This is a genomic window from Chryseobacterium metallicongregator, from assembly GCF_031324065.1.
GTDB lineage: Bacteria > Bacteroidota > Bacteroidia > Flavobacteriales > Weeksellaceae > Chryseobacterium > Chryseobacterium metallicongregator.
Genome location: NZ_JAVIXS010000001.1, coordinates 807,266 through 901,992 on the forward strand (window position 1 = coordinate 807,266; position 94,727 = coordinate 901,992).

Genomic DNA, 94,727 nt, shown 5'->3' on the forward strand with positions numbered 1-94,727 from the left:
AATGAGGAAATGGCAATGGTGCTTTTATCTTTTTCACTTAAATGATTGTTCTGTTTTGTCAATTGTTGTGCTTTCATATCGGTTGTAAAAAGTGAAACACTTATTATTTGGATGATTAGAATGAAATACTTCAATTGTTTCATTATTTTACTTTTAAAAATTAATTCAACTGCTTTATTTAGACATTCCGATTCTGCTAAGCCATTCTTTCACTTTCTTTTCTGCTTCAATTTTCTTCTTTCCTTCCATTACGAACAGAATACCATCCCGTTCAACCCCTCCTTTTATGGTAAAGCCTTCTAATATTTTGCTGCCAGGACTTAGCTTTTTCACGGTTTCAAAACTGTTTCCAATACCGTAGCCAGCATTGGAATTAAAAGGGACAATTGTTTTTCCTTTAAAATTATTCTGGCTTAAAAAACTTCTCATGGGGGGAGGCAACTGCATTCCCCAGGTTGGAAATCCCAAGAAAATCACATCATATTTGTCAATATTGTCAATATTTGTTTTAAGTAGGGGTAAAAAATTAGTGTCATTTTCTTTCGCCACCTGATCTACAATTGCTTTGTAATCTTCGGGATAAGGATTCTGTAATTCCAACTCAATTAAGGTTCCACCGGTATTTTGATGAATGATGTCGGCAATTGTTTTTGTATTTTTTGTTCGTGATACATAGACAATCAATATATTTTTGTCTTTAGGCATCTCCTTTTTTTCAGACATTGATATCTGAGCTTTTGAGCAAGATGATAATAGTAGAAGTACCGCATAAAACCATACACTATAATTTTTCAACTTTTCCATATATCAATTATTATTTAACAAAGTTCAGAAAATAGCAGCTTAAAATCGGTAGACAGATTACGGATAATGCAACCAATATTACTTATCCAACCCTTTCTCTTTCAACCATTTTGATAATAATCCTGCAACTTCTACATTATTCAGATCAGACATTAGAAAATGGGTATTTCCTTTGATACCCAATTCCGGAAGATGAACAATAGTAACGTCACCACCGTGACTATTGACAACTTTCGCCCATTGCCTTGCCGTTTTCAGAACGGTTCTCCAAAAATTTAGTGATGCTGCAGTAGTTTCTTCAGTTGGAATATAATCTCCATAGTAAACTATAATTGGGATTTTGGTTAGCTTCATAAAATCTTGTATGGGAACACCTTTTCCTCCTCGGTTTCCTTCAGGTTCTTCTCCTTCCGGAAAGGTGAATCCTCCGGGTTCATAGGCAACGACAGCTTTAATTTTTTCATTTTTAATGGCTGTTTTCCATCCGGGTGAGCCTCCTGCCGAATGTGTGAAAAGAATCCCGTTTCCGGATTTATCCATAACCGAAGACATTGCATTAACAATTATTGTTTCATCTACATTTCCCGTATTAGGTGTCATCATACGGAAAAATTGATCCATAGAAACGCTGTCTTTTGGAAACTGAACTCCTTCATTGAATTTGGGGTACAGACCCATTCGAAATTGGGTAAACCAAGTCTGGTCATCTGGCGTACCGCTAATTTGTCCGGGTTTTGTAGTCTGCCCGGCCTCTCCACGACCTGGTTGATCGACAAGATAAACACTATAACCGTTTCTTAAAAATAGATTGGCAAATCCTTCTCTTCCATCCGCTGTGGTCTGCCAGCTTCGTCTGGACTGCCCGTAACCGTGCAGGAAAATCATCGAAAGTTTTTTAGGTTTTACAGGAATTTGGTAAAAAACATCCGCGTGGTCTCCGTGTCTTGTTTGTCCACCTTGGGGAACATTCCACGGTTTTAAAGGATCGAAAACACCATCGCTTTTGATAACCGAACCTCCGGCTGAGAAATTGCCTTGTGATGCAATAGTAATTGGTTTTTGTGTCACCTTATTTTGCGCCTTAACAAAAAAATTGGAGACTAAAATTAAGATGATTAAGCTTAAATATTTCATTGTTTTATTTGTCATTGCTCATTCTTTTAAATTTAATTATCAATAATTTAGAAAAGAAAATGAATACACTTTTCTTTTGGTAAGAATAAAATATTACACTTGATTGATTTTAGTATATTCTTATTTTCCGACCCTTTCTTTTAAGTGCTGCGGATATCTTTCTCCAACAACTTTAATTACAGAAAGAGCATCTTCGATTTCAGATAAATCCTGAGAACTCAGTTTTAAATCAACTCCGCCAATATTTTCTTTTAACCGATGTAATTTGGTAGTGCCCGGAATTGGAGCAATAAAGCTCTTTTGAGCCAGCAACCAAGCTAAAGCAACCTGAGCAGGAGTAGCATTTTTTTCTGTTGCAATTGATTTTACCAAATCTACTAAAGCCTGGTTTGCCTTTCTATTTTCTTCAGAGAATCTAGGCACAATATTTCTAAAATCTGAGTCTTCAAATTTTGTTTTTTCATTAATTGCTCCCGTTAAAAAACCTTTACCTAATGGGCTGAATGGAACAAATCCAATTCCTAATTCTTCCAATATAGGAATGATTTCTTTTTCAGGTTCACGGTAAAACAAAGAATATTCACTTTGTAAAGCGGTTACCGGTTGTACTGTGTGTGCTCTGCGAATCGTTTCCACACCTGCTTCCGAAAGACCAAAATGCTTGACCTTACCTTCCGTAATTAAATCTTTTACCATTCCGGCAACATCTTCAATCGGAATATTTGGGTCAACTCTATGCTGATAAAATAAATCAATATAATCCGTCTGTAGTCTTTTCAAAGAATCCTCTACCACTTTTCTGATTCTTGCAGGGCTACTGTCTAAGCCCTTTGTAGAATCTCCATCTTCAAATCCGAATTTGGTGGCAATTACAACATCTTTTCTAAAGGGTTTCAATGCTTCTCCTACCAATGTTTCGTTAGTGAATGGACCATAACATTCGGCTGTATCAAAAAAAGTTACTCCATTTTCAAAAGCGGTTCTTATTAACTTAATCGCTTCCTGTTTTTCGGTTACTTTTCCATAACCAAAACTTAATCCCATACATCCTAATCCTAATGCGGAAATCTCTAATTTGTTATTTCCTAATAATCTTTTTTCCATTTTTACTAAATTTTATTTTGTTTTTAAAGGCGCTTCCACATCGGAAAATTGCTGTACAAAAGGTGATATTCCTTCTGACAATTTATGATCAATTGTATTTGCTTTAAGTATGGAATTGAAAGTTTGCAATGTACTTCCAACGGCTGCTAAACCAGCTGTCTTTATTATATCTCTTCTATTCATTTGATCATATTTTTACTGATGAAATTTGATTAAAAGTCCAATTTTCTTTCACTAAGCCATTTAACCATATTAGGATCTCTATGGTCAAAGAAAAGACTGGAAGTAGTATCTAAAGTGGCGATAGCATTCATATCTTCAGAAGAAAGTTCAAAATCGAAAATGTTGAAATTTTCAGCCATCCTTTCTTTTCTTACCGATTTTGGAATAACGATAACATTTCTGCTTGTTAACCAGTTCAAAATCACCTGAGCTACAGATTTGTTATATTTTTCTGCGATTGTTTTTAAAACTTCATTATTAAAAATATCATTCTTTCCTTCTGCAAAAGGTCCCCAGGATTCTATCTGTACATTATTTTCAATTAAGAATTTTTGTGTTTCAGCCTGTTGATGGAAAGGATGAGTCTCGATTTGATTGATCACCGGTGTAAATCCACTGTTGGCAATTAAATCGGCGATCCTGTCCGGATGAAAATTGGAAACACCTATAGCCCTTACTTTTCCTTGTTTATACAATTCCTGCATTGCTCTCCAAGAACCAAATACATCTCCATAAGGTTGATGAATAAGGTATAAATCCAGATAATTCAACTGAAGTTTTTTCAATGATGTTTCAAAAGCTTTTAATGTATTTTCATATCCAGCATCCTGCACCCAAAGCTTTGTTGTTATAAATAAATCTTCTCTTGCAACTTGGCTGGCTTTGATCGCATTACCAACAGCTTGCTCGTTTCCATAAGATGCAGCAGTATCTATTAATCTATATCCAGTGTCGATAGCATCAATAACAGCTTTTTCACATTCCGAAGGATCCGGTACCTGAAATACTCCAAATCCTAAAATTGGCATTTCTAATCCGTTGTTTAATATTACTTTTTTCATTTTTGATTTAATTTAAATTATTGCTTCATAAAGAAGTTAATATTCTTTATTAACTTGTTATTGCAAATTTCCAACCTATTGACAAGCATATTGGTAGACAGATTACGGAATTGATAACCAATATTACTGTTCTGACTCTGATTGTAAAAAAGAGGTTATTTTTATCTTTAGATTTGCATTAGAAAATGATACAGCAATGAGCAATTCCATCAATTTTGAGACAGTGGATGATTATAATCAATTTAATAATCACGAAACTTTACATCCTTTGGTAAGTGTGATAGATTTTTCAAAAGCGCATAAAAGGACCGGGTCTAAAATGTACTTTAATCTGTACTGTATTTTTTTAAAAGATGTGAAATGTGGTGACCTCAAGTACGGTCGGGCAACTTATGATTACCAGGAAGGAACGTTGGTTTTTGTTTCTCCGGGACAAATTGTTGATGTAGAAAATAAAATTGACATCTATCAGCCTTTGGGACACGGATTAGTTTTTCATCCGGATTTAATCAAGGGAACTTCTTTAGCTAAAAGTATTTCTGAATACGGTTTCTTCGGATATCAAACCAATGAAGCATTGCACCTCTCTAAAAAAGAGCAGCAAATGGTTTTGGAAATGTTCGCTGATATTCAATTTGAATTGAGCAGGCCAGTGGATAAACACAGTAAAAAAGTTATCACATCAAATATTGAGCTTTTTCTTAATCATTGTGACCGCTTTTATGACCGTCAGTTTATTACGCGGGAAAATGTCAATAAAGGTATTTTAGAAAAATTTGAAGAATTATTAAACAACTACTTTTCATCTGAGAAACCTAATACCGTAGGGCTTCCATCTGTAGCTTACTGTGCAGATGAATTACATTTTTCACCCAACTATTTTGGAGATCTGATTAAGAAAGAAACAGGAAAAACTGCACAGGAATATATTCAGAATAAAATTATTGATGTTGCCAAGGTAAGAGTTTTCAACATTGATCAATCTATTGCTCAGATTGCTTACGAATTAGGATTTAAATATCCACAGCATTTTATCAGACTTTTCAAGCAGAGAACGGGTGTCACTCCTAATGAATATAGAAGTTTGAATTAAATCTGTTATCAGAATAACTATTTACTTTTTATTTGGAAGTTAAAAATTTTCTAACTTTCATACCAAATACCTCTATTTTATTTTCAATTAATATAGAGAAAAGCACAGCCAAATAAAGACTTACTATTGCAATATAATTCTTGTTTAATTTGCCTCAAACGTAGCAAATCATTGATAAAAGTGTTTGAAGATACGCTAGCCTTGGTCACATTAAAGGATTATTTAATTCTACGATTCTTTCCAAATCTTCCACTAAATGTTTCGATATCTCTTCGTTTATGGGTACAAAAAACCTCTGAAATCAAAAGATTTCAGAGGTTTTTATTTAAGCATTATAATTATTGGAATTTCCCCACTCAATGCATTAAGTACCATAATACACAAAACCTATTGACCCGCCGGATATTTTAAAAGGTTTTGAATAGGATGTTTGCACTTTAACAACATCCCCTACGTTAAGGTGTACAAAGCCAGATGCTGTATGTCCAAAAGCTGCCAATCCGTCAGGCTCAGTTGTATAATTATAAGCAAGAGTTGATCCTCCTGATGTTCCTGCATTCAGAACAACTTGAGTATATCCGATCCCTCCACTTGGTGTGTTCATAGATATATCAAACATAGTAAATGCTGTAAACTGATAAAAACCAGCATTATTAACTGTAAACAGACCATTATTATAGGTTATATCAGGTGTACTTTTTTGTGAACCAAACAATACAATATACTTTGAACTTGCCGTATTAGTAGCAGAAGCGAACCCACTTCCAAGATAGCTCAGTGATGCGATATTCAAATTAGAACTATCTAACAGAAAACCGTTAGCATCCGTACCTAATACCCCGAAATTTTTGTATTTTGCTAAACGAACTGCCCCGTTATCTAGTACACTCACCAATTCGTTATTATTACTGTCATTAATCCCCAGGGCTTTGGTTGCATTGGTAGTCCCTTTACTTCGAACATCAAGCGTCGCATTTGGTGTTGAAGTATTAATCCCTGTTTGTGAATAGGCTTTAAAAAAAGCGAGCACAATTAAAAATAAAATTTTTTTTTTTCATAAGATTGGTTTTAAATAATTTCCGCTTAAAATTAAGCATAAACCAATCTTCAGATTAAAAATACAGATACATCACTGACATATCACACATACAGCATAAAAACAAACAACTGAAAGCCAATAACATATAATAAATCAAAAAAAAGAAAGAGATTCTGAATGTTTCAATCTCGTAATTATATTAAAATGATATCATATTTATCGTAACTATTCTTCTTATAGCAAAAATTACGCTACACTCACTCCAAAAAGCCTTCCCACTAATGCTGTAATCCCCATTGCAATTGTTCCCCAAAAACAAATCCTTAGTACAGCTATTTTAATGCTGGAACCTCCGGCTTTGGCAGAAACCGCCCCTAAAAGCATTAAAAAGATAATTGAAAACCCATATTGGAAATACACCATTTCTTTAAGAGGAGCCAAAAGTGATACAGTAAATGGCAATAAGGCACCCACCGCAAATGAACCAAATGAAGCCACCGCTGCCTGTAAAGGTTTAGCCTGTGTTATTTCATTAATTCCAAGTTCATCACGGGCATGTGCTCCCAGTGCATCGTGTTCTGTCAATTCAATGGCTACCTGCATCGCTGTTTCTTTGGTACAGCCTCTTTTTTCGTACACTTTGGCCAATTCTCTAAGTTCTACCTCCGGCATTTGTTCAAGTTCACGCTTTTCGCGGATCAAATCTGCTTTCTCTGTATCTTCCTGTGAACTTACGGAAACATATTCACCGGCTGCCATAGACATTGCCCCGGCAATCATACCCGCCAGTGCTGCAAGAATAATAATATGCCGATCCGGTTCCGCAGCTGCAACTCCTATAACAATACTTGTGGTGGATAATAATCCGTCATTAGCTCCTAACACAGCTGCACGAAGCCAGCCTACTCTGTTTACATAATGTTTCTCCAGCTGATGATGCATAACTTTTGTTTTGGTGGTTGGCTAAAGTTACCCAATATTTCATCAAGAATCAATTTAAATTAACATGAGATTCTACCATCTTAGCTTACAACTGATACTGGATGTTCGTTCTTAAATCTGATAAAATCTTCTAATGAATATTCCGGGCATGCTCCTTCCTGTGAGGTGATGAATGCTCCGAGAGAGACAGCCTGAGTCATAATTTCAGGGATGGTACTTCCTTTTTCCAATCTTTTGGAAAGAAATCCTGCCAGGAATGAATCTCCGCTCCCTACAGTATCTTTTACAGTAACCGGTATGGTAGGATACAGATAAAAATGGTCTTCTGAGGCATACAGAGCGCCTTTGCTTCCTTTGGAGATTATAATTTCTTTAAGATCAAACTGATCCTGAAAATATTTCATTCCGTCTTCTTCTGTAGTGTATGCTTTTCCTAAAAAATCAAGCATCATTCGCATTTCTGCTTTATTAAATTTAGCGAGATGGGTTTTGTGAAGCAAATCTTTTATCATTCCAACCTCATAATAAGGTTCTCTGAGATTGATATCAAAGACATTATAATCGCTGAGTTCAAGCAGCTGAAACAGGGTATTTCTGGATTTCTCATTTCGGGCTGCCAGCGTTCCAAATACCAACGCATCTGTTGTATTAAAGATTTCCATATTTTCCGGGGTTGTTTCAATATAATCCCATGCTACTCCTTCCACAATATCATAATGAGCATCGTTATTTTCATCTACTGTAGCAATGACTGTACTTGTTGGATACTCTGTATTGATCTGAACATGATCTGCGGGAATATTCCAGTTTTTCATTTTATCCAAAAGATCACGCCCAAGCTGATCATCTCCCACACTGCTTATCATATTGACTTCTACGCCCATTTTGAAAAGATGGTAGGCTACATTAAAAGGAGCACCTCCTACTCTCTTCTGCTCTCCAGGAAAAATATCCCAGAGCACTTCGCCAAAACATACTGCTTTATTTTTTTTGTATTCCATTATATAAAAGTAATTAAATGTATTGAGTTTATAAAAAATTTACTCTTTGAATCTCCTTGCTTCAGAATGAATAAACCTGCACAGAAAACTGAAGAAATGCATTATTGTTAACCGGATTCCACATTCCCCATATTCCCATAGGAATTTTATAGCCTTCAATGGTAAAACTTTTCGAAACGATAAGACTTATCTCATTGAAACCAGAATCTTTAGCAAAGAAATTATTCTTTTCTCCATGACTGTCCAAAGCAAAAGCATAACCTACTCTTCCTCTTATTTCAAGGTTATCCTTCTTGTATACAGGATATTCTCCCGAAACAAATGAAGAATACTTGCTCCCTGTATTTTCACTGTTTCGGTCTCTTCCGAAAATAACTGTATTCCAGCTGAGTACTAAAGGAAATTGCTCACTTATGGTGTAATAAGACCTGAAATCCCAAAAACGTCCGGTTTCTCTCGCAGAATAATTAAAAAACTCCTTATTGTTATAGGCCGCTCCCGGTGAAAAATTATAGATATCCCATACCTCCAGTGTAAGATGCTTATTCTTATATCCTATATAGTTGTTGAATTCTTTATAAGAACCATCAACATTTCCACCTGCCCAGAATCCTGCATAAAAATTCTTATAGTCAAGATGTAGATCTCCGGTATAAATAAGCCCTGCTGAGACTTCAATTCCGCGCCATAAATGGCTGTTGCGAAGCTGCAACGCTGAATGCACTTCCTGTGCACCCAGACAATTTCCTATAATCAGGAAACAAGGTAATAAATAGTTTTTTACCATGATTCAAGTGTTTTTTTAAGGCAGTAAGTATCCTGTATCCGGTAATAGTCTACAGGATATTTACATGAATTGAAAGAAACTATATAATTAGTGAATAAGGTCTTTTTCTCTTATACGCGATCCGAACAGCGCATAGGTAAGCATAAGCAGTTCACAGATTACGGTAAGCCACCACGTCCATCTCCATGAGCCTAAAATATCTGCCAAACCTCCCTGAATAAGCGTAAATACAGCTCCACCAAATACGGCAGAAATAAAAATACCTGATGCTTTTGAGGTATATTTGTTCAAACCTTTAATAGAAAGTGTATAAATACAGCTCCACATGGATGAATGCAGAAGGCCGATTGCTACAAGAAACCAAAGGTTCTGGGTAATCATCGATATTAAAGCAAGTATTGCTGCAAGTATTGTGGTTGCCATCAATTGTGTTCTTGCAGAAATCTTACTGAAGAAGCTGGACACTGCTCTTCCTACCAGAAAACCACCCCAATATAATGTAGACAACAATGCATGAATTCCTAAATCCATCCCTCCGACAATGATATCTGTTTTGCCAAAAAATGTAATTGGATACCCTGAATCCATGCGCTCAAAAGCATACAGATTAATATTAGCACCAATGGCCACTTCGGTTCCTACATAAAAAAAGATGGCCAAAACGCCCAGCACAAAATGCCTGAATGACCAAATGCTTCTCTCCAGTTTTTCTTCTCCTACCACTCTTGTATGAGCAAGGTCAGGAAGGTGAAGTCTTTTTGTAATGATCATGACCATAAGAATGCAGACAATCAAGATAGAAAGTGGAAACAAAAGCTGCCTGATTTCTATATTTTCAATGGAAATCCCACTGAACATCACTACGGTAACAAAAAAAGGGGCGGAAGTTGTTCCGATAGAATTAATTGCGGTCAGAATATTCAGACGTTGTACAGGTTGTGTCCCTTTCAGTTCATAGGATGCTGCATAAGGATTGACAACTACCTGAATGATTGCCGCTGAGGTTCCCATTAAATAGGACCCCATAACAAAGACGATAAATCCATAAGGAATAACAGCATCTTTTATATTAAATTTCAAATCAGGATAATGGTCACCAACCCATGATGAACACAGATACATAAAAAGACCTGAAATCATAAAGAAAAGCCCTCGCAGGATTGTATTCTTATATCCAAAGGCATTCACCCATTTGCTTCCCAGAGTTCCATTCAGCAGATAGCCTAAAAAGAAGAAAAAGGAAATCAGGGTAGTGAATGTATTTTTAAGACTGCCTGCATGACTCAAAAAAGTAAATTTCAGAGGAGCCTGTAACTGTTCATTCACTGTGGTCAGAAAACCTACAATAAAATAGATAAACGTAATGATGACAAACGGCAGTATAGCATTGTTTGTTTTATGGTCTGAAGAGGTTATCCCTGGATTTATCTGCATGACTGAATTATTTTATGATGGATTGTAAAACCGAAGCGGTTCCTGAGTTTTTTATATCTTCTACAAAACGGCTGTATTGTTTGATGAACAATTCAGAAGTTTTTAGCTGAATTCCTTTAAACGCTGACAATTCCAGAAAGTCCTGTGGATTTTCACTGGTAATAAGCTTCTGATCATTTTCGGTAATCCAGGGTTCTGCTGTCTCAAAGGTGTTGCCCTGATCATCTTTTTTATATGTAAGATAATGTCTGTAGGAAGCAATAAGAAAAGCCGGTCTGGTAAGATCTTTCCCTCCTTTGATCATTTTACCAAGATTAGGAATGATATAAACGGGGAATTTTGAAATCCCATCGAAGCACAAACGGCTTACCTGATCACTTACACTGTGATTGGCAAATCTTTCGATTAATGTCTGTTTATATTTTTCCAGATCTGTATTTTCAGGAGCCGGGACGAAAGGGGTAACGTCTGTATCCATAAAATCTCTGATGAATTTCACAAGATTTTCATCTTCCATAGCCTGATCTACTTTACGGTAACCCATTAAGAAAGCCGGATAGGATAAAAGGGTGTGGGAAGCATTCAATAAGCTTAATTTCATATTTTCAAATGCAGTTACATCATTGGTAAACTGTACCCCTACTCTTTCCCATGCCGGTCTTCCTGCAATAAAGTTGTCTTCTATCACCCATTGTGTAAAGTCTTCACAGTATACAGGAGCATGATCATCCGTTCCATTCAACTTATTTAATCTTTCCACATCTTCCGGATTTGTGGCCGGAGTAATACGGTCTACCATACTGTTTGGGAAGGTTACATTTTCCTTTACCCATATTGCCAGTTCTGCATCCTGAGCTTCTATAAATGAGATGAAAGCTCTCTTTGCCGTATTTCCATTATGCTGAAGATTATCGCATGAAAGAATTGTAACTGGTCCTGCATTTTGAATCTTTCTCTGGCGCAGTCCTTCTACAACAAAGCCGAAAACAGTATTAGGAATGGAAGGATTTTTCAGGTCATGCTGTATTTTTTCATCTTCCAATATAAATTCTCCCGTTTCTTTATCAAGGTTATAACCACCTTCTGTAATGGTTAAAGTGATGATCTTAACAGTGCTGTCTGCAATTTTTTTCACCACAGCCTCAGGATCTTCTATTCCCCAGATCAACTCTCTCAAAGAGCCTATTTTATACACCTCATCATTTCCGTTTCTTCCGCAAACGGTAAGAGAATAGTGAAGATTCTGAGCTCTTAAATTCTTTACGATCTTTTCATCTGAAGGCAGCAGACATACTCCGCAGATTCCCCAATCTTTCTGATCCTTGTCATTAAGCAGCATATTGGTATAAAACTGCTGGTGCGCCCTGTGAAAGTTCCCTACTCCAATATGTAAAATTCCAGTGTGGATTTCCGATACATCATAGTTGTAATAAATCATACTTATAAACATAAAATTGTTATCATATTAACCGATTCGTTAAAACTATATTAACAAATGGTTAACCGGATATTTTTTTTACAAATTTCAAGCTGGGAACGTTCCCAAAAATCAGGGAACGTTCCCAATTATCTATTTTTTTATTATTTTTAGTCCAAAAACAAGGCTGATGAGACGTATTACGATTAAAGATCTGTCCAAATTTTTGTCATTATCTACCTCTACCATCTCCAGAGCACTGCTTCATGATAAAAATGTGAATGAAGAGACACGAAAAAGAGTGCTGGATGCTGCAGAGAAATTGGGCTATAAACCGAACCTTACCGCTTTGAATTTACAATCGGGACAATCTCGGACAATTGGCTTTGTAGTGCCAGAAATGATTACTCCTTTTTCTTCCACTGTACTGAAAGGAATTCAGAATATTCTTTACCCTCTCGGATACCGTATCATTATTACTCAGTCTGATGAAGATCCTCTTATTGAGAGAAAAAATCTTCAGCTTCTGGAAGAGTTTAATGTGGATGCTATTATTATTAACCTGTGTCATGAAACCTCTAATAATGATATTTATCAAAGTATTATGGATAGAGGAACTCCTTTAATCTTTTTCGACAGGATTCCTCACAAATCTCTGGATGTATCGAAGGTTATTATTGATGATGCTATTAAAGCTTCATTAATGGTAGAATATTTAATTAAGACAGGAAGAAAAAGAATCATTCATCTCATGGGACCTTCAACCATCCGAAATGCTGTAGAAAGGGTAAATGGTTATAAGCGCATTCTTATGAAATACAATATTTTTGATGAAAACCTGATCGTACAGACCGATGGAATGACTTTCGAGCATGGAAAAAAAGCAGTTAAGCAACTATTAAATAAGAATATAGTGTTCGACAGTATTTTTGCCTTTAGTGATACCCTCGCCATGGGAGCTATGAATTTTCTTCTTGAACAAAAAGTAAGAATCCCGGACGAAGTTTCTATTGCAAGCTTTTCCGGAACGGAATTATCAACGATGGTGTATCCTCAGCTGACCAGTGTACAGCAGCCTTTGGAAAAAATGGGTGAAACTGCCGCAGAGCTGGTATTGGAAAAGATCAAAAACAATAGTCTCCCAAGCAGAGCAGTATTGATGGATGCAGAACTCATTTACAGAGCTTCTACTTAAATGATTCTCAATTTTGATAGTATGGCATTTATAGTCTATTGTAAAATGGCAAAAAGTTCGGGTAACAGATTACAGTTCAATATATAACCTCTTCAAAGCACACCATTCTGTTCAGAAAATCCTATTTTCTTATCTTTGCAGCAATGAATTTATTATATATCAACTGGGATGTTAATCCCGAAATCGTCAATATCTTAGGACTTCCCATAAAATATTACGGATTACTATTCCTTGCGGGACTTGTTTTATCTCTCAATATTTTAAAAAGAATTTATAAAAAAGAAGGTCTTAGTTCACAGGCACACGAAGCTTTATTCTCCTATGCATTAATAGGAATTTTGGTGGGAGCCCGATTGGGTCACTGTATTTTTTATGATTTTGATTATTATTCGCAGCACCCGCTTGAGATCTTTTTACCAATTCAGAAAGGGCCGGATGGAGCCTACCATTTCACAGGATTTGCGGGTCTTGCGAGTCATGGTGGCGGTATTGGTCTGGTAATTATGCTTCTCATCTATGCAAGAAAGTATTCTATCCCGTTCATGACCGTTCTGGATGCCATAGCGATTGTACTTCCGTTAGGTGGTACTTTTATCAGGCTTGCCAATCTGATGAACTCTGAAATTATAGGAATTCCTACCGATGTTCCATGGGCTTTTATCTTCCGTCAGGTAGATGATCTTCCGAGGCATCCTGCCCAGCTTTACGAAGCTATCTCTTATTTTATTATCTTCCTTGCTGTCTATTTTATTTACAGGAAGAATATTTTTAAGATCGGAAAAGGGTTTTACTTTGGAATCAGTATTCTATTGATCTTTATTATGAGAATTCTGATTGAATTTATCAAAGTAGATCAGGTAGAATTTGAGCACGGAATGAGTATGAATATGGGACAACTTCTGAGTATTCCATTTGTTCTTCTTGGATTATTCTTTATCATCAAAAGTATCCTGGAGAAAAGAAAGATTAAAACTACTTAATTTTCTTATTTCTTTTACCATAAAAAACTCACTGAAAGTTGTTTTCAGTGAGTTTCTTTTTTGAATGGATTTTATAATATGCTATCTCGTTGTATAGCCACCGTTGGCAAAAATGGTTTGTCCGGTAATCCACCAGCCTTCTGTTACCAGAAATTCTACCAGGGGAGCAATATCTTTAATATCCGTAAGTCCTCCTAATGCAGATGCAGATTTATGATAAGCAACGGCATCGTCTGTTTCCTGCCCGTAGAAGAAAGGAGTATCCATTGGTCCGGGTGCTACAGCTGTTACGGAAATTCCTCTTGCCCCGAATTCTTTGGAAGCGGCTCTGGTAAAATGCTCTACCGGTGCTTTTGCTCCTGCATATGTGGAATATAATCCGGTGTAGGCCGCCAATAATGAAGTTACAATGGTACAGATTTTCCCATGATCGTTTAACTTCTTACCAGCTTCCTGAAGAAAGAAGTAAGCAGATTTTGAATTGACATTGAACATGGTATCATATTCAGCTTCTGTAGTTTCTGAAAATGGTTTTTTAAGTACCATTCCTACGGTATTGATTGCGATATCAATTCCTCCGAAACGGGAAATGGTCTCATCAAAAAACTTCGTGATATGATCTACTTTGGTAAGATCTCCCTGAAATAAAAATGCTTCAGCTCCTAATGCCTGTACTTCAGCCAGTGTTTTCTCACTCTCAGTTCTTGAGTTTTCGCTGTTATAATGGATGGCCAGCTTTGCCCCTTTGGATGCAAAATCTCTGCTTAATAATCCGCCTAAATTTTTACCTCCTCCGGCAATTAAAACAACTTTTCCCTGTACATTTTGTGTTGACATGTTTTTATATTTAAATGTTAATGAGACAAAGATCAATCATAAAAACCGCTTCAACATGGTGAAATTTTCGGAATTTCTTTTTATTATTTTTAAACCGAAGGAAAAATGTTTATTATTTTATATAAACAATATTTTTCAATAGAATGTTATTTACCAACCAGATACGCTTTGATACGAGCCTTTTCAGTTAAACACTTTTGGATAATTCACAAACTCGCTTCAATTTTAGGCATAACATTTGATACCTTCCTCCCGTATTATGCACCACCACTTCATTTTTAATATATTTTTTTATAATCCTCAGGCTTCTGAGGATTTTTTTATACAATTATTACAACTTTCTTTACCCCTTCCTTACGAATATAAAATATCACTTAAAACCATTTCTGATAATCAATCATTTAAAACCTGATTATTCATTTTATTGTTGTATATTTGCATATTATTAACCAAGTCATTACTTTGTTTTCTGTAACGACCCGAATATTTTTTATTCAGTCTTTGCCTCTTGAGCAGCCATATTTTTAACTTTTATTCTTCTATTAAAGAACAATACTTGTCGGAATTTTAAAGCTCTGTATGATTGGAAATATCCAAAACAGGAAACATCGGCAGGCTTTATAGGTCTGAAGCAGACCAGATTGAACCAATTTAATTTATAGAAACTAAATACTAAAAATAATTTATGGCAGATTCTTTTTCTAAAAAGGAAAATTTCAAGAAAAAAATTCAAAAGCAAAAAGAAAAGGCGCTAAGACGCGAAGAACGTAAAACGAACAACAACAAAGGAGCGGAGGATGTCTTCATGTATGTAGACGAATTCGGAAGATTAACATCTACTCCACCTGAACAAAGACAGGAAGTAAATCTTGATGATATTCAATTGGGTGCTGCACCTATTATTGAAGAAGATCCAAGAAAAACAGGAATTGTTACTTTCCTGAGCGAAAAAGGATATGGTTTCATTACGGAAGATAATTCCAAAGAAAACATCTTCTTCCACAACAACAACTGTGCAGAACCGGTGAAAAAAGGGAATAAGGTATCTTTTGAAAAAGAGAAATCTCCTAAAGGATTTTCTGCTGTTGAAATTCAGATTGTTAAATAATATGTACTTATAAAATACTTCTGTCTTAAAAGCAGATTCATTTTAAACCATATACAAAGAGACTGCCCGTTAGGACAGTCTCTTTTTTTAGGGACATATAAAAAAAGTTAACTCAACTTTTAAAAAGTTAGATTCTAATGCAAGATCCTGGAATTATTTCAATTAGCATTACGGGAATCCGTAGAATCCGGTTAAAACATAAAAGAAGCTGCCTAAAAAGACAGCTTCCCTCATCGTAAAAAAAAGTAAAAAATTAATCCAGTTTCCCTCCCAATGCTTTAAACAACAGGACGTTATTTCTGGTATTCTGGTGCTGAAACTGCAGTAAATCCAGCTCAGCAGTTAGTTTGCTTTTCTGAGAATTGATCAGTTCAAAATAGTTTGCGTAGCCTGTGAGATACAGATCGTTGGAAACCTCCACACCACGGTCAAGGAAACCTACTTCTTCTGATTTCAGTTTCAGAACACGTTCATAGATCTTCGTCTGTTTCAAAATAGACTGAAGTTCATTAAAAGCAGTGGTAATACTTTTCTGATAATTTAAAAAGGCAATTTCCTGCTCTTTGCTTGCTACTTTAAATTCATATTTCAACTGCCCTTTATTGAATACAGGAACCATTAATCCCCCCAACAATTGCCCTGCCAGTGAACTTGGCTTGAAGAACGTTTCTACGGAAAAGGAATTCAGTCCAAAACCGGCACCCAAATCAATTTTAGGATAAAAAGCGGCTCTTGCAGCTTTCGCATCAGCCTGAGAAGCTTCCAACACATAATAGTTTGCGGCTACATCCGGTCTTGAATGGATCACATTTTCTACATTAATGGTTTTATTCAAAACTTCCATATTGGTAGGCATCAGTATTTTCCCACGTTTAACATCTCCGCCATAGCTTCCTGTTAATGTTGTAATCGCCTGTTCTACTGTAACGATTTCTACCCTGATGTGTTCAATCTCTGCCAGCCAGTTGTTATTCTGAGCTTTGAATTGCTGAACTGCCAACTCCGTGGCTTTTCCCACTTCACGCTGAGCCAGAACAATTTCAAAGGCTCTTTGCTGAAGTTTATAGTTCTTCTGATAAATGGCAAGACGATTATCCAACGCTACCAACTGGTAATACAGATTGGCAATATCTGTGAAAAGCTCTACCTGTAATAATCTTAATCCTTCTGTGGAAGCCAGATATTTCTTCTGAGCCGCAATCTTCTTATTTTTCAGTTTTCCCCAGGCATCAATTTCCCAGCTGCTTCTTGCTCCCAGCCAGTAATTAGGAGTAAAATCTCTGTTGATTTTCTGATTTTCCGTGATATTAGGGGAAAGATTGGTATCATAGTTTCCAACGCCTTCCATTGTATATTTTCCGTAGCGGTCACCGGAAGCCTGTATTCCCACTTCAAGAGATGGCAATAAATCCATCTTTGATCTTTGAAGGAAGCTATTGGCAATTTCCACTCTCTGCTGGGCAATTTGAAAATCCGGATTAGCCTGAACTACTTTATCAAAAAGCTCAAGCAGCTGAGGATCTGTAAAATACGCTTTCAGATTGATCTGCTGGAATTCATCCGTCGATTTACTTTTGTCAGCTTTGATGATCTCTTCTGGTAATTCCTGGGCTTTTTTCAGGTCCGTTACTTTGGGAACAGCACAAGAAACCAAGCTCAGTGACGCTATTCCATACAATATATTTCTATGATTTAATCTTTTCATCTTTCTTCTTATTTTCAAGTTTTGCAAAGAATATATACAGTCCCGGAATGACTACTAATCCGAAAATAGTTCCTATCAACATTCCTCCTGCTGCTGCTGTACCAATGGAACGGTTACCGATTGCTCCCGCTCCTGATGCAATACATAGAGGAATAAGCCCTGCTACGAATGCAAAAGAAGTCATCAGAATCGGTCTCAGACGTTGTCTCGCCCCTTCAATAGCGGCCGGAATAATATCAAATCCCTGCTTATTTCTTGCCACTGCAAATTCTACAATAAGAATGGCATTTTTAGCTAAAAGGCCAATCAGCATGACCAATGCTACCTGTGCATAAATATTATTATCCAATCCCATCAGTACCAAAGCGATATAAGAACCGAAAATCCCTGTTGGCAGGCTTAATAATACAGGCATTGGAAGAAGGAAACTTTCGTATTGTGCCGCCAATAAAAGATACACGAATAAAAGACAGATTGCGAAGATATAAACAGTCTGGTTTCCTGATAAGATCTCTTCCCTTGTCATTCCTGACCATTCAATATCGAATCCTCTTGGCAGTGTTTCTTTGGCTACACTTTCTACAGCGGCAATGGCATCTCCGGAACTGTAACCGTCTGCAGGTTCTCCGTTAATCATGGCAGACATATACATGTTGTATCTTGTCAGTACCTCAGGGCCGTATACCTTTTCAATAGTGATGAAAGTTGAGAAAGGAACCATTTCGCCTTTATCATTTTTTAAATATAAATTCAGAATACTTTCCGGAGTGTCTCTGTGTTCCGGACTCGCCTGCACCATCACTTTATACATCTGACTGAAACGGATAAAATTCGTGGCGTAATAAGATCCCAGCATGGTCTGTAGCGTAGACATTGCGTTATCTACCGATACTCCTTTCTTCGCTGCCATATCATAATCTACATTGATCATGTATTGAGGGAAAGTAGCATCAAAGCTGGTAAAGTTGTTCTGCAATTCGGGAGCTTCGTTTAATTTCTTAACAAAGTCTTTAGTGATCTTATCTGTATTTTCGATCTTTCCTCCGGTTCTGTCCAATAAACGTAATTCAAAACCGCTGGTATTACCGAATCCCGGGACCGTTGGAGGAGCAAAAATTTCAATATGGGCATCTGCAATGCTTTTTGTTTTGTCTGAAAGTTCTGCGATCAGATCATTCACTGAAATATTTCTTTCTTTCCAGTCTTTAAGGTTAATCATCGCCATTCCGTAAGAAGAACCTGCAATTTCTGTTACGATGCTGTACCCAGCAAGAGTGGTTACGTTTTCTACGCCTTTAATTTTTTTAGCAATAACCGTCACTTCATCCAGTACTTTTTCTGTTCTTTCTACCGTTGCTCCCTGCGGAGTCGTTACACTTACATATACCATTCCCTGATCTTCCATTGGAATAAACCCTGTTGGAAGGAATTTACTGGTCACAAAAGTAAGTCCAACGAATAAAAACAGTAATCCGAAAGTTACTGTAGTTCTTGTGGCAAATTTTGATAAAATACCTACATAACCATTCGTCAGTCTTTCAAATCCTGTATTGAAACTCTGGAAAGCCCTGTCAATAATGGTTTTCTTTTTATTGTGATCGTGAGGTTTTAAAATAATCGCACAAAGTGCCGGAGTAAGCGTCAATGCATTCACCCCAGAAATTACGATACTGATGGCCAGCGTTAATGAAAACTGACGGTAAAAAACTCCTACCGGACCATCCAGGAATGCTACAGGAATAAATACAGCAGACATCACAATGGTAATCGCTACTACAGCTCCCGCAATTTCTTTGGTGGCACTGATGGTGGCATCCATCGCATTCATTCCTTCCTCCATTTTCACGTGAACGGCTTCAACGACGACAATGGCATTATCCACTACAATACCTATCGCAAGAACCAACGCAAACAATGTTAAAAGGTTAACAGAGAAATCCAGCATATTCATAAAGGCAAAAGTTCCTACCAATGCTACCGGTACAGCCAGTACAGGAATTAATGTAGAACGCCAGTCCTGAAGGAAGATAAATACTACAATTCCTACCAGAATAAAGGCTTCGATAAGGGTTGTCAGTACCGCACTGATAGAAGCATCCAGGAATCTGGAAACGTCATAAGCCATATTATATTCCATTCCGGGAGGGAAAGAAGTAACTTTTAATTCTTCCATTTTTGTCTTTACGCTTTCAATCACTTCAGAAGCATTGGAACCGGGACGTTGTTTCATCATGATGGATGCAGAAGGTCTTCCGTCTGTTTTGGAAACCATTCCGTAGTTCATCGCTCCGAATTCTACTTTCGCAATATCTTTAAGCTTTAAAATAGTCCCGTCCACATCAGATCTGATGGGAACTTCTTCATATTGTTTAGGCTCAAAAAACTTTCCTTTATATTTGATTACATACTGAAGCTGGCTTGAGGTTTTACCTGAGGTTTCACCTACTTTTCCAGGAGCAGCAGAAATATTCTGCTTTTGCAAGGAAGTAATTACTTCATCTGCTGAAATATTGTAAGCTGCCATTTTTTGAGGATCCAGCCATACTCTCATTGAATATTCTTTCTGCCCCATGATTTCAGCACGCCCTACTCCATCAATACGTTTCAGTTCCTGAAGGACGTTGATATCCGTAAAGTTATAAATGAACTGTTCATCCTGGCTCGGATCTGTACTTGTGATATTAAGGTACATCAGCATACTGTTCACCTCTTTTTCAGTAGTTACACCGGCTCTGATTACTTCTTCAGGAAGCTCATCAAGAATTGTTGTTACCCTGTTCTGAACGTTTACCGCTGCCACATCAGGGTCTGTCCCTACTTCAAAGAAAACCTGAATAAGCGTAAGACCATCATTAGAGGTTACTGTTGACATATAAGTCATCCCCGGAACTCCATTGATCGCACGTTCCAAAGGAAGGGCTACCGCATTGGCAGATACTTCGGCGTTTGCTCCTGTATATTTTGCTGTAACGGTTACTGAAGGCGGTACAATATCGGGAAACTGGGTGATGGGCATTTTTAGCAGCGCCATGATTCCCAGCAGAACAAATAATATGGAAATAACCAACGAAAGAACCTTTCGTCTTATAAACATTTCTACCATAGTTAGTTGATTTAAAGATTATGAAGGGTTAATACTTCTTTTTGATTTTGATAATATTACCATCTTTCAAAGACTGAGTCCCTTCATAAATGATTAAATCTCCTTTTTTAAGACCACTTTCTACCATATAAGAGTCTCTTAAGGTAGTTCCGATCTTAATATTGGTCATTTTCACTTTATTCTGTTTATCTACTACAAAAACATAGGTCTTATCCTGAATGGAAAAGGTAGATTTTTGTGGAATAAGGATCGCATTATTCTGTTGCTCAGAAATGATAAGTTTCCCGGAAGTACCGTGTTTGATCAAACGGTCCGGATTCGGGAAAAGCACTTTATAACGAATAGAACCTGTGGTTCTGTCGATTTCCCCTTCGGCTGTTTTCAAAGCTCCGTTGAACTGGTAATTAACTCCGTTGGGAAGTGTTAGCTCAATCTTCTGATGACTTCCGATCTTATCATTAGCTAAAAGCTCAAAATATAAGTTTTCAGGAATAGAGAAATAGGCATACACTTCATTCAATTGGGAAAGTGTGGTCAATAGGGTTCCATTTTCCACCAAACTTCCGTCTTTATGGGGAATGACATCAATTACTCCGTCAAAAGGTGCTGTAATTCTTGTAAAGCTTATTTTCTGAAGAACCGTTCTCTTTTCTGCATCGGCAAATGCATGTTTTGCTTTGGCAGAAGACAGTTTTGCCTTTACCATTTCCAACTCATTGTTAGCCACAAATTTTTTGGCATGCAGACTCTGAATCTGTTTCAATTCCACCTCTGCAATGCGAACGTCTGCCTCAGTCTGCTTTAACGCCGCATTGGCTTTCAGGAGTTCCATCTGAAGTTCGGCATCATTGATTTTGAATAAAGCCTGTCCCTGATGGACAAACTGTCCCTCATTTACATAAATATGCTGTATAATACCTCCGATTCTTGAACGCATTTCTACATTTTTTTTAGCCTGGATATCGGTCACAAACTGGTTGCTCACCAATGTATCTTTTTCTTTGATTTCCAGTACGGGAACTTCTTTATCTTTCTGATTATTTTTTTCTTTGTCTTTACTGCATGACACAGCGAATAATGTTGCCATAAGGCAAATTATTACAGTTTTAAAATACATTTTTAAATGTTTAAGTTATAAAATTTCCGTTAAAATGATTTGGTATTCAGAAACTTAAACCTAGTACAACTGGAGGAGATGGAGAAAAGATTTAACTCCACAAATAATAGAAATTGCAATCTCAGGAAGAGTAACTTTTGGAATAACTTTTAAAATTCCTGAAAAATCTGCAATGGCAGGATCATTTTTTTTAACCGAATGTTTTACAATTTTGGCAGCTGCAGGCAATGCATGCGTATTCATATCTGCTTCTTCGTAAACATCCAGAACATGAATGTTTGTTACAGGCGGAACATGAGGAATATTCTGCAACGATTTCTCTGCCCAATTCGAATTGAAAAGGGAAAAAACCAGTATGATATAGAATAAGAAAAATGACCTCAGACCTGCCATGTCAACCAGAACACATTAGTTTTTCAGTAAAAAACGATAATCTGGCAAAATTAGTGATTTTTACTGGGAAATCCAGCCATTGAACTGTTAAAAAAACTTAAACAATAGAGGAATAATTCTACTCATTCATTCGTATTGGGATTCCTACGGAATGACAAATAGAACGCGAAGTTTATTCATGCAGTCTGTCATTCCGAAGGAATCAAACTTCTAAAATTCTGAATGAAAAATGGCACTAGGTTTTGGCTAAAGCCAGATGAATTTTGGTTTATTATTAACGGGCTAAAGCTCGTTTCTATTGAATATCTAGAACAATTTGCTGAGAACTCTGAAACGATAATCAAAGATATGTTCCAGTTTCTTTCTGATGAAAAGGTGGTGAGCAATTTCACCTAAAAATCCCATAGGAAGTTCATAATCTATGGTATCTCTCATCAGAACACCTTCTTCATTGGGAATAAATTCATGATGGTGATTCCAGAGTTTGTATGGCCCTTTTCTCTGAAAATCAATGAAATTTTTCTGGAAATCAACATGGGTGATTTCGGTCTGCCACTTCATTTTAATACCGAATAATGGAGAAACATAATAATCGATGATCATTCCTTCATAAATTTCATCATCTTCCATTTCCGTTAATACAATAAAGCCCATATCCTTCGGCGTAATTTCTGAAAGATTATTGGCTGAGGAAAAGAACTTCCAGGCTGTTTCTATATCACAATTGAGCTGTTGTTCACGGAAAAGGGTATGTTTCATAAAGCAAAATCAGTTAACAGGATTGTTATGAAAACAAAGGTATAACAAAGGTTTAATTATAGATCCACATCAGTACCGGTTTTTCTGATTTTTGAATCATCGGATCAATTTCCTTCATAGCGTTGTTGGAAATAGTGGGACAACCCCAACCTTCAGGAGATCCGTTAGGGAAAGTTTCAGTATCACTCATCAGATTCCAGGAATGAAAGACAATAAATCTTTTTAAAGCATTACTGTTGGTTTCTTCAAGGCCGTGCATCAGGTATTTTATATTGATTCCCCAGTCGCTGTAGCCTCTTCCTTCCAATTTATACTTCCCTAAAGATGAAAGATGGCTTCCGTCTTCATTGCTGAAGCCCGGATTGGCTTTAGAATTATCTTTACTCCAGGAATTGGAACCGCACCCATGCCCTACCAGATATTTTTTTGAGATTTTATTATTTTTAAAATCCCAGACAAAAAAACGGTTAACGCCTGAATGAAGGCTCATATCAATGAGAATACAGAAATCTTTGCTAAGATTCTTTGAAGCACAGAATTTTAAGGCTTCTTCTGCCTTTAATTTTATTTTAGAAAAATCAGTTTCAGGTTTCTTTTCTTCGACTACTGATGTTTCTACTGTTCTTATTGTATTATTTTTCCTCTCCTGAGAACATGAGCAGATCCAAAAGATGGCGAAAAACCAAAAAATCCTTTTCATATTTTATTTATAATGCTGAAAGATTCCGAAATCAGAAGGTGTCCAAAGTGCAGCTTTCTGTCCTGCAGCTTTCAAAGCGTTATTTGACCAGGTATTGCAAGTATACATAAAGCTGTAAGTTCCTTTTGCATCATAAAAGGCATCGTTATCGCTGTAAACAGCATTGGTAGGGATCAACATGAAATTTCCGTTCTGATCTCTGTCAAATTTATCTTCCACATATTTCACCAGATTTTCGTACTGACTTCTGCTGATCATGATCATTTTACAGTCATTCCCTTCTTTCATTGTATTATAATAAGTACAGTGCATAGCAGAATCACTTAGCCAGAATGCTGCTTTTATAGCTGTTGAAAATTTCAGGTCTGCCCAGGTAGGTGTATCAAGATAGAAACCTTTATCTCCCCATCCTATTCCTATATACTGATAGTCTGTTTTTTTTGATTTTGTATTGGCAAAAGGAATTTTCTGGCTCCAGTCCTGCAAATCATTTTTCACAGGCATTACAATATCGGTATGCACCCCGTTGGTATAAATATAGATGGGAATTTCTTTCTTTTGTCCGTCATCTTTTGCAGAAACGGGAATATAGGGAATCAACAACCCAAGGATCACATAAATAATCACAATTCCTACAATAATTCCTACCACTTTCAGGAGATACATTAATATCGTTTTCACAGTCATGTTTTTTAATAAAATTTAATCTTTAATTTTTAGTAAAAGTATTTGTTTTAATCGAAAAATTAACTATATTTAGTTACGAAATATTCACAAATATGCGTAAAAATACTAAATCCCAAAAAAGGTTTAAAGTAAGAGTAAAAACTGCTCCTAAAAGAATACAAAAAAGACGTTGATTTTCGGTGAGATTTTGATCTCCTGAAAATCAATTTTTCTTTATAGGAAAAGCTTTTTAAGAAACTTATTGATGTAAACCTTCACCTCCTTAAAGCGAAAAATTTAAGGAATGGTCAACTATCAGCTCTGGTTTGGAACTTCAAAAAATTCCAAAAGAGGGATTGTCACCAAAAGTTTAAAGAAAAATCAGTCAGAAGGTTTCTGCAAAAACTCAATATTTCTTTTGAGTCCTGCAAATTTGGTTCTTTTCACAGGAGATTTTCTGAAGATTTCCGAGAAAATTTCCTGGGTAAGTTCTTTCCATTCTCCTTTTTTGAAGTTTTTCAACGCTTCATTGGGCTGGAAACGGCTCTGTTTGTTAGGAGCGGAAAAACGGTTCCATGGGCAAACATCCTGACAGATATCGCAGCCGAACATCCAGTCTTCCATTTTATCTTTAAAATAATCCGGAATTTCATTCTTGAGCTCTATGGTTGCATAAGAAATGCACCGGCTTCCATCTATAATTTTTTCAGAAACGATGGCATCTGTGGGACAGGCATCAATACATTTCCTGCAGCTTCCGCAATGATCTGTAGTGGCGTGATCAGGAATCAGCTCCAGATCACAGATAATTTCGGCCAGAAAATAAAAAGAACCGCTTTGTTTGGTAATAAGGTTGGCATTTTTTCCTACCCAGCCTATTCCCGACTTTTTAGCCCAGGCTCTTTCCAAAACCGGTGCAGAATCTACAAAAACACGAAATCCGAATCCGCCTATTTCTTCCTGCAGCTCTGCAACCATTTCACGGAGTATTTCTTTGATTACTTCATGATAGTCTTCTGCATAAGCATATTTTGAGATTTTAAAATTCTCAAGAACGGAGATTTTTTCTTCAGGAAAATAATTATATGAAAGTGAAATTACAGATTTTGAACCTTCTACCAAAAGTCTCGGATCAAGTCTTTTGTCGAAATGATTTTCCATATACTTCATTTCGCCATTATAATTATTCTTCAGCCATTTTTCAAGATGATGAGCATCTTCCTCCAGAAAATCAGCTTTGGAAATGCCACAATTCTGGAATCCAAAACTTTTTGCTTTGGACTTGATCAGTTGGGAATATTTTTCGGCATCGGCATTCATTAATTTCACCCTGCAAAATTAAGATTATTTTATCAATCTTCTGATTTTGGAATATGTTCATAGCACAACTGGTTTCTTTTCTGAAAAATTATGTTTTCATTAGGATTTTTTTCATAAAAAAATTACGTAATTTCGTTTCTAATTTAATGTTTAAACCAACAACTATGTCTTTAATAGAAGTAATACAATCCGGAAACTATGAATTAATAGACGTTCGTGAGCCAATGGAGCTTGAAATGGACGGTAATATAGATGGTGCTAAGAATATTCCTCTAGGTGAAGTAGAAGACAGACAGGATGAAATTCTATCTGTTGAAAAACCAGTAATCTTATTCTGCAGAAGTGGAAACAGAAGCGGAAAAGCATTGGATTATCTTAACGCTCAGGGATTAAAGGACGGCTATAACGGCGGAGGCTGGGCTGATCTAAAGGCTGTACTGGAAGCAAATCAGGGAACTTTTTAAAAGTTCCTTTTTTTATATCTTTATTTCTATGAATCTGAAAAATCAATTTGAACAGCTTTGCTCTTCGTTTACAGAAGATCCTCAACTCATCCGTGATCTGTGGAAGGAGATTGAAACTAAATATTCTGAAAAAGGAAGATACTATCATAATCTTCTTCATCTTGAAAACATGTTGAATGAACTTGAATATGTAAAAAGTAATATCTCAGATGTGACAGCGATTTCTTTTTCTGTATTCTACCATGACATTATCTATGATGCTTCTTCAAAATCCAATGAAGAGAAAAGTGCTGCCAAGGCAGAAAAAAGACTTACCGAACTTCATATCAATCAAGATAAAATTTCATTAATTTCTGCACAGATTCTGGCTACAAAATCTCACCAACGCTCTGATGACGAGGATACCAATTATCTTCTGGATGCTGACCTTTCTGTATTGGGCAAAGATTTTAAAACTTATTCAGAATATACTCAGAATATTAGAAAAGAGTATTCCATTTATCCTGACTTCCTTTATAAACCGGGACGAAAAAAAGTGCTTAAGCATTTTCTCGAGCTAGAGAGTATCTTTAAAACAGAGTATTTTAAGGAAAAATATGAGGTTCAGGCAAAGGAAAACATTGCAGCAGAACTTCAATTACTGTAATTTTTTAAGCTTTCACATTAGAATTTTCACATAAAAATAAGACACCCTGATTACAAGGTGTCTTATTTCTATATTTTATAGGTTCAGATTAAAAATATTTACCAATAAATTCTGCTGCTTTCTCCAATACAAGCTCTGGAGATTCTTTATGTGGTGTATGTCCTATTCCGGGAATGATGTATTTTTCCGCACTTCCACTCACCTGAGTAATCGTTTTTTCTACCTGATCCAATGTACCATATTCATCAGCTTCTCCCTGAACAAATAATAATGAAGCAGTAATATTTTTTAAGAGATATTCAATATTCCAGGTTCTGTAATCTTCACGCGTCCAGGTCTCTGTCCAGGCCTTGAAAAGCATTTCTACTTTATCGCCATGATATTTCTGTAAACGTTCAGGAAGATTGGTCGTTTTGTAAGCTTCCCAGGCATCATAAACCCCTTTTAAAGTTACCTCTTCTACAAAAATATGACCTGCTTCACAAATGACAGCTTCTACTCTTTCAGGATATTTCGCAGCGGTGATCAAAGCTATTGTTCCCCCATCACTGTGCCCGAACAGAATCACCTTATCAATATTTATTTCAGTCAATACATCATTCAAAAGATCTGCTTCCAGCTCCATATAATTTACCGGTCTTATATGAGTAGACATTGGATATGATTTCCCATAACCTAAACGGTCATAAGCCAAAGTATTACAATGTGTGGCTTCGGATAGTTTGGCTGGAAAATCTCTCCAAAGCTGTACTGAACCTAATGAATCATGCAGAAAAACAATAGTAGGTCTGTCTTGAAATTGATTATTGTGTTCAATATATAATTTTTGTCCCTTTACATCAATTATTCTTCCTTCCATCAAATAAAATTATATTAAAAAACAGGCATTTTTGTTGCTTCAAATTCTTTTAAAAGGTGACTGAAAACAGTTTCCACCGGAAGAATCTCGTCAATTAAAGCAGAAACCTGGCCTATTTCCAGCTCGCCATCTTCCATATCTCCTTCAAACATTCCACGCTTTGCTCTGGCTCTTCCTAATGAAGCAATCAATGCTTCTTTATCTCTTCCATTCACGTAGATATCTTCCAGTTCTTTGAAGAATTTATTTTTAACCATTCTCACAGGTGCCAGTTCTTTCAAAGTAAGATGCGTATCTCCTTCCTGTAATTCTGTAATTTTCTTTTTCCAGTTTTCATGGGCACTTGCTTCAGTTGTTGCAGCAAAACGGGAACCAATCTGTACACCATCTGCACCAAGAATCATAGCAGCCTTCATCTGTGAACCTAAAGCAATTCCTCCGGCAGCAATTAACGGCTTGGAAATATGTTTTTTAACATTAGGAATAAGACAGAATGTTGTTGTCTCATCTCTTCCGTTGTGGCCTCCGGCTTCAAAACCTTCTGCAACAATGGCATCTACTCCGGCATCTTCACATTTTACAGCAAATTTGGTGGATGAAACGACGTGAGCTACTTTTATTCCTTCTTTCTGAAGGGTTTCCGTATAGGTTTTCGGGTTACCGGCTGACGTAAATACAATTTTCACTCCTTCTTCAAGAATAATCTGAATAATTTCCTCAATATTAGGATATAACATCGGTACATTTACCCCGAATGGTTTATCTGTTGCCTGTTTACATTTCTGGATATTTTCTCTCAGGATATCAGGATACATACTTCCCGCTCCTATTATTCCTAATCCCCCACAGTTGGAAACTGCAGAAGCAAGTCTCCATCCCGAATGCCAGATCATCCCTGCCTGAATAATCGGGTATTTAATATTAAAAAGGTGTGAAATTCTATTTTGTGTTCCCTCCATGTCATGAAGTTTTTTTGCAGCGTTAAAATCTATAAAATTGCTCATGTGTAAAAATAATAAAAACAACGGTTTTCCGGGGAAAATATGTCAATATTTTCTATCATTGCCTTTCATTCTTTAAAACTACTAATCATAAAAAAACCTTCAGAAATTCTGAAGGTTTTGATTTTATTTTGTCATGGATTGTTTCTTCCAGTTAGACTTAAAGTTACAACTGTCGTAACGTCCGTCAATTGAAATAAAGGTTGTCGGCAACTTAGAGTTGACAAACTTTTCAACCATTTCACTTTTCTTTTTATTCAGCGCCATCTGCTTGATTCTGCTGAAGTCTGTTTCCAGGGTAATCTGGTGAGAAGGAATCACATCTTCAACTTTGATGATCTTGATTTGTTTTCTCTTGTTTTCTTCGTCTTCAAAAGCAGTAGTGATATCACCTTTGTTTAATCCTGCTAATTCATAACTGATTGTTCCAGGGATACTTTCTCTTTCAATTTTATCAGAACCGTCTGCTCCAGGAATAATTCCTGCATTGAATTTTGTTCTTTTATCGTCTGAGTATTTAAAAGCAGCATCTTTAAACGTCATTTTACCATCAACGATAAGACCTCTGATACTGTCTAATTTAGCTTTTGCAGTTTTAATTTCGTCATCAGTAGGAACAGCTTTCAACAAGATGTGTCTTGCATCATATACTTTACCTGATCTTTTCACTAACTGAATAATATGGAATCCGAATTCAGATTCAATAGGGTCTGAAATTTCATTTTCCTGAAGGTTCAATGCAGCAGCTTCGAATGGCTTCACCATCTGCCCTTTATTGATATTTTTATATAATCCTCCATTAGCAGCAGATCCTTCATCTTCAGAATAAATTCTTGCCTGGCTTTCAAAAGTCTCACCTCCGATAATATCCTGTTTGATTTTTTTCAACCTGTTGATAAGTTCTTGTTTGTGAGCTTCCGTAAGTGACGGGTAGATCATAATCTGAGCTAAAGTAACTTCATCTTTTACCTGTGGCAGCTGTGTTTTATACATATTGTAAAAATCAGTTACCTCATTAGGAGTTACGTCCGCTTTATCAGTTATTCTCTGGTACTTTGCCTGTCCGTAATATTGGTCAATATCTATTTTTTCAATAGCATTTTTCAGTTCATAAGCATTTCTGAACTTATAGGCTGCAAGCATTGTTTTTTCATCCGGAAATTGAGAAAGCATCTGACGGTATTTTGCATTTGCCTGTTCTTTTATTGCTGCAGAACGATTTTCAATTAAGGTATCTTTTTTTGCTTCGTATACAAGAAGCTTATTGCTGATAAGATTTTCCAGGAACTCACATTTGTCTGTGTTGGCAGCTCCCTGTTGTTTACCATAATTCATCTGCTCCAGGACATCAGATTCCAATACAATCTCATCCCCGATAACAGCGGCAATACCATCCACCAAATCTCCTTGTTTTAGCTGGGCATTCATCATATTTGAAGAGAATATCATGATGAAAATCCCAAGAAGAAAAGTGATTTTTAGTTTATTTGTCATTTTACTATTTTAACAAGTTGCAAATTTAGAATTCTTAACGAATTTCACTCAATTTTTTATTATAAATATTTCTTAAAAAGACTTATTTACTGCAGTTCAACATCAAATGTTGTTAATTCTTTGAATTGTCTCAATCTGCTGAACATATCCGCTTCGTTTACTTCTTCTATTCTTTCTGTTCCGAATTTCTCTACTGTGAATGAAGCCATTGCAGATCCTACGATAAGGGCAGACTTCATCGTTTCGAAATCAATTTTCCCTTTTTTAGCAAGGTATGCAGCAAATCCTCCTGCAAAAGTATCTCCAGCTCCTGTCGGATCAAAAACATCTTCTAACGGAAGTGCCGGAATAGCAAATACTTTATTGTCGTGGAATAGTAAAGCTCCGTGCTCTCCTTTTTTGATAATTACATATTCAGGACCCATTGTGTGGATCTTTTTAGCTGCTTTTACTAAAGAATATTCTCCTGAAAGCTGTCTTGCTTCTTCGTCATTGATGGTAATCACGTCTGTTTTTGCAATCATATCCATTAAGATATCCCATGCAGAATCCATCCAGAAATTCATGGTATCAAGAATAACCAGTTTAGGACGGTTGTTCATTTTTTCAAGTACAGATAACTGAACTCCAGGGTGTAGGTTTCCAAGTAACAAAATTTCGGCATCCTGCATTGAATCCGGGATTTTCGGATCAAAATTTTCCAACACATTTACTTCTGTAGCCAGAGTATCTCTTGTATTCAGATCGTTGTGGTATTTTCCAGACCAGAAGAATGTTTTTCCTTCTTTCACGATTTCAATTCCTTCGATATTTACATCTCTGTCTGTGAACATATCAAGATGTTCCTGTGGAAAGTCTCCTCCTACTACAGAAACAATTCCGGATTTAACGCCTAAAATTGATGAAGTGATTCCGATATACGTGGCTGCACCTCCTAAAATTTTGTCCGTTTTACCAAATGGTGTTTCAATTGCATCAAATGCAACACTTCCTACAACTAAAAGTTTCATATATTTTTCAATGTATATTAAAAGTAATTATTTTTTCCATTCAAAAGTGTCCAGCAGATGTTTCATATCATTTTTGATATAGTTCACTGCAGGAGCAAGAGAGTCCGGTTTCGGTCTCGTATTAAAGTATAAGTAAGCAGTCACGAAGTGTTTCGTACTGTCTGTAATGTAAAACTGAAGGTTGGAAGCACTCTGTCCTTTCAATTCATAGAAGTTCCCGTAGACTTTCTTTTCAGGGTATTCGAAGGATTTCGTATCTATGGAACTGGCTTTGATGGTATGCTCATATACCATTTTCTCGGCTTCCTTGATATGGTCAGCAAAGTCGTTCTGTATCGGATAATAGGTAACGAAAAGCTTCGCTTTCATTTTCGGATAGTTCAGATAGAACCAGCAAGGTTTTTTAGCTGGTGCAATCGAAGCAAAGTCCGAATATTCAAAGGTATACGCACAATCGTTTTCAAACTTTTGGTATTTCGGTGCCGGATATTCAAGACGCAATTCTCCATAAGGTTTTGGTGAAGGGTCTTTTCCACATGAAATTAAAAGCAGCGATACAAAAATAAAAATGACTTTTTTAATCATTTTGCAAAAGTACAAATTAGATTTTAGATTTCGGAAGACAAATTTCAGTCTTTCAGAGAGTTTTGAATGTAATTTTCCAGAGGCTTCGGAAACGATTTTTCATGAGAGCCTTCAACGTCTGTAATCAGGTATTGATTCTCAGTGATAAAATCATTCCATATCTTCTCAGAAGTAACCTCAACATTCCAGATTTCAATGCTTAAATTCTTATGGGTCAGTTTATGAGTAACCGTTTTTGATCCCGTAATATAAGTTTCCATATCAGCAGGAATCGCTGTGGGAAATTCAAATAATTTCTTCCAGATAAAGTCATCTGCTCTCTGGCGGATCAGAAATTGTCCGTTTCTGTGAACAAAATAATAAGTCAACGCAAGATCTTCTGCTTTTACTTTTTTTGTTTTAACGGGATAATATGAAATTTTCTGCATAGAAAATGCAAGACAGTCTTTATTCACAGGACATTCTTCACACAGTGGATTTTTGGGTTTACAGATTTCTGAACCAATATCCATCATGGCCTGATTAAAATCTCCGACATTTTCCGGCATTACCAAAGCAGCCAGCTCAGAAAAATACGTAAATGCTCTTGAATTTGAAATATCAAAATCATCGGCAAAAAGACGACTCAGAACACGGTAGAAATTCCCGTCAACCGCTGGCATTCTTCCACCGAAACAGATACTCGAAACAGCTGCAGCAGTATATTTTCCAACTCCTTTTAATTTTAAAATTTCTTCATACTGATCTGGAAAGACGCCCTGATAATCACTCATAATCTGCTGAGCAGCTTTATGAATATTGATGGCTCTTGAATAATAGCCTAATCCTTTCCAATATAATAAAACTTCATTTTCTTCAGCTTCTGCCAATGTTTTTACATCGGGAAATCTTTTAATAAAATTATTATAATGGTTTAATCCCTGATTGATCCTTGTCTGCTGAAATACAATTTCACAGATCCAGATTTTGTACGGATCTTTTGTCTGTCTGAAAGGCAGATCTCTTGCGTTATTTTTATACCATTCCAGGATTTTGATGCCAATATGCAAAAAATCTGAGGCTGTTTTATTTTTTCCCAAAAACCAATCTTGTTTTAAATCATTGAAAAGATAATTTTCTCTTCATCCTGAACATTGTTTCTATACTGCAAAGATAAGTTTATTTTATTTTTCCTGTTTTTGATGTTGAAGGAGTTTTTTGTGAATCCGTTATTGTATAAATTTATTTTTCTGCTCTTATCTCTTCCTACTACTTGCGTATGAAAAAAAAATAATCATGAAGGTAAAAAGGACTTAATCAGTTGCTAATCATATTTCATCTATTCTAAATTATTTTTTCTTTAGCTCCTGCTGTTCCGAAGAAATATCCCAGGTAGTATTAGAATTAAGTTTATATTTATTTATATTAATATGACAACATCCTATAATACTTTGTGTTGTAATTGTTTTGTTTGCTACATCAATATTTTCTGCTAAAATTCCATGTTGTAAAGGGAAAGTTTCTACAGCAGAAAAATTTCCATTTTTATCTTGGAGATAATATTCATATAACTTTTCCACACCGCCCTGATCCCAAACAATTGCAAAATCTTCTAAATCGTCAAAATTAAAATCTTTTACAAAAAAGTTGGTACACGGCAAATCTTGATAAGACGTCCATGAATTTGGTTCATAATGAATCTCCTGTGATTTACCATTCTTTTTATTTGTTACAATAATCCACGCTGAAGTTGGATATTTTTGTTCCTTCTCATTTTTATATTCTTCGGCTTCTAAAATAAATTTATACTTATTTGACAGGTTTTTGAACTCACATGATTTAGCTGTTGAAAGATCTGTTTTATTTGCAGGCTTTCCCTTTTGTTGTGAAACATGAATGCTTCTATTAATAATTTCCGCGGCAAACTCTCTAAAAGAATCTTGCGCATCAGGCATAAGATTGCTTAGAATGTTTTCATTCTTTCCTTCAATAGTTATTTTTTCAATTTCTTTATTTTTATCGTAAGAAAAAAGATAATTTTCATAATAGCTATCTGATAGCTTCTCGTCAGTATGCATTTCTACTTTGAATTTAACTTTTATTGAAGTATCATCATTCTGTAGAATATTTTCAGCAGTATAAGTCAATGCACAACCGGAACCACAACTAATAACAAAAGATTTATTAATTTCTACATTTGTCTTTTGAGAATTTGAAATGTTTTGTGTTTGTTTTGAGTTATCTTCTTTACAGCTGAGGGAAAATAGGGATATTAGAATTAAAAAGGGTTTCATCATGTATAGAAATGTCAATATTTTACCGTTTTTGGATCATATTTCTCAAATTTAATTATACCAAAATCTTTAGATGAATAAGTTATACTATTATCTTGGTTAGAATCAGGATATGTTGTTGAAAATCCTAATTTATGCAAATAAATAGAATTGTTTTTTTTATCAAAAATGAATGTTGTGTATTTATCCTGTATGGGTTGTGAGGAAATGTTTTCTTCAATAGTAAAAAAATTATTTTTAATTGTTAAGTTTTGAAATCCTTCTGCATAAGAACTATGATTGAATGAGTTTATAATTTTATTATTATGATATTCTTTAAATTCTCCTTTTTTGTTATAAATCAATACATAAACGCTTGAAAATCTGTTTTCTGTATTTGAATTTTTAGGTGAAATTATAAGAATCTTGTCTTTTATATTATCCATATTTAGATCACATTCTTTACTTAGGATCAGGCTGTCAGCAGTATTAAACATAATCCTCTGATCTTTGTTGGTAGTATGATTTATTTCTTTTTTAGGAAAACTGGAATTCACTTCAACAAAATCAAAATTATATTCTTTTTAGTCTATCATTTTTTCTCCTTTCTTCATTTGGATCCCAATAATTTTCTCTAAGTATGATTTTTTTGTCATTAATAATAATTTTATCCGTGAAGGACTCTTCGGTTGTTGATGTTAAACAAAATGTTTTTGGTTCTTCATCTAGTTTTGTTACATATAATGCAGGGAAAAAATCAGCAGATTCATTTTGTGTTACATTTTGATATAAAACAAATTCTTGTTTATCAAAAGAAATTTCAGTGTATATTATATTTTCTTTTTTTATACTTGTAGACGATTCCTTATTTTGAGTAGAATTTTCTTTACAACTCCAAAAGACGTGGAATGATAATATTAAAAGAATTAAAAAAGGTTTCATCATTAGTTGAAGCTTTATGGATTAATCTTAAGGCGCTCCTACTTTATCAAAATCGCTTCCATACCACACCATTTCTTCTAAATAAGGTAAATTATAATATTTGTTTTTTTTGAAATTATTAGTTAGTTTAGCCCAGATTTGATCATGATATGCAACATTACAAAAACCTAAAATATACCCCTCTTGTCCATTATTCCATTTTCCAGGATTATTTTTCCAGTATTTCTTAAACAATGGATCTGTGGTATTTGCAGCATATCCAATTATTCTAAATAAGTCTTCTTCCCTCCATTCTGTACTCTCATTATCATAAAAATTAATAATAAGTTGGGTTACATATTTCGATAATGACATGGAGTATGAATTATTACTATTAGTTGTGTTTTTTTGTATATAATCTAGAATATCAGTATTAATTATTAATTTTCCCGATTTGTCTTTTGTGAAAATTAATTCATTGGTAATCTTATCTGGAGTTGCAATATTATCATTAAGAAAATTAATATTTAAGATAGCTTTCTTACCATCATTGTTATTAAGATTAACTGCTTTTCCTATATCAAGTGAAAAGTTGCCAAGCTGAGGATTTAAGAATATATCAACTTTACGGTCTGTTTTTTTTATTTTAAAATTATATGCATTGTTCTCTTCGGTATTGTTGATTACTTCATTTTTTCCTAAGAACTTTATATTGTTATTATTAGCATAATAGACAAGAAATAGGTGTCCATTTTCTAAAAAATTATCTATTAAAATAATTTTTTCATCATTGCTGCTTCCAAATAAAAAAGTTTCATATCCAAGATCACTTGAATTATTCAGTTTATCAATGTAATTTTGATTATTATAGGTAAATAGGATCGAATTTTTATCAAAAGAAATTGATAAGTTTTTATTTTTATCAACACACTTATTTGAACTATACTTTTCACCAGTACAGTCTACTGGTTCTTGTTTAAAATCAATAGAATATAATGTTGTGAGATTATCTATCTTTTCTTGTTTAGGGTTATTTCCCTTACATGATAATAGATTAAAGAAAAATAATAGTATAAATAGATTTGTTAAATTTTTCATATTACTTACCTGCTGTTTTATCTTGTTTTTTTCTTTCTGTTTCCGAAAGCTGAGTCTCATTCTTATAATTAACATAGAAAGCTGGATTATAACGTTCGGAATATCCAGATGGATTTTGAGCACTTCTTATTTCAAAATGAAGGTGTGGCCCTTTAGTGCCGTTGCTCCAGTATCGCCAGTTTTTCCTAATCTTTTTGTTTTATAATTTTCAATTGCAATTTCTTCATTTTGTGAGACATTTAGCTCACTTAAATGTGCGTACATCAAATAAACATCTTTACTTTCTGTAATTCCTTCATATTCGTCAAAATCACCATATCCTTCTATATCATATTTGTTTTTATCATAAGTTCTTTTCGATTTTACATAGTATGGTTCGTAAGCTTGACGTTGTTTTTTAAATATTTCTAAATATTGAGAATCTACTTTTAAAACTAAACCTTTTCCGTATCCAGTTCCAGGAGACAAGCTAACTACTTTGCCAGGTAGGCATGCATATACGGGAGTTCCCTTTTCTGCAAACAAATCAATGCCATGATGAGGCCTTTTTCCATTGTCACTTCCAGGCATATCTGTTCTTACTCTTCCGAAAGCAGATCGCCATGGTCGTTTTAATCCACCGAACGTATATATAGTAATCTGGGGATTCTCTAATGGGTTGTTCCAGATAGCATTTTTATCATCATCAGTTTTATTTTGTGGCTTAACTTCCGGACATTTATCAACTTCAAAAACTACTTTAGTTATTTTATAATGATCCTTTCTTTTCTTTCTTGAATTGGTATTTCTATTTATAATATTAACAATCAAATCTACAACATCATCATCTTTTAATTTTCCTGTTTCATCTGCCTTATCAAACATATCCTCTTTATACCAATCTGCCATACCTGTTAAGGCTGCCTCTTTTGGAGTATAGTCTCTATCAATTCCATCACTTATTTTAATATTCTCAGATGAGGCAAATTTATCAATCCTTTTTTGAATTTCGCCATATGTAGTTCTACCTGTTATTTGGAGCAGTCCTCTTCCTCTATAATTCCAAGTGTCTTCAGCAGATTTGTTACCTAACTCTGGCCGATTTCCATATGCTATTTCTGCAATTTTCTTTTGGTTCGCTACATATCCATTCCTTGAGCTTCTTCCGTACTCATAGGCTAGATCATTTGGAACTGTTTTAGAATTATCATCTGTTGGATTTCCATGTTTATCAACTGCTCTTCCTTGAGCATTTCTTTTTCTAAATGCTTTAAACTGAATTGGTAATGCTTCTGCTGAGTAATTTAATCCTTCTCCATGTATTGCACCCGATAAATCTAGCCCAGATTCTTCAATCGATTGAGCAAAAAAATGAGCTTTCCGTGCACAAGTATCTAATTTATAGATCTTTTTGTATTTGTTTAAAGTTTCTGCAAGTTCAGATAATAAAGTTTTATCTTTAACCTCTGAATATATCCTTTGTAATTGTTCAACAGTTATATCTTTTTCACAATTAGGACACTTTCCATCAGTTGGCTTCTCCGGTTCTGGCTGCTTCTGCACCCCCACCGCACTCTTCACCTTCTCCACTTCCATCAGCCCTTCCGAATTTACCCCAAATTTCTGAGATTCCGCAGAAAGATCTTTGGAGATAATTTCTATAAAATAGTTTTGTGTATAGGAGTCCGGACCGCCGGTACGAGAGCCTGTTCCTTTTTGAAAAATATCTTTGGTAATGATAAATCCTGAAGTGTCACATATATCTGCGGGTATTTTAATCATTCTGCTTCGGTAGACTTCATCGTGGAATACCGAATCAGATTCCCAGATGACATATTGGATGTGTTTTCCCACCATATTTTTGGAGTGGATTCTTACCCTTACTTTATCACCTACAGCGACTTTGGAAAGCTCTTTTCCTGTATCATCTATGAAAACAGCTTCTATAATATTGCCTTTGGGATCCGGCTGTTTGAGACCACCTCCTTGTCCGGCCGGGAATTTTGGGGTGTGTTTCTCAGGTTGCGGCTTGGGTTTAGGCTGATTTTGGGGCTGTCCTTTATAATCCGGATTGGCTACCTCTACATTCACCTGGCTGGCTCCCTGAATTTTCCCGGAGTAGGTGGCTGTAATATAATATTCATGATTCGCACCTTCATTCCTGTCACCTTTCATCAGAAACTGATTGGCCATATGACGAAGGATTTTTTCATCAGACATCAGAGGTATTGACACTTCTGCAATCCCTTTTTCATTGACGCGAGCCTTATAGCTGCGGGTGTGACGGTTGTTTTTGTTAATACTGGCATCGTGGCCTTTTCCAGGAGCGTCATCTTCCCAAAGATGAAACTCAATCTCTTTATTAAACATCGCGATGCAGTGAGCCTGCGCAATAAGAGTATCATGATAACTGGCTGTATTGAAATCTTTTACTCCTCTGTTGAAGAGTACTACTTTATCGATCTTTGGAACCTTGTTGCTGACAGGAATAATTATAAGGCTGCCTGCCAATTCTCTGGTAGAAGGAAGACCGGGTAAAAGTCCTTTTTTAATCTCATAGACTTTCATTAGGAATTCTATTCCCAGCGCTATTTCTCCAAATTTGTAAGTCACTTTTTCACCGGTTTTTGGTTTTCCGGTGATATCTTTCCAGCTTCCGTTTTTCTGTTTCTTGTAAATGTACCATTCATAGTCTCCATTCAGTACAAATGAAAGTCCTGAATGCCTTATTTCGTAGGAACATGTTGTTCCAACCCGAGGATTCTGATCCCCGGCAATATTCCCTGTCATGGCTGATAGAATTTAACGAACTTCCAGTCGGAAGCTATTTAGACAGGTATTACTTTTCAGATTAAATTGTTGAAGACGATAGAGGGTGATATCCTCATACAGGGTTACATTCTTTTTCATTTTGTTTTTGTGTTTGTGTTTGTTCAAAAACAAAAATAAAAAAAATCATGATATTGTGATATAAAAAAGTTATCTGATTAAAAATCTAAAATTATTTCTTTTCTACATTATACACCGGAGCTGCTTTTAACCATTGGTACTTAAGGTTTCTGTCTTTGGCTATAAAACGATATCCTTCAAGTTTCTTCAGATACACATACATAGAATCTGTATTTTTGATCTTTAATTTATATTGGGATAAAAACATCATTGGCATTTCTACCGTAGAATCCCTTACTGTTTTCAATACTTTTCCTGATTTTACTTTATAAAGAAAGAAAGATTTTCCACGGCCTTTGGAACTGTCTGCTAATTTTACATCTGAACTTGCAAGTACGAGTTCACTGCCATCAAAACATTCATCTCTATTCATGATGTATGCTTTTCCTTCCTGACGTTCCTGTGCGAAAAGATCATTTTCGTAAGTGCCTGGACTTTGGTATTTTTTCTCACAACTTATCAAAAGGATCATCATCATAAAGGGTAATCCAATAATAAGTGTTTTATTCATATTTAATTTCATAGGTGTTGGTTGAAAAAAAACCGATGTAATATTGCATCGGTTTTTGTTATATAAAGTACGTTTATGTTACTCCTGAGTGTATTCTGCATCCCATTCGTTACCATCATCTCCTTTGTGTCCATCCAGTTTAATAACGAAACTTTTTGTAGGGAAATAAGGGGTCATACGGATATCCAGCCATACTCTGTCTTTGTTTACTCTATCCTGCTCGAAACGAACAATTTTGAATTTCTCGATCAACTTGTCCGGTCCTTTGATATTGTCAAGGAACGTTACAATCTGTCTTCTCAAATCGTCTTCGTTTTTAGCATTCCAGTTTTCGAAAGCTCTTCTGTTAAGGAAGTCAAGTAATACCTTGGTTACATAGTCGAATACACGAACTACGGAATACGTCTGAAGACCAATATTGTCTCCTGTAAATAAGGTCTTCGCCGAGAAAGCCATAATTTTTCCATATTCGTTAACCATTGGTACAAGACCCATTTTTTCCAATTGAGAAATTTCACTTTTTTTCAATTCGAATTTTACAGCGTCTACTTCGTTGATGTTACCGTGCTTTTTACCTGCTGCTACCTGAGACATCAGTGTTTTGTGGATCTTTCCTGCTAATGAAGTGGAAGGTGGAAGTTCTACGTTTTCTTCTTCCCCTACTTCTTCAGCTTTACCACGTCCTACCAGCCAGTTACACGTCATAATAACGTTACTTCTGTGAAGCTCACCTCCTGTAAGGTTTGCAGAGTGAAATAAATCTACCACATCATCCGGTTTATCAAGGTTGGCGAAGTCTGTAACCATCATTACTTTGTTTTCGTTACAGATTTTTGCCCATTTCTCAATGACCTTATTTGATCCTAAATATCCTGGTATTGCAAGGATTGAATAGTTATCTCTAAGATCAAGACGGTCGTAATAGTTTTTGAATTCTTCTGAGATCGCATCAATGAACAAAGGATTATCCAGATCAGAAACCTGATCAAGGCTTGCATTGACGATACTTACGTTGTCCACTTTATCCAATTCTGTATTTTTGTAGAATTGTGCTACTGTTCTGTAGTTGGTTTCCAACATACGAACAGCGTCCAGTGTATTTTTTAAGTTTGTTTTTAGGTTTTGGTCGGCCTGTTGTGCTTTACTCTTGCAAGTATCGGCCATTTTATCTGCAGATTCGCTACCTTCTAAAAGGTTTACCCAAAGATTGATCTTCTGAAGAAGTTCTTTTCTTTCGTCGGATTTATTGCTGTCGTTCAGGAAGATTTCTTTTCTTGCCTTTCTTGTTGGGTTCATATTGGCAATACCGTCTACAACGGATTCAACAAAGCCAAATCCTCCCATTTTATTGAGCTCTGCAAGCGGGTTACCCTTCGGCTGCCCTGCGTGTTGCTGCTGCCCCTGCTGCTGGCTTTCTTGTGCCTGTAATTTGCTATCCATGATTTAATGTAAGTCTTTAATTATTTTTCAAGTTCTTGTGCCACTTCTTTCAATACTTCTATGAACGCTGCTCTTGTCTGATCGTTCTCCAGCATATTGCGTAGAATTTTGTTTGTTTTCAGCTGACGTACGATTTTATTGTACTGCTCCTGTTCCATGCTCAATTGCTGCAGATAATCTGACTTCTGAGTAAGGCTTTTAGGGGTAAAGTCTCCAAGGTTTTGAAAACGGAATTCCTCTTCTACCATTCCACCATCTTCTGTTTCGTGTTGTACCGATACTGAAGGCTGAAAATGTTTGAAAACGTCTTCCACTGTTTTTAATCCTGTTACGATTTCAGGGGTATAAGACTCGTCTGTTGTAAGTTGGCTTACTATCAGTGATTTATTTTCCTGTATTTCCTGAATAGCTTCATTAGCGTCTACTTTTACCTCGTTTCCGCCAACACCATAATTAAACATTGCCATATTATTGTTATTTTGAGATTTACTATTTTGGTTTGGATCTGTCTTTGAATAATTTACCGATGAATCAAATAAATTACCAATCCAATGTTTAAATTTAAAAAAAAACTGTAACATACAAAATTTTACTAAGATTTTTCTTGAATCATCTAAATCTATTTACATTTATTCAACATAAAATCACCATATTACGATATCACTAAGCTATGAAAAAATAAATAAAGTCTTCCAAGAAAAATAAAATAAAATTTTTGTTCACTCTACTCTTTTATAAAGATACCTGATGAATGTTAAAATGAGAATTCCTAAAATTTCACAAAAAAATATTCTTTATATTTAAACAAAGTGAACAGTGTCATGAAAGATGTAAAAATAGCGTTCAGAAAACCGATATTTCCAGTTTCAGAAGCATTACAACAATATTTGGAAAAATATAACAGAACTACCAAGATTAAGTTTCTGTATGAAGACCTTTTAAGGTTTAGTGACAGTGTGAGAATTCTGGATAAAGATGGCAAAGACACTTTATGGCTTGGGGTGCTGTATTCTGAATATGAGTTTAAAGAAATAGAGGCCAATTTAAATAAAATTTATACCCTTCTTCATTCTGATGGAGATACCGCTACTTTACCCTACCTGAAAGTGGACACCATCGACTTTTGTACTTTCGGAAATTCTAAACCTTTCAGAATTAGGGTGAGAAATGTACTGAATGATAATTATACTTATTTTTATATTAAACAGGCCGATGCTTCCCGGATATTCGGATTGGAGCTTGAAGATCTGCTTTCTCCTAACCGGATTAATTTTCTGGTGTATAAAAATACTTTGATAGAGGAACATATTTTAGGAATTCCCGGAGATGTTTTTATTCAGAAACATTTATCCAACTGTTCAGATCTTGAAAAGGCGCAGATTTCCAAAGAATTTGTGAAATTTAATGAGCGTTGTCTCATTGGACTTCTTGGTGACATGCGTTCTTATAATTATGTGGTGATTCCCATCCATGATTTCGACCAGGTTATTTACAGAATCCGCCCTATCGATTTTGACCAGCAAACGTATGAGGGAAATCTGAAAGTTTATCTTCCACAGTATTTCAAAGAAAACAATCAAATGGTGACCATGGTATTGGAAAAACTGAAGCCAAGTTCTATAGAGCAATACCGCAAGGAGGTACGTTCACAAATTGTAAAAAGAGTAACCAGCAGTCAAAACAGATTTGATGAACTCATTTCTATTATGAAAAAAGACAATCTTGCACCAGAAGCCAATGTCATAGAACTAAGGACCGCTCTACAAAAACTTACCTACGATATCAATTTCAAGTATTGTAAAACTATGGGAGATATAATGGAAACCGGAATAAAGTTTGTTCTCCGGAATTATAAGAAAGAATATTAAAAAAGAATCCGTCTCATATTGAGGCGGATTCTTTCTTTTTCTAACAATTTCGGGTAAAATTACCAGATTTTTATTCTGTCCTGAGGAGCTTTATACAATTTGTCTCCCGGTTTGATATCAAATGCTTTGATGAATGAGTCCTGATTGACCAATGGACCAAAGGCTCTGAACATTCCAGGAGAGTGCGGGTCTGTTTTCACCTGATTAATCATATACTGATCGGTAGCTTTAGTTCTCCAGACAGTAGCCCAGCTCATGAAGAATCTCTGATCCTGAGTGAATCCGCTGATCTTTCCTGGGTTTCCTTTATCTTTTAAATACATCTGAAGGGCATCGTAAGCCACTGCTACACCACCTAAGTCTCCGATGTTTTCACCACTTGTGAATTTACCGTTTACAAAGCTTCCTTTTACAGGTTCATAAGCACTGTACTGAGCGGCTAACTGACCTACTTTTGCATCAAAGTTTTTACGGTCAGCATCTGTCCACCAGTTGTTTAGGTTACCATCTCCATCGAAACGTGAACCACTGTCATCAAATCCGTGAGAAATTTCGTGACCAATAACGGCACCAATACCTCCGAAGTTTACTGCTGCATCCGCTAAAGGATTATAGAAAGGTGGCTGAAGAATGGCTGCAGGGAATACAATTTCGTTGTTTGATCCGCTGTAATAAGCATTTACAGTTTGAGGTGACATTCCCCATTCTGTTTTGTCAACAGGTTTTCCTACTTTATCTAAACTTCTCTGATACTGCCATGCAGCAACATTCTGAAGATTAGAATATAGGGTAGCACCTTCTTTTGGTGATTCTACTTTCAACTGAGTATAATCTTTCCATTTATCCGGATAAGCAATTTTCACGGTAAACTTAGATAGCTTTTCCTGAGCTTTTACTTTGGTTTCAGGAGACATCCAGTCTATGTTTGCGATGTGTGTTTTGAATGATTTTAAAAGATAATCAATATACGTTTCCATCTGCTTCTTAGCTTCAGGAGTGAAATATTTGTCTACATACAGTTTTCCGAAAGCTTCACCAAGAACACCATTGACAAGGGTAAGCCCTCTTTTGTTCATTGGACGCTGTTCTTTCTGTCCTTGTAGATATTTAGCATAGAAATCAAATCTGATCTGCTCTAAACTGTCATCCAGATTGCTCGCATTTCCGTTGATGATATGGTATTTCAGATAATCTTTCAGTAAAGGAAGGTTTTTCTGGGTAATGAACTGATCCATATTCTGGTAGTATTTCAGTTCACCGATGATCACTCGGTCTGTATTTACGCCAGCATCTTTCAGATATTTTGCAAGATCTACATTTTTAACAAGACCGGATAATTCTGATACATTTTTAGGGTTGTATCTTAAATTAGCATCTCTGTTTTGCTCAAGAGTCAATAAATAATTGGCTAGCTGTTTTTCAAAGTCAACTACATTTTGTGCAGCCTGAGTAGTATTTTTATATCCTAAAACTCCGAATAACTTTCCAACATAGGCTTGATATTCCGCCAGTGTTTTAGTATTGGCATCGTTTACTTTCTGATAGTAATCTCTTCCCAGACCTAAATCCGGACCGCCAAGATATACCGCATTCATATTGGAATTCTTCATATCAGCACCTACTCTCCATCCGTAGAAAGAGTTATCCCCTAATCTTGTAGCTTCCAAAAGATACTTCTGAAGATCACCAAGACTTTTAATAGCATCTACTTTAGCAAGATCAGCTTTGATAGGAGCCAGACCTTCTGCATTTCTCTTATTGGTATCCATAAAAGAGGCATATAGATTCTGGATTTTCTGTCCTTCTGATCCGGCAGGATATGATTCTGTAAGAATTTTGTTTAAGATATCTAATGAAGCATCATCCACATTTTCTCTCAATGCATTGAAAGAACCCCAGTTTGCTTTATCGGAAGGAATCTGAGTAGTCTTCACCCAATTGCCGTTCACATAGCTAAAAAAGTCATCTTGTGGACGGACACTGGTATCCATATACGATAAATTAATCCCTTCTTCTTTTACCGGTTCAGCCACTTTTGCTGTAGCTTCTTTTTTATTCTCTGTCCCTGCAGTCTTAGCTGCTCCACACGAATTAAGAAACACAATTCCCGAAAGGGCAAGTATTCCAATATTTAGCTTTTTCATTAAAGATAATTTTTGATTTTACACAAACTTATCAAATATACAAACTTTAATGATATGTTATGAATGATATTTATATATGGGTGAAAAATTGAAGATTTGGGTTAAAAGTTTAAGATTTAAAGTTCATAGTTTAACGTTTGGTGCTATGGGTTAGACCACCCCGTCAAAAATTCTTTGAATTTTTGACACCCCTCCGAGGGAGGGGAATGATGGAAGCCGTTATTATAACTATTATTCCTCCGGTTCCTTATTACTTATTACCTATTTTCCCTAATCCCTAATCCCTAATCCCTAATCCCTAATCCCTAATCCCTAATCCCTAATCCCTAATCCCTATTACCTACTATCTACTACCCATCACCTGCCACCTAAAAAAACAAAACCGCCCATTGCTGAGCGGTTGTTATTTTTACCAGATTTTGATTCTGTCTTCCGGAGTCTTGTATAATTTGTCTCCTTGTTTCACATCGAATGCTTTGTAGAAAGCGTCAACGTTGATAAGCGGACCAAAACTTCTGAAATATCCTGGAGAGTGTGGGTCAGTTTTCACCTGATTCACCATATATTTCTCACTTGATAATGTTCTCCAAACGGTTGCCCAGCTTAAGAAGAATCTCTGATCCTGAGTGAATCCACTGATTTTCCCTGGGTTTCCTTTGTCTTTTAAGTACATTTGAAGAGCGTCATAAGCGATGTTTACTCCTCCTAAGTCAGCGATGTTTTCACCGTTTGTGAAAGTACCATTTACAAAAGTTCCTTTTACAGGCTCGTATTTGTCATACTGAGAAGCAAGGGCTTTTGTAGCTTTTTCGAAGTTCGCTTTATCTTCCGGAGTCCACCAGTCTACTAAGTTACCGTCTGCATCAAACTGTGCTCCTGAATCATCAAATCCGTGGCTCATTTCGTGACCGATAACTGCACCAATACCTCCGAAGTTTACAGCTGCATCAGCTTTAGGGTTGAAGAATGGCGGCTGAAGGATCGCTGCAGGGAATACAATCTCGTTGTTTACCGGGTTGTAATATGCATTTACAGTCTGTGGAGTCATCCCCCATTCTGTTTTATCTACAGGCTTACCGATTTTAGCCAAATCTTTGTTGTACTGCCATTCACCGATGTTCTGAAGATTTTGATATAGATTTCCTCCTTTAGCTTCAGAAACGATATTTAATTTTGAATAGTCTTTCCATTTGTCCGGATAAGCTACTTTTACAGTGAACTTGTTCAGCTTCTGCATTGCTTTTTCCTTCGTTGTTGAAGACATCCAAGATAAGTTGTTGATGTGAACAGCGAAACTTTTCTTTAAGTAGTCGATCAATTCCACCATCTGAGCTTTTGCTTCAGCAGGGAAATATTTCTCAACATATAATTTTCCGAAAGCCTCTCCTAAAGAACCATTAATCAACTCAAATCCTCTTTTGTTAAGAGCTCTTTGTTCCTGTTGTCCTCTCAGGTATTTACCATAGAAAGCAAACTTCATGTTTCCTAAGTTTTCACTTAAGTAAGAAGCACTTCCGTGGATCATGTGGAATTTCAGATAATCTTTGATTACAGAAAGATTCTGAGCGTTTACCAATTTATCGAAGTTCTTATAGAATCCTAATTCGCTGATAATTACTTTGTCAGAATTTACGCCTACTTTTTTAAGATAACCCCGAAGGTCAACATTTTTTACCAAAGCAGAAAGTTCAGCCATCGTCTTAGGATTGTACTGAAGCGTATTATCACGGCTCTGCTCATTGGTCAGGTAAGTTTGTGCGATGCTCTTTTCATAATTAACGATACCTTTTGCTGCTTCATCAGCATTTTTGTATCCTAATTCTTTTAGCATAGAAGCTACATATTTCTGATATTCAGCAATAGCTTCAGTATTTTTTTCATTTACCTTCTGATAGTAATCTCTTCCTAAACCTAGAGAAGCATTACCTAAGTAAACCGCATTCATTTTAGAATCTTTAAGGTCTGCATCTACTCCCCATCCGTAGAAAACGTTTTCCCCTTCTTTCGTTACAGAAGTAAGGTAGTTCTGAAGATCAGCCATATTTTTAATAGCATCAATCTTGTTCAGGTTTTCCTGGATTGGTTTAATTCCGTCAGCATTTCTTTTCTGCATGTTCATATAAGTAGCATACAGATCCTGAATTTTTTTCCCTTCACTTCCGTCAGCAAATTTATCTTTCAGAAGAGAGTTCAGGATTGTCATGGAATTGTTATCCGTATCCTCAGCCAGTTTGTTGAAGCTTCCCCAAGTTGGTTTGTCAGATGGAATTTTGGCTGTTTTCATCCAAGTTCCACTTACGTAGTTGTAAAAATCATCCTGAGGGCGCACCGAAGTGTCCATCAAGCTAAGGTCTAAACCTTTGTCTGTGTTATTCACTGCTACTTTAGCAGCTTTAGCTTGTGCACTCATCGTAGTTTGAGTGCAGATCCCTGCTATTAAAAACAAAGAAAGCGTTATTTTTTTCATTATGATAACAATTTTTAGAATATGTATGATTTATTTCGTATTTGTTACTTTAATATGAAAACAAATTTAAATAAATAACATGAAAGTATTACAAATGGGAAGGTGGGAATAGGAAGCCGGAAGTTATTAAAGTCATAAAACAGGCTCCAGCTACATGATCATATTTTTTTAGTCCAAATCTTTACTGGATAAATCGGACAATAGGAGGTAGAAGCTGGAAGTTATAAGAATCGTAAAAAAATGATAACTGAGAAAACAACCTCCAGCCTCACTCTTCCAGCCTCCAACCTCATTAAGAAGTTGCGATCTCTTTTACATTCCCGGTTCTTTTCAGGAATCCCCAGGACTGCATTTCACCTTTCAATGCTTTTCTTAAACTTTTAAACAATACTATATACATCAGCCATCTATACCCGAATCTCTGTGGAATAATATACAGGAGATTGATCAGTTTTTCCCGCTGCATGATAAATGCTACTAATGCTAATGAGGCATCCACCAAAAGAAAGATCAGATAATAGGTGAATATTTTATCTCCGTTTCCAGACAGGATTCCAAAGAACATAATCACATCTGCCAATGGTGAGAAAAATGGGATGATGTATTGGAATAATAAAATATTTGGCATTGCCCAAAGTCCCAATCCTTTATATTTGGGGTTAAGGAAGGTTTGTCTCTGCTTCCAGAACATCTGCATGATTCCATAGGTCCATCGGAAACGTTGTTTTAAAAACTGCTTCGTAGTTTCAGGAGCTTCCGTTACTGCTATTGCTCTGTTTTCGTTCGCTACGGTATAGCCGGCTTTTAATATTTTCACCGTAATATCACAATCTTCTGCCAGAGTATCGGATGAATAACCTCCAGCTTCAATAATTACAGATCTTTTAAATGCTCCGATAGCTCCCGGAATAACCGTAATAGCATTGATATGAGCATACGCCAGTCTGTCAAAATTCTGACTTGTTGTATATTCTATAGCCTGCCATCTGGTAAGCCAGTTGACTATGTTTCCTACTTTTACATTTCCTGCTACGGCTGCAATTTTTTCTTCCGCACTTGAGTTTAAAAATCTTGCAATAAGATATTTCACGGCATCCTGCTGTAATTTGGTATCGGCATCAATACATACTACATATTCCGCATCCGTCTGAGATATCCCAAAATTCAATGCAGTGGCTTTCCCACCGTTTCCTTTGGTAAAGATTTTCAGTTTCGGATGATCCGGAAATGCTTCCAATGCTTTTTCATAAGTAGAATCTTTGCTACCGTCATCTACCATAATGATATTAAAATTAGGGTAAGTCTGTTTCAATAAATTCTGCAGGGAAGAAACAATATTCACTTCTTCATTGTAAGCAGGAACTATGATGGAAATTTTCGGATAAGATTCCAACACCGGAAATCCTCCCAGTTTTTTTTCTTTTTTTCTTTCTTTAAAAGCCCAGTACGCCATCAGCAATAGTCTGATCAGTCCCAGCACAATGAAAATAGTAAACAAGGCAACCAAGAAGTGGCTTATTCCATAGATAACCGTTGCCAACACAAGGTTCAGTTGCATGATATAATACGATCTCGTTTTAGGAACCTCAGGCATCAGCTCGCTTCTGCTTTTGTGCAGAATATTCGTTAGGTTCGTAAAATGATAGCCTTGTTTCTGAAGAGTCGGGATCAGAATTTTTAAAGCTTTTACCGTTTCTTCTCTGGTATCTCCGCCTGCATCATGAAGAAGAATGATATTTCCTCTCTGCTGCTTGATTCCAGCCATTACACGTTTTACAATTTCATCTGCTTTTATTCCCGGCTGCCAGTCTTCAGGGTCTATATTTTCCCCGATATCAAGATAGTTTTGCTGTCTTGCCAAAGCTACCGGAATAATCTCTTCTGAAGTGGTAGGCTCAGAGTCTGCGTTATAGGGAGCTCTGAACAAAATTGTGCTGTGCCCTGTAATACATTCGATAAGAAGTCTTGTAAGCTTCATTTCCAACAATGCTCTTTCAGGGCTTACTTTTGCTACATTTTCGTGAGTAAAGGTGTGATTTCCTATTTCATGTCCTTCGCGATAAATTCTCTTCACAAGCGGAAGATTTTTTTCGGCATTGAGTCCTACTAAAAAGAAAGCTGCCGGAACGTGGTACTTGGACAGAATATCCAACACCTGTGGTGTATAGGTTTCATCCGGCCCATCATCAAAAGTGAGAACAAGCTCTTTCTGAGGAGCACTTCCATATTTTTTTACTTCATAAGAACTTGGGTAAGTGACATAATTTTCGTCTGTGATAATTTTCTCTTTCGGATCAATTTCCAGTGCAATTTTTCCGTCATGAGGGGTGTTCAGAACATCCAGTACTTCTCCGTCTCCGATGTAATCCACCATGGTCTGCCCTTTTACATTTTCAAGCGATTTCAAATTCACTTTGGAAAGTCCTGCAAACGTAAGGTCTTTATCATAAAAATTCCAGACTCTGCTGTCTTCACTTCCCAGTCTCCAAAGCGCTGTTCCGGCCAGAGGATATTCTGAAGAGAAACGCATTGTGTTGAAAATAGAAGCAGCGTCATTGAAAAATACAGTATGGGTTAAATTTTTAGAATCGGTATAAGAATAATTTAAATTAAAAGTATTGTCATTAAAATCAATAACTGCTTTACTGGCACTTGCTTTTGTAATCGCCTGCATGTAAGTAACGGAGGTATTATCATCCTTATTGGAACTCCAGTCGTAACCGTAAGCTCCCAACCCTAAAATAATCTTTTGAGGAGAGGTTTGTTTTACAATTTTTCCCGTCTGCTCTTCAATCCATTTTTGAGAAGAAACGGGACCTGCATCACTTCCTGCAGAATACTCATCATAAGCCATCAGCACAAAGTAGTCTACATAAGGATTCAGTCTTGGGATATTGTAATCATCGTTATCCGTCATAATATCCATGGTAACCAGCAACTGATTCTTTTTGAAGGTCTCTGAAAGTTCTTTCATAAAGGCAATCAGATTATCATCAGAATTCAGGTTCATATCCTCAAAGTCAATATTAATTCCTTTGAAATGATATTTTTTACATTGCTGGGTGATCTTTTGAATCAGATGGGTTCTTTTTTGTGGATCATTAAGAACTTTCACCAGCCCTTCGGAGCGGAATTCTCTGTCTGAGTTATTACTCAACATCGGCATTGCGGCAACCCCTGTTCTTTTGATCACTTTATATCCTTCCGGATCTACATTGGTTTTCAGGTCACCCGTTTTGGGATCAAGGAAAAACCATTCAGGGAAAACAAGATTGACGTGTCTGATATTTCTTTTCAAAGACATCAGTGACTGAGGATCCCAGGCTACATAAAATGCAGAACGGATTCCTCCCGGAAACTGAGCCCAGTTTCGATTTTGATTCTGATATCTTTCTGCTCTTGCCTTCTCAATTTTGTCGAGGCTGGTATGGATTTTTTTTTCGGAGATAAAGCTTCTGAAGCCTTTATATTCTTTGGAAATCTTATTCTCCTGAAGATAAGGTTTATTGGCTGTAATTACCGCTTTATAATCTTCTTTAAAAGGTATTTTAGGACTTCTGTCCAGAGTCATCATCAGACCTAAAGCAAGCAGAAGCAGTATTCCTATAAAAATAAAAACACGGCTTCCCCATTGTACACTTTTCCAGCGTTTTTTGCTGCTGGTCTGAAAAATCTGTTTGGAATTTTCCACGATTTTTGAAATTTATTGTAGGGCTTTCAAAAAGCGTGAAAAACTGTACAAAAATTAATTAAAAAAAAATTAAAAAAACACGCTCATATTTAACTGTTTACAAGAAGGCTTACCAAATCCTGAATCACCTTTTGGGAAACAAAATCCATAAAGTCTACTCTTTCCAGATGAGGCATATATAATTTGGAGGTTACTTCCTGATCATTGATTCTGATCGTGTAGTAAACCGTTCCTACATCTTTACCATCTTCTCCTTTTCCAGGTCCTGCAACACCGGTTGTAGAAAGGGAAATATGGGTTTCAAACAATTGCTGACAGCCTTTTGCCATTTCCTGGGCCACCTGCTCGCTCACTACTGTGAACTCATCAACGGTTTCTCTGGAAACATTTAAAATTTTAATCTTTTTATCTGTAGCATAAGCCACCATTCCGCCCAGAAAATATTTTGAGCTTCCGGAAACCGAAGTGATCATTTTGGCCAGCTCGCCTCCTGTACAACTCTCTGCTGTAGAAATTGTCAGATTCCTTTCCGTAAGCATTTCTGCCAGAATATTCTCGATTTTATCTTCAGATACTGCAATGACGTGACCTTCTACCAAAGGCAGCAATTTTTGAATTTCTTCTTCCGTTCTCTGCTTCAACTGTTCTTCATTCTCACCGGAAGCCGTCAGACGAAGCTTCACTCGTGTTCCTACCGGAAGATAAGATAATGCAATATTTTCCGGAAGTGCCAGTTCCCAGTCTTCGATCTTGTCTGCAAGAATACTCTCAGGAATTCCCACTACAGAAACAATTCTGGTATGGATATAATGAAGACTGAATCTTTTTTGTAAATAAGGAATAATCTGATCCTTAATCAGTGGTTTCACTTCATAAGGAACACCTGGAAGGCTGTAGCATAGTTTTCCATCCTGCTCCATCATCATACAGGGTGCCGTTCCGTAATGATTCTGAAAAACGATGGATTTGGTAGGTACAAAAGCCTGTTCTTTGTTTCTTTCAAGAATATCTGCCCGTCCTCTTCTTTCCATATAGCCTTTCAAATGATTGAAGGTTACCTCATCCAAGGCAATTTCATCATTGAAATATTCAGCCAGTGCCTTTTTGGTTTTATCATCTCTTGTTGGCCCGAGCCCTCCTGTTGTAATAACTAAATCGCCAGTTTCAAAGGCCGTGCTCAATGTATTTTTAATGGTTTCAATTTCGTCTGAGATCGTAAGAATCTGAGTAACTTTTATTCCTATGTTTTTAAGTTCGGTAGCAATAAAGTTAGAATTGGTATCTACCGTATTTCCGGAAAGGATTTCATCACCGATAGTAATCAGAACAGCTTTTTCCATATGTTTTTTTGTTGAAAAAAATTCTATGCAAATGACGGAAAATTCTGTGGCAGCGGCAATATAAATTGATTTTTTCTATTTTTGCCTGAATTATCAAAAACTACAATACAAATTATGTCTAAATATGATGATGCTTCATGGCATTATGGTGGTGATTTTCCGGAAGGACTTCCTCAGAAAAATGGGGCAACACATACAGGAATGTTCCTGAACTGGTGTATCCATAACGATCTGATTTCCGAAGAACTGAAAGAAGATGCTGCAGAAGAAATAGAAAAAGTAAAACGAAGAGAGATGACCGGGGCAGAGTTTGTCATGGATACCTGCGACGGAAAATTTTCTGAATATGATCTGAATGAACTGGGAAATCTTTTTGCCAAAGACTATTATGCAGATGACACAGATTTCGGTAACCGCTACAGCTCATTTGCTGATGATTATGTGAATATTTTTGATGCTAAAGCTGAAGAAAGTGACTATGAATATGAGACATTTTATCACATCGAAGATACCTACGAAAACTACGATCTGATGAAACAGGTTATTGATCACCGTTTTGAAGAATGGAAAGAATACATTAATAGCTAATAATGAAAAGATAAAATCGCAAAATGGCTGATTTACAAATTGACCCTTTTGCGATTTTGTTTTTTATTAATTATGCTTTACCCAGATCAGTTCTTCGGTGTTATAGCCGATTTTTTTTGCTTTCTGAATGAAACGCTGACGAATACTTTCAGGAATATTGGGAGTACGGGAAAGTATCCATAAATATTTTAAACTGCTTCCAGCTACCAGAGCATACTGATAGTCTTCATCAATATCTATGACGTTATAACCCGCCCATATCGGTTTAAAAAATGAAACTTTAAGACGTGCTTCTGTCGGGTCTTTTACAAATTTTGCTTCCCCGATTGATTCGTTCCATACTTTTTTAACGTAATCATACCCTTTATTTCTGACCTGAACTGTTCCATCCGGATTCTCTGTATACTCTGCAGTAACATTATCCATATTTTTCTCGAACCTGTAATCAAAACGAGCGATCTCATACCATCTGCCCAGGTATTTTTTTAGATCAAAATTCTTTACGGCAGATGCTCCTCTGGGAATCCTTACAGAATAGGAATTGAAAACGATAAGCCCCAATGCCCCTAACGAAACAGGAAGTATAATTTTATGAATAGTTTTCATGACAGAAAGATTTTGTGTGGTTGTTATAAAAACGTCAAAAATAATGCCTTAAGTCTGTTAAGGTACAATAAATTCTATAAAAATACTTTCAGGAAATTATCTTTAAAGCTTCCTGAAACCTCAATTTCCGTATCGTCAGACAGCATCACTGTTCCACTTTTATGATAGGATTTTACAAAACCTGTATTGATAATATGGGAACGGTGAACCCTCACAAACGGATTTTCCAGAAGATCATCAAAATGTTTCAGAAAACGGCATACCATCTTTTTTGAGCCGTCTGTAAGATACACCTGAGTAAAATTTCCATCCGCCTGAAGTCTTACAATATCTTCTGTTTTTACCACATCAAACCCTTGTAAAGTTGGCAAAATCAATTGCTGCTTTTCAGGTTTTAATTTCAGGTTTTCAAGAAGGATCTTATTTCGGTTGAGTTCATCTTTTTTCTCAAGACTTTCAGCCACTTTATTGACTGCAAGAATCAGTTCCTGAATATCGATAGGTTTTAGAATGTAATAACTTGCCGACTTGTTCAAAGCCTGCAAAGAATATTGTGAAAATGCTGTAATGAAAATAGTTTCATAGGAGAAATCTTTGGTAGCTTCCAGAACATCAAAAGCATTTCCAAAAGGCATTTCTACGTCCAGAAATACCAGCTGAGGTCGCTTTTCAGCGATTAATGGAACAGCTTCTTTAATATTTTCAGCTTCACCCAAAATTTCCACTTGCGGACAGTATTTGGTAAGATAACTTCGTAAAACTTCTCTTGCTATGAGCTCATCATCTACAATTACAGATTTTATTTTCATCAGATCAGATTTTAGGTGGAAGATAATTAGGTTGCAGGTGCAAATTAGGAATATTTAATCAACCTTACAATTTGCCGACACAAGTTCTCCAACCATACTTTTGGTCATTTTTATTGCAAGAAAGATGCAAAAGAATTATTTTAGAGATTAAAATTAATAAACCAGACAAAATCATATGAAATCAAAACTTCTAATTCTTTGCTGCATGAGTGTATTCAGTTTTTCTTTTTCACAGATGAAAATCTCAGAAAGAGAGGATATCAGTAAGATCAATAAAAACTGGAGACTTACAAAAACCAATGCCGGAACGTATGGAATTTCAGATATAAGCGGAAGAATCATCACCCAGCCTGTATATTCCAAGATTAATAAATTCGGTGAGTATTCCGATGATCTGGCGCTTGTAAAAAATATAACGGGAACGTATGGTTTTATTAACCGTTCAGGTACTGAAATCATTCCTGCCCACTATGAACTGAACTATATCAAAAAGAATTTTTCTGTTTTGGAGAAAAAATATATCAAATAAAATACACAGATCAATCTAAGTTTTAATTACTTCAGATTGATCTGGATGGTTACCAAAACACCACTGTTATTTTCCTGATCCTTTACGGAGCAGGTGATCTCTTTTTTGTAAAGATCATTCAGAAGCTGAATTCTTTCCAGCGTATTTTTCATTCCTCTGCCCTCTCTCGTTTTTTGGTGCTGGGTTTTCTGCTTTTTACTTTCTTCAATACCTATTCCGTTGTCTTCAATAAGGATGTTCAGATGTGATTCATTTTTTTCAAAGCTTAGTTTTAAAAATCCTTTATCAGTTCTGTAGCGGAGTCCGTGCCATACAGCATTTTCCAGAAACGGCTGTATCAGCATTCCGGGAACATGAAGGTTTTGCATATTCAGGCTTTCATCTACTTCAATTTCATAATCGAATTTATCTGCAAAACGTGTTTTCTCAAGGGCAAGATAATTCTGAAGGAGATCCAGTTCCTGCTGAAAGGGAATAAAATCTTCAGTGGAATTTTCCATTACACCACGCATCAGCTTCGAAAATTTTGTAAGATACTGATTGGCTTCCAGTTCATTATTGGTTGCTATAAAGTGGTTGACACTATTCAAACTGTTAAAGATAAAATGAGGATTCATCTCACGACGCAACGACTGAAGGGCAATTTTCTTATTTTTAGTCTGAACCTTTTTCAGGGTTCTGAAAATGAAAATGATTAATCCTGTCAACAGAATCAAAGCTCCGATCAGTCCATAATTAAACACATTTTTCTTTCGTATAAGCTCGTCTTTAAGTTCTTTTTCTTTTTCCAGCTGTGAGATTCGCTGTTCTGTGTCTTCCAGAATTTTATTATCAACAAGACTTCTATCTTTGGAAACAAGATTCGGAAGTTTTCCCAAAAAATCTCTGTACAATTGAACTGAAGCATCCACATTTCCTGAAATCGCATAAAGGCTATCCAGTTTTTTTACACTTCTCTGTGCTTCCAGCGTATGACCTTTGTCCAAAGCAATTCCGTAGGCATTTTTCAAAAGGTCCACAGCTTCTTTAGGATCATTCTTTTTAATATAGATATCAGCCAATTCCTGAATCTGGTTGACTTTTTCCTGAGAATTTTCTTTCACAAAATCCTCCTTCAGAACTTTCTTTTTGGCTTCAATAGCTTTTTCAAAATTCTTATTTTCCACATAAAGATCTGCCAGTTTCTGATTAATGGCAAGGGCTTGCTGAGGAGCTTCTTTTTTAGAAATTTTATAGGCTGTATTCAGGTTTTCTTCGGCGCTGGAAACGTCTTTCTGTTTCAAATTAACATCTGCAAGCTGGCTGTAACTTTCTGCAAGATCGCCTTGTTCGTTTTCTTTTTTGGTCAGATTGATATTATTCTGGATGGCTTCTGCTTTAAGCTCCGGTGTGGGAGAAGAAAGTCTTGCCACATCATTAGCATTGACAGCTTTGCTTTTTTCACTGTAACTCACTTGCGCTGCCATGCTGTAATTGCTGATCGCAGGCGTTATTTTATTCTGCTTTTCCTGTGACTGGGCTAATCTTCGGGTAGCTTTTTCAATATTGGGTTTGTCGTTAAGCTTTTCATACAGCTTTTTGGCTTTTGTATAATATTCTTCACTTTTCGCAAAGTTTCCGCCATTGAAAAATGTTTCTCCGATATTATAATAAGAATCCGCCTGGGCAGGTTCATTTTTCTTGTCCATTGCTTTTTTCAGCTTCTTCGTTTCTACCTGTACTTCTTCCACAGCAGCAGTGCTGTTAGTAGTGGTTTGGGAATAGATTATATTTCCCAAAAGCACAAGTAAAAAGGTCGTAAAGAGTTTAAGCATTTTCATAAAACAAAGATATACATATATATAGTCTGCTCAAAAACTATTCACCAAGTGAAAACTCCATTTCACCAAGTCTCCCGGAATCTGGTTTCCAGTCAGTGTAATTTTACATCAGAATTAAAAATTTAAAACAGGAAATTATGAAATTGAAACATTTTTTATTAATCGGAATTTTAACCCTTGGAAGCTTTGTAAATGCTCAGGAAGTAAAGAAAAACGCAATTGAAGTTACAGGTGTTGCCGAAATGGAAGTAGAACCGGATGAAATTATCTTCAGCATCGGGATAAAAGCTGATAATAAAAACGATCTGGCAGATAATGAAAAGAAGTTATTTGATATTTTAAAAAACGCAGGAGTAAAGAACGAGGATATCAAGTTCAAATCCATGTACCAGAATATCTATTCTAAGACAGCTAGGTTTTCTAAGAACTATCAGTTTAAAGCCAGTACAAAATCAAGCCTTAGCAAAATCTTTGAAGATCTGAATCAAAAATGGGTAAGCAGCCTGAACATTGCAGAAGTAAAGAATACTAAAATTGCAGATTTCAGAAAAGCAGTTAAGATCAATGCTTTGAAAGCCGCTAAAGAAAAAGCAGACTACTTATTGGAAAGCATGGGTAAAAAAACTGGAAATGCTCTTGAAATTGTAGAAATAGAAGATTACACCAGCGATATGATCATGCCGGTAGCTTACAAAGGAAGAGCAAGCAATATTCAGTTGGAAATGGCTGATGCTCCGGTAGATTTTTCTTTTGATAATATCGAAAACATCAAGCTGAAATACAGCATCAAAACAAAATATGAAATCCTTTAAAATAACAGATTTAAGAAAGCTGCCTTTGGGGCAGCTTTTTTGTTTTGTACTATTAGGTTATTGGTTTTCCGACTGAAGACAATACATACCGATCTATTAAAATATGATTAATGGTAAAAGCTTCGACTCCGCTCAGCCTGACAATTCCGACAGTATTGAAATTACACATTAGATTAGTACTATCACACTAAACATATAATCAGAGCCTTCCTTATTTTGTCATCCACCAAGTCAAACTTCTGTTTCACCAAGTTTCCCGATTTCCAGCCTTAAATAGAGATAATTTTACTTCTAGGAACTCAAAATAATAAACAACGAAACACTATTCCCTAATTATAACTTATAAAAAAATAACAATATGACAACTTTAAAAATCTTAGCACTTGCAGCAGGTACAACTTTCTTAAGCTCCGGTAATATTCCGGATAACCGCTCTAATAATAATATTGACAATAAATTACCCGTAGAAAAAACGACATTGATTCCGGTAAACTCAACGGTAAAGGATAATAAAATTCAGGTCGCTCTTTTACTGGATACTTCCAATAGTATGGACGGATTGATTGATCAGGCAAAATCCAGACTCTGGAATATTGTGAATACGTTGACCACTCTTAAGTACAACGGAAAGGCTCCTGAGATTGAAATTGCCCTTTATGAATATGGCAATGACGGAATCCGTGATGAAAACTACATCCGTCAGGTCACTCCTCTTACTCAGGATCTCGACCTGGTTTCTGAAAAGCTGTTTGCCTTAAGAACCAACGGTGGTAGTGAATATTGTGGTGCTGTCATTCGGGATGCCTCTGCCAACCTCAACTGGGACGGAAATGAAAAAAGTATGAAGCTGATTTACATTGCAGGTAACGAAGCATTTGATCAGGGGAAAATAAATTATAAAGATGTTGTTTCGAAAGCAAAAGGTAAAAATATTTACACCAACACCATTTTCTGTGGAAGCAGGGAGGAAGGAATCCAGACTTTCTGGCAAAACGGAGCTTCATTAGGAGGTGGAAAGTTTTTCAATATCGACAGTGACAGAAAGGTTCTTTATATTGAAACACCTTATGATATCAGAATTTCAGAATGTAATGCAAAACTGAATGATACGTATATCTACTACGGAAATCACGGTTCGGAATACCGGCTTAAGCAGATCACTCAGGATAAGAATGCAGAAGCACAATCAGCATCCAATTTAGTGGAAAGAACAGTTGCCAAATCTAAAAAGAATGCTTACAAAAATGACCACTGGGATCTGGTAGATAAAGCTGAAAAAGATGCGGGATTTATCGCCAATGTCAAAGAAAGTGAACTTCCAGCGGAGTTGAAAGGAAAAAGTAAAGAAGAAATTCAAAAAACAATTGCCGCCAAATCAGCAGCACGTGATAAAATTCAAAAAGAAATAGAGGAACTTTCCAAAAAACGCCAGACTTATATAGATTCCGAAATGAAAAAAAGAGGAACTGATGATTCTGATGATCTTGGGAAAGCCATTGAGAGTTCAATTCTTGAACTTGCGAAAAAGAATGGGTATAGTTTGTAGTGTAAGCGGGTTGAGGCCCGCTTTTATTTTATCCTTTTTTTATCCAACAAAGAGTTTAACCTAGATTCCTACGGAATGACACAATTGGAATAACGATTTATCCAGGCAGTTGTCATTCCGTAGGAATCTAAATAACCTTTATTCTTATTTAAAAAAATTGTGGTAAAAACATAATCATCTTCCAAACTTAAAATATCTTGACAGTGGATGTTTTTTATTTTTCATAAACAATGAAGCCATTTCCATTCCTGTTATTGAAAAAGTAATTCCATTTCCCCCAAAGCCCAGTACGAAATAGGAGTTTTTAAAATTTTCATGTTCGCTGATATAAGGTAAACCATCCTTGGTTTCTCCGAAAGTTCCTGCCCATACAAAATCTGTATAAAAATGATAATCAGGTTTTATTTTGTTTAAGTTCTTGAGAATCTCGTTTTCTTTTTTATGGAGTATTGCATCACGTTTTTCTGCATCATAAAAATCTTCATCGCCTCCTCCAATCAGAAGTCTTCCATCATCGGTAGTTCTCATGTAGAGATAAGGATCATCGGTATTCCATACTAAGGTGCTGCTGATATTTTTGAACTTCTCTTCATCTATTTCAGAAACTACCGCATAGGTACTTTTCAGGTTGACAAAGCTTTCTTTCAGCAGATTTTTACTTTCGTAGCCTATACAGTAAATAATTTTTTTTGCTTTAATCTCAAATCCACTGTCTACAGTAATCACATTAAATCCCCTGTGCTCCTCTACTTTTACCATTTCAGTCTTATCAAATATCTTCAGTCCTTTCTTCACATTATACATGAACATCTCATGCGCAAACTGAAAAGCATCAATACTTGCTCCTTGTTCTGATAAAATTCCGTCGTAGGTATTTTCAAATTCAAATTTTTCAAAAATATCCTCTGATTCCAGCCATTCTACTTCAAATCCACTTTGTTTTCTGGCCTCATATTCTTTCTTCAGCCATTCTGCATCTTTCTTTTTTGAAGCAAAATACAGTGATTTCTTTTTTTTGAAACCTGCTTTAGATCCTATTATTTTTGTCAGTTTTTCTATTATATCAATAGCATTGCTACAGGCTTTATAACTTAAGACAGCACCTTTCTCTCCTATTTTTTCTATCAGTTCATAGAGGGGAACATCTATTTCATACTGCAGCATTGAAGTTGTAGCAGAAGTGCTTCCGTTACAGAGTTCTCTTTTATCAATAAGAATTGTTTTATAGCCGTCTTCTATCATCTGATGAGCAATAAGGCTTCCTGTAATACCACCTCCTATAATTAGAACATCGCACTCTTCATTCGACTTTAGAGAAGGGTAAGATGCTAACAATCCATTTTTTAAAAGCCAAAAAGGTTCATTTGATTTTAGATTCATATTACTATTTTACATTTAAAATAACAATATTTATACCTTTTTTAACAATTATTCACCAAATAATGGTGTAATTATTGTTGTTATTATAAACTCAAACCACCAAAAAATATTTTTTATGATAACAATTATTCCAGAAGCTCCGGAGAATGTTGCAGCATTTAATGCAACGGGAGAAGTAACGAAAGAGGATTTTGAAAGACTGGTAATTCCGCGTGTAAAAGAGAAGGTAGAGCAATTCGGTGAACTGAATTATTTATTGTATTTGGATACCGATCTGGATAATTTTACTGTGGGCGCATGGCTTGAAGATTTGTTGTTAGGATTGAAAAATCTTACGAACTGGAATCGTTCAGCTATTGTTACGGATAAAGAAGGAATACGCAATTTCACCAGTGTTTTCAGTGTTCTGATGCCGGGAGAGTTTAAATCTTTCCCCAAAGAAAATTTATATAATGCCCTCTATTGGTGCAAAAACGGAGATGAAGTAGAGGCGTAAAAACTTATGTTATAAAAAAAGCCTGTTTCAGTGTGAAACAGGCTTTTTTGTATGTTTAAATGAATTAATTACATTTTTTATTTATCACATGATACACATTCAGCGGCTACTTCTTCTTCATTTTGAGTTTTTGAGCCGTACAGATACATATATCTTACACTGATAACCACTCCAATAAAAGTCATCCCTACTCCTACCAATGATGGATAATTGAATGAGTAGCCGTATTCTAGAGGAATTCCACCAAGGAAAGCTCCCATTGCATTGGCAATATTAAAACCTGCCTGCATAAAAGCGGCAGCCATCATTTCACTTCTTGGGGCAGCTTTCATCATCATAATATTGATAGGTGAAGCAATAGACATGGATAGAGCACCACACATAAATGTCAGTACCAGAGCTATATTTTTATACTCTGCAAGGAAGAAAACACCTCCAAGAGAGATCATCATCAGGAAAATCAGAAGAGCGCAGGTTTTTTCCGGGCCCAATTTATCTGAAACAATACCTCCAACCAGGTTTCCAACAACCATCCCCGCTCCGGCAAGAACCATTACGTAAGCCATTTGGCTGCTTTTGATTCCCGCAACTACGGTCATTAAAGGGGTAATATAACTTAACCATGTGAACAATCCTCCAAATCCTATCGCTGTAATGGCCAATACCAGCCACGATTGTTTATTTTTAAGAAATTTCAACTCTTCCATGAAATGGGTATTCTGATTGGATTCCATTGCAGGAAGCCATAGTTTTAAAAATAAGATGGCAAAAAGCCCAATCACTGCTACTATAGCAAAGTACAGCCTCCAGTGGAAAGTGTGTCCGATATAGGTGACCAGAGGTACCATTGCCAGATTGGCAACCGTGAGCCCTGTAAACATCATGGATATATAAAATGCTTCTTTTCCTTTTCCGGCCATTCTTGAAGCGACTACTGTTCCTACACCGAAGAATGCTCCGTGAGGAAGTCCGGACATAAAGCGGATAACCAACATACTATTGTACCCGGGAGCAATAGCAGAAAGCCCATTAAATAATGTAAAAAGGATCATAAAAGCCATTAGCACTTTTTTCGGTGGAAACTTTACGGAATATCCAATCAAAATTGGAGCTCCGATAACCACTCCCATGGCATAAGCAGAAATTAAATGTCCGGCTTGAGGAATGGTAATCTGTAATGTTTTTGCGATATCCGGCAACAGTCCCATGACGGTAAATTCCGTAGTTCCTATCCCTAAACCACCGATAGCCAGTGGTATTATTCTTTTATCAATCTTCATTGTATCTAAATCTTTTTCTGAATTAATTCTGTTCAAATTAAAGGATCACTTGAGTATCTTTATTTTGAAAGTGCAAAAATCGAAAGAAAGTTTGAATTTCACACCTCTTTGAATGATAAAAATTTGCTCCGTATTAACCTTTTTACTTAATTTTAAATTCAGAAACAATCAAATAAGAACAAAATGAAGATCCAGAAAGAAATTATCGAGTTTGAAAAAGGGAAATCGTTTAAACTATTTGCTCCTTCTCTGAAAAACTGTTTTTTCTGGCATTATCATCCGGAAATTGAACTGGTCTATGTAGAAGCGGTGAATGGAATCCGGCATGTGGGAAAAAATATTTCAGGTTTTACAGACAGTGATCTTTTGCTGATTGGTTCCAATGTTCCCCATCTTAATTTTGATTATGGGATTCAGACCGAATGCAAGCAGCTTGTATTGCAGATGCGGGAAAGTTTCCTTCAGGATATCATCCTTCCTGTTCCTGAATTTGAAAATATTAAAACCCTTTTAGAACGTTCATATCTTGGGCTCTCATTCTCCGGAGAAACCAAAAATACTGTTATTGAAAAACTACAGATTATTAAAAATAAAGGCTCTTTTGAATCCCTGATGGGATTGATTGAAATACTACAAATCCTGGCCGATTCTACTGAAGTAAAAGAACTTAATAAAGATGATACCAGAATTAAATGGTTTTTGAATGATAAAATCAGAATGGGAACCATCTACGATTATATCCATGAAAATTACGACAGAAAACCCAACGTAAACGAAGTAGCCAAGGTTGTCAGTTTGAGTACTCCTGCTTTCTGCCGGTATTTTAAAAAGCAGACGAATATGACGTTTACAGATTTTGTCAACAATTACAGGATTAATCAGGCTAAAATATTCCTGCTGAAAGATCAGTCTGTGACAGAAGTTTGTTTTCAGGTGGGCTTTGAAAGTCTTTCTTATTTTAATAAACTTTTCAAACAGCATACAGGAGAAACGCCTTCTGAGTTTAAGAAGAAACATTTCAGACCGATTGAAATTAATGGGAGGATTGGAGTGATTAAAAAGGATACGACTTGTTAAGTAGGCTTTGATGAGTGTTATGAACCACCCCGTCAAAAATTCTTTGAATTTTTGCCACCCCTTCAAAGGATGGGAATGATGGCAGCCGTTATTGTAAAGATTGCCACATTCATTAGCTAATCCCTCACAGGCTAATTCCTCACAGCTGATACCTGTCACCTGTAATCTGCTACCTGATCCCTAACAAACAAAAAACCGTTCATTGCTGAACGGTTTGTATTTTTAATGAATATGTTTTTCTGCGTGGTAAGAACTTCTTACAAGAGGAGAACTTTCAACGTGTCTGAAACCTAAGCTTCTTGCAAAATCCCCGAATTCATCAAATTCTTCAGGAGTGATAAATTTCTTTACCGGAAGATGTTTTTTAGTTGGCTGCAGATATTGTCCAAGTGTAATCACATCTACATTGGCATTTCTGATATCTTCGATCGTCTGGAAAACCTCATCTTTAGTTTCCCCTAATCCAAGCATTACTCCTGTTTTGGTTCTTCTTTGTCCGGCTTCTTTCAGGTATCTTAATACTTCAAGGCTTCTTTCATATTTAGCCTGAATTCTTACTTCTCTGGTCAGACGTTTTACAGTTTCCATGTTGTGAGAGATCACTTCAGGAGCTACATCTACTAATCTGTCAAGGTGTTTTGTAAGTCCCTGGAAGTCCGGAATCAAAGTTTCCATTGTCGTTCCCGGAGAAATTCTTCTGACAGCATTCACTGTTTCTCCCCAAAGAATAGAACCCATATCTTTCAGATCATCACGGTCTACAGAAGTAAGAACGGCATGTTTGATCTTCATTAATTTGATGGATCTTGCTACTTTTTCAGGTTCATCCCAGTTTACATCAAGTGGTTTTCCTGTTTTTACACCACAGAATCCACAGCTTCTTGTACAGATATTTCCTAAAATCATGAAAGTAGCTGTACCTTCACCCCAACATTCTCCCATGTTCGGGCAGCTTCCGCTTTGGCAAATGGTATTTAATTTATATTTATCAACCAAAGTTCTCAGCTCTCTGTAATTCTTTCCGGTAGGAAGTTTTACGCGGATCCATTTTGGTTTTTGAACGGTAGTGTCTTGAACTGAATTTTCCATTTCTAAAATTGAAGTTCAAAGTTAAGGATTTTTTAATGGAAACCATCAACCGGATATATTGATGAAACTTATAATTCGAAATTTCATTTGTATATTTATCTCTTCAAAATATTCTTATGAAAAAAATATTCTTCCTTTTATTCGCAATATGCGGAACATTTTGTCTTGCCCAAAAACAATTTCAACCCACAGGTTCTACAATCATTGAAACAGTAGATGGAGATCTTGATGGAGATAAAATTCCTGAAAAAGTAATTATTTACAATACAAAGGACACCACAGATATGGGAAACATCCGTGAAATTCAGATTCTGAAAAAGGCAGGTGGCACATGGACCGTTCTTGAAAAATCCAGAAATGCTGTTATGGAAAGCAATGGTGGAGGCATGATGGGTGATCCTTACAGAGAAACTAAAATAGAAAAAGGTATTCTGATCATTTCTCAAAACGGTGGAAGCAGCTGGAAATGGGATGTTACAGACAAATACAGATTTCAGAACGGGCATTTTGAACTTATAGGAACCTCCTCTACTTCGGGAAGACCGGGAGATTACTGGAAAGATGTAGATTTCAACCTCTCAACAGGGCATCTGAACTATTCAAAAGAGGTAGAAAATACTGCTGAATATGGTAAATCTTTAAAAGAAATTTATATTAAAAAAGGGCTGAAGATTAATCTGCAGAACAGAAATCAGGAAAAGCAGCAAAAAATAGTTCTTCCGAAAACAAAAGAAGAGGTTTATTTTTAAGTTTTGGCTAAAGCCAATTTTGAATTTGTATTTTTAGTAAACGGGTTAAAATCCGTTTCTATTGAATAGTATATATTGAATTTTAGCTTAATGATCATCAAATTCGTTATTTTTCAGGAGTTCTGCTAAGACTTTTTTGGCCCGCATTACCCTTACTTTGGTGTTGGCAACAGAAATTCCCAGTTCATCAGCAATTTCTTTGATGCTTTTTTCTTCAAAAAATCTCAGCTTGATAATATCCTGATAGTTAGCATCCAGAGATTCTATGGTTTTGATGATTTTCTTTTGTTCTTCTTCAGAAATGAGAAGTTCTTCAGGAGATTTTGCATACTGGTTTTTGACCTCATCAAGGTTTTCAACAGCATCTTCATTATCACGATTCTTCTTTCTCCAGAAATCAATAACGGTATTCTGGGCAATGGTCAATATCCAGGTTTTAAACTGAAAATGAGGATCAAACATATCCAGTTTCGACAGTACTTTTGAAAAAACATTCACGGTAATTTCATCCGCATCATTTTCATCTCTTACCTTTTTCATGACAAAAGAGAAAACATCTACCCAAAAAATATTGATGAGTTTAGTCTGGGCCTTCTGATCTTTATCTTTGGCCTTCTGGATGAGCAGGAATAGCTGTTCGTCGTTCATTAATAACAAATATAGATTATTTGGGGTGAAAAACAAAGGAGTAAAAGGGCAAAAGTCTGAACTTGTTCAATTCTTAAGGTTAACAAAGGTTTTCATGATTTGTGACTTTCTTTTCTCTACATTTTTGCTGTTTCGCTTTTACCCTTAATACTTATGAATTTACTATCTTTGCATCTTAAAATTTTAAAGTTAAAAATCAATGAATTCCTTTATAGAAGAACTTAAATGGCGTGGTCTGTTTGCCGATATGATGCCAGGAACCGATGAACAACTGAATAAAGAGGTAACTACTGCATATATTGGTTTTGATCCTACTGCCGATTCTTTACATATCGGAAGTCTTATCCAGATAAAAATTTTAGCTCACTTCCAGCTTCATGGCCACAAGCCGATTGCATTGGTGGGAGGTGCAACAGGAATGATCGGAGACCCGTCCGGGAAATCTGCTGAAAGAAATCTTTTGGATGAGGAAACTCTTTTACACTATGTAGACTGTTTAAAAAATCAGCTTTCAAAGTTTCTAAACTTTGAAGGAAATGAGCCCAACAAAGCAGAGCTGGTAAACAATTACGACTGGATGAAGAATATTTCTTTCCTTGATTTTGCTAAAAATGTCGGGAAAAATATCACGGTCAATTATATGATGGCTAAAGATTCGGTGAAGAAAAGATTCTCAGGAGAATCAGGTGCAGACGGAATGAGTTTTACAGAGTTCACGTACCAGCTCATCCAGGGATATGATTTCCTTCACTTATATCAAAACAATAATGTAAAGCTACAGATGGGAGGTTCTGACCAGTGGGGAAATATCACTACAGGTACAGAATTGATCCGTAGAAAAGCGCAGGGTGAAGCATTTGCATTAACGGTTCCTTTGATTACCAAAGCGGACGGCTCCAAATTCGGAAAGTCTGAAAGCGGAGAAAATTACTGGCTGGATAAAAAGAAAACTTCTCCTTACAAATTCTACCAGTTCTGGCTGAATGCTACTGATGAAGATGCTGAGAGATTCATTAAATTCTACACTTTCTTAGGAAAAGAAGAGATTGATGCTTTAATTGAAGAGCACAAAACTGCAGCACACGAAAGAAAATTGCAGAAGAAACTTGCAGAAGAAGTTACGGTTTGGGTGCATGGAAGAGAAGAGTATGAAAAAGCATTGAAAGCTTCTGAAATCCTTTTCGGTCGTTCTACTGCTGAAGATCTTGTAAGTCTTGACGAAGAAATATTCCTTGAAGTTTTCGACGGAGTTCCTCAGAAAGAAATTGCAAAAGCTGATGTTTTAGGAGTGAATATTATTGATCTTCTTTCTGAAAAATCAGGATTCTTAAAATCTAAGAGTGAAGCTCAAAGAGAGATTAAAGGAAATTCAATCTCTGTCAACAAGCAAAAAGTAAATGATACTTTTACAGCTAATGAAGCTGACCTTATCGATGGTAAGTTCTTATTATTACAAAAAGGTAAAAAAAGCTACTTTATTGTAAGAGCAAACTAGTATAAGATACATATAAAAACGGGCGCTGAGATGAATCTCAGTGCCCGTTTTATGTCCTAAAATAATTTAATATTAAAATGTATAGCTTGTAGAAGCTGACAAGTACTGTCCGCTGGAAGTTCCTTCTTTCTTCAATTCTCCGTCTACCCAGATCTGAACCTTCAACGTTGCAGAAGCATTCGGTCCAACTGCGTTTACGGCAACATTGGCACTGTATGCTCCGGATTCTGATGTCACCTCAGGGCTGGACCATGTTGATCCACTCAGACTTGATGCTGTAGTTGGGTTACCGTCAATTCCATACACCGCTACGTCAATATTACTTCCCGAAGAAGCGATTGCTTTAAAAACCACTTTATGACTTTTCCCTGCTCCATTCTCATTGTCGTCATTATCTTTACTGCATGAAGCCGTAAATCCAATAAACATTGCTGTTATTACTGCAACCAATGCTCCTCTTAACAGCTGATTCATTCTCATTTTTTTCATAATCTTTTTGTTTAAATTTTAGTTACTATATTGAATATTCTATGATTCATGATTTGATATTTGCAAAGCTATGAGCATCACCTACGTCTATCAATCCTTAAAAACCAGTAATTTTTTCTACCTAAATTCAGGTATTTTTTATGCTAAAATTTTTAATTAAATTGAACGTTTTAAAAAACATTTTACAGAATTGATCCATAATGAAGAGATTACTTGTCCTGTTAAGTCTATTTTTGTCTTTTGCTTTACAATCCCAACAAATCATTCCGCTTAATGAGAAAGCTTATATAGATAGTTTACAAAGTATTACAAAGGATAACCATCCGGATACTTCAAAAGCAACAGCCTCTTTCCTTCTATCAAATTATTACAGGAACAGTGATTCTGTTTTGAGTAAAAAATATCTGGCAAAAGGAAAAATACTGGCTCAAAATAATTCATTTATTTCAGCAAAATATTATTATTACGAAGGACAATATCATCTGGATAGGAATAAAAAGAAAGCTGCAATTTCCTATCAACAGGCTATTCGGTCTTTATCGAAATTCAAAAATGAAGAGTCCGATTTTTTTCAAGCTCTTGCCTGGTACAGCTACGGAGTTTCTCAAAAGGATAAAGAGGGCTATATTCCTTTGGTCAAGATAATGCTTGAAAAAAGTATCCCACTGGTAAAAAAATATGAAAACAGCAGAAATCTGGGTTTCTTATATACTCAACTTGCAGTTATTCTTACGTATAATGCTCAGTTTAAGAAAGCTGAAGAATACAATAAAAAAGCCCTGGAAATTCTTGAAAAAAACTATCCGGATTCTGCAGAATTGTTTTTTACCTATCTTAATTCTGCCAACAATTTCTGTTACCAGGCCAATGGAGATGAAGCTGAAAAGTTTTTAAATAAAGCCGAAAAACTCATCAAGGTTTATCCGGAATCTTCATCCAATGCTTTTTATTATTACAGTAAAACACTGTTATATATTACCCGTCAGAAAAATGAAGAAGCCCTTCCTGTGATAGAAAAAGGAATTTTCTATACCAGAAAGTACAATCAGAATCTTCTGGCTCAAATGTTTTATTTCAACAAATATGATATTTTAAAGAAACTTAAAAGATATAAGGAAGCCAAAACTACTTTGGAAAATGTTTTAACAGAAAAATCTCTGGCCATAGATGTTAACAACAGAAAGACTTTTTATAAACAGCTTTCTTTACTCAATGAAGAATTAGGAGATACCAGAGAAGCTCTTCTATGGGAAAAGAATTATTCCAAGCTGAATGACAGCCTTAATACAGAGAATGTAAAAATTGAAATCAACAAACTGGAATCTAAATTCAATACTGCCGAAAAAGAAAGAAAAATAGCAACTTTAAATGCTGAGAAAAACCAAAAAGATCTGGAGGTCAACAAGAAAAACTCTTATTTATGGGGAATGGGACTTGTTTTATTGCTGGCGTTAAGTCTTCTGATCTTCCTGTTTATTATTTTCAGAAAAAACAAAAAAATAAACGAGCAGAAACTCAATGATATTAAGCAAAAGGAAGAACTATCATTAACCAAAGCTATTCTTGATGGTGAAGAAAGAGAAAGAGAACGTATTGCAAGGGATCTTCATGATGGTCTTGGCGGAATGCTTGCCGGCGTAAAAATCAACTTTTCTACATGGTCTTCCAGCCATTTAACCCCTGAAAAAGATCAGGAGTTTTATAAGATATTGGGTCAGCTGGACAGTTCTGTAAGTGAACTCCGGCATGTAGCGAGAAATTTAATGCCAGAATCATTACTTAATTTTGGCTTGGAAACTGCTATACTCGACCTGTGTGAATTTTACAACAGAAAAAACCTTGAAATTGATTTTCAGGCTATTGATATTGACAAAAAATTACCTTTAAATATCCAGCTTAATATTTACAGAATTGTACAGGAGTTATTGGCCAATGCTGTAAAACATGCCGAAGCCAGCAATATTCTGCTTCAATGCTCCCAAGCCAGCGAAAATTTTCTGATAACGATTGAAGATAACGGAAAAGGATTTGATAAACATATAGAAAACACCACTAAAAGTCTGGGACTTCGTAATCTGAAAAACAGAGTCAACTACCTGAAAGGAAAAATGGAAATCAATTCTGATGATCAAGGAACAGCAATTAATATAGAACTCAACATCCATGGAGAATGAAAAAATAAATATTGTTATTGTAGATGATCATCCTATTGTCATTGAAGGATTAAGAATGATGCTGAGAAGCCAGCCTTTCTTCAATGTCGCAGGAAGTTTTGCATCCGGTGCAGAAACACTGAGTTTCATCCGTTCAGAAATAGTAGATATTGTTCTTCTGGATATTACGCTCCCAGATTCCAATGGAACAGAACTCTGCAGAGAAATTAAAAAAACATCGCCAAATACCTCTGTAATAATGTTCAGCAACCGTTCGGAACGAAGCATTATTATGCAATCTATACAAAATGGAGCAAGCGGTTATCTTCTCAAAAATACTTCTATTGATGATCTTGTGATAGGTATCAGAGGAGCACTTTCGGGAGATATTGTTTTCTGCAATGAAACCAAACAGATTATCAGTCTTCCGTCTCAGACTAATCTTCCTATTCCAAGACTGACTAAAAGGGAAAAACAAATTCTACAGATGGTAGCACAGGGAAAAACAAGTAATGTAATTGCTGAAGAACTTTTTTTAAGTCCTCTTACCGTGGACACTCACCGTAAGAATCTTCTACAGAAATTTCAGGCAAAGAACTCAACAGAATTGATCAACCTAGCTATACAGCAACATATGATTGAAGAATAAAAAAAACCGCTTTGAAAGCGGTTTTTTTATATTGTTAAAGTAATTTAAGGTTCTAAGAAGCTATAATCAATAGAAGCAACCAAAACCCCTTTACCTTTCTTCTTCACTGTTCTTGCTATCTCACCATCAATGTAAAGATTGATTGTCAATTCAGAATTATCATCCGGCATTGAAGCGTTAGCATCAAGATTAAGCTGTGCCTGGCTGGAATTCACAAAGAATTCTCCACTTGTCCATGGTGAAGTTACAGGAGACTGCGGAGTATTGTATATGGTATTCTGAGCTGTACCTACCTGTGTTACAACACTTATAATGTTTCCTCCGGCAGTGGTTTTCACTTCGAATTGAACCACATGATCCTGAAATTCTTCATCGTCATCTTTTTTACAAGAATTAACAACGGTGATTACAGAAAATAATAAAACGAATAAAAAAGAAAGTCTAAGTAAACTTTTTGAATTGTAAAATTGCTTCATTTCTCCAAATAGATTTTTTAATGTTTCAAATATAAGTTTTTTATTAATATAAAAATAACTTTTATGAAAAATTTCCAATAAAGATTTCCAAATAATATCAAATTAATAAAAACAGAAAGTCCCGGAAAAATTCAAAAATATACTCCAAATAATTAATCATTACACATAAACTATCATGCAACAGAAGTTCATTGTATGAATAATAAAAGTTAAGATTCTGTAGGTAATTTAATTATCTTTGCTGTATGAATTTAGATTATCTAGTAAGAGAGCCGGAAAATATTACTTCCCAAACTCCCATTCTTTTTATGCTTCATGGATATGGCAGCAATGAACAGGATCTTTTCAGTTTTAGAGAAACTCTTCCCAATGATTGGATCATTGTAAGTTTCAGGGCTCCGCGTGATACTCAATTTGAAGGATATTCATGGTATGATATCAACTTTAATGATCCCGAAAACTTCATTGATGTTCCCCAGGCCAATGAATCTTTACATGCAGTTCTGGAAAGTATGTTAAAGATTATCAACCACTATGGACTTACAGAAAGCAAAGCACATCTTTGTGGTTTCAGCCAGGGTGGTATATTATGTTATGCTTTGGCTTTAAAACATCCTGAGCTTTTCAATCGTGTTGCCTGTATGAGCAGCTATCCTGAAGATAAAATTCTGGACGGTATTGTAAAAGATAAAAAGAAACTGGAAGGACTGCGTTTCTTCATTTCTCATGGTACGGATGATGCTGTGATCCCGCTTGAATGGGGAAGAAAAGCGGCAGATCTTCTTTATGATCTTAGCTGTTACTTTACGTTCAGAGAATATATGAGCGGACATGGGGTAAATCAAAAGAATTATATGGATTTGATGGACTTCTTTTCAAAATAAATAAAACCTATTTTAGAACAAATTCAATAAAAAACACTACTTCATTGTAACTTATATAAACATTCCCGCTTTTGGAATGTTTTTTTTATTATCATATAGATAAATTTACTAAATTCAGTAAATGAATTTTAAATTGCTTTTACTGGGATTATTTCTAAGCATTTTTGTAAATGCCCAGAATACTTTTGAACTGATCAATACTAAAAAAGCAGTTATTCCTTTTCAGTTTATCAACAATCTGATCTTTATTCCGATCAATATCAATGGTGCTGAGCTCACCTTTCTTCTGGATACAGGAGTTTCTGAAACCATTCTTTTCAGCCTGGAAAACAAAGAAGTGAAGCTAAGCAATGTTGAAAAAGTAAAATTTTCAGGACTTGGAGGGAGTTTAAGTATTGATGGACTGAAGTCTGAACGTAATATAGGCAAAATAGGTGATGGGATTATCAATACCTCTATGTCTCTTTATATCATTATTGATGAAGAATTTAATATTTCGCCTCATGTAGGAATTCCTGTGAACGGAGTAATCGGCTATCATTTCTTCAAAAACCATCCTATTTATATAGATTATTCATCAAAGAAAATAACTGTATTTGAAAATGCTGCTCTTTTAGAAAAGAAAATGAGAAAATTTGAAGAATTCCCCATTACCATTGAAAGAGATAAGCCCTATCTGTATGCAGGTGTAGAAATGACAAATGAAAAGAAAGACTCAAAACTGCTGATTGATCTTGGAAATAGTGATGCCATATGGCTCTTCCCCACGCTGATTAAAAATTTTGTTTATAACAGACCTAATATTGACGATTTTCTTGGTCGTGGTTTCAATGGAGATATTTATGGTAAAAGAAGCCGTATTCATAATTTTTACCTTGGAAATTTTAAGTTTGAAAAACCTCTTACTTCCATGCCGGATGAATTCTCTATACAACACGTTAATTTAGTGGAAAACAGGAAAGGTTCTATAGGGAGTGAAATTATGCGCAGATTTACAGTGATTTTTGATTATCCCAACAAAAAGTTATATTTGAAAAGAAACAGATACTTTAATGATCCTTTTCATTTTAATATGAGTGGATTGGATTTCAAACAGGATGGGCTGGAATGGCAGCAGGATAGAATAAATATAGAAACCCAAAAATCTACAACCATAGTAAACGGTGCTTATAAAGATGCTTTCCAGTATAAATTCAGTTTGAAACCTATATTTTCTATTGCCGGAGTAAGAAAAGATTCACCGGCTTATGAAGCAGGTCTGAAAAAGGAAGACAGAATTCTAAGTATTAATGGAGACCCTACTTCTGAGATGACACTGGAAAAAATTGTAGAACTTATGAAATCTAATGAAGGTCGAACTATCAATATGCTCATTCAAAGAAAAAATGAAAAACTCATATTAAGTTTTACCCTTCAGGATCCTATTCCTTATCAAGAATAACAATATGAATACCGAAGAAACCACTTTAGACAGGATAAGAACCAGACCCCGGTTTAAAATGTTTACTCATCTTACCAAGGAAGAGTATGCTGAAAATCTGAAAAAATATATGGAAGAGCATAAAGATGAATTCTCAGGCAATATCAATAAAGAAGTGGCTACTATCTGGGTAAAAACAGAATATGATAATTACTGGAAACCCAGCCTTGCTTTACGGATAGAAATGGAGGATGAGCATATAGCAATACGTGGAGTGTTTGGTCCTAGTTCTGCTGTATGGACATTCTTTATGTTCCTGTATTTTTCTTTTTCTATTCTCTGGATGACCTTTTTCACGATGTATTACGTAGAAAAGCAAATAAAAAGCGCCGAATACCCTTGGGCACTGAGCGCTTCTTTTATCATGTTATTATTTATTCTTCTTACTTATATTGCCGCCAGATTCGGCCAGCATAAAGGTAAAGAGGAAATGCTTAAACTTAGAAAGTTTGCTGAAGAATCTACTTTACAATTTGAAAAAAAAATTAATTAGACAGGGGTTCTGCAGGCTTTTCATTTTGAATAGGAGCTGCTGCTTTTGCTGCTTTGATAGAATCCGCTACTTTTTCTCTGTTGCTTTGTTCTTTTAGCATTTTCGGAACATCCGGTTCTAAGAGTTTCGTCAATTCTTCAACGGAAATATTGTTGGCATTAGGATCATCCAAAAGATTTCTCCATGGTTTTCTTCCTCCCCATTTATAATCTCCGAATACCATTACTGCTGTACCTCTGGCTTTAGTAGTAGCACCACCCGGATTCAAAATCCAGGTATCTGCATAGGAATACAACCATTGGGCATCTTTTCTCAGCAATCGTAAACATGAATGTGAAGCAGGATATCCGGGAAGCGTATACTCATGCCATCCGATTCCGCCAATGTTATGAATATTAAAGTTATAAGGAAGTTTCCATTCGCTGCTCACGGTGGAAATAGCCAGTTTCTTTTTCCAGTTGGCAAAGGTAAGTCCTCTTGTAGTCTGGGCTGCTTTTTTACCCATACTTGTTGGGCCCCATTTTACAAGGCTTCCATTAGAGTATACGGCAAAAGCCTGTATAGGATATGAGAAAATGACAAACTTTTTCACTCCGCTTAATACATCCAGCTGCATTGGAAACGGTGAGTAGGCCATCAGTGTGGTATCTATTTTCGCAGGAACTACCAAGGTGTCGGCATTCCATTTACTTTTAGAATCTAATCTGTTTAAGGCTAAAATAGCTGTTCTTTCTTCTACACTATATTTCTTGCTGAATTCTGCGTAAATAGAATCACGCATTTTTTTATCTTTTGGAAGAACAAAGGCATTATAAAAACCGTTCTCCTGCATGACAGGCGGAACAGATTCTTTTTTAACGACAGGAACAGAATCTTTCTTTATAGAATCCTTTTCTACCTCCGGAACTTCCGAAGAAGAAACAGTATCTTTAAAAGTATCGCTTATTTTTTCTATTTCCTTTTTACAGGAAACAAGAGAAAAAACGCATAAACAGGCATAAAAAAAGAATTTTTTCACAGATATGTTTTTCATAAATAAATCGGCCATTTAGTTTGGCTACCCAGTACAAATATCAGACCTAAATTTGAATCCTAAAAGACATTCTTAAAAATACCGTAAAAAAACGGAGGCTTTATCACTGTAAATGAGGAGTTATAATTTACAATTTCAAAAAAAACATAGGTTTTAAAGGTATTCCCAGAATTAAAAAAAGCATTATTCGCCCGTATTTTCTTTTGTAGAAATCCATTCTAAAGTCCCGTTTTTACCAAAGCGATAAACATCCTGATGCCATCTTGCACCACCTCTGCATCCTGTTGTTAAAAGCTTTTTCTCTTTTTCTACTGTGATATCACATAAACATGAACAGCTTGAACGGGAAAAATCTGGTTCTTTAAGCTTTTCAAAACGTTTACTTTGTGGATTATACAGATAAATCTCAAACATTCTGTAAACACCCATTCCGTCATCAGGAACAGAAAATGCGATATCATCATAACCGTCAAAATTATAGTCTTCAATAATACTCTGTCTTGTAAAAGAAGGTTTATCGGGAGACTGAAGCTCTATGCCTGTCTTTTTTCCATCGGGATAACTAATAATGAAATGATTATTATAAAAATGGTTAAAGGTAAGGAGTGCATCATGCAGAAGATAGGTATTGCTTCCGTTATATTTTTTTTCATCCTCAATCATTTCCATCTTAAACTTTCTGTTGTCTTTTGCTCTGGTATAAGTAATGTTCGAAGCAGTATGATACATCATTTCGAACGTATATATTCCGGTGACTTTACCATCAATTATTTCATTCCAGACGTAATAATTAATATCCGGCTGTCCGTCACTTCTTCCACTGTCATCTACTTTAAAACTTTTAATCTGTAAAGGAATAATTTCTTTCTTCCCTGAATATTGTACAAAAGCTCCTTTTCCCTGAGTTCCGTAATAAAGTGTCAACCTAAACTCTTTTGCTTCTCCTACTGATTTTAGAATGAATGGCTGTGCAGAGATCACCACAGAAAAAATTATAAAACAGAATAAAAACAGTTTTTTCATAAGGTTCAATTTAGATAAAAAGGTTCAACACAAATCTTACAATCCATAAAAAAACAATAAACAACAGTATTGAAAACTGAACTTTATTTACGTTTTTGTTCCCGAATTTCCATACCAGAATACGATCTATAATAATCACCAGCAATAAAGGAACTAAACTAAACAGTATATACATTCCGAATAAGGCATCGGGTGCGGATGGTCCATTCATCATAGCGATGGCTGCAATCAATCCGGCAATCATAGCTATGATACCTGTAATAAAAAAGAGGGTCCAGTTTTGAAATTGTTTTTTCATGAATATATGATCAGTGGTTGGTTATGTTGAAACGGATATTGAATCTGTAATAATACAATATCCAAAAAGCCAGCCACGGCAGATTCATAATCAAAAAAACGATCGTTTCTTCACCGTCAATCTTTCCATCAGTGATCATGAAAAAGGAAAAAACAGAAGCTGTAAGAGGCAGCAGAAACCAACATAAGACTGTTTGTATTTTACCTTGAAATATTTGTAAGAGAGAAAGCAAACTGCTTAAAGATAATATGCTCAGAAATGATATCCAGAAAATGGTAAACCCATAGACTAATCCACTCATATCACAATTCCTCGGTCTGTCTCCTACTTCTTTCGTAAGACTTAAAAACAAGATTAAAAGCACAAAAGAAAGCAGTGTGGAGATTAGCCACGTTTTAAGTATTGAGTATATTATAAATTTTCCTTTTGACATCTCAGCTTATGCTTATTCGCTAAAATAACAATAACCATTCAATATACAAAACCGGAAAAATCCCTGAAAAACCTGTCAGTACATTACTTCTGATAAGAATCGGTTATTATTTCCAATCTGTTTATCAATAAGGGAAAATAAAAAAGTCTTCTATTTCTAGAAGACTTTTTGCGATCCGGACGGGACTCGAACCCGCGACCTCCGCCGTGACAGGGCGGCATTCTAACCAGCTGAACTACCGGATCAATTTTTAAGGTAGCATTTGCTTTTTAACTGGTGCAAATATATAGCTTTTTTTAAATTTTCCAAAGAAACGTATTTCTTTTCTTTCAAAGCTATTGTTAAGATACAGATTGTCAAATATAAAAATTTCAATATATAGCTGCAGTTAATACTATTCTGCCCTATTTTACTTAGAAAATTTAGGAAAGTCGATTATAAAAACACACACAAAATCAACATTCTTGTTACTTTAAATTCTAAGATGACCCGTTATCTATCATTTGTACATCAATAGATTCTTTCTCTTGATCATTTATTCTGTTTGCTCGATAACTTCAACAAATTTTTTACACAAAATGGATTTGTCATAAACTGTTTCGGCCAATTCCCTTGCATTCTGTCCCATTTCCTTTACCAATTCAGGATTGTCTTTCAGATAGAGTACTTTTTGTACAAGCTCTTCAGGACGGTTTGGATTTACATAATATCCGCAATGGTATTTTTCGGCTATGTCTTTCGTCCATCCTGCAGAGTTTACAATAATTGGTTTTCCTGCAGACAACGAATCGAAAAGCTTGTTTGGAGAGTTGGTATACAAAATCGGGATATCCAAAAAGGAAATCATCGAAACATCCGAAAAATTGACAATCTCGGATACGTCAGTCATAGGGAACTTTCCGAGAAATTTCACATTTTTAAGGTTGTTTTTCTCTACTTCATCTACCAAATCTTTTTCGGTAGACCCTCCTCCTACAAACAAAAATTCTATATCTTCTCTATTGTTTAATAATTTGGCGGATTCAACAATTGTCTGAGCACCATTTGCCAATCCCAGAGAACCAAAGTGAACTATTTTGAAGGAATCTTTTTTTAAGCCGAGCTTTTCCATCAGTTGATCATTTTTTCCCCTAGGCCAGAATTCGTCCATTTTAGCCATATTAGGAATCATGGATGTTTTTTCTTTTGGAATATATTTTACCACTCCGGCCTGCATACCGGGAGAAAGTGCAATAACACGGGAAGCATTTTTATAAATCACTTTTTCCAGCAGACGTGTCGTTTTTATTGTCCAACTGTTTTTTATGGCTCCCATCTGTATTGGCACCTCCGGCCAGAGGTCTCTTACTTCAAAAACAAAAGGCTTCTTTTTAAACCACTTTAATATAAGTGCCGGAATACCTATTGTAAGAGGAGTAGATGTAGCAATCACCAAATCGATATCTTTCTGTTTCAATCCTAGCACAGATGATTTGTACATAAATTTCAAGAAAGCCTTTAACCTTCTTGAAACACTCATATTCTGGTCGTAGTCTTCCTTTATATAAACGACTTCAATACCATCAATTTCTACAATTTTAATATCCTCTGAAAATTTGGATGATGAGGTGAGCATGGTAACTTTATGCCCATTTTTAATAAGTTCTTGTGCCAGCCAGTACGATCTTGTTCCTCCTGGCTCCTGAGGAGTTACGAAATATTGGTGGATGTATAATATATTCATTATTTTTTTTCTATATATAATTGTTGATATACTTCAGCTATTCTCTTCCAGTCATGATTTTCTAACAATTGTTCAATATCAAAACTATAATGATTTCGTTTTTGGATTAACCGTTCAAGCCCTCGTTCGATAGCAGAAACAGAGGTGTCTTCCACTTTTTCTCCAATAGAATCATCATAAAAACCGTCGATCCCTTCATTTTGCGTGTACATTACCGGTAAGCCCTGCAGAAGCGCTTCTATATAGACCAGGCCAAAGGTTTCTGCTTTGGAAGGCATTGTAAAGAAGTCACTTCGTTCGTAATAGGATTTTAGAACAGGCAGGCTGTCTACTTTTCCTACAAACTCAAAGGAATGATCGTTTTTAATAGAATCCAGGATTCTTTTCTCGTCATTTCCTCCTCCTCCAATCAGTGTTAATTTTATCCTATTCTGAATTTTGTGATTATGATTCTTAACAGCATTAATAAGGTTAAAGACATTTTTGCCTTTATTGAATTTCCCTATATAAAGCAACTGAATGCTTTTTTCATTCTCAACAATTTTCCTGTTCATAACCTTTGATTCTATCCAGAAAGGGTCTACACCATTTGGAATTACCATTAGTTTTTGCTGTACATCGCTCATGATATGAGACAGGCGTGAATCTTCAAGCATTCTTTTTTTATAGACTGCAGAAATGGTTATGATCTTATTTGCATTCTGAAGTATTTTTTGTCCGTAGCCTCTTTCGTGAAGAAAATACTTCAAAAACACATTAAGATCCGTATTGCGCACTGCCAATATGTATGGGATATTATATTTTTTATGAAGCTCATAGGCCACTCCGCCATCGCTATACCATGTGTGAGCATGAATAAATTTGACGGTCTTGAGGTCTACTTTTGCTTCAATGTCTTGTACTATTTTTTTAATTTTTTTCTTATACAAAACCCGATCTGCATATTTTGATAAAATATGGCTGTAGATAATCTGTGAGCGGGTACTTTTAAAATCTATTTTATTTTTCCCTATTCTGGAAGATTCTCGAAATGGATTATATACAATCTGCTCTAGCCCGTTATTATCCAGCTCCCTCACTAAATTTTTATAAACTGTAGATCCTGAGTAATCGTTTGTAATGTGAAGTATCATTATGGATAAATTGAATTAAACTGCAGCTCTAAAGAAGAGTTGTTAATTTTATTACTATAATTTGCAAGGTTTTTTTCGACTAAAGGATATAAACTTGTATCAAAATAGATAAGTTTCATCCAGCCATCCGATATTTTCCATCCTGTATTCTGCACACTTGGATCTGTAGTACCATCTACATTATCGGCAATACTGTCTCCTTTTAGAATCTTAAACTTCAAGGTATTGCAGAGGTAACTGAAATTAAAGTCAGCCCAATTGGCATTTCCCAGTTCTTTTGCCTTTATTAAATATAATACGACATGATTTCCATGCGATACATCCTGTACAACCGGTTTATAATTTTTAATTTTCTGTAACGCCTTACAAAAAGTATCAGGATATGTACTGTTCCACGTGTAATACAAAACGCTACCTGCGCTCTTGTTTAAAACCAACGCTTTTTTCAGCTGCTGATCAAACTGATTTACAAATAAGGCATATGAATTTTTTTCAGATTCGTCATATTTCATGAGATAGAGTGCAACAACAGCCCAGTTTGCTCCTGTATGAAGCCTTTGATGAAACAATAATGAATAATCTCCATATTGACTGAAGCTTCTGGCTTTCCATTTATCGAAGGAATATTTTAAACCACTTTCTATCGCCGGTTGATAATTCGTATATAATTTATTCTTGGCTAGAATATCCAAAAACTCACCGATGTATCTGAAAAAATAGCCTTCTGAAATTAAATGTTCCTGCCCGTTCACTGCTGCATTCTGATTTCCTTTTGCTACATTCATCACCCAGCCATTTTTTTGGTATGAGGTATTTGAATTGGTATCAATCAGGATTGGTTTTATGACAGAAATATTAGTATCAATGTATTTTTTATCTTTTGTTTTAAGATACATATTGTTATTTGCATTGATAAAATATCCTAATGCCATGAAATCGTAAGTATTTTTACTCTTCGATGACAGTTCCATTTTCTGCAAACCATAACTTTTGGATGCCTGCATATCTGCATTATACCTGCTTACTCTGTTTTGCTGAGCAAAAGAAAAGCTAAATAATAATAACGCACTAAGCTTTATAAAATCACTTAAATATTTCATAATTATTAATATTATAATTTTGAATCAGATTCTGTAACTGCTTATCATTACCTCCATCCGCCACGTTTTCCTGACTTAGCTTAAAGAGGGAATTTTTATTTTCAATGGGAATTAAGTTTGAAAAATAATTGGATTTCACGGTCTTTGTCTTATTCAACTGAGCCATCGTATTCAGCCAGACATCGTCTGCCATAAAACATAAGCTGACAAAAGCATTTTTGTTTAAAACTTCTTCACTAAAAAAGTTAGTCTTATACAAAGTTCCTCCCCCACTTGTGTGAAATAGATCAAATGCCGGTCCAAAATTTCCAAAAACTTTTTTCCAGTTGGAATATTTGCTTATTGTATTATCATCATTTCTTACGATTTTATGGGCTCTATGACAACAAATTGCATCAGGAAATTTTGCATGTAAATCCATTAAGTCTTTAATGATATTTGACGGATAAAAAATATCATCATCTATGGTTATGATAACATCATTTTGATATTCCTTAAAGGCATAGTAATATTTTTTATGAGACCTTAAATCTTCATCTACAAATCTTATTTCCAATTGTTTCTTTTTATAGTAACCGATCAGATTATCTGGTATATCTTTCAACTCATTCGGAAATTGATCTTTTGCCAGATACAATACAATTTTGTTTGGCAGCAGACTTTGGCGTAACATACACTCTACAACCATCCATAATTTGGATATCCTTCCTGGAAATGTTGTAAGTGACACGATAATATTTTCCGACACTTTTTCGGGTAGTACTACTTCTTTTATAGTATTTTTAAGATATATCGGGAAGACAAAATTTGAAAACTTCCTTATAGAAAATCTTGCTAAAGACTGAGCTTTAGAAATTTTTCTTAACGATGAATACTTTCTATCTATATAATCAATTAACATTTTTAGTTGTCGTTTTATAAAATGATGATATACAATAAAGACTTGCCAGCCAAATCCACATGTACGGATTATTTAAATAAACACTATTAATTGTAAATGCTAATGGCATTACCAGTAATGATCCTAATAAAATATAGTTTGGAATTTCACGCTTTTTAAAAATCCTTTTGGGATTAAAAATTTTAAATAACAATAAAAGAAATGTAAAGAATACAACAATCCCGTATTGAGAGAGTAATTCTATAAATAAGTTATGGGGTACCAGGATAGGATTATTTGTCATTTTACTAGCTGTATCAGAAAAGTTTCCAGCTCCTACACCCAAAAATTTTGAGTCCACAAACATGTCGATACCCACATTAATCATTTCCTTCCTAGAATTATCTTCCAGTCCTTTTTGTTCTATTCTTGTCTTTAAATAAGAAAATGATGCATTATTCATTACATATATATACCCTGCAACAGATGCTATTATTGAAATGAATGTGTACATAATGGTTTTGCTGATTGACTTGCTGGAATAAAAAATAATATATATAATAGTAGATATTAATAAGCACAGCATAGTACCACGACTTGCATTGGTTAATACAACCCAAACAATAGCTAAAATAAAAAGGATATAAAATATTTTAAATAATTTGCTTGAAATAAATTTAAGTTTAGCTAAAATAAATGGAAATGAAATCGCCAAAAGGTGATTATACAAATTATAATTTCCAAAAGTAATAGCTGCATATTTTCTAAGAGTTCCCACACCTCCTAATACCGTATCATCTCCAAACTTTGAATTAGAAAAATGTAAATTGAAATTAATTTCTATAATTGCAATTGGAATACTTAGTAATACAAATATAACCCAGCCATTTATCAGTTTATTTAAACTTATATACTTGCTAAAATTTACTATTTCAACGAAAATGATAAAATTTATCAGCGCATATGCAAACTCTTTTAATGATTGGTCATTATTAAATGTTAAAAATAACATTGACAATACACAATACATAATAAAAGAAAAGAAAAACAATAAATACTCTTTCCCTTTAATAAGCTTTTTATTTAAATCCTGTATCAGTAATGGTAAAAATAAAATAGCAAGAAGTCTCGGTGCCTGTAGCATACCACCGTATAAACCAAATATTTGTGAAATGATTAATATTGGGGTTATATTTTTCTTTAAGTAATTCATCTATTAATCAAATTATCCAACCTTATCAGAAGGAAAATAAAATTCCAGTTCTTATAAATAAAAATCGATTGGGAAGGAAATAGTTTTCTTTTAATATATTTCACAATAAAAGAATCATACTGCCTTGTAAAAACAAAAAAGTTTTTGGTACTAATATTATTCAAGAGATCCATAATTTCATCTTTTTTCATATTACTCTTATGTAAAAAAATGAATAACAGGCTAAAATAATAGTGATGTCTATTTATTATGAACTTTTTTGGAAAAAAATCTATTATATCTTTCTTATTATAGAGTTCTAAAATTTTTAATACTGATTCTATATTTTTTATAGTTTGTTTTTTCTTCATAATTGACTCTCCCCTCTGTACATAATTTACAAAGATATTGTCAATAACCTGCAGAACAGGATTTTTACTATATACTTGTGTATTAAATAATACATCCTCATATATTGCCCCTTTTTCAAATATAATCTGATGTTTATCTAAGAATTTTTTTGAATAGATCTGTGTCCACGCCTGAATACCATAGTTATTATATTTTAACAACAAATCGTGACCACTGATTTTTTCTTCATTTTCAAATTTTTCAAATTTGACAATTTTATTTTCATAAATTTCCTGATAATTAAATAATAAAATATCTGTTTCTGTATTAATTTTTTTTAAAAAGACGTCAATACTTTCACTTTCAATATAATCATCTCCATCCACAAACCAAATATATTCCCCTTTCGCTATTTTATATCCCGCATTTCTGGCATCAGAAAGCCCTCCGTTTTCTTTTTCCAGGACGACAATTCTTTTATCTACATTTTTATATTTATTACAAATACTGATACTATTATCTGGAGAGCCATCAATTACCAGGATCAATTCAAAATTAGCAGAAGTATTTTGCACTATACTGGCAATGCATTTTTCTATATAATTTTCAACATTATATATTGGGACAATAATTGATAAAAAAACATCATTCATTTATATTCTCTATTAATGGTAGGTAAAACTTCCTTATCTCCTGAGGATTATATTTTTCATAGTTATCATTACTTAATAACTCATCTATTGCTTTGTTTGCTTCATCTATATTTTTAACAAACTTTATATATTTTAAATACTTAATCCAATTATAAGTTCCTATAACTTTTTGATTATAATTTGAAAAAACGACGCACGGTGTTCCTGTAATGATGCAAAGAACCATTCCGTGTAATCTATCAGTGACAACTATTTTTGCCTTAGAAAATTGTAATAACTTATTAGTCAATACTTTTTTTCTCACTGACTCTATATCTAAATCTGTTATTTTATCACAATGCATATCAGATTTAATTATTTTGTCAAATTTACCTTCTAAAATTTGGGTAATTTTATCTTTATCGTTTGCTGTTAGTATTGATTCCTGATCATTTCTGATTACTTCTAATGCGTACTCTCTTTCATTTTCAAAACTATATTCAGTGTATAGAACAATATCAGGAGTCAGAATTACCTTATTTTTTGGAAAATATTTTTTCATTAATTCAAATGATTTTTCCTCTCTGGCTGTCAAAATCAAATTTGAATGCTTTTCAAAAATATCCTGTGTCCTTTTTAATTCAGACTCACCAATCTGATCATTAGAGTAATAGATAGTTTGTGGAAACAATATCGTTTTATTCTCAGGAAAGTTTTGAATTACCATTCTTCTTAAATTTTCTTCCCTCATATATTCATTCCCAAAATTACCACCACCATGAATGAATATCAAATCATCAGGATTAATAGTATTACTGTACTTTTCAATAAAATACTTCATTTGAGACTGATTGATCTCGAAAACGTGATGCCCGGGTAAATTTTCTTTAAAAAATTTCAACTGCCCTTCCGCAATAGCATGATCTCCAATATTAGTATGGGTAGGAGTTTGAAACAAAAATAATCGCTTCGACTTGCAATTATTAATTTCATTAGCAATTTTGTCTACTCTGGCATTATTCTGTATATTATTAATAATTGAATTTGTTTTATTTTTTATTCTCTTAAATAAATCCATATTTATTTCTTTATTTTTTTAATGATTTTTTTCTTAAACTGTAAATACTCTTCCCGCTTAATACCAATAAGAATAATTAATACAAACAAAATAATCTCAGAACCAATGGTTGAAGATATTGCAAAGAAGTAGCTGTTAACCTCTACTTTTTTGATGAGCCATATCAGAACAAAACAAGAGAAAATAACTAAGAATGTCTGTTTTAAATAAAGCAGTACATCTTGCAAATCATATTTCAATTTATAATTAACATAAAGAAAACGAAATACGAATGTGCATAAATTTAAAATAACATTTAAACTCATAATGTATACAGGAGAAAAACCTAACTTTAAAAATATATATGCCAGTGGAAGATTTAATAATAATATCAATGAAACCCCTAATTGATAATTTCTGATATTTCCAATGGCATTAGCAGACATCCAGAATGGTCCCACTATAGCATTAATAATAGAGCCTATTATAACTATTTGAGTGAAGCTTACAAGATATTGAGGTAAATTAACACCAAGCCATAGTTTTAAAATAAATTCTGTATGTAATAAAATCGGTACTGATAAAATTAAAAATAGAAATACTGAATATTTCGAAGTATTTAACACTAATTTTTTATGTGTTTCTAAATCATTTGAGGCATAACTTTGCGTAATTTGTGGATTAAATGCTACCTGCATATTTGAAACAAAACTATACAAAACACTGTTTACCTGATTCGCAATACCTAAGGCTGCATTTACAGTAACACCGATGAATATATTCATAATCATATTCAATCCTTGTGTTGAACTTAAAACGGCAACTTGCCCGAATAAACTCCAACCAGAAAAGGATAATAATTCTCTGAACAGTTTTTTGTCAGAAAAATAGTGGTAAGCAGTTTCTTCCTTAAAGTTTTTATAGCAATAAATTTTATAAATTATATTCACTATAAGGTTGACCAGTAATAACAAAAATGAATAAACTATGAGCTGATCATATTCAACAAAAAGCGATAATAAAAATACAATAGCTAGTTTTAGTACAGTCTCCACTATACCCAAATAGGCATAGAATGACATTCTTTCATTCGCCAATATGGTAGCATTGAAGGGTATTCTAATGATATTGATTATTGTTGTAATAATAGAAAACTGAAATACAAAATTTGCAGCATTAAGCCGGTTAGCAGGTATATTTAATTTGTAATTTAAAAACCACAATCCAATAGTCTCAGACAAAATCAATACAATAATTGAGATAATTATATGAATATTGAGACTCATACAAAAAACTCTATTAACTTTTTCTTTAATATTTGAAGCCAGTTCAATATTTAAGAATCGTTGAGTAGCACTTGTCATGGCATTATTTAAAAAAGAAAATAATACAACTACTCCAGCTACTAAATTATATATCCCAAAATCCTCTACACCTAACTTCTGTAAAATAATCCTTGAAGTATATAAGGAGATAGCCATATTGATTATCATCCTTATGTAGAGTAATATTGTATTTTTTGCGATCTTTTTTGTACTTGACAATTTATTTACTTTTAATCATTACCAAATAGATCCCTTGTATACACTTTTTCCTGTACATCAGCAAGTTCAGACGCATTACGATTAGAAATAATGACATCGCATTCTTTTTTGAAAAGCTCTAAATCTTTTACCACTTTGGAACTGAAAAAAAACTCCTCATTAAGAGCAGGTTCAAACACTTCCACTTCCACTCCCTTAGCTTTAATTCTTTTCATTACTCCCTGTATGGCAGATGCTCTGAAGTTGTCGGAGCCTGCTTTCATGATAAGACGGTAGACTCCTACCTTTTTTGGTTTTTTTGCTAGTACAGAATCTGCTATAAAATCCTTACGGGTTCTGTTGGCATCTACAATTGCCTGAATAATATTATTGGGAACTGCATTATAATTTGCCAAAAGCTGTTTGGTATCCTTAGGCAAGCAGTATCCTCCGTATCCAAAAGAAGGATTATTATAATGCGAACCAATTCTTGGGTCCAGACCAACACCTTCTACAATCTGGCGGGTATCCAGTTCATGGATCTGCGCATAGCTGTCTAATTCATTAAAATAGGCAACTCGCAATGCCAAGTAGGTATTTGAAAACAATTTAATTGCTTCTGCTTCGGTAGGATTAGTAAACAAAACAGGAATATCCTTTTTTACCGCTCCTTCTTTCAGTAATTCTGCAAAAATCCTTGCTCGCTCGCTTTGCTCCCCAACAATAATTCTGGAAGGATATAAATTATCATACAAAGCTTTACCTTCTCTCAAAAATTCAGGAGAAAACACCACATTATCTAGCTGCATTCTGCTTTTTAACTCTGCGGTGTAACCCACCGGAACTGTAGATTTAATAATAATTACAGCATCAGAATTATACTCTGCAATTTCCTTTATTACATTTTCAACACTGCTTGTGTTGAAATAGTTAGTAGTAGGGTCATAATCTGTGGGTGTAGCAACAATAATATATTCAGCTTTATCGTAAGCTTCTTTTTTATCTAAAGTGGCTTTGAAATTAAGTGGTTTAGTACTTAGAAACATGTTAATCTCTTCATCTTCAATAGGAGATTTTTTAGAATTAAGCAATTCTACTCTTTCCTGAACAATATCTAAAGCTACAACTTCATTATGTTGGGCCAATAAGACGGCATTAGACAAACCTACATATCCTGTTCCTACTACTGCTATTTTCATTTTCTACTTTTTTTATAAACGATTATCGTATTTCTCTAAAATTCCTTTAACATCATATACAATTCCTCCTTCCTTCAGATAACGAGAAAGATCAATATTCAGGAACTCATTATGAGAAACAGTGAGAACAACTGCATCAAATTTTTCATTCACATCTTCCAGAGAACTTGTAGATCCTATACCATATTCGTGCATTACTTCTTCCGGATTTGCCCACGGATCGTATGTTGTAACTTCGATAGAATAGTCTTCCAGTGCTTTGATAACATCTGCTGCTTTTGTATTTCTTACATCCGGACAGTTTTCCTTAAATGTGATCCCAAGATTCAGCACTTTGGCATCAGGAATGTTGATTCTTTTCTTAATCATCGTTTTTACAACCTCGGAGGCTACAAATTGCCCCATAGAATCGTTCAATCTTCTTGCTGTAAGGATAAGCTCAGAATAATATCCTACATCCTGCGCTTTTTGGGCAAGATAGAAAGGATCTACCCCGATGCAGTGCCCTCCTACTAAACCGGGCTTGAATTTCAGGAAATTCCATTTTGTTCCTGCAGCTTCCAAAACGGCATGTGTATCGATATTCAAGAGATTAAATATCTTTGCAAGCTCATTCACAAAAGCAATATTGATATCACGCTGTGAGTTTTCGATCACTTTTGATGCTTCGGCTACTTTGATGGTTGGTGCCAAATGTGTACCTGCTGCAATTACAGATTTATATAATTCGTCTACTTTTTCACCAATTTCTGGTGTAGAACCTGAAGTTACTTTTAAAATCTTCTCTACAGTACGTTCTTTATCTCCCGGGTTGATTCTTTCAGGAGAATATCCTGCAAAAAAATCTTCGTTAAACTTCAGTCCTGAAACTTTTTCCAGCACAGGAATACATTCCTCTTCTGTAACGCCGGGATAAACAGTAGATTCATAAATAACAATATCCCCTTTTTTCAATACTTTTCCCACTGTTTCAGACGCTTTGTATAAAGGCGTTAGATCTGGACGGTTATGTTTGTCTACCGGTGTAGGAACAGTTACGATATAGATGTTAGCATCTTTAATATCTTCTAGGTTAGATGAGCAAAATAATCCTTTTGATGAACTTGAAAAGGGATTCTCTTTTACTAAAACCGGCTGCAATACGTCATCTTCTACCTCCAAAGTAGAATCTTTTCCACTATTAAGTTCTGCAATTCTGGCTTGATTGATATCAAAACCAACTACCGCGTATTTTGTTGCAAATAAACGGGCCAGAGGTAATCCAACATACCCCAATCCGATTACCCCAATTTTATTCTGTATATTCATATTATATGTGATGTTCTTACTTTATTTAATGTATATTTTGAAGATAAATTGATTATTTATTGAAAAGCTTTTGCCACCAGTTTTTCTCCTTATCAGTGGTATATCCGTAACCGTAGCCATAGTTGTATCCATACCCATAACCACCAACATTTTTAGAAACATCATTGATTACAAAAGAGACGTTTGATATTTTTGATTCTTTAACCAGTTTATTTGCGAAATCTATTAATATTTTCCTTGACACTCCCGATCTCACAACGTATAAAGAAGCGTCAGCTGTGTCAGAAATACTCAATGTATCTGAAACAAGCATCAGTGGAGCAGAATCGATCACAATATATTCGTAACGGGACGACATTTCACTGATAAGATTCTGATAACGACCGTTGGAAAGAAGCTCTTGGGGGTTTGGAGGAATAGATCCCGCATAAATTACATCACATTCAGGATTGGTATCGGAAGTATGTATAAGATCTTCTACATCTGTTGTTTCATCGTATAAATATTCCGTAAGACCTGCATTCTTAACACGCTCATCATCATATCTCTGTATCTGTGGATTTCTAACATCCGAACCAATTAGTAATGATCTTCCGTTTTTGCTTCCCAATGTCAGAGCAAGATTCACTGAAACCAGTGTTTTACCTTCTCCTTTCACTGAAGAAGTTACCAGTATGACTTTCGCCGAATCTTTCTTAGGAAGTAGAAATTTCAGGTTGGAAACCAGTATTCTAAACGATTCCGCCAATTCGGAGAAATCATTTCTCTGTACCAAATGATTCTGATTGTCCTTCAACGATGGTATATCTGCTAACACTCCAAGTGGCGAATTTTCCGTAATATCTGTTCGGCTGTAGATTTTATCATCCCACATAAAGAAAAGATAGAATACTCCCAACGGTAACATTAATCCTAATAAAGCCGCTGCTAAAAGAATAATATTTTTTTTAGGTGAAACCGGAATATCATCAGTATAAGCAGGGTTTACAATTTTAGCTTTCGGAACATTTACCGAAAGATTAATTGCATTTTCTTCTCTTTTCTGTAAAAGGAAAAGGAAAAGCTGTTCTTTAAGATTCTGCTGACGTTCGATACCTCTATAGATTTTTGACTGTCCGGGAACCTTTTCAATCATGCCTGTGCTGGCAGAAATCTGGCTGTTTATCTGTGCGATAGAAGCCTGAACAGTTGCTTTTTGCTGACGGATGTTATCTCTTACAATTTCTTTTAGTGAAGAAATTTCTTTATTCATTTCTATCACTGCAGGGTTCTCATTCGTTGCCTGCTTCAAAGTTTTATTTCTAGTGATAACAAGATTATTATACTGTAAAATAGCCTGTTCCAAAGAAGGATTAAGTCCTAAATTAGAAGGCATAAGCTGATTATCTCCTTTTGAAGCTTCATTTTGAAGAGAGTTAAGAAGATCCAGCTGGGTTTGTTGCAGAAGAAATTGTTTTGTGTTATCGTTTGTATTCTGAAGCGCCAGCTGTGCCTGCGCCTGTAAGTCTACGATTCGGTTACGGTTCTGGAAATCTTCTTTCTGATTCTCCACTCCGGAAAGATCTCGTGAAATAACCTCTAATCGTTTGTCGATAAACTCCTGAGTATTTTGAGCTTGTAAGTTTTTATCTCTTAGCCCATCCAGATTATACTGTTTGGTTACCTCATTAAGAATAGCCTCTGATTTTTCAGGAACAGTTCCTACGATCTTAATGTCCATAAGCATAGCCTTTTGATCCGGAAGATCAACCTGGATCTTTTTTTCCAAAGATTTCACCTTCTCTATAGGATTCCAGAAGACAATTTTATATTTATCTTTAAAGGTAAGACCCGGAACTTTTTGAAGAATTACAGTTCCAAAATCAAGAACTAGATTTTTATCGAAAGTTCCCTTTACTTTTTTGTTTTCCTTATCTTCCAAAACAAATTCGTTTCCGTTCACTTCTTTTACCATATATTGGGAAGAAACAAATTTTTTGGTATTCTTATAAGAAATAATTTTTGCAACAATTGGTACTTTGATAAATAATTCTGAATCCCTTATCTCACCCGAATTATAATATTGTATATTAAGATTTAGATTTTCAACAACTTTCATAAGGATTGGTCTGGAGCTTACCACAGCCACTTCACTTTTAAGTTCATCTGCATTTCCTAAACCAAGTCCTAAGTTATCAAGATCAATTAATGCTCCTGTTAAATCAGACTGTTTTTTATCAAATTTTAAAGTAGTAGTCGATTCATATTGAGGTACAGCATATCTTAGATATATAAAGGCTATAATAACAAATAATAAGACAGATGCTATAAACCAAGGCCATTTTACTAAATATTTCCCAATGATCTTTCTTAAATTCAAAGATTCTTCACTTTCCTGAAATTCTATCTGCTGCATATTTTATTTTCGAGTTAAAGCAATAATAAGTGTACCCGCTGTAAGTAAAGCACCAATAATCTGGAATGTAAGAGCTCTGTTCGGATTTGAGTTAGCCTGAACCTGCTTATTTTTGTCCGGCTGTACATATAATATGTCGTTTTGTTTCATATAATAGTACGGCGAACTCACAATATCAGATCTTGTAAGGTCAACATTAACCACCTGGTCAGCACCATCTTCTCCTGTGCGGATAAGTTTTACATTGGTACGGTCTCCGAAATCCGTCATATCACCTGCAAGTCCAAGTGCTTGAAAAATATTGATTTTCTGGGAGAGACTTTCTTTCTGTCCTGGTTGTTTTACCTCTCCTAAAATACTTACATTGAAGTTTTTAAGGGTAATAGTCACTAATGGATCTGTTAGATATCTCTTAAGACGTGATTCCAGTTCCTGTTTTAGCTGTACCTGTGTCATTCCTTTAGTATATACATTTCCTAAAACCGGAAAAGAGATATAGCCTTCTTCATTTACAAGGTATTGACTTGGTTCTACGTATTGGTTAATTCCTCTACCACTGTCGCTCCCTACTTTGTTTGCAGTATTAAGGTTAAAAGGCTTTACAGCAATTTCATCGAGTGCAGATACAAGAATTAGAAGTACATCTCCTTCCTGAATATGTAAGCCCTGAAATTTTGCTTTCGCAACTTCCTCTTCCATATTATGTTTCGACATATATACCATATTCTGCTTCGGTCTGCATGATAACAAAATAACCGATAACAATGTTATATATGTAATAATCTTTTTATTCATATGTTGTTTATTCTAAGTCTACTTGTGCTATTATTTAAAATCTATCTGAATTTAATTTAAGATACCTAATAGGAAGAAAACTAACCACATAAGTATTCCATATTTATAAGAAGTTTACGAATGTGAGAGGTATTTTAATCTTTATATTTAAATTAATTCTTTCTCTAGCAATTTTCATTCCGTTTGGAATTAAAATAGCAAAATTATTATTTTATATTAGTTTTTTATGTATTTTATTCTTTAATTTCATTCATATGCTTTATGTTCAGATATTTTGTCAAGAATTTCAAATTCAGAATTATTGCTTTTAAATTCCGGGACAATTATTTTTAATATTCTCACAATCTGCAAACTATCTTTATTCATTGCTGAAAGAATGATTTGCTTGCACAAAATATCTATATCTTCAAACTTCATCAATGGATCTCTGGATATCATAATTTTCTCATGATGGGTAGGAATAGTCGTAGAATTATCTGTTAAAAGTTCTTCATACAGTTTTTCGCCAGGTCTTAACCCAATAAAATCAATTTTAATATCGATACCCGGAGTATATCCTGATAATTTGATCATTCTTTCCGCTAAATCCAGAATTTTAACCGGTTTACCCATATCAAAAACATAAATCTCTCCTCCCTGCCCCATTGTTCCTGCCTGAAGTACCAATTCGCAAGCTTCGGGAATCGTCATAAAATAACGAATGATATCGGGATGAGTAATCGTTACCGGACCTCCTTTTTCAATTTGTTTTTTGAAATGGGGTATTACTGAACCATTGGAACCTAATACATTTCCAAAACGTGTTGTTATAAATTTTGTTGTATTCTCCGAAGAATTTTGTAGAGACTGTACAAAAAGTTCAGCAGCTCTTTTAGATGCTCCCATTACGTTGGTGGGATTTACAGCTTTGTCTGTAGACACCATCACAAAACGATTTACATTATATTTTTTCGATAAGAGTGCTACATTTTTAGTTCCCCCAATGTTGACAAAAATAGCTTCATGCGGATTATCTTCTATTAATGGTACGTGCTTGTAGGCTGCCGCATGATAAACTATTGAAAACTGATAATCATCAAACAATTTTTCCATTCTGGAATAGTTTGAAATATCAGCCAGTATAAATTTGAACCTTTGGTTTGGGAACCTTTCTAATAAGTCAAGCTGCAATTCATATAAAGGAGACTCAGCCTGATCTACGACAACAATCAATGATGAATTTAGCTGAGCAACCTGTCTTACAATCTCACTTCCTATAGACCCGGCTCCTCCGGTTACCAGAATATTTTTATTAACATGAAAACATCTTACCTCATTGTTTTCTATTTTAATTGTCGGACGATTCAGTAAATCTTCAATCTGAAGAGGACGGATGCTTCTCACCTTATCATCCTCTTTTATGATATTGGTTACGGGTACTTTTAATACTTTCAACCCTTTATCCAATGCAAAGCTAGTCCATTCTTCTATCTCTCGCTTTGTCATCACATCTTTGATTAAAACCGCATCAAATTGTTCTTTCAAAGTATCGCTCCTAAGAAATTGTTTTTTACTATAAATTTTATGGCCAAGCAACCTTGCTTTTTTAGAATCCGATCTTGCACTAAGAAATCCTGCCAGCTGATAGGGATGATCGGGATTGTGAATAATAGCCTTTGCTAATGACACGGAAGTATCCTCTACCCCAACAATAGCAATTCTAGCTTTGGATGGAGTATCCTTAGAATCTATTAAGACACCGAAAAGCTCTTTGATTGCCATTCTGAAAAAGAACATCAAAAAAATGGAGATAAAGAAAAATAAAAAAAGAACAGGGTATAAAAATACTGGTTTACCCAATATCAGTTCTGACATAAAATTCAGTCCCAGCAAAACAATAAGAGCACTGCCTGAAGACCATACAATTTTAAAAAAATCAAAAAAAGTAGAATGTCTGATAATTCCCGCATACGTTTTGAACAGAACTATACACAGAATATTAATAAGCAGCACTGAAAATATTTTTTCCTTTTGATACTTAATAAAATTGAGTTTTACCTCCAGACTATTCAGAAGAAAATATGAAACTAAAATTGAAAAAAAAATGACAGAAATATCAATAAGAAAAACCGACCACCTGGGTATATACCTTAACTCCCTGATTTTAAAAACATTCCCCATACACAAATAAACCTAAAGTATCTTTTTCATTATTTCAACAATTGGTGGTTTTTATTATCGAGCGAAGATAATAATTATTATTAATATTTTTAATAGCATACGTTAATTTTTATTCAAAATATAAATCAATAGTGCCAAGATATTTTGACCTAAAATTCATACGCATACTCTCAAAAAAAAATACTGTAAAATATAAATTTTACAGTATTTTGACTACTTTGATATCGCAGTTGCGATCCGGACGGGACTCGAACCCGCGACCTCCGCCGTGACAGGGCGGCATTCTAACCAGCTGAACTACCGGATCAATTTTTTAAAAGAAATTGAGAAAACTTCTGCGATCCGGACGGGACTCGAACCCGCGACCTCCGCCGTGACAGGGCGGCATTCTAACCAGCTGAACTACCGGATCAATTTTTTAAAAGAAATTGAGAAAACTTCTGCGATCCGGACGGGACTCGAACCCGCGACCTCCGCCGTGACAGGGCGGCATTCTAACCAGCTGAACTACCGGATCAATTTT

84 protein-coding genes and 4 tRNA genes (1 of these 88 cut by a window edge) are annotated in these 94,727 nt (G+C 35.2%); 20 read left to right on the forward strand and 68 right to left on the reverse strand.

Annotation, left to right across the window (positions count from 1 at the left end; genetic code table 11):
- From REB14_RS03750 to REB14_RS03775, 6 genes are all read right to left on the reverse strand, one after another.
- A protein-coding gene (locus REB14_RS03750) for a carboxymuconolactone decarboxylase family protein (protein ID WP_034692160.1) crosses the window boundary here: on the reverse strand, positions 1-143 show its 5' end (the start). The gene continues 598 nt to the left of window position 1, outside the view; only the first 143 of its 741 coding nucleotides appear in the window; it begins with the start codon at positions 141-143; its stop codon lies beyond the left edge, outside the window.
- 31 nt (positions 144-174) lie between these two features.
- The gene (locus tag REB14_RS03755) at positions 175-804 is read right to left on the reverse strand and encodes a flavodoxin (protein WP_034692159.1); all 630 of its coding nucleotides are present in this window, start codon (positions 802-804) and stop codon (positions 175-177) included.
- Positions 805-882: 78 nt separating this feature from the next.
- Positions 883-1,872 (reverse strand): alpha/beta hydrolase, encoded by a 990-nt coding sequence (locus tag REB14_RS03760; protein ID WP_309521539.1) that lies wholly within the window; start codon positions 1,870-1,872, stop codon positions 883-885.
- A 186-nt stretch (positions 1,873-2,058) separates the two neighbouring features.
- The gene (locus tag REB14_RS03765) at positions 2,059-3,042 is read right to left on the reverse strand and encodes an aldo/keto reductase (protein WP_309521540.1); all 984 of its coding nucleotides are present in this window, start codon (positions 3,040-3,042) and stop codon (positions 2,059-2,061) included.
- Between the two features lie 12 nt (positions 3,043-3,054).
- Positions 3,055-3,225 carry a hypothetical protein gene (locus REB14_RS03770; protein ID WP_007845923.1) on the reverse strand — a complete coding sequence of 57 codons (171 nt, stop codon included), beginning with the start codon at positions 3,223-3,225 and terminating at the stop codon, positions 3,055-3,057.
- Between the two features lie 29 nt (positions 3,226-3,254).
- Positions 3,255-4,106: an aldo/keto reductase gene (locus REB14_RS03775; RefSeq protein ID WP_007845924.1), complete on the reverse strand. Its 852-nt coding sequence runs from the start codon at positions 4,104-4,106 to the stop codon at positions 3,255-3,257.
- A gap of 196 nt (positions 4,107-4,302) precedes the next feature.
- Here REB14_RS03775 and REB14_RS03780 point away from each other — a divergent pair, with 196 nt between their 5' ends.
- Entirely contained in the window at positions 4,303-5,199 is an 897-nt protein-coding gene (locus REB14_RS03780) for a helix-turn-helix domain-containing protein (RefSeq protein ID WP_309521541.1), read from the forward strand.
- Between the two features lie 364 nt (positions 5,200-5,563).
- Here REB14_RS03780 and REB14_RS03785 read toward each other — a convergent pair whose 3' ends face one another.
- The 6 genes from REB14_RS03785 to REB14_RS03810 all read right to left on the reverse strand — a co-directional run bounded on the left by REB14_RS03785 (position 5,564) and on the right by REB14_RS03810 (position 11,840).
- Complete coding sequence (locus REB14_RS03785) at positions 5,564-6,229, reverse strand: hypothetical protein (protein WP_309521542.1); 666 nt, start codon at positions 6,227-6,229, stop codon at positions 5,564-5,566.
- Between the two features lie 255 nt (positions 6,230-6,484).
- Positions 6,485-7,180, reverse strand: a complete 696-nt coding sequence (locus tag REB14_RS03790) for a VIT1/CCC1 transporter family protein (RefSeq protein WP_309521543.1) — start codon at positions 7,178-7,180, stop codon at positions 6,485-6,487.
- Positions 7,181-7,260: 80 nt separating this feature from the next.
- Positions 7,261-8,181 (reverse strand): carbohydrate kinase family protein, encoded by a 921-nt coding sequence (locus REB14_RS03795; RefSeq protein WP_309521544.1) that lies wholly within the window; start codon positions 8,179-8,181, stop codon positions 7,261-7,263.
- A gap of 61 nt (positions 8,182-8,242) precedes the next feature.
- Entirely contained in the window at positions 8,243-8,968 is a 726-nt protein-coding gene (locus REB14_RS03800; RefSeq protein WP_309521545.1) for a hypothetical protein, read from the reverse strand.
- Positions 8,969-9,055: 87 nt separating this feature from the next.
- The gene (locus tag REB14_RS03805; protein WP_079240839.1) at positions 9,056-10,402 is read right to left on the reverse strand and encodes an MFS transporter; all 1,347 of its coding nucleotides are present in this window, start codon (positions 10,400-10,402) and stop codon (positions 9,056-9,058) included.
- Positions 10,403-10,409: 7 nt separating this feature from the next.
- Positions 10,410-11,840 (reverse strand): mannitol dehydrogenase family protein, encoded by a 1,431-nt coding sequence (locus REB14_RS03810; protein WP_309521546.1) that lies wholly within the window; start codon positions 11,838-11,840, stop codon positions 10,410-10,412.
- A 169-nt stretch (positions 11,841-12,009) separates the two neighbouring features.
- Between REB14_RS03810 and REB14_RS03815 the strand changes: the two genes are divergently transcribed.
- Positions 12,010-13,014, forward strand: coding sequence for a LacI family DNA-binding transcriptional regulator (locus REB14_RS03815; protein ID WP_079240838.1), 1,005 nt, complete (start codon positions 12,010-12,012; stop codon positions 13,012-13,014).
- Positions 13,015-13,157: 143 nt separating this feature from the next.
- Complete coding sequence (gene lgt, locus REB14_RS03820; RefSeq protein ID WP_079240837.1) at positions 13,158-13,994, forward strand: prolipoprotein diacylglyceryl transferase; 837 nt, start codon at positions 13,158-13,160, stop codon at positions 13,992-13,994.
- Between the two features lie 81 nt (positions 13,995-14,075).
- On the opposite strand, the gene REB14_RS03825 is transcribed toward lgt, so the two are convergent.
- Positions 14,076-14,831, reverse strand: a complete 756-nt coding sequence (locus REB14_RS03825; protein WP_079240836.1) for an SDR family oxidoreductase — start codon at positions 14,829-14,831, stop codon at positions 14,076-14,078.
- A 685-nt stretch (positions 14,832-15,516) separates the two neighbouring features.
- Here REB14_RS03825 and REB14_RS03830 point away from each other — a divergent pair.
- The gene (locus tag REB14_RS03830; protein WP_034692134.1) at positions 15,517-15,939 is read left to right on the forward strand and encodes a cold shock domain-containing protein; all 423 of its coding nucleotides are present in this window, start codon (positions 15,517-15,519) and stop codon (positions 15,937-15,939) included.
- A gap of 253 nt (positions 15,940-16,192) precedes the next feature.
- Here the strand turns inward: REB14_RS03830 and REB14_RS03835 are convergent, their stop codons facing one another.
- The 8 genes from REB14_RS03835 to queG all read right to left on the reverse strand — a co-directional run bounded on the left by REB14_RS03835 (position 16,193) and on the right by queG (position 25,702).
- The gene (locus REB14_RS03835) at positions 16,193-17,644 is read right to left on the reverse strand and encodes a TolC family protein (RefSeq protein ID WP_079240835.1); all 1,452 of its coding nucleotides are present in this window, start codon (positions 17,642-17,644) and stop codon (positions 16,193-16,195) included.
- Positions 17,625-20,747, reverse strand: a complete 3,123-nt coding sequence (locus REB14_RS03840; protein ID WP_309521547.1) for an efflux RND transporter permease subunit — start codon at positions 20,745-20,747, stop codon at positions 17,625-17,627. Before REB14_RS03840 ends, REB14_RS03835 begins: the two co-directional genes overlap by 20 nt.
- Before the next feature lie 28 nt (positions 20,748-20,775).
- Positions 20,776-21,864 carry an efflux RND transporter periplasmic adaptor subunit gene (locus tag REB14_RS03845; protein WP_425248760.1) on the reverse strand — a complete coding sequence of 363 codons (1,089 nt, stop codon included), beginning with the start codon at positions 21,862-21,864 and terminating at the stop codon, positions 20,776-20,778.
- Between the two features lie 60 nt (positions 21,865-21,924).
- On the reverse strand, positions 21,925-22,257 hold the full coding sequence (locus REB14_RS03850; RefSeq protein ID WP_309521549.1) for a hypothetical protein: 333 nt from the start codon (positions 22,255-22,257) through the stop codon (positions 21,925-21,927).
- Positions 22,258-22,563: 306 nt separating this feature from the next.
- The gene (locus tag REB14_RS03855) at positions 22,564-23,016 is read right to left on the reverse strand and encodes an SRPBCC family protein (protein ID WP_079240831.1); all 453 of its coding nucleotides are present in this window, start codon (positions 23,014-23,016) and stop codon (positions 22,564-22,566) included.
- A 52-nt stretch (positions 23,017-23,068) separates the two neighbouring features.
- Entirely contained in the window at positions 23,069-23,716 is a 648-nt protein-coding gene (locus REB14_RS03860; protein WP_309521550.1) for a murein L,D-transpeptidase catalytic domain-containing protein, read from the reverse strand.
- Positions 23,717-23,719: 3 nt separating this feature from the next.
- Complete coding sequence (locus REB14_RS03865) at positions 23,720-24,403, reverse strand: TIGR02117 family protein (protein WP_309521551.1); 684 nt, start codon at positions 24,401-24,403, stop codon at positions 23,720-23,722.
- Between the two features lie 360 nt (positions 24,404-24,763).
- Complete coding sequence (gene queG, locus REB14_RS03870) at positions 24,764-25,702, reverse strand: tRNA epoxyqueuosine(34) reductase QueG (RefSeq protein WP_309521552.1); 939 nt, start codon at positions 25,700-25,702, stop codon at positions 24,764-24,766.
- A gap of 164 nt (positions 25,703-25,866) precedes the next feature.
- On the opposite strand from queG, the gene REB14_RS03875 reads away from it, so the two are divergent.
- Positions 25,867-26,166, forward strand: a complete 300-nt coding sequence (locus tag REB14_RS03875; RefSeq protein ID WP_034692125.1) for a rhodanese-like domain-containing protein — start codon at positions 25,867-25,869, stop codon at positions 26,164-26,166.
- Between the two features lie 28 nt (positions 26,167-26,194).
- Positions 26,195-26,812, forward strand: a complete 618-nt coding sequence (locus REB14_RS03880) for an HD domain-containing protein (protein ID WP_079240827.1) — start codon at positions 26,195-26,197, stop codon at positions 26,810-26,812.
- A gap of 88 nt (positions 26,813-26,900) precedes the next feature.
- Here REB14_RS03880 and REB14_RS03885 read toward each other — a convergent pair whose 3' ends face one another.
- The 14 genes from REB14_RS03885 to REB14_RS03950 all read right to left on the reverse strand — a co-directional run bounded on the left by REB14_RS03885 (position 26,901) and on the right by REB14_RS03950 (position 41,378).
- Positions 26,901-27,671 carry an alpha/beta fold hydrolase gene (locus REB14_RS03885; protein WP_309521553.1) on the reverse strand — a complete coding sequence of 257 codons (771 nt, stop codon included), beginning with the start codon at positions 27,669-27,671 and terminating at the stop codon, positions 26,901-26,903.
- 14 nt (positions 27,672-27,685) lie between these two features.
- Positions 27,686-28,675 carry an NAD(P)H-dependent flavin oxidoreductase gene (locus tag REB14_RS03890; RefSeq protein WP_238594367.1) on the reverse strand — a complete coding sequence of 330 codons (990 nt, stop codon included), beginning with the start codon at positions 28,673-28,675 and terminating at the stop codon, positions 27,686-27,688.
- A 123-nt stretch (positions 28,676-28,798) separates the two neighbouring features.
- Entirely contained in the window at positions 28,799-30,166 is a 1,368-nt protein-coding gene (locus REB14_RS03895) for a peptidylprolyl isomerase (protein ID WP_079240825.1), read from the reverse strand.
- A gap of 86 nt (positions 30,167-30,252) precedes the next feature.
- Complete coding sequence (locus tag REB14_RS03900; RefSeq protein ID WP_079240824.1) at positions 30,253-31,176, reverse strand: PfkB family carbohydrate kinase; 924 nt, start codon at positions 31,174-31,176, stop codon at positions 30,253-30,255.
- A 27-nt stretch (positions 31,177-31,203) separates the two neighbouring features.
- Positions 31,204-31,761, reverse strand: coding sequence for a gliding motility lipoprotein GldD (gldD, locus tag REB14_RS03905; protein ID WP_034692119.1), 558 nt, complete (start codon positions 31,759-31,761; stop codon positions 31,204-31,206).
- Between the two features lie 44 nt (positions 31,762-31,805).
- A complete protein-coding gene (gene mutY / locus REB14_RS03910; RefSeq protein WP_079240823.1) occupies positions 31,806-32,840 on the reverse strand; it encodes an A/G-specific adenine glycosylase in 1,035 nt (344 codons plus the stop codon).
- A gap of 249 nt (positions 32,841-33,089) precedes the next feature.
- Positions 33,090-34,037 carry an XAC2610-related protein gene (locus REB14_RS03915; RefSeq protein ID WP_145953214.1) on the reverse strand — a complete coding sequence of 316 codons (948 nt, stop codon included), beginning with the start codon at positions 34,035-34,037 and terminating at the stop codon, positions 33,090-33,092.
- Positions 34,038-34,048: 11 nt separating this feature from the next.
- Complete coding sequence (locus REB14_RS03920) at positions 34,049-34,459, reverse strand: hypothetical protein (RefSeq protein ID WP_309521554.1); 411 nt, start codon at positions 34,457-34,459, stop codon at positions 34,049-34,051.
- A 127-nt stretch (positions 34,460-34,586) separates the two neighbouring features.
- Positions 34,587-34,958, reverse strand: coding sequence for a hypothetical protein (locus REB14_RS03925; RefSeq protein ID WP_309521555.1), 372 nt, complete (start codon positions 34,956-34,958; stop codon positions 34,587-34,589).
- Positions 34,959-34,982: 24 nt separating this feature from the next.
- Positions 34,983-36,032: a hypothetical protein gene (locus REB14_RS03930; RefSeq protein ID WP_309521556.1), complete on the reverse strand. Its 1,050-nt coding sequence runs from the start codon at positions 36,030-36,032 to the stop codon at positions 34,983-34,985.
- Positions 36,033-36,158: 126 nt separating this feature from the next.
- The gene (locus REB14_RS03935) at positions 36,159-38,801 is read right to left on the reverse strand and encodes a peptidoglycan DD-metalloendopeptidase family protein (RefSeq protein WP_309521557.1); all 2,643 of its coding nucleotides are present in this window, start codon (positions 38,799-38,801) and stop codon (positions 36,159-36,161) included.
- Positions 38,802-39,012: 211 nt separating this feature from the next.
- Positions 39,013-39,471, reverse strand: coding sequence for a hypothetical protein (locus REB14_RS03940; RefSeq protein WP_309521558.1), 459 nt, complete (start codon positions 39,469-39,471; stop codon positions 39,013-39,015).
- 78 nt (positions 39,472-39,549) lie between these two features.
- Entirely contained in the window at positions 39,550-40,911 is a 1,362-nt protein-coding gene (locus REB14_RS03945; protein WP_034692114.1) for a DUF5458 family protein, read from the reverse strand.
- Between the two features lie 20 nt (positions 40,912-40,931).
- A complete protein-coding gene (locus REB14_RS03950) occupies positions 40,932-41,378 on the reverse strand; it encodes a type VI secretion system contractile sheath small subunit (protein ID WP_034692320.1) in 447 nt (148 codons plus the stop codon).
- 354 nt (positions 41,379-41,732) lie between these two features.
- On the opposite strand from REB14_RS03950, the gene REB14_RS03955 reads away from it, so the two are divergent.
- Positions 41,733-42,779, forward strand: coding sequence for a hypothetical protein (locus REB14_RS03955; protein ID WP_079240816.1), 1,047 nt, complete (start codon positions 41,733-41,735; stop codon positions 42,777-42,779).
- 59 nt (positions 42,780-42,838) lie between these two features.
- Here REB14_RS03955 and REB14_RS03960 read toward each other — a convergent pair whose 3' ends face one another.
- The 4 genes from REB14_RS03960 to REB14_RS03975 form a co-directional block, all read right to left on the reverse strand.
- Positions 42,839-44,923: a M13 family metallopeptidase gene (locus REB14_RS03960; protein ID WP_079240815.1), complete on the reverse strand. Its 2,085-nt coding sequence runs from the start codon at positions 44,921-44,923 to the stop codon at positions 42,839-42,841.
- A 409-nt stretch (positions 44,924-45,332) separates the two neighbouring features.
- Positions 45,333-47,390, reverse strand: a complete 2,058-nt coding sequence (locus REB14_RS03965; protein ID WP_309521559.1) for a M13 family metallopeptidase — start codon at positions 47,388-47,390, stop codon at positions 45,333-45,335.
- 292 nt (positions 47,391-47,682) lie between these two features.
- Entirely contained in the window at positions 47,683-51,081 is a 3,399-nt protein-coding gene (locus tag REB14_RS03970) for a trifunctional glycoside hydrolase family 18/polysaccharide deacetylase/glycosyltransferase family 2 protein (protein WP_309521560.1), read from the reverse strand.
- An 89-nt stretch (positions 51,082-51,170) separates the two neighbouring features.
- Positions 51,171-52,421, reverse strand: coding sequence for a CinA family nicotinamide mononucleotide deamidase-related protein (locus REB14_RS03975; protein ID WP_079240812.1), 1,251 nt, complete (start codon positions 52,419-52,421; stop codon positions 51,171-51,173).
- A gap of 114 nt (positions 52,422-52,535) precedes the next feature.
- On the opposite strand from REB14_RS03975, the gene REB14_RS03980 reads away from it, so the two are divergent.
- Entirely contained in the window at positions 52,536-53,009 is a 474-nt protein-coding gene (locus REB14_RS03980) for a DUF7832 domain-containing protein (protein WP_079240811.1), read from the forward strand.
- 66 nt (positions 53,010-53,075) lie between these two features.
- Here the strand turns inward: REB14_RS03980 and REB14_RS03985 are convergent, their stop codons facing one another.
- Together REB14_RS03985 and REB14_RS03990 are read right to left on the reverse strand one after the other, a co-directional pair.
- Positions 53,076-53,615 (reverse strand): lipocalin family protein, encoded by a 540-nt coding sequence (locus REB14_RS03985; protein WP_309521561.1) that lies wholly within the window; start codon positions 53,613-53,615, stop codon positions 53,076-53,078.
- 74 nt (positions 53,616-53,689) lie between these two features.
- On the reverse strand, positions 53,690-54,424 hold the full coding sequence (locus tag REB14_RS03990) for a LytR/AlgR family response regulator transcription factor (RefSeq protein ID WP_079240809.1): 735 nt from the start codon (positions 54,422-54,424) through the stop codon (positions 53,690-53,692).
- Between the two features lie 175 nt (positions 54,425-54,599).
- Here REB14_RS03990 and REB14_RS03995 point away from each other — a divergent pair, with 175 nt between their 5' ends.
- Entirely contained in the window at positions 54,600-54,953 is a 354-nt protein-coding gene (locus tag REB14_RS03995) for a WG repeat-containing protein (protein ID WP_079240808.1), read from the forward strand.
- Positions 54,954-54,979: 26 nt separating this feature from the next.
- On the opposite strand, the gene REB14_RS04000 is transcribed toward REB14_RS03995, so the two are convergent.
- Positions 54,980-56,773, reverse strand: coding sequence for a tetratricopeptide repeat-containing sensor histidine kinase (locus tag REB14_RS04000; protein ID WP_309521562.1), 1,794 nt, complete (start codon positions 56,771-56,773; stop codon positions 54,980-54,982).
- A gap of 137 nt (positions 56,774-56,910) precedes the next feature.
- Here REB14_RS04000 and REB14_RS04005 point away from each other — a divergent pair, with 137 nt between their 5' ends.
- A complete protein-coding gene (locus REB14_RS04005) occupies positions 56,911-57,585 on the forward strand; it encodes an SIMPL domain-containing protein (protein ID WP_079240806.1) in 675 nt (224 codons plus the stop codon).
- Positions 57,586-57,943: 358 nt separating this feature from the next.
- The gene (locus tag REB14_RS04010; protein ID WP_309521563.1) at positions 57,944-59,131 is read left to right on the forward strand and encodes a VWA domain-containing protein; all 1,188 of its coding nucleotides are present in this window, start codon (positions 57,944-57,946) and stop codon (positions 59,129-59,131) included.
- 174 nt (positions 59,132-59,305) lie between these two features.
- Here the strand turns inward: REB14_RS04010 and REB14_RS04015 are convergent, their stop codons facing one another.
- A complete protein-coding gene (locus tag REB14_RS04015) occupies positions 59,306-60,511 on the reverse strand; it encodes an NAD(P)/FAD-dependent oxidoreductase (RefSeq protein WP_309521564.1) in 1,206 nt (401 codons plus the stop codon).
- Positions 60,512-60,626: 115 nt separating this feature from the next.
- Between REB14_RS04015 and REB14_RS04020 the strand changes: the two genes are divergently transcribed.
- Positions 60,627-61,007, forward strand: coding sequence for a SpoIIAA family protein (locus tag REB14_RS04020; protein WP_079240803.1), 381 nt, complete (start codon positions 60,627-60,629; stop codon positions 61,005-61,007).
- A gap of 77 nt (positions 61,008-61,084) precedes the next feature.
- Here REB14_RS04020 and REB14_RS04025 read toward each other — a convergent pair whose 3' ends face one another.
- Positions 61,085-62,287, reverse strand: coding sequence for an MFS transporter (locus REB14_RS04025; RefSeq protein ID WP_079240802.1), 1,203 nt, complete (start codon positions 62,285-62,287; stop codon positions 61,085-61,087).
- A 183-nt stretch (positions 62,288-62,470) separates the two neighbouring features.
- Between REB14_RS04025 and REB14_RS04030 the strand changes: the two genes are divergently transcribed.
- Positions 62,471-63,364: an AraC family transcriptional regulator gene (locus REB14_RS04030; RefSeq protein ID WP_079240801.1), complete on the forward strand. Its 894-nt coding sequence runs from the start codon at positions 62,471-62,473 to the stop codon at positions 63,362-63,364.
- Between the two features lie 222 nt (positions 63,365-63,586).
- Here REB14_RS04030 and lipA read toward each other — a convergent pair whose 3' ends face one another.
- Positions 63,587-64,453, reverse strand: a complete 867-nt coding sequence (gene lipA, locus REB14_RS04035; protein WP_034692098.1) for a lipoyl synthase — start codon at positions 64,451-64,453, stop codon at positions 63,587-63,589.
- 116 nt (positions 64,454-64,569) lie between these two features.
- Here lipA and REB14_RS04040 point away from each other — a divergent pair, with 116 nt between their 5' ends.
- Positions 64,570-65,202 (forward strand): hypothetical protein, encoded by a 633-nt coding sequence (locus REB14_RS04040; RefSeq protein WP_079240800.1) that lies wholly within the window; start codon positions 64,570-64,572, stop codon positions 65,200-65,202.
- 87 nt (positions 65,203-65,289) lie between these two features.
- On the opposite strand, the gene REB14_RS04045 is transcribed toward REB14_RS04040, so the two are convergent.
- A complete protein-coding gene (locus tag REB14_RS04045; protein WP_079240799.1) occupies positions 65,290-65,850 on the reverse strand; it encodes an RNA polymerase sigma factor in 561 nt (186 codons plus the stop codon).
- 199 nt (positions 65,851-66,049) lie between these two features.
- Here REB14_RS04045 and tyrS point away from each other — a divergent pair, with 199 nt between their 5' ends.
- Positions 66,050-67,345, forward strand: a complete 1,296-nt coding sequence (tyrS, locus tag REB14_RS04050; RefSeq protein ID WP_079240798.1) for a tyrosine--tRNA ligase — start codon at positions 66,050-66,052, stop codon at positions 67,343-67,345.
- A 72-nt stretch (positions 67,346-67,417) separates the two neighbouring features.
- Here the strand turns inward: tyrS and REB14_RS04055 are convergent, their stop codons facing one another.
- Positions 67,418-67,834: a hypothetical protein gene (locus tag REB14_RS04055; protein ID WP_079240797.1), complete on the reverse strand. Its 417-nt coding sequence runs from the start codon at positions 67,832-67,834 to the stop codon at positions 67,418-67,420.
- Positions 67,835-68,034: 200 nt separating this feature from the next.
- On the opposite strand from REB14_RS04055, the gene REB14_RS04060 reads away from it, so the two are divergent.
- Entirely contained in the window at positions 68,035-70,008 is a 1,974-nt protein-coding gene (locus REB14_RS04060; protein WP_309521565.1) for a tetratricopeptide repeat-containing sensor histidine kinase, read from the forward strand.
- Positions 69,998-70,636, forward strand: coding sequence for a response regulator (locus REB14_RS04065; RefSeq protein WP_309521566.1), 639 nt, complete (start codon positions 69,998-70,000; stop codon positions 70,634-70,636). Before REB14_RS04060 ends, REB14_RS04065 begins: the two co-directional genes overlap by 11 nt.
- A 44-nt stretch (positions 70,637-70,680) precedes the next feature.
- Here REB14_RS04065 and REB14_RS04070 read toward each other — a convergent pair whose 3' ends face one another.
- Positions 70,681-71,112 carry a hypothetical protein gene (locus REB14_RS04070; protein ID WP_228432265.1) on the reverse strand — a complete coding sequence of 144 codons (432 nt, stop codon included), beginning with the start codon at positions 71,110-71,112 and terminating at the stop codon, positions 70,681-70,683.
- Between the two features lie 245 nt (positions 71,113-71,357).
- Between REB14_RS04070 and REB14_RS04075 the strand changes: the two genes are divergently transcribed.
- The 3 genes from REB14_RS04075 to REB14_RS04085 all read left to right on the forward strand — a co-directional run bounded on the left by REB14_RS04075 (position 71,358) and on the right by REB14_RS04085 (position 73,969).
- Positions 71,358-71,996 (forward strand): alpha/beta fold hydrolase, encoded by a 639-nt coding sequence (locus tag REB14_RS04075; protein WP_034692090.1) that lies wholly within the window; start codon positions 71,358-71,360, stop codon positions 71,994-71,996.
- A 121-nt stretch (positions 71,997-72,117) separates the two neighbouring features.
- Positions 72,118-73,437 (forward strand): PDZ domain-containing protein, encoded by a 1,320-nt coding sequence (locus tag REB14_RS04080; RefSeq protein WP_309521567.1) that lies wholly within the window; start codon positions 72,118-72,120, stop codon positions 73,435-73,437.
- A 4-nt stretch (positions 73,438-73,441) separates the two neighbouring features.
- Complete coding sequence (locus REB14_RS04085; protein ID WP_079240792.1) at positions 73,442-73,969, forward strand: hypothetical protein; 528 nt, start codon at positions 73,442-73,444, stop codon at positions 73,967-73,969.
- On the opposite strand, the gene REB14_RS04090 is transcribed toward REB14_RS04085, so the two are convergent.
- The 20 genes from REB14_RS04090 to REB14_RS04185 all read right to left on the reverse strand — a co-directional run bounded on the left by REB14_RS04090 (position 73,962) and on the right by REB14_RS04185 (position 94,721).
- The gene (locus tag REB14_RS04090; protein WP_309521568.1) at positions 73,962-75,002 is read right to left on the reverse strand and encodes a L,D-transpeptidase; all 1,041 of its coding nucleotides are present in this window, start codon (positions 75,000-75,002) and stop codon (positions 73,962-73,964) included. The two genes, REB14_RS04085 and REB14_RS04090, sit on opposite strands and share 8 nt — an antisense overlap.
- Positions 75,003-75,185: 183 nt before the next feature.
- On the reverse strand, positions 75,186-76,025 hold the full coding sequence (locus REB14_RS04095; protein ID WP_309521569.1) for an XAC2610-related protein: 840 nt from the start codon (positions 76,023-76,025) through the stop codon (positions 75,186-75,188).
- Positions 76,026-76,035: 10 nt separating this feature from the next.
- Complete coding sequence (locus REB14_RS04100; protein WP_309521570.1) at positions 76,036-76,323, reverse strand: hypothetical protein; 288 nt, start codon at positions 76,321-76,323, stop codon at positions 76,036-76,038.
- A 604-nt stretch (positions 76,324-76,927) separates the two neighbouring features.
- Positions 76,928-77,001: transfer RNA gene (locus REB14_RS04105), tRNA-Asp, on the reverse strand.
- Positions 77,002-77,291: 290 nt separating this feature from the next.
- Positions 77,292-78,479 carry a glycosyltransferase family 4 protein gene (locus REB14_RS04110; protein ID WP_079240791.1) on the reverse strand — a complete coding sequence of 396 codons (1,188 nt, stop codon included), beginning with the start codon at positions 78,477-78,479 and terminating at the stop codon, positions 77,292-77,294.
- On the reverse strand, positions 78,479-79,612 hold the full coding sequence (locus REB14_RS04115; RefSeq protein ID WP_079240790.1) for a glycosyltransferase: 1,134 nt from the start codon (positions 79,610-79,612) through the stop codon (positions 78,479-78,481). Before REB14_RS04115 ends, REB14_RS04110 begins: the two co-directional genes overlap by 1 nt.
- Positions 79,612-80,712: a hypothetical protein gene (locus REB14_RS04120; RefSeq protein ID WP_309521571.1), complete on the reverse strand. Its 1,101-nt coding sequence runs from the start codon at positions 80,710-80,712 to the stop codon at positions 79,612-79,614. Before REB14_RS04120 ends, REB14_RS04115 begins: the two co-directional genes overlap by 1 nt.
- Positions 80,696-81,613: a glycosyltransferase gene (locus tag REB14_RS04125; protein ID WP_079240788.1), complete on the reverse strand. Its 918-nt coding sequence runs from the start codon at positions 81,611-81,613 to the stop codon at positions 80,696-80,698. Before REB14_RS04125 ends, REB14_RS04120 begins: the two co-directional genes overlap by 17 nt.
- On the reverse strand, positions 81,603-82,805 hold the full coding sequence (locus REB14_RS04130; RefSeq protein ID WP_079240787.1) for an O-antigen ligase family protein: 1,203 nt from the start codon (positions 82,803-82,805) through the stop codon (positions 81,603-81,605). The genes REB14_RS04125 and REB14_RS04130 overlap by 11 nt, the downstream gene beginning before the upstream one ends.
- Entirely contained in the window at positions 82,802-83,788 is a 987-nt protein-coding gene (locus tag REB14_RS04135) for a glycosyltransferase (RefSeq protein WP_079240786.1), read from the reverse strand. Before REB14_RS04135 ends, REB14_RS04130 begins: the two co-directional genes overlap by 4 nt.
- Positions 83,781-84,845: a polysaccharide pyruvyl transferase family protein gene (locus tag REB14_RS04140; RefSeq protein WP_079240785.1), complete on the reverse strand. Its 1,065-nt coding sequence runs from the start codon at positions 84,843-84,845 to the stop codon at positions 83,781-83,783. The genes REB14_RS04135 and REB14_RS04140 overlap by 8 nt, the downstream gene beginning before the upstream one ends.
- 2 nt (positions 84,846-84,847) lie before the next feature.
- Positions 84,848-86,368 (reverse strand): oligosaccharide flippase family protein, encoded by a 1,521-nt coding sequence (locus REB14_RS04145; protein ID WP_079240784.1) that lies wholly within the window; start codon positions 86,366-86,368, stop codon positions 84,848-84,850.
- An 11-nt stretch (positions 86,369-86,379) separates the two neighbouring features.
- Positions 86,380-87,546 carry a nucleotide sugar dehydrogenase gene (locus REB14_RS04150; RefSeq protein WP_079240783.1) on the reverse strand — a complete coding sequence of 389 codons (1,167 nt, stop codon included), beginning with the start codon at positions 87,544-87,546 and terminating at the stop codon, positions 86,380-86,382.
- 12 nt (positions 87,547-87,558) lie between these two features.
- Positions 87,559-88,854 (reverse strand): nucleotide sugar dehydrogenase, encoded by a 1,296-nt coding sequence (locus REB14_RS04155; RefSeq protein WP_079240782.1) that lies wholly within the window; start codon positions 88,852-88,854, stop codon positions 87,559-87,561.
- A 52-nt stretch (positions 88,855-88,906) separates the two neighbouring features.
- Positions 88,907-91,249 (reverse strand): GumC family protein, encoded by a 2,343-nt coding sequence (locus tag REB14_RS04160; protein WP_079240781.1) that lies wholly within the window; start codon positions 91,247-91,249, stop codon positions 88,907-88,909.
- A gap of 3 nt (positions 91,250-91,252) precedes the next feature.
- Positions 91,253-91,963 carry a polysaccharide biosynthesis/export family protein gene (locus REB14_RS04165; RefSeq protein WP_238594364.1) on the reverse strand — a complete coding sequence of 237 codons (711 nt, stop codon included), beginning with the start codon at positions 91,961-91,963 and terminating at the stop codon, positions 91,253-91,255.
- Positions 91,964-92,290: 327 nt separating this feature from the next.
- Positions 92,291-94,204 (reverse strand): polysaccharide biosynthesis protein, encoded by a 1,914-nt coding sequence (locus REB14_RS04170; RefSeq protein WP_309521572.1) that lies wholly within the window; start codon positions 94,202-94,204, stop codon positions 92,291-92,293.
- 233 nt (positions 94,205-94,437) lie between these two features.
- Positions 94,438-94,511: transfer RNA gene (locus REB14_RS04175), tRNA-Asp, on the reverse strand.
- Between the two features lie 31 nt (positions 94,512-94,542).
- Positions 94,543-94,616 (reverse strand) — tRNA-Asp (locus REB14_RS04180).
- A 31-nt stretch (positions 94,617-94,647) separates the two neighbouring features.
- A tRNA-Asp gene (locus tag REB14_RS04185) sits at positions 94,648-94,721 on the reverse strand.
- Between the last annotated feature and the right edge of the window lie 6 nt (positions 94,722-94,727).

Bases quoted from the DNA above. Each gene is read 5' to 3' on its own strand.
- REB14_RS03755 (WP_034692159.1), bottom strand. From the start codon at position 804: ATGGAAAAGTTGAAAAATTATAGTGTATGGTTTTATGCGGTACTTCTA.
- REB14_RS03765 (WP_309521540.1), bottom strand. From the start codon at position 3,042: ATGGAAAAAAGATTATTAGGAAATAACAAATTAGAGATTTCCGCATTA.
- REB14_RS03770 (WP_007845923.1), bottom strand. From the start codon at position 3,225: ATGAATAGAAGAGATATAATAAAGACAGCTGGTTTAGCAGCCGTTGGA.
- REB14_RS03775 (WP_007845924.1), bottom strand. From the start codon at position 4,106: ATGAAAAAAGTAATATTAAACAACGGATTAGAAATGCCAATTTTAGGA.
- REB14_RS03780 (WP_309521541.1), top strand. From the start codon at position 4,303: ATGAGCAATTCCATCAATTTTGAGACAGTGGATGATTATAATCAATTT.
- REB14_RS03790 (WP_309521543.1), bottom strand. From the start codon at position 7,180: ATGCATCATCAGCTGGAGAAACATTATGTAAACAGAGTAGGCTGGCTT.
- REB14_RS03795 (WP_309521544.1), bottom strand. From the start codon at position 8,181: ATGGAATACAAAAAAAATAAAGCAGTATGTTTTGGCGAAGTGCTCTGG.
- REB14_RS03800 (WP_309521545.1), bottom strand. From the start codon at position 8,968: ATGGTAAAAAACTATTTATTACCTTGTTTCCTGATTATAGGAAATTGT.
- REB14_RS03805 (WP_079240839.1), bottom strand. From the start codon at position 10,402: ATGCAGATAAATCCAGGGATAACCTCTTCAGACCATAAAACAAACAAT.
- REB14_RS03810 (WP_309521546.1), bottom strand. From the start codon at position 11,840: ATGATTTATTACAACTATGATGTATCGGAAATCCACACTGGAATTTTA.
- REB14_RS03815 (WP_079240838.1), top strand. From the start codon at position 12,010: ATGAGACGTATTACGATTAAAGATCTGTCCAAATTTTTGTCATTATCT.
- lgt (WP_079240837.1), top strand. From the start codon at position 13,158: ATGAATTTATTATATATCAACTGGGATGTTAATCCCGAAATCGTCAAT.
- REB14_RS03825 (WP_079240836.1), bottom strand. From the start codon at position 14,831: ATGTCAACACAAAATGTACAGGGAAAAGTTGTTTTAATTGCCGGAGGA.
- REB14_RS03830 (WP_034692134.1), top strand. From the start codon at position 15,517: ATGGCAGATTCTTTTTCTAAAAAGGAAAATTTCAAGAAAAAAATTCAA.
- REB14_RS03835 (WP_079240835.1), bottom strand. From the start codon at position 17,644: ATGAAAAGATTAAATCATAGAAATATATTGTATGGAATAGCGTCACTG.
- REB14_RS03840 (WP_309521547.1), bottom strand. From the start codon at position 20,747: ATGGTAGAAATGTTTATAAGACGAAAGGTTCTTTCGTTGGTTATTTCC.
- REB14_RS03845 (WP_425248760.1), bottom strand. From the start codon at position 21,864: ATGTATTTTAAAACTGTAATAATTTGCCTTATGGCAACATTATTCGCT.
- REB14_RS03850 (WP_309521549.1), bottom strand. From the start codon at position 22,257: ATGGCAGGTCTGAGGTCATTTTTCTTATTCTATATCATACTGGTTTTT.
- REB14_RS03855 (WP_079240831.1), bottom strand. From the start codon at position 23,016: ATGAAACATACCCTTTTCCGTGAACAACAGCTCAATTGTGATATAGAA.
- REB14_RS03860 (WP_309521550.1), bottom strand. From the start codon at position 23,716: ATGAAAAGGATTTTTTGGTTTTTCGCCATCTTTTGGATCTGCTCATGT.
- REB14_RS03865 (WP_309521551.1), bottom strand. From the start codon at position 24,403: ATGACTGTGAAAACGATATTAATGTATCTCCTGAAAGTGGTAGGAATT.
- queG (WP_309521552.1), bottom strand. From the start codon at position 25,702: ATGAATGCCGATGCCGAAAAATATTCCCAACTGATCAAGTCCAAAGCA.
- REB14_RS03875 (WP_034692125.1), top strand. From the start codon at position 25,867: ATGTCTTTAATAGAAGTAATACAATCCGGAAACTATGAATTAATAGAC.
- REB14_RS03880 (WP_079240827.1), top strand. From the start codon at position 26,195: ATGAATCTGAAAAATCAATTTGAACAGCTTTGCTCTTCGTTTACAGAA.
- REB14_RS03885 (WP_309521553.1), bottom strand. From the start codon at position 27,671: ATGGAAGGAAGAATAATTGATGTAAAGGGACAAAAATTATATATTGAA.
- REB14_RS03890 (WP_238594367.1), bottom strand. From the start codon at position 28,675: ATGAGCAATTTTATAGATTTTAACGCTGCAAAAAAACTTCATGACATG.
- REB14_RS03895 (WP_079240825.1), bottom strand. From the start codon at position 30,166: ATGACAAATAAACTAAAAATCACTTTTCTTCTTGGGATTTTCATCATG.
- REB14_RS03900 (WP_079240824.1), bottom strand. From the start codon at position 31,176: ATGAAACTTTTAGTTGTAGGAAGTGTTGCATTTGATGCAATTGAAACA.
- gldD (WP_034692119.1), bottom strand. From the start codon at position 31,761: ATGATTAAAAAAGTCATTTTTATTTTTGTATCGCTGCTTTTAATTTCA.
- REB14_RS03915 (WP_145953214.1), bottom strand. From the start codon at position 34,037: ATGATGAAACCCTTTTTAATTCTAATATCCCTATTTTCCCTCAGCTGT.
- REB14_RS03920 (WP_309521554.1), bottom strand. From the start codon at position 34,459: ATGGATAATATAAAAGACAAGATTCTTATAATTTCACCTAAAAATTCA.
- REB14_RS03925 (WP_309521555.1), bottom strand. From the start codon at position 34,958: ATGATGAAACCTTTTTTAATTCTTTTAATATTATCATTCCACGTCTTT.
- REB14_RS03930 (WP_309521556.1), bottom strand. From the start codon at position 36,032: ATGAAAAATTTAACAAATCTATTTATACTATTATTTTTCTTTAATCTA.
- REB14_RS03935 (WP_309521557.1), bottom strand. From the start codon at position 38,801: ATGACAGGGAATATTGCCGGGGATCAGAATCCTCGGGTTGGAACAACA.
- REB14_RS03940 (WP_309521558.1), bottom strand. From the start codon at position 39,471: ATGAATAAAACACTTATTATTGGATTACCCTTTATGATGATGATCCTT.
- REB14_RS03945 (WP_034692114.1), bottom strand. From the start codon at position 40,911: ATGGATAGCAAATTACAGGCACAAGAAAGCCAGCAGCAGGGGCAGCAG.
- REB14_RS03950 (WP_034692320.1), bottom strand. From the start codon at position 41,378: ATGGCAATGTTTAATTATGGTGTTGGCGGAAACGAGGTAAAAGTAGAC.
- REB14_RS03955 (WP_079240816.1), top strand. From the start codon at position 41,733: ATGAAAGATGTAAAAATAGCGTTCAGAAAACCGATATTTCCAGTTTCA.
- REB14_RS03960 (WP_079240815.1), bottom strand. From the start codon at position 44,923: ATGAAAAAGCTAAATATTGGAATACTTGCCCTTTCGGGAATTGTGTTT.
- REB14_RS03965 (WP_309521559.1), bottom strand. From the start codon at position 47,390: ATGAAAAAAATAACGCTTTCTTTGTTTTTAATAGCAGGGATCTGCACT.
- REB14_RS03975 (WP_079240812.1), bottom strand. From the start codon at position 52,421: ATGGAAAAAGCTGTTCTGATTACTATCGGTGATGAAATCCTTTCCGGA.
- REB14_RS03980 (WP_079240811.1), top strand. From the start codon at position 52,536: ATGTCTAAATATGATGATGCTTCATGGCATTATGGTGGTGATTTTCCG.
- REB14_RS03985 (WP_309521561.1), bottom strand. From the start codon at position 53,615: ATGAAAACTATTCATAAAATTATACTTCCTGTTTCGTTAGGGGCATTG.
- REB14_RS03990 (WP_079240809.1), bottom strand. From the start codon at position 54,424: ATGAAAATAAAATCTGTAATTGTAGATGATGAGCTCATAGCAAGAGAA.
- REB14_RS03995 (WP_079240808.1), top strand. From the start codon at position 54,600: ATGAAATCAAAACTTCTAATTCTTTGCTGCATGAGTGTATTCAGTTTT.
- REB14_RS04000 (WP_309521562.1), bottom strand. From the start codon at position 56,773: ATGAAAATGCTTAAACTCTTTACGACCTTTTTACTTGTGCTTTTGGGA.
- REB14_RS04005 (WP_079240806.1), top strand. From the start codon at position 56,911: ATGAAATTGAAACATTTTTTATTAATCGGAATTTTAACCCTTGGAAGC.
- REB14_RS04010 (WP_309521563.1), top strand. From the start codon at position 57,944: ATGACAACTTTAAAAATCTTAGCACTTGCAGCAGGTACAACTTTCTTA.
- REB14_RS04015 (WP_309521564.1), bottom strand. From the start codon at position 60,511: ATGAATCTAAAATCAAATGAACCTTTTTGGCTTTTAAAAAATGGATTG.
- REB14_RS04020 (WP_079240803.1), top strand. From the start codon at position 60,627: ATGATAACAATTATTCCAGAAGCTCCGGAGAATGTTGCAGCATTTAAT.
- REB14_RS04025 (WP_079240802.1), bottom strand. From the start codon at position 62,287: ATGAAGATTGATAAAAGAATAATACCACTGGCTATCGGTGGTTTAGGG.
- REB14_RS04030 (WP_079240801.1), top strand. From the start codon at position 62,471: ATGAAGATCCAGAAAGAAATTATCGAGTTTGAAAAAGGGAAATCGTTT.
- lipA (WP_034692098.1), bottom strand. From the start codon at position 64,453: ATGGAAAATTCAGTTCAAGACACTACCGTTCAAAAACCAAAATGGATC.
- REB14_RS04040 (WP_079240800.1), top strand. From the start codon at position 64,570: ATGAAAAAAATATTCTTCCTTTTATTCGCAATATGCGGAACATTTTGT.
- REB14_RS04045 (WP_079240799.1), bottom strand. From the start codon at position 65,850: ATGAACGACGAACAGCTATTCCTGCTCATCCAGAAGGCCAAAGATAAA.
- tyrS (WP_079240798.1), top strand. From the start codon at position 66,050: ATGAATTCCTTTATAGAAGAACTTAAATGGCGTGGTCTGTTTGCCGAT.
- REB14_RS04055 (WP_079240797.1), bottom strand. From the start codon at position 67,834: ATGAAAAAAATGAGAATGAATCAGCTGTTAAGAGGAGCATTGGTTGCA.
- REB14_RS04060 (WP_309521565.1), top strand. From the start codon at position 68,035: ATGAAGAGATTACTTGTCCTGTTAAGTCTATTTTTGTCTTTTGCTTTA.
- REB14_RS04065 (WP_309521566.1), top strand. From the start codon at position 69,998: ATGGAGAATGAAAAAATAAATATTGTTATTGTAGATGATCATCCTATT.
- REB14_RS04070 (WP_228432265.1), bottom strand. From the start codon at position 71,112: ATGAAGCAATTTTACAATTCAAAAAGTTTACTTAGACTTTCTTTTTTA.
- REB14_RS04075 (WP_034692090.1), top strand. From the start codon at position 71,358: ATGAATTTAGATTATCTAGTAAGAGAGCCGGAAAATATTACTTCCCAA.
- REB14_RS04080 (WP_309521567.1), top strand. From the start codon at position 72,118: ATGAATTTTAAATTGCTTTTACTGGGATTATTTCTAAGCATTTTTGTA.
- REB14_RS04085 (WP_079240792.1), top strand. From the start codon at position 73,442: ATGAATACCGAAGAAACCACTTTAGACAGGATAAGAACCAGACCCCGG.
- REB14_RS04090 (WP_309521568.1), bottom strand. From the start codon at position 75,002: ATGAAAAACATATCTGTGAAAAAATTCTTTTTTTATGCCTGTTTATGC.
- REB14_RS04095 (WP_309521569.1), bottom strand. From the start codon at position 76,025: ATGAAAAAACTGTTTTTATTCTGTTTTATAATTTTTTCTGTGGTGATC.
- REB14_RS04100 (WP_309521570.1), bottom strand. From the start codon at position 76,323: ATGAAAAAACAATTTCAAAACTGGACCCTCTTTTTTATTACAGGTATC.
- REB14_RS04110 (WP_079240791.1), bottom strand. From the start codon at position 78,479: ATGAATATATTATACATCCACCAATATTTCGTAACTCCTCAGGAGCCA.
- REB14_RS04115 (WP_079240790.1), bottom strand. From the start codon at position 79,612: ATGATACTTCACATTACAAACGATTACTCAGGATCTACAGTTTATAAA.
- REB14_RS04120 (WP_309521571.1), bottom strand. From the start codon at position 80,712: ATGAAATATTTAAGTGATTTTATAAAGCTTAGTGCGTTATTATTATTT.
- REB14_RS04125 (WP_079240788.1), bottom strand. From the start codon at position 81,613: ATGTTAATTGATTATATAGATAGAAAGTATTCATCGTTAAGAAAAATT.
- REB14_RS04130 (WP_079240787.1), bottom strand. From the start codon at position 82,805: ATGAATTACTTAAAGAAAAATATAACCCCAATATTAATCATTTCACAA.
- REB14_RS04135 (WP_079240786.1), bottom strand. From the start codon at position 83,788: ATGAATGATGTTTTTTTATCAATTATTGTCCCAATATATAATGTTGAA.
- REB14_RS04140 (WP_079240785.1), bottom strand. From the start codon at position 84,845: ATGGATTTATTTAAGAGAATAAAAAATAAAACAAATTCAATTATTAAT.
- REB14_RS04150 (WP_079240783.1), bottom strand. From the start codon at position 87,546: ATGAAAATAGCAGTAGTAGGAACAGGATATGTAGGTTTGTCTAATGCC.
- REB14_RS04155 (WP_079240782.1), bottom strand. From the start codon at position 88,854: ATGAATATACAGAATAAAATTGGGGTAATCGGATTGGGGTATGTTGGA.
- REB14_RS04160 (WP_079240781.1), bottom strand. From the start codon at position 91,249: ATGCAGCAGATAGAATTTCAGGAAAGTGAAGAATCTTTGAATTTAAGA.
- REB14_RS04165 (WP_238594364.1), bottom strand. From the start codon at position 91,963: ATGTCGAAACATAATATGGAAGAGGAAGTTGCGAAAGCAAAATTTCAG.
- REB14_RS04170 (WP_309521572.1), bottom strand. From the start codon at position 94,204: ATGGGGAATGTTTTTAAAATCAGGGAGTTAAGGTATATACCCAGGTGG.